Origin of the sequence: Psychrobacter sp. P11G3, assembly GCF_001435845.1 — a bacterium.
Classification (GTDB): domain Bacteria; phylum Pseudomonadota; class Gammaproteobacteria; order Pseudomonadales; family Moraxellaceae; genus Psychrobacter.
Genome location: NZ_CM003596.1, coordinates 2230150 through 2345492, shown reverse-complemented (window position 1 = coordinate 2345492; position 115343 = coordinate 2230150). Strand labels below are relative to the sequence as shown.

98 protein-coding genes, 3 tRNA genes, 1 other RNA gene and 1 pseudogene (2 of these 103 only partly in view) are annotated in these 115343 nt (G+C 42.9%); 59 read left to right on the top strand and 44 right to left on the bottom strand.

Annotated elements, in window-relative coordinates; translation table 11 throughout:
• The 4 genes from rpsI to mrdA all read right to left on the bottom strand — a co-directional run.
• On the bottom strand, positions 1–212 hold the 5' portion of the coding sequence (rpsI, locus tag AK824_RS09410; RefSeq protein ID WP_021813618.1) for a 30S ribosomal protein S9. The gene continues 175 nt to the left of window position 1, outside the view; only the first 212 of its 387 coding nucleotides appear in the window; its start codon is at positions 210–212; the stop codon falls past the left edge of the window.
• Positions 213–222: 10 nt separating this feature from the next.
• A complete protein-coding gene (gene rplM / locus AK824_RS09405) occupies positions 223–651 on the bottom strand; it encodes a 50S ribosomal protein L13 (RefSeq protein ID WP_057761004.1) in 429 nt (142 codons plus the stop codon).
• Positions 652–861: 210 nt separating this feature from the next.
• Entirely contained in the window at positions 862–1548 is a 687-nt protein-coding gene (gene rsmD, locus AK824_RS09400; RefSeq protein WP_057761002.1) for a 16S rRNA (guanine(966)-N(2))-methyltransferase RsmD, read from the bottom strand.
• Between the two features lie 69 nt (positions 1549–1617).
• Positions 1618–3603 carry a penicillin-binding protein 2 gene (mrdA, locus tag AK824_RS09395; protein WP_057761000.1) on the bottom strand — a complete coding sequence of 662 codons (1986 nt, stop codon included), beginning with the start codon at positions 3601–3603 and terminating at the stop codon, positions 1618–1620.
• A 493-nt stretch (positions 3604–4096) separates the two neighbouring features.
• Between mrdA and AK824_RS09390 the strand changes: the two genes are divergently transcribed.
• The 6 genes from AK824_RS09390 (at position 4097) to adk (ending at position 11240) form a co-directional block, all read left to right on the top strand.
• Entirely contained in the window at positions 4097–5431 is a 1335-nt protein-coding gene (locus AK824_RS09390) for a DUF445 domain-containing protein (RefSeq protein WP_057760998.1), read from the top strand.
• A gap of 280 nt (positions 5432–5711) precedes the next feature.
• Positions 5712–7742 carry a heme lyase CcmF/NrfE family subunit gene (locus tag AK824_RS09385; RefSeq protein ID WP_057760997.1) on the top strand — a complete coding sequence of 677 codons (2031 nt, stop codon included), beginning with the start codon at positions 5712–5714 and terminating at the stop codon, positions 7740–7742.
• A gap of 1 nt (position 7743) precedes the next feature.
• A complete protein-coding gene (locus tag AK824_RS09380; RefSeq protein ID WP_057760995.1) occupies positions 7744–8421 on the top strand; it encodes a DsbE family thiol:disulfide interchange protein in 678 nt (225 codons plus the stop codon).
• Entirely contained in the window at positions 8418–8975 is a 558-nt protein-coding gene (locus AK824_RS09375) for a cytochrome c-type biogenesis protein (RefSeq protein ID WP_082624623.1), read from the top strand. The genes AK824_RS09380 and AK824_RS09375 overlap by 4 nt, the downstream gene beginning before the upstream one ends.
• On the top strand, positions 8972–10252 hold the full coding sequence (ccmI, locus tag AK824_RS09370) for a c-type cytochrome biogenesis protein CcmI (protein WP_057760993.1): 1281 nt from the start codon (positions 8972–8974) through the stop codon (positions 10250–10252). The genes AK824_RS09375 and ccmI overlap by 4 nt, the downstream gene beginning before the upstream one ends.
• Positions 10253–10586: 334 nt before the next feature.
• A complete protein-coding gene (gene adk, locus AK824_RS09365) occupies positions 10587–11240 on the top strand; it encodes an adenylate kinase (protein ID WP_180952604.1) in 654 nt (217 codons plus the stop codon).
• Positions 11241–11432: 192 nt separating this feature from the next.
• Here adk and secB read toward each other — a convergent pair whose 3' ends face one another.
• From secB to rsgA, 4 genes are all read right to left on the bottom strand, one after another.
• Positions 11433–11885 (bottom strand): protein-export chaperone SecB, encoded by a 453-nt coding sequence (secB, locus tag AK824_RS09360; RefSeq protein ID WP_057760989.1) that lies wholly within the window; start codon positions 11883–11885, stop codon positions 11433–11435.
• A gap of 192 nt (positions 11886–12077) precedes the next feature.
• Positions 12078–12341: a glutaredoxin 3 gene (grxC, locus tag AK824_RS09355; protein ID WP_021813631.1), complete on the bottom strand. Its 264-nt coding sequence runs from the start codon at positions 12339–12341 to the stop codon at positions 12078–12080.
• A 359-nt stretch (positions 12342–12700) separates the two neighbouring features.
• Positions 12701–13156, bottom strand: coding sequence for a rhodanese-like domain-containing protein (locus AK824_RS09350; protein ID WP_057760987.1), 456 nt, complete (start codon positions 13154–13156; stop codon positions 12701–12703).
• A 221-nt stretch (positions 13157–13377) separates the two neighbouring features.
• A complete protein-coding gene (gene rsgA / locus AK824_RS09345; RefSeq protein WP_057760985.1) occupies positions 13378–14481 on the bottom strand; it encodes a ribosome small subunit-dependent GTPase A in 1104 nt (367 codons plus the stop codon).
• Between the two features lie 230 nt (positions 14482–14711).
• On the opposite strand from rsgA, the gene orn reads away from it, so the two are divergent.
• A complete protein-coding gene (gene orn, locus AK824_RS09340; RefSeq protein ID WP_057760984.1) occupies positions 14712–15299 on the top strand; it encodes an oligoribonuclease in 588 nt (195 codons plus the stop codon).
• 119 nt (positions 15300–15418) lie between these two features.
• Here the strand turns inward: orn and AK824_RS09335 are convergent, their stop codons facing one another.
• Both AK824_RS09335 and AK824_RS09330 read right to left on the bottom strand, forming a co-directional pair.
• Positions 15419–16288 carry a UDP-2,3-diacylglucosamine diphosphatase gene (locus AK824_RS09335; protein WP_057760981.1) on the bottom strand — a complete coding sequence of 290 codons (870 nt, stop codon included), beginning with the start codon at positions 16286–16288 and terminating at the stop codon, positions 15419–15421.
• A gap of 123 nt (positions 16289–16411) precedes the next feature.
• Complete coding sequence (locus tag AK824_RS09330) at positions 16412–16927, bottom strand: peptidylprolyl isomerase (protein ID WP_057760980.1); 516 nt, start codon at positions 16925–16927, stop codon at positions 16412–16414.
• Between the two features lie 312 nt (positions 16928–17239).
• Between AK824_RS09330 and AK824_RS09325 the strand changes: the two genes are divergently transcribed.
• The 5 genes and pseudogenes from AK824_RS09325 to AK824_RS09305 all read left to right on the top strand — a co-directional run bounded on the left by AK824_RS09325 (position 17240) and on the right by AK824_RS09305 (position 22924).
• On the top strand, positions 17240–18979 hold the full coding sequence (locus tag AK824_RS09325; RefSeq protein ID WP_057760979.1) for a glutamine--tRNA ligase/YqeY domain fusion protein: 1740 nt from the start codon (positions 17240–17242) through the stop codon (positions 18977–18979).
• A 163-nt stretch (positions 18980–19142) separates the two neighbouring features.
• A pseudogene (locus AK824_RS09320) lies at positions 19143–19894 on the top strand (phospholipase D family protein).
• A gap of 244 nt (positions 19895–20138) precedes the next feature.
• Positions 20139–20777 carry a peroxiredoxin gene (locus tag AK824_RS09315; RefSeq protein WP_057760978.1) on the top strand — a complete coding sequence of 213 codons (639 nt, stop codon included), beginning with the start codon at positions 20139–20141 and terminating at the stop codon, positions 20775–20777.
• Between the two features lie 219 nt (positions 20778–20996).
• Entirely contained in the window at positions 20997–21659 is a 663-nt protein-coding gene (locus tag AK824_RS09310; RefSeq protein ID WP_057760976.1) for a glutathione S-transferase family protein, read from the top strand.
• Between the two features lie 314 nt (positions 21660–21973).
• Positions 21974–22924 (top strand): META domain-containing protein, encoded by a 951-nt coding sequence (locus AK824_RS09305; protein ID WP_057760975.1) that lies wholly within the window; start codon positions 21974–21976, stop codon positions 22922–22924.
• A 162-nt stretch (positions 22925–23086) separates the two neighbouring features.
• Here AK824_RS09305 and ruvC read toward each other — a convergent pair whose 3' ends face one another.
• Entirely contained in the window at positions 23087–23671 is a 585-nt protein-coding gene (gene ruvC, locus AK824_RS09300; protein ID WP_057760973.1) for a crossover junction endodeoxyribonuclease RuvC, read from the bottom strand.
• Between the two features lie 259 nt (positions 23672–23930).
• Here ruvC and AK824_RS09295 point away from each other — a divergent pair, with 259 nt between their 5' ends.
• Complete coding sequence (locus AK824_RS09295) at positions 23931–24563, top strand: FxsA family protein (protein WP_057760971.1); 633 nt, start codon at positions 23931–23933, stop codon at positions 24561–24563.
• Between the two features lie 127 nt (positions 24564–24690).
• Here AK824_RS09295 and ssrS read toward each other — a convergent pair.
• Positions 24691–24886: non-coding RNA, 6S RNA (gene ssrS, locus AK824_RS13455), on the bottom strand.
• 247 nt (positions 24887–25133) lie between these two features.
• Between ssrS and gpmI the strand changes: the two genes are divergently transcribed.
• Positions 25134–26792, top strand: a complete 1659-nt coding sequence (gene gpmI, locus AK824_RS09290; protein ID WP_082624622.1) for a 2,3-bisphosphoglycerate-independent phosphoglycerate mutase — start codon at positions 25134–25136, stop codon at positions 26790–26792.
• A gap of 234 nt (positions 26793–27026) precedes the next feature.
• Complete coding sequence (locus tag AK824_RS09285) at positions 27027–28496, top strand: S41 family peptidase (RefSeq protein WP_082624621.1); 1470 nt, start codon at positions 27027–27029, stop codon at positions 28494–28496.
• A 70-nt stretch (positions 28497–28566) separates the two neighbouring features.
• Here the strand turns inward: AK824_RS09285 and AK824_RS09280 are convergent, their stop codons facing one another.
• The 3 genes from AK824_RS09280 to AK824_RS09270 all read right to left on the bottom strand — a co-directional run bounded on the left by AK824_RS09280 (position 28567) and on the right by AK824_RS09270 (position 32788).
• Positions 28567–30282, bottom strand: a complete 1716-nt coding sequence (locus tag AK824_RS09280; protein WP_057760969.1) for a sigma-54-dependent transcriptional regulator — start codon at positions 30280–30282, stop codon at positions 28567–28569.
• 78 nt (positions 30283–30360) lie between these two features.
• On the bottom strand, positions 30361–32118 hold the full coding sequence (locus tag AK824_RS09275; protein WP_057760967.1) for a sensor histidine kinase: 1758 nt from the start codon (positions 32116–32118) through the stop codon (positions 30361–30363).
• 34 nt (positions 32119–32152) lie between these two features.
• Positions 32153–32788, bottom strand: a complete 636-nt coding sequence (locus AK824_RS09270; RefSeq protein ID WP_057760965.1) for a response regulator — start codon at positions 32786–32788, stop codon at positions 32153–32155.
• 393 nt (positions 32789–33181) lie between these two features.
• Between AK824_RS09270 and AK824_RS09265 the strand changes: the two genes are divergently transcribed.
• A complete protein-coding gene (locus tag AK824_RS09265) occupies positions 33182–34264 on the top strand; it encodes a serine hydrolase (RefSeq protein WP_057760963.1) in 1083 nt (360 codons plus the stop codon).
• Between the two features lie 87 nt (positions 34265–34351).
• Positions 34352–35020, top strand: a complete 669-nt coding sequence (locus tag AK824_RS09260) for a thiamine phosphate synthase (protein ID WP_057760961.1) — start codon at positions 34352–34354, stop codon at positions 35018–35020.
• Between the two features lie 65 nt (positions 35021–35085).
• Here the strand turns inward: AK824_RS09260 and AK824_RS09255 are convergent, their stop codons facing one another.
• Positions 35086–35415, bottom strand: a complete 330-nt coding sequence (locus AK824_RS09255; RefSeq protein ID WP_057760959.1) for a TraR/DksA family transcriptional regulator — start codon at positions 35413–35415, stop codon at positions 35086–35088.
• Between the two features lie 499 nt (positions 35416–35914).
• Here AK824_RS09255 and AK824_RS09250 point away from each other — a divergent pair, with 499 nt between their 5' ends.
• The 5 genes from AK824_RS09250 (at position 35915) to ruvB (ending at position 41094) form a co-directional block, all read left to right on the top strand.
• Positions 35915–37129: a phosphoglycerate kinase gene (locus tag AK824_RS09250; RefSeq protein WP_057760957.1), complete on the top strand. Its 1215-nt coding sequence runs from the start codon at positions 35915–35917 to the stop codon at positions 37127–37129.
• A 257-nt stretch (positions 37130–37386) separates the two neighbouring features.
• Positions 37387–37773: a hypothetical protein gene (locus AK824_RS09245; protein WP_057760955.1), complete on the top strand. Its 387-nt coding sequence runs from the start codon at positions 37387–37389 to the stop codon at positions 37771–37773.
• A gap of 425 nt (positions 37774–38198) precedes the next feature.
• Entirely contained in the window at positions 38199–39236 is a 1038-nt protein-coding gene (gene fba / locus AK824_RS09240; protein ID WP_057760953.1) for a class II fructose-bisphosphate aldolase, read from the top strand.
• A gap of 78 nt (positions 39237–39314) precedes the next feature.
• Positions 39315–39935 (top strand): Holliday junction branch migration protein RuvA, encoded by a 621-nt coding sequence (gene ruvA, locus AK824_RS09235; RefSeq protein ID WP_057760951.1) that lies wholly within the window; start codon positions 39315–39317, stop codon positions 39933–39935.
• 175 nt (positions 39936–40110) lie between these two features.
• Positions 40111–41094: a Holliday junction branch migration DNA helicase RuvB gene (gene ruvB / locus AK824_RS09230; RefSeq protein ID WP_057760949.1), complete on the top strand. Its 984-nt coding sequence runs from the start codon at positions 40111–40113 to the stop codon at positions 41092–41094.
• A gap of 104 nt (positions 41095–41198) precedes the next feature.
• Here the strand turns inward: ruvB and AK824_RS09225 are convergent, their stop codons facing one another.
• From AK824_RS09225 to AK824_RS09205, 5 genes are all read right to left on the bottom strand, one after another.
• Positions 41199–42626, bottom strand: coding sequence for an FAD-binding oxidoreductase (locus AK824_RS09225; protein ID WP_057760947.1), 1428 nt, complete (start codon positions 42624–42626; stop codon positions 41199–41201).
• A gap of 96 nt (positions 42627–42722) precedes the next feature.
• On the bottom strand, positions 42723–44384 hold the full coding sequence (locus AK824_RS09220; RefSeq protein ID WP_057760945.1) for an ABC1 kinase family protein: 1662 nt from the start codon (positions 44382–44384) through the stop codon (positions 42723–42725).
• 102 nt (positions 44385–44486) lie between these two features.
• Entirely contained in the window at positions 44487–45191 is a 705-nt protein-coding gene (locus AK824_RS09215; protein WP_057760943.1) for a ubiquinone biosynthesis accessory factor UbiJ, read from the bottom strand.
• A gap of 118 nt (positions 45192–45309) precedes the next feature.
• Positions 45310–46410 (bottom strand): bifunctional demethylmenaquinone methyltransferase/2-methoxy-6-polyprenyl-1,4-benzoquinol methylase UbiE, encoded by a 1101-nt coding sequence (gene ubiE / locus AK824_RS09210; protein ID WP_057760941.1) that lies wholly within the window; start codon positions 46408–46410, stop codon positions 45310–45312.
• A 90-nt stretch (positions 46411–46500) separates the two neighbouring features.
• Positions 46501–47214, bottom strand: a complete 714-nt coding sequence (locus tag AK824_RS09205) for an FFLEELY motif protein (protein WP_057760939.1) — start codon at positions 47212–47214, stop codon at positions 46501–46503.
• A gap of 320 nt (positions 47215–47534) precedes the next feature.
• Here AK824_RS09205 and AK824_RS09200 point away from each other — a divergent pair, with 320 nt between their 5' ends.
• A complete protein-coding gene (locus tag AK824_RS09200; RefSeq protein WP_057760937.1) occupies positions 47535–49238 on the top strand; it encodes an ATPase in 1704 nt (567 codons plus the stop codon).
• A gap of 566 nt (positions 49239–49804) precedes the next feature.
• Positions 49805–51412, top strand: coding sequence for an inorganic phosphate transporter (locus AK824_RS09195; protein ID WP_057760935.1), 1608 nt, complete (start codon positions 49805–49807; stop codon positions 51410–51412).
• A gap of 116 nt (positions 51413–51528) precedes the next feature.
• Here the strand turns inward: AK824_RS09195 and AK824_RS09190 are convergent, their stop codons facing one another.
• Positions 51529–53181, bottom strand: a complete 1653-nt coding sequence (locus AK824_RS09190) for an aminotransferase class I/II-fold pyridoxal phosphate-dependent enzyme (RefSeq protein WP_319823141.1) — start codon at positions 53179–53181, stop codon at positions 51529–51531.
• A 443-nt stretch (positions 53182–53624) separates the two neighbouring features.
• On the opposite strand from AK824_RS09190, the gene msrB reads away from it, so the two are divergent.
• From msrB to AK824_RS09170, 4 genes are all read left to right on the top strand, one after another.
• Positions 53625–54050 carry a peptide-methionine (R)-S-oxide reductase MsrB gene (gene msrB / locus AK824_RS09185; protein WP_057760931.1) on the top strand — a complete coding sequence of 142 codons (426 nt, stop codon included), beginning with the start codon at positions 53625–53627 and terminating at the stop codon, positions 54048–54050.
• Positions 54051–54187: 137 nt separating this feature from the next.
• Positions 54188–54673 (top strand): glutathione peroxidase, encoded by a 486-nt coding sequence (locus tag AK824_RS09180; protein ID WP_057760929.1) that lies wholly within the window; start codon positions 54188–54190, stop codon positions 54671–54673.
• 224 nt (positions 54674–54897) lie between these two features.
• A tRNA-Val gene (locus AK824_RS09175) sits at positions 54898–54973 on the top strand.
• Positions 54974–55010: 37 nt separating this feature from the next.
• Positions 55011–55087, top strand: a tRNA-Asp gene (locus AK824_RS09170).
• 371 nt (positions 55088–55458) lie between these two features.
• Here AK824_RS09170 and AK824_RS09165 read toward each other — a convergent pair.
• Positions 55459–56808: an MBL fold metallo-hydrolase gene (locus AK824_RS09165; RefSeq protein ID WP_057760927.1), complete on the bottom strand. Its 1350-nt coding sequence runs from the start codon at positions 56806–56808 to the stop codon at positions 55459–55461.
• A 1147-nt stretch (positions 56809–57955) separates the two neighbouring features.
• Here AK824_RS09165 and AK824_RS09155 point away from each other — a divergent pair.
• The 5 genes from AK824_RS09155 to AK824_RS09135 all read left to right on the top strand — a co-directional run bounded on the left by AK824_RS09155 (position 57956) and on the right by AK824_RS09135 (position 61223).
• Entirely contained in the window at positions 57956–58219 is a 264-nt protein-coding gene (locus tag AK824_RS09155) for a YrhK family protein (protein WP_057760924.1), read from the top strand.
• A gap of 54 nt (positions 58220–58273) precedes the next feature.
• Positions 58274–58636: an ArsR/SmtB family transcription factor gene (locus AK824_RS09150; protein ID WP_057760921.1), complete on the top strand. Its 363-nt coding sequence runs from the start codon at positions 58274–58276 to the stop codon at positions 58634–58636.
• A gap of 44 nt (positions 58637–58680) precedes the next feature.
• Positions 58681–59088 (top strand): arsenate reductase (glutaredoxin), encoded by a 408-nt coding sequence (gene arsC / locus AK824_RS09145; protein ID WP_057760920.1) that lies wholly within the window; start codon positions 58681–58683, stop codon positions 59086–59088.
• Positions 59075–59848, top strand: a complete 774-nt coding sequence (gene arsH, locus AK824_RS09140) for an arsenical resistance protein ArsH (RefSeq protein WP_082624620.1) — start codon at positions 59075–59077, stop codon at positions 59846–59848. Before arsC ends, arsH begins: the two co-directional genes overlap by 14 nt.
• A gap of 67 nt (positions 59849–59915) precedes the next feature.
• Entirely contained in the window at positions 59916–61223 is a 1308-nt protein-coding gene (locus AK824_RS09135; protein ID WP_057760919.1) for an arsenic transporter, read from the top strand.
• Positions 61224–61786: 563 nt separating this feature from the next.
• Here AK824_RS09135 and AK824_RS09130 read toward each other — a convergent pair.
• Both AK824_RS09130 and AK824_RS09125 read right to left on the bottom strand, forming a co-directional pair.
• Positions 61787–61862 (bottom strand) — tRNA-Asn (locus AK824_RS09130).
• Between the two features lie 256 nt (positions 61863–62118).
• Positions 62119–63321, bottom strand: a complete 1203-nt coding sequence (locus tag AK824_RS09125) for a pyridoxal phosphate-dependent aminotransferase (RefSeq protein ID WP_057760918.1) — start codon at positions 63319–63321, stop codon at positions 62119–62121.
• 542 nt (positions 63322–63863) lie between these two features.
• Between AK824_RS09125 and AK824_RS09120 the strand changes: the two genes are divergently transcribed.
• From AK824_RS09120 to AK824_RS09105, 4 genes are all read left to right on the top strand, one after another.
• On the top strand, positions 63864–64601 hold the full coding sequence (locus AK824_RS09120) for an SDR family NAD(P)-dependent oxidoreductase (protein WP_057760917.1): 738 nt from the start codon (positions 63864–63866) through the stop codon (positions 64599–64601).
• A 62-nt stretch (positions 64602–64663) separates the two neighbouring features.
• The gene (locus tag AK824_RS09115; RefSeq protein ID WP_057760916.1) at positions 64664–66400 is read left to right on the top strand and encodes an NAD(P)/FAD-dependent oxidoreductase; all 1737 of its coding nucleotides are present in this window, start codon (positions 64664–64666) and stop codon (positions 66398–66400) included.
• An 84-nt stretch (positions 66401–66484) separates the two neighbouring features.
• Positions 66485–67540 carry a DUF1365 domain-containing protein gene (locus AK824_RS09110; RefSeq protein ID WP_057760914.1) on the top strand — a complete coding sequence of 352 codons (1056 nt, stop codon included), beginning with the start codon at positions 66485–66487 and terminating at the stop codon, positions 67538–67540.
• Positions 67541–67674: 134 nt separating this feature from the next.
• Positions 67675–69129 (top strand): SAM-dependent methyltransferase, encoded by a 1455-nt coding sequence (locus AK824_RS09105; RefSeq protein WP_082624619.1) that lies wholly within the window; start codon positions 67675–67677, stop codon positions 69127–69129.
• 116 nt (positions 69130–69245) lie between these two features.
• Here the strand turns inward: AK824_RS09105 and AK824_RS09100 are convergent, their stop codons facing one another.
• Positions 69246–70418 carry an MFS transporter gene (locus AK824_RS09100; protein ID WP_057760912.1) on the bottom strand — a complete coding sequence of 391 codons (1173 nt, stop codon included), beginning with the start codon at positions 70416–70418 and terminating at the stop codon, positions 69246–69248.
• Between the two features lie 105 nt (positions 70419–70523).
• On the opposite strand from AK824_RS09100, the gene AK824_RS09095 reads away from it, so the two are divergent.
• From AK824_RS09095 to AK824_RS09080, 4 genes are all read left to right on the top strand, one after another.
• Entirely contained in the window at positions 70524–71429 is a 906-nt protein-coding gene (locus AK824_RS09095; RefSeq protein ID WP_264753480.1) for a LysR family transcriptional regulator, read from the top strand.
• Between the two features lie 39 nt (positions 71430–71468).
• On the top strand, positions 71469–71879 hold the full coding sequence (locus tag AK824_RS09090) for a DUF2177 family protein (RefSeq protein ID WP_057760908.1): 411 nt from the start codon (positions 71469–71471) through the stop codon (positions 71877–71879).
• A 323-nt stretch (positions 71880–72202) separates the two neighbouring features.
• A complete protein-coding gene (locus AK824_RS09085; RefSeq protein WP_057760906.1) occupies positions 72203–72763 on the top strand; it encodes an acyl-CoA thioesterase in 561 nt (186 codons plus the stop codon).
• 208 nt (positions 72764–72971) lie between these two features.
• Positions 72972–74060: a cation diffusion facilitator family transporter gene (locus AK824_RS09080; protein WP_057760904.1), complete on the top strand. Its 1089-nt coding sequence runs from the start codon at positions 72972–72974 to the stop codon at positions 74058–74060.
• Between the two features lie 158 nt (positions 74061–74218).
• Here AK824_RS09080 and dps read toward each other — a convergent pair whose 3' ends face one another.
• Positions 74219–74701, bottom strand: a complete 483-nt coding sequence (gene dps, locus AK824_RS09075) for a DNA starvation/stationary phase protection protein Dps (RefSeq protein WP_057760902.1) — start codon at positions 74699–74701, stop codon at positions 74219–74221.
• 482 nt (positions 74702–75183) lie between these two features.
• On the opposite strand from dps, the gene uvrB reads away from it, so the two are divergent.
• The 3 genes from uvrB (at position 75184) to AK824_RS09060 (ending at position 79323) form a co-directional block, all read left to right on the top strand.
• A complete protein-coding gene (gene uvrB / locus AK824_RS09070; RefSeq protein WP_057760899.1) occupies positions 75184–77295 on the top strand; it encodes an excinuclease ABC subunit UvrB in 2112 nt (703 codons plus the stop codon).
• 311 nt (positions 77296–77606) lie between these two features.
• A complete protein-coding gene (locus AK824_RS09065) occupies positions 77607–78659 on the top strand; it encodes a pyridoxal phosphate-dependent aminotransferase (RefSeq protein ID WP_227511150.1) in 1053 nt (350 codons plus the stop codon).
• A 286-nt stretch (positions 78660–78945) separates the two neighbouring features.
• Positions 78946–79323, top strand: a complete 378-nt coding sequence (locus AK824_RS09060; protein WP_057760896.1) for a hypothetical protein — start codon at positions 78946–78948, stop codon at positions 79321–79323.
• Between the two features lie 98 nt (positions 79324–79421).
• On the opposite strand, the gene AK824_RS09055 is transcribed toward AK824_RS09060, so the two are convergent.
• Together AK824_RS09055 and AK824_RS09050 are read right to left on the bottom strand one after the other, a co-directional pair.
• A complete protein-coding gene (locus tag AK824_RS09055) occupies positions 79422–79811 on the bottom strand; it encodes a hypothetical protein (protein WP_057760894.1) in 390 nt (129 codons plus the stop codon).
• A gap of 184 nt (positions 79812–79995) precedes the next feature.
• Positions 79996–80511, bottom strand: coding sequence for a hypothetical protein (locus AK824_RS09050; protein ID WP_057760892.1), 516 nt, complete (start codon positions 80509–80511; stop codon positions 79996–79998).
• Between the two features lie 317 nt (positions 80512–80828).
• Between AK824_RS09050 and recJ the strand changes: the two genes are divergently transcribed.
• A complete protein-coding gene (gene recJ / locus AK824_RS09045) occupies positions 80829–82667 on the top strand; it encodes a single-stranded-DNA-specific exonuclease RecJ (RefSeq protein WP_057760890.1) in 1839 nt (612 codons plus the stop codon).
• Positions 82668–82748: 81 nt separating this feature from the next.
• Here recJ and AK824_RS09040 read toward each other — a convergent pair whose 3' ends face one another.
• From AK824_RS09040 to AK824_RS09015, 6 genes are all read right to left on the bottom strand, one after another.
• Complete coding sequence (locus AK824_RS09040) at positions 82749–83414, bottom strand: trimeric intracellular cation channel family protein (protein WP_057760888.1); 666 nt, start codon at positions 83412–83414, stop codon at positions 82749–82751.
• Positions 83415–83485: 71 nt separating this feature from the next.
• A complete protein-coding gene (locus tag AK824_RS09035; protein WP_057760886.1) occupies positions 83486–84121 on the bottom strand; it encodes a trimeric intracellular cation channel family protein in 636 nt (211 codons plus the stop codon).
• A 101-nt stretch (positions 84122–84222) separates the two neighbouring features.
• Positions 84223–85380, bottom strand: a complete 1158-nt coding sequence (locus tag AK824_RS09030) for a multidrug resistance efflux transporter family protein (protein ID WP_057760885.1) — start codon at positions 85378–85380, stop codon at positions 84223–84225.
• A gap of 61 nt (positions 85381–85441) precedes the next feature.
• Positions 85442–86173, bottom strand: coding sequence for a 7-carboxy-7-deazaguanine synthase QueE (gene queE, locus AK824_RS09025; RefSeq protein ID WP_057760883.1), 732 nt, complete (start codon positions 86171–86173; stop codon positions 85442–85444).
• A gap of 225 nt (positions 86174–86398) precedes the next feature.
• Positions 86399–87220 carry a 2,3,4,5-tetrahydropyridine-2,6-dicarboxylate N-succinyltransferase gene (gene dapD / locus AK824_RS09020; RefSeq protein ID WP_057760881.1) on the bottom strand — a complete coding sequence of 274 codons (822 nt, stop codon included), beginning with the start codon at positions 87218–87220 and terminating at the stop codon, positions 86399–86401.
• Positions 87221–87444: 224 nt separating this feature from the next.
• On the bottom strand, positions 87445–88401 hold the full coding sequence (locus tag AK824_RS09015; RefSeq protein WP_057760879.1) for an alpha/beta fold hydrolase: 957 nt from the start codon (positions 88399–88401) through the stop codon (positions 87445–87447).
• A 370-nt stretch (positions 88402–88771) separates the two neighbouring features.
• Here AK824_RS09015 and AK824_RS09010 point away from each other — a divergent pair, with 370 nt between their 5' ends.
• The 6 genes from AK824_RS09010 (at position 88772) to AK824_RS08985 (ending at position 94789) form a co-directional block, all read left to right on the top strand.
• Positions 88772–89962, top strand: a complete 1191-nt coding sequence (locus AK824_RS09010; protein WP_082624616.1) for an FAD-dependent oxidoreductase — start codon at positions 88772–88774, stop codon at positions 89960–89962.
• A 231-nt stretch (positions 89963–90193) separates the two neighbouring features.
• The gene (gene arsS / locus AK824_RS09005; RefSeq protein WP_057760874.1) at positions 90194–91186 is read left to right on the top strand and encodes an arsenosugar biosynthesis radical SAM (seleno)protein ArsS; all 993 of its coding nucleotides are present in this window, start codon (positions 90194–90196) and stop codon (positions 91184–91186) included.
• Between the two features lie 126 nt (positions 91187–91312).
• On the top strand, positions 91313–92134 hold the full coding sequence (locus AK824_RS09000) for a DUF547 domain-containing protein (protein WP_057760873.1): 822 nt from the start codon (positions 91313–91315) through the stop codon (positions 92132–92134).
• A 44-nt stretch (positions 92135–92178) separates the two neighbouring features.
• Positions 92179–92883 carry a TIGR04283 family arsenosugar biosynthesis glycosyltransferase gene (locus AK824_RS08995; RefSeq protein WP_227511149.1) on the top strand — a complete coding sequence of 235 codons (705 nt, stop codon included), beginning with the start codon at positions 92179–92181 and terminating at the stop codon, positions 92881–92883.
• Between the two features lie 84 nt (positions 92884–92967).
• The gene (locus AK824_RS08990) at positions 92968–93630 is read left to right on the top strand and encodes a TIGR04282 family arsenosugar biosynthesis glycosyltransferase (protein ID WP_057760869.1); all 663 of its coding nucleotides are present in this window, start codon (positions 92968–92970) and stop codon (positions 93628–93630) included.
• 115 nt (positions 93631–93745) lie between these two features.
• On the top strand, positions 93746–94789 hold the full coding sequence (locus AK824_RS08985) for a methyltransferase domain-containing protein (RefSeq protein WP_057760868.1): 1044 nt from the start codon (positions 93746–93748) through the stop codon (positions 94787–94789).
• A 157-nt stretch (positions 94790–94946) separates the two neighbouring features.
• Here AK824_RS08985 and mtnP read toward each other — a convergent pair whose 3' ends face one another.
• The gene (gene mtnP / locus AK824_RS08980; protein ID WP_057760866.1) at positions 94947–95840 is read right to left on the bottom strand and encodes an S-methyl-5'-thioadenosine phosphorylase; all 894 of its coding nucleotides are present in this window, start codon (positions 95838–95840) and stop codon (positions 94947–94949) included.
• 483 nt (positions 95841–96323) lie between these two features.
• Here mtnP and AK824_RS08975 point away from each other — a divergent pair, with 483 nt between their 5' ends.
• From AK824_RS08975 to AK824_RS08965, 3 genes are read left to right on the top strand one after another with little or no spacing between them, the layout of a single operon-like run.
• A complete protein-coding gene (locus AK824_RS08975; protein ID WP_057760864.1) occupies positions 96324–97343 on the top strand; it encodes a TAXI family TRAP transporter solute-binding subunit in 1020 nt (339 codons plus the stop codon).
• Complete coding sequence (locus tag AK824_RS08970; RefSeq protein WP_057760863.1) at positions 97321–97884, top strand: DUF1850 domain-containing protein; 564 nt, start codon at positions 97321–97323, stop codon at positions 97882–97884. The genes AK824_RS08975 and AK824_RS08970 overlap by 23 nt, the downstream gene beginning before the upstream one ends.
• Before the next feature lie 10 nt (positions 97885–97894).
• Entirely contained in the window at positions 97895–99898 is a 2004-nt protein-coding gene (locus AK824_RS08965; RefSeq protein ID WP_057762540.1) for a TRAP transporter permease, read from the top strand.
• Positions 99899–100042: 144 nt separating this feature from the next.
• On the opposite strand, the gene lipA is transcribed toward AK824_RS08965, so the two are convergent.
• Entirely contained in the window at positions 100043–101086 is a 1044-nt protein-coding gene (lipA, locus tag AK824_RS08960; protein ID WP_057760861.1) for a lipoyl synthase, read from the bottom strand.
• A gap of 148 nt (positions 101087–101234) precedes the next feature.
• Positions 101235–101645: a carboxymuconolactone decarboxylase family protein gene (locus AK824_RS08955; RefSeq protein ID WP_057760859.1), complete on the bottom strand. Its 411-nt coding sequence runs from the start codon at positions 101643–101645 to the stop codon at positions 101235–101237.
• 420 nt (positions 101646–102065) lie between these two features.
• Between AK824_RS08955 and acnB the strand changes: the two genes are divergently transcribed.
• The 3 genes from acnB to AK824_RS08940 all read left to right on the top strand — a co-directional run bounded on the left by acnB (position 102066) and on the right by AK824_RS08940 (position 105964).
• The gene (gene acnB / locus AK824_RS08950) at positions 102066–104669 is read left to right on the top strand and encodes a bifunctional aconitate hydratase 2/2-methylisocitrate dehydratase (RefSeq protein ID WP_057760857.1); all 2604 of its coding nucleotides are present in this window, start codon (positions 102066–102068) and stop codon (positions 104667–104669) included.
• A gap of 202 nt (positions 104670–104871) precedes the next feature.
• Positions 104872–105315, top strand: coding sequence for a DUF805 domain-containing protein (locus AK824_RS08945; RefSeq protein ID WP_082624615.1), 444 nt, complete (start codon positions 104872–104874; stop codon positions 105313–105315).
• Between the two features lie 208 nt (positions 105316–105523).
• Entirely contained in the window at positions 105524–105964 is a 441-nt protein-coding gene (locus tag AK824_RS08940) for a PACE efflux transporter (RefSeq protein ID WP_057760855.1), read from the top strand.
• 70 nt (positions 105965–106034) lie between these two features.
• On the opposite strand, the gene AK824_RS08935 is transcribed toward AK824_RS08940, so the two are convergent.
• Positions 106035–106832, bottom strand: coding sequence for an enoyl-CoA hydratase/isomerase family protein (locus AK824_RS08935; RefSeq protein WP_057760854.1), 798 nt, complete (start codon positions 106830–106832; stop codon positions 106035–106037).
• A gap of 339 nt (positions 106833–107171) precedes the next feature.
• On the opposite strand from AK824_RS08935, the gene AK824_RS08930 reads away from it, so the two are divergent.
• Positions 107172–107984: an alpha/beta fold hydrolase gene (locus AK824_RS08930; RefSeq protein ID WP_057760852.1), complete on the top strand. Its 813-nt coding sequence runs from the start codon at positions 107172–107174 to the stop codon at positions 107982–107984.
• 150 nt (positions 107985–108134) lie between these two features.
• On the opposite strand, the gene AK824_RS08925 is transcribed toward AK824_RS08930, so the two are convergent.
• The 5 genes from AK824_RS08925 to AK824_RS08905 all read right to left on the bottom strand — a co-directional run bounded on the left by AK824_RS08925 (position 108135) and on the right by AK824_RS08905 (position 113957).
• A complete protein-coding gene (locus tag AK824_RS08925) occupies positions 108135–109199 on the bottom strand; it encodes an HpcH/HpaI aldolase/citrate lyase family protein (RefSeq protein ID WP_227511148.1) in 1065 nt (354 codons plus the stop codon).
• Between the two features lie 65 nt (positions 109200–109264).
• A complete protein-coding gene (locus AK824_RS08920) occupies positions 109265–110446 on the bottom strand; it encodes a cysteine protease StiP domain-containing protein (RefSeq protein WP_057762534.1) in 1182 nt (393 codons plus the stop codon).
• Positions 110447–110498: 52 nt separating this feature from the next.
• On the bottom strand, positions 110499–111329 hold the full coding sequence (locus AK824_RS08915) for an HAD hydrolase family protein (RefSeq protein ID WP_057760850.1): 831 nt from the start codon (positions 111327–111329) through the stop codon (positions 110499–110501).
• Positions 111330–111371: 42 nt separating this feature from the next.
• The gene (locus AK824_RS08910; RefSeq protein WP_057760848.1) at positions 111372–112688 is read right to left on the bottom strand and encodes a phosphoribosyltransferase domain-containing protein; all 1317 of its coding nucleotides are present in this window, start codon (positions 112686–112688) and stop codon (positions 111372–111374) included.
• Positions 112689–112730: 42 nt separating this feature from the next.
• A complete protein-coding gene (locus AK824_RS08905; RefSeq protein WP_057760846.1) occupies positions 112731–113957 on the bottom strand; it encodes a S1 family peptidase in 1227 nt (408 codons plus the stop codon).
• Positions 113958–114679: 722 nt separating this feature from the next.
• Here AK824_RS08905 and AK824_RS08900 point away from each other — a divergent pair.
• On the top strand, positions 114680–115343 hold the 5' portion of the coding sequence (locus tag AK824_RS08900) for a hypothetical protein (RefSeq protein ID WP_057760844.1). Its footprint extends 44 nt past the window's final position; the window shows 664 of its 708 coding nt (coding positions 1–664); it begins with the start codon at positions 114680–114682; its stop codon lies off the right edge, out of view.

Genomic DNA, 115343 nt, shown 5'->3' with positions numbered 1-115343 from the left:
CTAATACCACCGCCTGCAACAGTTACATATAGGTCATATGCGTTAGCAGAGTCTAGTAGTTCTAATGGCTGACGTACAACCATGCGTGAAGTTTCACGGCTGAAGTATTCGTCAAGTGGCTTACCGTTAACAACGATACTACCAGTACCTTTTGATAAAAATACACGAGCAGTAGACGTCTTGCGGCGACCAGTTCCGTAATTGCGTTCCATAAGTATATCCTTAGATGTCTAGTTCTTTAGGTTGCTGTGCAGTATGTGGATGATCAGTACCCGCATAAAGTTTCAGCTTCTTGATCATCGCATAGCCAAGAGGGCCCTTTGGAAGCATACCCTTAACTGCTTTGTGTAGAACATCTTCAGGCTTATGTGCAAGCAACTTATTGAAGTTGGTTTCTTTAATACCACCTGGGTAGCCACTGTGACGATAGTACTTTTTGTCTTGTGCTTTTTTACCCGTTACCGTGATTTTGTCAGCATTGATGACAACAATAAAGTCACCAGTATCAACGTGCGGAGTAAAAGAAGGCTTGTGCTTGCCACGTAAGCGAGTTGCGATTTGAGTGGCTAAGCGACCAAGGGTTTTGCCGTCAGCATCTACGACATACCAGTCATGGGTCACTTCAGCTGGTTTTGCACTAAGTGTTTTCATGATAAAACCTTAAAATTAGAATTCGTTGAGAGTTTAGCTGGGAACGGGGCTCTCAAAAAACAGACTGCACATTATAAGCAGTAGCGCCTACGCTTGCAAGCTGCATTGGGGTTTATTTTCGCCTTATATACATTAAACTGCAGCGTCGGCCAGTTTTTAGCGGTTCTAAACATTTGTAAAATACGTTAACGGCTTTCATTAACCCGACAATTATGACGATGATAGACGATAAAGTCCAGCGACAACTTGTCCGACTTTGGTTTGTTTCAGACATTCAAAAGCGATTGATTGCTGAGTAACGCTCGATTGGAGGTCTAGATTCTCATTTAGCGACGCTTCCAATTGCTTAAGCTGTGCTGACAAATCTTTATCAGCTTCTAAATAAATCAGTGTTTCAGTATTTATTAAGGTATTGGTAATAAGCGCAGTCAAAATAGGCTGCCATAAATCCTGAGCATAAGGCGGATCGATAAATACAATGTCAAAGGGGCGCGCAGTCAGATGCTTTTGACGCAATACTTGCTCAGCAGTGCCAGTGATAATTTGATAAGCAGCAGCCTCAATGCGCAATTGCTCAGCACTCTGACGTAGCATGTTGCTTTGTGCTGGATTGATTTCGATAAATGTCGTGCGGGCAGCGCCGCGAGATAGCGCTTCAAATCCTAGTACGCCACTGCCAGCGCAGCTATCGAGTACATGGGCGTCATGAATGTCAGCGAGTAGCCAGTTAAATAAAGTTTCTCGCAGGCGATCTGGGGTCGGACGCAGGCCATCTGCATCGATGAAACTTACAATACGGCGCTTAAACTGTCCACCAATGATGCGCACATCACCCGCTGCCGCACTTTTAGCCTTACGGTTGTTCTTTGGTGCACGTCCATTTGAGGCTTTTTTCATTATTGTGTCTCGCTTACCAATTCTTTGCTAGGTTTTGCTTTTTATACTGTTAACTACTTAAACGTCTAGTTACTCAGATGTCGCTGCTGCCGCTTCGGCTTCCTCGGCTTCTTTCTCTTCCAATGCTTTTGCTTCTTTATCACGAATGGCATCACGCATCGCTTTTTCAAAAGCCTTTTGGCGTTTAATGACTTTTAGCTCATCAGCAGAAGGTGGCAGCACAGGATCTGTCTTGCGCTGTAATACCCAGTAATCAAATAGAGCACGGCCAATAGGCGCTGCAACAGCACTACCACCGCCGCCATTTTCAACCAATACTGCAAGAGCAATCTGCGGGTCTTCTACTGGGGCAAAACCATTAAACCAAGCGTGATCCCAGTGGCGCTTATCAATGGCTGACTTGTCATAGCGTTTGCCTTGAGCGATTGATTTCACCTGTGCAGTACCTGTTTTACCAGCGATACGATAGCGCGGGGTATAGATACCGCGTCCTGTACCATTTTCTACCACGCTTTCCATCGCATCATGCATACGCAACCAGTCAGACGGCTTACCGTTATAGTCGATTTTACCATCTGGCTTAGTGATGATTTTGACGTCCGCGGCACCGTCACTGCTCTTTAATAAATGCGGGGTAATATGCTGACCTTTACTGGCTGTCATGGCTGTAGCGTTGGCAATCTGTAGCGGCGTTGCCAAGAAATACCCTTGTCCAATACTGACCGAGATCGTTTCGCCCGGTAGCCAGTCTTTATCGTAAGTGTCTTTTTTCCATTTTGGCGATGGCATGATGCCTGATTTTTCGTTAGGTAAATCAATACCAGTATCTTCACCAAAACCAAAGCGTACCATCCAATCGTGCAAACGTTGAATGCCCATCTCGTAAGCTAACTTATAATAATAAGTATCGACCGACATCGCGATGGATTTTTTCAGATCTACCGTGCCATGACCGCCACGTTTCCAGTCGCGGAATCGATGCGTGTCTCCAGGTAAGCTAAAATAACCAGGGTCATAGATAGTGCTGTTCCAATCGCGTAGACCATAATGAATACCGCCCAAACCTTCAAATGGCTTGATAGTGGAGCCAGGTGGGTAGGTACCTTGGAGTGCACGGTTATACAGTGGCTGATCCAAATCTTCACGCAGATCGTCGTAGTCTTTGAAAGAAATACCCGATATAAAAGGGTTAGGGTCGTAGCTTGGATTACTAACAAATGCCAAGACGTCACCGTTTTTTGGGTCTATCGCAACGATTGCACCGCGGCGTCCATCAAGTTGCTGCTGGGCGATGGTTTGCAAACCATAATCCAAGCTCAACGTAATATCGTTACCCGCTATCGGCGGCTTGGTATCCAGCTGGCGCAAGATATTGCCATGTGCGTCTGTCTCTACCGATTGATAACCCGGTTGCCCAAGCAAAATATCTTCGTAGTAGTCTTCGATACCAATCTTACCAATCAAGTCAGTACCAGCGTAACGGTCTTTATCAATGCGCTTTGACTCTTTGTCATTGATACGTCCGACATAGCCGATGACATGAGCAAACAGCTCATCATAAGGATAAGAGCGCGTAAGCTTGCTTTGGATAGATACCCCGCGGAAGAATGGCTTACGTTCACTAAACTGAGCCAACTGTGCTTCTGTTAAATCAATCTTAATCGTTACAGGGTCATTTTTATTTTTACTTAGACGCGCCAAGATGTCAGTGATATCTGTATCGGTTAAATCAAAAATCGGCGCAAGCAGATGCAATGTACGCTCAGGGTTTTCGACCTCATCAGGACTGAGCATCGCTGTAAATACAGGCTGATTGTCTGCCAGTATTACCCCGTTACGATCATAGATATACCCACGACTAGGCGGCGCAGATATCAGTTTGATACGGTTGTTATCAGCTTGCGTGGTGTACTGATCATGAGCGTAGACTTGCAAATACCCATAACGTGTTATCAAACCGCCCAAACCAATCAATATTATAATCCCAAAGATGATAATACGATTGGTAAAGGTACTGTTGACCTGTTCGGTATTGGGAGTTATCGGTTTATTCATAGAAGATCAGAGCCCAAACGGTCAGTGAGTCAATAAAAGAAAAATAAGAGGGCAGGTTGGTTAACCAAAGTGCGGTGAGTCTAAAAGATAATGCAAATGGTTTCAATCACATAGAAGGGTATGGGGTGAAATCGTCATGCAGTCATTTATACGCAGGTAGTCTTTGTTATTGCACTACAAATTATAACAGAACAAATGAGCAGGCGCAGTACTCAGTCATATATTTTGTCTTGATTATCTACTGACCAATAACTGGCTTATATTTAGGTTTTTGTTGGGTAGCAGACGATATGAACCATGTCATCTTTAGTCACAAATTGCCGCTGGTCTATATGTGCTAATAAATGGCAAGTATGCTAAAATCAGGCGATTTATTTTATAGTAGTTATTATGGGCGGAGCGTCTTTTGAAACGTTCTCATTTTGCTAAAGTCTCATTATCAGTAGCGACAATATTAGCAACGACAATCAACCTGTCAGGGACTAGATAAGTCATGGACGTAAATTCATTATGGCAGACGATAGCTGAACACCCAGAGTTCTTTGCCATGCTGACCATTCCACCAGTGACGGCATTCGTCACTTGGGTACATGTGTGGATGGCGCTCAAGATGCTGTTCTATCCGGTCAAGTTCTGGGGTATTCGTATTCCAAATTTCCCGTTTTTTGGGTTGCCAGGTATTGGTTGGCAAGGTATCGTTCCGCGCAAAGCGGGCAAGATATCAGGGGTTATCGTTGACCAGACGCTCTCAAAACTCGGGTCGCTTGATGAGTTTTTTAAGGCGATGGAGCCTGAGCAAATGGCGATATTTGTCACTGATACGGTGGACAAAAATCTTGAGCCATTGATTGATGAGATTATGCTGGATCACTCGCCAGCATTGTGGGGCAATTTGCCTTACGCCCTAAAGCGCCGTGTCTATGCGCAAGCCCACAAAGAGCTACCTAGTATTATGCAGTCGCTTGTGACAGATTTGACTTATCATGTCGAAGACTTGGTCGATATGCGCAAAATGATTGTCAACACCATGGAAAACGATCGTCGCTTAATGGTCAATATGTTTCTAAAGGTTGGGCAAAAAGAGATCGATTTTATCTGGCACATCAGTGCTTTGATTGGTCTGGTATTTGGTATTATCCAGATGTTTATATTTTTGGTGGTGCCGCAGCATTGGACCGTACCGTTCTTTGCCGCGATTTGGGGTTTTCTCACCAATTGGATTGCCATTTGGATGGTGTTTAACCCAGTAGAGCCACACTTTATCCCTTATTTGAAGCTGTTTACGGTGCAGAGTCGCTTTCCATTTATCAAACCCGTTATACCGCATATCGCAAAGTATCGCTTACAAGGTGGCTTCATGAAGCGTCAAGAGGAGGTTTCTGAGGTTTTTGCTGAGATTGTGGTAAAGGATTTAGTCACTTTAGAAAACATCATGAATGAGATGATGTATGGTGACCGCGCAGCGCAAACGCGTGATTTGATGAAATCGCATCTATATACGGTACTTGAGTCACCAGTGATTAGCACGACATTACGTGTGGGGTTAGGGCGCCGTGATTATGGACAACTCAAAAATACCATTATCGACAAGTCTATTGTCGCAACGATGGTGCCATTGCGAGATCCTGAGCTAAATGAAAGCCGAGCCAGTAAGATATTTGGTCTGTTTCGCGATAGAATACGTGCGCTAACGCCAAACGAGTTTCAGAACCTATTGCGTCCAGCTTTTCGTGAAGATGAGATGACGTTGATTGTTTTGGGCGGTTTGACTGGTTTTCTAGCAGGTTGGTTGCATTTAGTGTTAGTATTTTTCCCCTCGATGCAGTAATGCATTAATAAGTATTTTTAATTAGTCATGAACGACATTATTGAATAAGCTTTGAATAACTAAAAAATGTAAAATTAATAACAGATAAGCATTTTGTATCAATCATTCATATTGATACGTCACAATGATAGTAGCGGGTTTTATGTGCTTCTACAGCAATTGAAACCTCAGTTTTTAACCGTAAACTATGACCGTATAAAGGACTATTAGCGTTTGCCAGTGGCTAGCAATGCCATCGGTGAACCCTTAATTGTATCCAAGGTAAACAAGGTTAGACCGTATGTTAATCACAGAATTGGGTTATTTTGCCTTGCTGGCCGCTTTTATATTGGCGATTTTGCAGGTGGTACTACCAACCATTGGCGTCATGCGTGACCACGTCGCTTGGCAGCGTTTGGCGCCAAGTCTTGCATGGGCGCAATTTGCGGCAATGATTACCTCATTTGCAGCATTGATGGCAGGTTTTTATTACAACGACTTTAGTCTCGTCTACGTCACTCAGCATTCCAATACATTGCTGCCTTGGTACTACAAGCTGTCGGCGACATGGGGCGGTCATGAAGGTTCACTGCTACTGTGGATGACCATCATGGCCACTTGGTGCGCGCTGGTTTCTTACTTCAGTCGTGGGTTGCCGTTGTCTATGCGTGCGCGAGTACTGGTGATATTGGCAGGCGTGCAGATGATGATGCTAGCGATGCTTATCTTTACTTCATCGCCGTTTGATCGTACATTGCCCAATCTACCTGTCGATGGCGCGGATCTAAACCCTGTATTGCAAGATTTTGGTTTGATTATTCATCCGCCGATGCTTTACATGGGCTATGTGGGCATGGTTGTGCCATTTGCGTTTTGTATGGCAGCACTGTGGGAAGGGCGTTTGGATGCAGTGTGGACACGCTGGTCGCGTCCATGGGCATTGGCTGCCTGGGGTTTCTTAACAGTTGGTATCGCGCTTGGCTCATGGTGGGCTTATTATGAGCTTGGCTGGGGCGGTTGGTGGTTCTGGGATCCAGTAGAAAACGCCTCATTGATGCCATGGTTGGCAGGGACGGCGCTCCTGCATTCACTTGCTGTCACCGAAAAACGCGGTGTATTTAAAGCATGGACGATTATGCTTGCAATCTTTGCTTTTGCGCTCAGTTTGCTTGGTACGTTCTTAGTGCGTTCAGGTGTCATCACCTCAGTGCATTCATTTGCCGCTGATCCAACGCGTGGCCTAGTGATTCTAGTCATCCTCGGTATCATCGTCGGCGGTGGTCTGTTGATGTTTGCTGTACGTGGCTGGCGTTTGACGGTCGAGAGTCAGTATCGACTCATCTCACGTGAATCATTTTTGGTGATTAACAACGTCATTATTCTCATTTCAACCTTAGTGGTACTACTTGGTACGCTATATCCTATTATTGCTGATGCCTTTAATTTAGGTCAGGTATCTGTTGGCCCTCCATATTTCAACGCTCTATTTGTGCCGTTGACGTGGCTGCTACTAGTGGCGATGGGTATGGGCTCTAATATCCGCTGGAAACAAGACAGCCGCCCGTTATTGGGTGCTGGTATGGTCATCGCAGTAAGCAGTTTGGTATTGGCTGCTATTATTACCTATTTCACCAGTCCATCAGCGATGCTAAATATCGGTGTTACGTTGGCTGTGAGCTTTTGGGTGTTGTTATGGATGGTTGTCGATTTCAAAGACAAGACCAAAAATGCACCAAGTCGTCTAAATGGCTTACGTCAGTTACGTCTGAGCTACTGGGGTCAACAAACCGCTCATATTGGTATCATCATTGCGGTTATCGGCATAGCGTTTACTAGTACGTTGAGCATTGAGCGCGATGTGGCATTAGGGCCTAATGACAGTGTCAATGTGCAAGGCTATGACTTTACGGTAAGAGGCTTTAGTGAAGTAAAAGGCAGTAACTTTGACGCTACGCAAGCAGAAGTGACAGTCAGTAAAGACGGCCAAGAAGTGACCACGTTATATCCTGAAAAGCGTAACTATATTATCAGTATGATGCCGATGACGGAGGCTGCGATTGATGCCAATCTGATGCGCGATGTATACGTAGCACTTGGTGAGCCGATTGCGGAAGACAGTAATGAATGGGCTTTCCGTATTTATGTCAAACCGCTTATCCGCTGGATATGGTTGGGTGCGCTTATCATGGCGTTTGGTGCATTGCTCAGTATGCTAGACAATCGTTACCGTATCAAAAAAACCAAAACACCTGCACAAATTGCGGCCAAAAAATCAGGCTTTGCGACGGTTGCGGATTTGGATACGTCAGCTACAAAGACAGGGGAGCGTTGATATGACTACCTCAAACAATGAATCTGATAAAAAAGCTCAGCAAGACGCTGTCAAAGACCCTAAAGTTGCGAGCAGCAATAAAGTAAAAACTAAGAAAAAACTTAAAATTGGGTTTTTGATTCCGCTGGTTATTTTTATCGGCTTGGTCGCTATGCTCTATATGCGTTTGGGCAAACCGACTGATATCGTGACCAATACAGCGCTTGAGCGTCCAGTACCTGCCTTTGAGTTGCCATTACTATCAGATACCAGTCGTATCATGACCAATGACAACCTGCCAGACAAGCCATTCCTCATGAATATCTGGGGCTCTTGGTGTCCAACTTGTATCATTGAGCATCCTTTTTTGATGACGCTAGAAGAGCGCGGTGTTAATTTGGTGGGCGTAAACTACAAAGATGACATTGGTGATGCGTTAGGGTATCTGAATCGCGGTGGCGACCCGTTCTCGATGTCTATTCAAGACTTATCAGGACAGTTCGCTCTAGATTTGGGTTTGACTGGTGCGCCTGAGACTTTCATCGTCGATGGTGACGGTATCATTCGTCAGCATATCATCGGCGAGATCAATGAGAGCAATTGGCAAAGTCGTATTACGCCTTGCCTAATGGTACTTAATGAGGCTAGTAACAATGGAGTCAGTCCAGATCCGAGCCAAGTTGCGGAGGCGTGCAAATGATAGCCTACCAAATAAGAACCGCGACCATAAAGCTCGCAAGTTTGTTTATCGCTTGTCTATTGAGCATGGCAAGCCTTGCTGCCATTGATGTCTACGATTTTGACTCTGTGCAACAAGAAGCCCAGTACCGCGGTCTCATCGAAGAGCTGCGCTGCCCAAAATGTCAAAACCAAAACTTGGCAGGGTCTGATGCGCCAATTGCCCAAGACTTAAAGCAAAAAACCTATGATTTGATAAAAGATGGTCGTAGCGACGGCGAGATTCGAGCCTATATGCAAGAACGCTATGGCGACTTTATCAGTTATAAGCCGCCAGTACGTCCTTCGACATGGATTTTATGGTTTTTCCCACCATTATTATTGATCGTTTTATTGGTCGGTTGGTTTTGGCAAAGTAAACGCCGTCAGCTTGTCGCCAGTGGCGAAAGTGGCGTAGTAGTAGACAACCATGTCAAAGCGTTGTCTGCCGCTGAAAAAGCAGAACTTGATCGCTTATTGTCACGAGCCAATAACGATGACAAAGACGACACTACAAGCCTTGGGGGCAAAAAATGACCATATTTTCTACTGTTGGCTTATTTATTGCGCTAAGTTTACTTGTCGCTTTGTTATTGGGTGTTATCACTATTAAGCCGTGGTTAAAAGCACCGCGTTCGCATAGTAAGCCCGTGGACAATCAACTACTGGATATCAACGTTGCTGTGTTTCGTGAGCGACTAGCAGAGCTGAAAACAGACAAAGACAGTGGTATCATTGATGACCATCACTATCAAAACCAGAAGCTTGAGCTTGAACGTCAGCTTTTGGATGCTCAGCGTGAAGTATCACCAATGGTCACGCCAGGGATCAAAAGCCGATTAATTATTATGGTTTGGGTGCCAGTATTAACTGCTATGGCATATCTGATGGTCGGTGATCGCACACCTGTCTTTGAGCTATGGGCAAGCGAAGACAAAGTCGGTCAAGTAGCGGACGATCTATTAACAGGTAGAATCGATCAGCCACCTGCTTGGGCAATTGAAGATGGCAATCAGCTGATTAGTGCCATGCAGACTAACGTTTATCGTCATGCTAGTGACTACAATCGCTGGATGCGCCTGTCGGAGCTGTTCTTGTCATTAGAGGCGACTGATTCGGCACTAGAAGCGTTGTCGCGCGCCTATCGTCTATCACCTGATAACGAAGAAATTGCGACCACTTATGCGCAGATCAGTTTCTTTGCTAATAAGGGGCAGTTAGATGCCAATAGCCGCCGTGTATTAGAAAATATACTGGCTACAAACCCAGAGCATGAAGGCGCACAAATGCTTATGGCGATGGGTGAGGCTCGTGCTAGTAACTTCGATCAAGCACAAGGCTGGATCAAACGTCTGCGTGACAGTATCGCCGCCAAACCAGGCGATCATACGCAAGCGCTATCAAGTCTAGATGAGCTTAGCGCTAATGTGACTATGCAGCAGCAGCAAGCCTCTGAAGGCGTCGAAGTGACAGTCAGAATTAATGCTAGTCTGTTACCATTGGTAAAAGCTGATGATACGCTGTTTGTAGCGATACGTGATGTGAAAGGTGGTCCACCATTTGCGGCTAAGCGTCTACCAATTAGCAACATTAAACAAGGTGAAGCTGTTATTAGCCTAAGTGATCTTGATGCTATGATGCCAGAGCGCACCCTAGGATCAGCTCGTTCTGACAAAGTACAGCTAGCGGTCATCGCTCGTATCAGTCACAGTGGCAATGCTACCGCAGAGTCAGGCGACCTCTCGGGTAATCCAGTGGTCATCAGCGCGGAGCAAAATCAGGTCAATGTGGAGATTAATCAGCAAGTTCCATAGTCATGGTAGTAATATAAATACCTGATGCTAATGGTATTTATAATATAGACGCTGTTGCTCAGTATAGATGCGAGCAGCAGTGTTATGATTGACTTGATTAAAAGAGATATAAAGGTAACCCAGATATATAAATGGGCGTTTCAAACGCAGTCAATGTTGCTAATTTTTATCCCAAATTATCTATATATGAACAGATAAGTCATGCCAACTTATCACATCAATAATGAAAATACTTGAGCTTTGCAGGGCCACAAGGTAAGGTAGCTTTGCAAACAACTAATCCCAGAGTTTTATTAATCCCAAAATCCTATCTATTAAGGAGAGTCGTGTAATGATGCGTATTATTTTACTAGGACCACCAGGCGCCGGTAAAGGTACCCAAGCCCAGTTTATTTCTAAAGAATATGATATTCCACAGATCTCAACTGGCGACATGCTACGTGCAGCAATTAAAGAAGGTAGCGAGCTTGGCAAAAAAGCCAAAGATATCATGAATGCTGGTGGTTTGGTTTCTGATGACCTCATTATCAACCTAGTGAAAGAGCGTATCGCTAAGCCTGATTGTGTGAATGGTTGTATCCTAGATGGTTTTCCGCGCACTATTCCTCAAGCGCAAGCACTTGCAGACGCTGATGTTGCTATCGATCATGTTATCGAAATCAGTGTACCTGATGACGAAATCGTGAGCCGTTTGTCTGGCCGTCGTCAGCATCCAGGTTCAGGTCGTGTTTATCATGTCGATCACAATCCACCAAAGGTTGAAGGTATCGATGACGTCACTGGTGAAGCGCTTATCCAGCGTGAAGATGACCAAGAAGCGACTATCCGTGACCGTCTATCTACTTATCATGAGCAAACGTCAGCATTGGTTGGTTTTTACCAAGACAAAGCTAAAGAAGGCGATGATGCGCCTAACTATGACAAGTTTGACGGTACGCAAGGTATCGATGACGTTAAGCAGCAAATTTTGTCTGCACTAAAAGGCTAATTATCGATATTAGCTAAGTAATTTAGCCAGTCGATGTAGTCGTTGAAGACCCTGTTTAATAGCAGGGTTTTTTTATGGCTGATGATTTTATACTTTATAAAACACACCCACAAAAAAACCGCTTACTCATTATAAGTAAACGGCCTTTTATCAAATATACGACTGGTAGAGCTCATATATTTTAATTAATGCTTATGCGTTACCTTGAGCATCAACTTGTGCTTGCTGCTGACTCTGTGCATACGCTTGATCAAAGTTCACAGGTGCTAGTAGCAATTGTGGGAAGCTACCGCGCGTCACGATGTCGCTGATGACTTCACGAGCATATGGGAACAACACGTTAGGGCAGTATGCGCCCAAGATTTGACCGATTTGATCTTCTGGAATGTCTTTTAGTAAGAAGATACCTGCTTGATGCACTTCAGCGATAAATGCTGCTTCTTCCGCATTTTTGGCAGTAACGCTCACAGTTAGGATGATTTGATAATGATCGTCATCTAGTTTTTCAGCGTTGCTAGACAAATTGATATCAAGCTCTGGGTTCCACTCTTTAGTGAATACGCTAGCGCCTGGGACTTCAAGTGACATATCTTTTACGTAGATGCGTTCTAGTGCCAATTGTGGTTGTGCTTGTTCTTCAGCCATGGTAAATCCTCTAAAATTAAATCAAATGATTGGGCAAATCGTCATTTTAATAAAAGTTCATTGTAATATAAATCGAGACTATTTTTTGGTATTGTCTCGATATTTTTTATCATTACTTCTTACTGCTCTATTAAAACGTGCCACTGTCTATCTTTACATAAAGAAAGACAGACAGTAAAGAAAGGTAGCAGATTAACCAGCCAATAGCTCGTCAAGTTTGCCTTGTTGGTTCATTTGGTTAAGTTCATCAAAACCACCAACAAAGGTTTCGCCAACGAAGATTTGCGGCACAGTGCGGTAGTTATTGGTTTTTTTCATCAGTGCTTGGCGCTCTTCGCTGCTCATATCGTGCATGCCGATTTCTTCATAATCAACGCCTTTGGTTTTTAGTAGTTGTTTGGCGTTTGAGCAGTATGGGCAGATAGGGGTAGTATAAACTTTCACAGATACAGTCATGGTAAATCCTTATTTATAAATTTATGGGATAACAAACGTATTATAAAGAGCATGATAAATTATCATAGTCTAAGCGTTGGTATAGTCTGTTATCAATGAGTAAAGTAAAAATGCATTCGGTGATGCTCATTACTAAAGTGGGGATGGGCATAACAAATTCAAGCCGTTTTGGCGCAAAACGTATTTTAGTGCTGTAAAACATGATAAATAGGTCATAAAAAATAAACCACAAAAAAAGACACCCAATAAAAAGGTGTCTTCTTCATAGCATTGATAGCGCTGATAGTGTTAATCAGGTCACATAGACATCAGCTAAGCGATTCATACAAACGCTTCATTTAAGCGCCTATACAGGTCTATTATTTGCTTAGACTTGGTTTTGTTTTACCTTTAGCCTTTGCTTTGGCGTCTTTTACACCAACCAACGGCATGCCAGCACCTTGCCAGCCGCCAATACCGCCTTCTAAGCGATAGACACTATCTTTACCAATCATCTGAATCGCAGCGCCTGCTTGGACGCCCATGTCACAGATGATAATCACTGGCTGCTCAATCGCGCGAATCTCTTCTAAGCGGTCTTTGAGGTCAGTGAACGGTATGTTGCGGCTGCCCTGAATATAGCCTGATTCAAACTTCTTCTTAGCGCGAATATCGATAAGTTGCGCGTTTTGAGAATTGACCATCATGCCAAGCGTGTTAGGCGATATTTTTCTACCGCTACGTTTGTTTTCAATCGTAAAAAACAGTATAGCAAGTACGGCTAATATACCAAATAAAAACGGGTGGTTGCCCACAAATTCCAGCGCACGATCCAAACCATACCTCCAAGAAAATAAGTGTTCTATTAAGCTGAGAAGACAGCCCAATGATAGTGAACAAGGCGCTATTATACCGATAAGGCCATCTATAGTAAACGGGCGATGACATAGGCAACAATTGGGCGGTTATTGTACTTATCTATGGATCTTCTCAGCCTAATAAAAATATCTATTTACATGACCGCTTTGAATTAAGACGGACACTAACAAGCCAAATATTAATAAGGCTTAGTATCTGCCTCTTCTCGTAGCGTAACGAGGTTTTCAACGCGGCGCTGCAATACTTCACCATCAGCTACCGCTTGCCATAGTGCGCAGCCTTTGCTGTTGTGAGTATGGCGACAGTCACGGAATTGGCAACCGCCGGCCAATGGCGCTAGCTCAACGAAGCCTGAAATAATATCGTCAGGGGTAAGGTGCCAAATGCCATACTCACGAATCCCTGGTGTATCAACGATACCGCCTTGAGTGAGGTCTTCGGGGTTGAATGGCAGCAGTCGACTGGTCGTCGTGGTATGCTGACCGAGCTTAGAGTTTTGCGAAATGATATTGACGCTCTGTCCAGAGTCAGGCAGAAGGGCGTTGATTAGACTGCTTTTGCCAACGCCAGATTGACCCGCGAAGATCACCAGCTTTTTATCTATATAGCGTTTTAGTTCATCAAGGCCTTCTTGCTCATCACTCTCAGCGATATTTTCAGGGCAGTCCACCGAAGTCAGAACGCTTTCATAACCAAGCGCGGCATATTGTGCCAACAGTTCATTGGTGTCCACGCCATTTTCTTCTGCCAATAAGTCGGCTTTGTTGAGTACCAATAGTGGTTTGACACCTGCATGATGGCATACCACGAGATAGCGATCGATCAACGTTGGCGCAGCGGCAGGCAATGGCGCAAAAACAATCGCCAAAATATCGACATTGGCGGCAACAGGTTTGAGCTTATGATAGCGGTCAGGACGAGAAACCAGCGATGTACGCGGTTTGACCGCTTCGATACGACCAAAGCCAGTATTAGAGTCAGCATTCCAGCGCACTTGGTCGCCAGCAGCTAGCATCGGTAGATTGGTACGCACATGACAGCGCCAGATATCATTCAATTCAAGCGTTTGCCAAAACGGCTCAGGATCATCAGGAGCAATCTCTGGCTGCTCAGGTATGACAGCTGGCAGGCTAGTGACTTGTACTTCTAGTTGCTTACCGTAATGCGCCATGACCACGCCATCCATCAAACTGTCATCAATACTATCTTGATTGGACAGTTGCTGCTTGTCAATGCGACGAATCTGTTGTTTAGTCAGTTTGCGTTGCCGGATTAATGCCATGGGTTTTTGACCTATTATAAAAATATTGCTAAGTGTAGCGTGAAAATTTGCTAACATACAGCCTAAAGCGTCTGCGGCAGACAGTGGTTTTGTAATATTTTGGCTGCTTGCTAGATTTTTTGAATCAATCAGTGCATTACAAAGCTGTTTGAATATGAATATTCAACCGCAATACGTTTTTTAAATTATGTTTAAAACTGTCCCAAAATTTAATGACCATAGGATATTGTATGACTACCGGTGACCATCCCAATAAGATTAAAATCAAAAATCAAGGTAAAAAAGGGCTGGTGTGGATTGATTTAGAAATGACCGGACTTGATACCTTAAACGATGAGATTATCGAGATTGCTACTGTCGTTACTGACGAAGATTTGAATGTGCTTGCTGAAGGGCCTGTATTTGCTATCAAAGTATCAGATCAAGTCTTAAACAAAATGGATGACTGGAATACCAAGCAACACGGTCAGTCAGGATTGGTCGATCGTGTGCGTCGTAGCACGGTGACATTGGCAGAAGCCGAAGCTGAGACTATTAAATTTTTGAATAAGTGGGTCGATAGTGGTAAGTCGCCAATGTGCGGTAATTCTATCTGTCAAGATCGTCGCTTTATGGCGCGTCAAATGCCAGAGCTTGAGCGATTCTTCCATTATCGTAATCTTGACGTGTCATCAATTAAAGAGCTTTGTTTCCGCTGGCGTCCTGATATCTTAAAGAATTTCGAAAAAGGTGGCAGTCATTTAGCCTTAGACGATATTCGTGACTCTATCCGTGAGCTAAAGCATTACCGTCAGCATTTCTTTAAGCTAATACCTTAAATAGCTAGCAAGAGATAAGCTATTTAAAAGTGTAGTAAAAGAATTGTAGTAAAAAATAAAAAGGGTCTGTTGATATTTCAACAGGCCCTTTCGTTTTCTAGATAGGTTTAAGGATCAAGTCAAACAAGCATTGTAAACTCAAACAATTCAAACTTAGCAGCATTACTGCTTAAATCGTTACTACTAAAACGGTCATTTGAATGCTCATCATCTGTCACTGCACCAATCACGGCGCTAACTTTCGGCTGGCGAGTGTCTTTATTTAATAATCGCCAGTCGCCAAGCACGTAGCGCTTTTTATCAGCAGTCGCCTGATGAATGTCTGGACGATGAGTATGTCCGTGTAATAATGCATCGCTAGTAGTGATGGCTTGACGTACGGCTTTATCATTCACATCCATAATATGCGCAGCTTTGTTCGCATTGTTCTGTTGGCTTTTTTTGCGCATATTATCTGCGATGGCTAGGCGTTTTTCTAATGACTTATTAAGCAAATACCACTGAGTTAAACGATTGCGCATAATTTTGCGAAAGAACTGATATTTTTTATCATCAGTACAGAGTGCATCACCGTGTTCTAAGCGGTAATTTTGTGCTCCAACGGCTAAAGTGTATGGCTCATAAATTAGCTCACCACCGAACAGATTACAAAAAGGCTGACCCAATAAAAAATCACGATTACCGTGCATGACCAATATCTCACAGCCATTGATACGTAGCTGCTTTAGTTTTGCAATCAATGGAGTCAGCCAATGTGCTATCTTCTCGTCTTCTGACAACGATAAATACGTATCATCACCTAGCCACACCTCAAACCAATCACCCAATATAAAGAGGTGTTTTAGCGCAGGTAGGGCTAGACAGTCATCTAATAGCGCCAAAAAAGCCTGCACTAAGGCAGGCTCCTGAGGCGATAAATGCAAATCGCTAATCAATACTTGCCGCACTTGATGAGGGCGGGTCGTGATTAAGTGATCAAAACTTTGCATTTATCTTGGTCCTCGTGACTTATCGTATAGCGAGCATGATTTAATAAACTCTATTAAAAAATACTCGCTCATTCATAGCTGTCGCTAAGTAACTATGACTGAATAGCTGCTATTGAATGACTATTACTGAGTAATGATGGTTGCTGAGTTGATAACAACTGGCTCTTTTGGCACATCAGCATGCATGCCGAAACGACCCGTTGGTACGCTGCGCATTTTTTCGATAACGTCCATACCGCTGGTTACTTTACCAAATACGGTGTAACCCCAACCTTGCATGTTTTTGCCAGAGTGGTTTAGGAAGTCGTTGTCTTTTACGTTGATGAAGAACTGGCTAGTTGCTGAATGCGGATCTTGGGTACGCGCCATTGCGATAGTACCTTTGTCATTTTTTAGACCGTTGTCCGCTTCGTTTTCGATAGGAGCATTGGTTGGTTTTTCATTCATCTCAGCGTCCATTCCGCCGCCTTGAATCATGAAACCATCAATGATGCGATGGAAAATTGTACCGTCATACTGACCAGATTTTACGTAGTTTAAAAAGTTTTCTACGGTTTTTGGTGCTTTTTCTTCGTTGAGTTCGATAACGATCGCACCCATATTGGTTTCAAGTTCTACTACTGGTGGCATGTCTACCATGGGATATTCCTTTTTGATTGCAGCGCCTTAAATAGCACTATTGTGAGTGGTGGTTAAAAAGTTACGGGTAGTCTAACGGCTTTTTTATCCCGTGTCATGTATCAGGCTGTTAATGCGTTTGCGAAACCTGATAGAATAACGCAACTTTACCCATTTTTGACAAATTTTGATAATGCGGTCGCACTATCTAAGTTTTAATATTCTCGCTTTATTTTAATATTCTCGTTTTGTTTTAACACTTTAGTTTAAACGTTTCGTGATGCGTGATGGCACGCACCATGAACTGACAATTTGCGTTAGGAGCAATGCCCGATGAGTGATCACTCAAGCAACAATGCACAAAAAGACGAAGCAAAAAACGATTTTATTCGTAATATCATTCGTGACGATGTCAATGCGCAAAAATACCAACAAATTGTAACGCGCTTTCCGCCTGAGCCAAATGGCTACCTGCATTTAGGCCACGTAAAATCTATCTGCTTAAACTTTGGTGTGGCCAAAGAGTTCGGCGGTGTGTGCAACCTGCGTTTTGATGACACTAACCCAACTGCCGAAAAGCAAGATTACATCGACAATATTAAGAACGATGTGCAGTGGTTAGGTTTTGAGTGGGCAGGCGAGGCGCACCATGCCTCAGGTTATTTCGATCAGCTACATGCATGGGCAATCCAGTTGATTGAGCAAGGCGACGCTTATGTTGATTTGCAAACCCCTGAGCAAATCAAGGAAAACCGTGGTTCATTCAATGAAGCGGGAACGCCTTCACCATATCGTGATGCCAGTGTTGAAGAAAATCTAGCGCTGTTCAACGATATGAAAGACGGGAAATACGCTGAAGGAAAGGCTATTTTGCGTGCCAAGATTGATATGGCCAGCCCAAATATGAACCTACGTGATCCTGTCATCTATCGCGTGATGCATCAAGCGCATCATCAGACTGGTGATAAATGGTGCATCTATCCGATGTATGACTTTGCTCATCCACTCTCAGATGCGTTAGAAGGAATTACCCATTCATTATGTACGCTTGAGTTTGAAGATCATCGTCCATTTTATGATTGGGTCATCGAAAAAATCGGCTTTGACGTACCGCCGCATCAGTACGAGTTTAGCCGCTTAAACATTGATCATACATTGACCAGTAAGCGTAAGCTAAAGCAGTTAGTAGATGAAGGTATCGTCAGTGGTTGGAATGATCCTCGTATGCCGACCGTCGCTGGCATGCGTCGCCGTGGTTACACGCCAGAGGGTTTGCGTGATTTTTGTGAGCGTGTGGGCGTGACCAAAGCGGATAGTGTGGTTGATTTCCGTTTACTAGAATTTAGCGTTCGTCAATCGTTAGAGACGACTACTGGTCGCGGTATGGCGGTGCTAAAGCCATTGAAAGTGACGATCACTAACTTTAGCGAAGCGGTCAGCAGCTGGGAGTCGCAAAAAGCCGATAGCGTTAATGCGCGTTTTGACGATGCGACTCAGACGCTTTGGTTGACTCAGCCAAACCATCCTAACGTGGATATGGGCGAGCGTGAGATTCCGTTTACCGAGACGCTATACATCGATCAAGGTGATTATGAGATTGAACCGCCAGCAGGCTATAAGCGTCTTTCTCCAGAAAAGCCAGAGATTCGTCTGCGTAACACCTACGTACTAGCAGTCACTGAGCATATCACTGATGAAGATGGCAATGTCGTTGAGCTAAAAGCGACGATTGACCCTGCTACTTTGGGAAACAACCCTGAAGGGCGCAAGGTCAAAGGCGTGATTCATTGGGTATCAGCCAGTCAAGGTGTGCCAGCGACAGTACGCATGTACGAGCAGCTATTCAGTGCTGAGGACCCAAGTGGCGTCGCTGATGTTCATCAAGCGCTAAACTCGAACTCGCTCACTGAGTTAAATGCAGTAGTTGAGCCATCTTTGGTCAGTGCCGATGCTGGCACGCGCTTCCAGTTTGAGCGTGAAGGTTACTTCATCTCTGACAGCGAAGATCATAGCACGGATAAGCCAGTATTTAACCAAATCGTTAGCTTACGTGATAGCTATAAGCCAGCTTAATTTATATTGGCTTAGTATTTAAAAGTATCCTTATCCAAATAGATATTTTGAAATAATACTGAATAATAGTAGTTTGCAATCCAGCCCATTTCTAGTGCGCTAGGAATGGGCTTTTTTGTGCGCATTTACAAAGTTGAGCATAGTAAGATTTGAGGAAATAAGAATGGCAAAGTTTCTAAACAGCAGTGGTACAACGTATCATTTAGAAGAGTTGATTAAAAACGCTTCTGACAGGTTGATTATTATTAGCCCATATTTGAAGCTTAAGGAACGTATCAAAGAATTACTAGAAGACCGCAACCGCCTCAAGAGCGACATTCGCATTGTTTAATTGTTTATGGCAAGAATGATTTACACCCTGAAGAAATAAACTGGCTAAAAAACCTGACCTTTATTCGTACTAGCTTTTGCAAAAACTTACATGCGAAATGCTACCTGAATGAAAATGAGTGCATTATTACCAGTTTAAATCTTTATGAGTTTAGCCAAGTTAATAATAATGAGATGGGCGTACTGATTTATCGTAATGATGATGCCAAACTTTATGCCGATACCTATGAGGAAGCGCAGCGCATCATTCGTATCAGTGATGAAGTGAGAATGTCTCTTGAAAAAGTGACCGAAATTGAAAGTAAGTCTGAGCCTAGTACCAAAACAACAAACTCTACTACCAACGTAACTGGTAACTCTACGACAGAAATCACACCTAATTACTCTAAACTGACCACCGCCAAGCTTGCTAAAGAGTTGGGCTTTAAAACTCAAGAGTTGAATGAAAAGCTACTTGCAACGGGTTACCTACAATCGCAAGATGGTGAGCTAGTATTGACTGATGCTGGACGCGCAGCAGGTGGTACCAGTAAAAAGGGTAAATTTGGCGAGTTTTGCTTATGGGATGCAGGGATGGTGGTTTAATTATTTAAAACAGCTGTTCGTCCATAAAAATGCATCAAAAGATTTGTCCATCAGCTTAGAGGTAAATGGAATAACTGCATTACAATCCGTCACAAGACATTCATAACCAGTTTGTTAAGATAAAGTCAGTTTTTACGGATGTGCTTTATGTTATATTTGATAGCTGAGCACGTCGATGATAATAATAGAACGCGAGGCCGACGTGTCGATATAAGCGTTCATTCACATAGCTAAGGAATCAAGCATGGCACATTTACGTTTAGGTGATACCGCACCAAATTTTGACGCTACAACCACAGAAGGTGACATCAATTTTCATGAGTGGGCAGGCGATCATTGGGTCGTTTTTTTCTCGCATCCAGCAGATTTCACGCCAGTATGTACCACTGAGCTTGGTCGCGCCGCTGCACTAAATGGCGAGTTCCAAAAGCGCAATGTAAAGCCGATTTGTATTTCTGTTGATAGCCTAGAAGATCACAAAGCGTGGGCGAGCGATATCGGTGAGACTCAAGGCACAGATATGAACTTCCCAATCATCGCTGATCCTAATAAAGAAGTCGCTGAGCTATATGACATGATGCATCCTAATGCCGACAGCACTCATACAGTACGTAGCGTCTTTATCATTGATCCAAGCAAAAAAGTTCGTCTAACGCTGACATATCCTGCCAGCTGTGGCCGTAACTTTGATGAAATTATCCGCGTAATTGACGCACTACAGTTGTCGGATGAGTATAATATTGCAACACCTGTAGACTGGAAAGATGGTGATGATGTGATCATTCCGCCAAGTGTGAAAAACGAAGATATCGCTGCAAAATATCCAAAAGGTCACAAAGAGATTAAGCCGTATCTACGTACCACGCCTGCACCAAACAAATAATTAGACTGATGTATAAATGTGATTAAGTAAAGCCCCATGACTCAAGGTTATGGGGCTTTTATTATTTCTACTTTATGATTAATAAGACTTTGCCATGATGGCCAGATTAGGCTATAACTATGGTATAGCGTATCAATATTTGTGCTTATTAGTACAACAACCATAATAAAGCGTATCAGCGCCAAATCGCTGTCCAACCATTCTTACAAGGAGTTTGCTATGAAAAAACTATATATTACCCGTACAGCGCCCAATCCACGTAAAGCGCTTATCTTATTGGCTTCAAAAGGTATCGATATCGATGATATGGATGATGTCGATGTGATCGATATTGATTTTGCGGCAAATGAGCAAATGTCAGAAGCCTTTACGCAAATGAATCCAATGCAGACCGTACCTGTTTTGACCTTAGATGATGGTACTGTATTGAATGATTCGCAGGCAGTTTGTGAGTATCTAGATCGTGTTTACGGTGAGCGTTCGGTCATGGGTAATGATGTGGTACAGCGTGCGCAAGTTTGCTCTATGCGCCGTGTTGCAGAGTTTGAAGTGATGTATAACTTGATGCTCGCGTTTCAGCACAGCCATCCATCTAAAGCACAACGTGTTGAGCAAGTGCCAGAGTTCGTCGCACCATCAATTGCTCGTGCTGTTAAAGCCATGGCGTACTTTGAGACGATATTAGAAGGTCGCGAATACCTAGTAGGTGAGCAATTAAGTTTTGCGGATATCGTGCTATATCTGAGCTTAGATTTTGGTAAAGTATTGAAGATTAATCCTAATGAGCAAGGCGAAAACCTGGCTCGTTTTTATCAAAAGATGAATGAACGCTTCAGTATTAAAAATATGGCTAAAGCCAAATCTGCAAGTGTGGATGACTAAAAGGTTCTAGAAAAATAGTTTAAATCATAAAGTTTATCTATTAACCTATTTGGTAAATTGATCGCTATAAAGCAAAACAGCTAACCTCAATCGTTAGCTGTTTTTTTATGAAATTTAATAAAAATCAACATTTCGTTACATAGGTTAATAGTGCCAAGGTTATAGTGGTTAATCTAGCTTAGTTATATCAATTACGTTTTTAAATTATTCATTAAACAGGAATGCTTTTAAATTATGACTTCTTTTGAATAGATTTTTTAAAATATAGATGGTACGCGAGATAAGTTGTACAAGCTTACTAAGAGGTATGTAATATGGTAGGTAGCCGAAATAAGCCAACGTTAAAATTACTGCTATTACCCAGTATGATGGCAGTTAGTCTGATGCTAAGTGCGTGTCAAAAAGAAGCGGCGTCTAGCGAAAATGATACATCAGAGGGTGCTGAAGCTGGCGAGATGACAGACTCAGCCGTAAGTGAAGGTCTGGTATCTAGTATGAGCCCTACATCAGACGAATCTGAACCTGTTGAATTAACCGCTCAAGATAAGCTGACGACCACCTTATCTCATCATCGTTGGACGTTAGTAAATGCTGTTGATGCCAATGAAAAACCTATGGCTGAATTTGCGAATATCAACAGTCAGGTAACGCTGGCGTTTAACCAGTATCAAGGGCAAGACACGCTAAGCTATAGCGTAGGCTGTAATACGATTAGTGCTGGCTATCAGTTAAAAGGGCATACCTTAACTACTGAAGAGGGTATGAGTACGAAGATGTCTTGTGGCGAGCTAGATGTGGCTGAAAACACCTTGAATACATTGATGCAGGGCAGTAGTGAGTTCAAAATTGATCAAGGCGATAATCCAGTATTGACCCAGTTTACTGACGATGATGTGACTCTGGTTTGGAATGGTAGGCTTACTGCACAAGCGAAATATAACAGTAAGGGTGAAACGGTATTTTGGGCAGTAAACTCCGAAACTGTACCATGCGAAGCAGGTAACTCTGAGCAGTGTCTACAAGTTAAACCTATCACCTACAATGATCAAGGTATTAAAACTCACGAAGGACAGTGGCGAGTATTCGTTGGTGAGATCGATGGCTATCAGCATGACAGCAAACACGAAGAGGTATTACGCTTGCAACGCTATCCACTAAACATCGATGAATTATCAGAGACTAATGAGCCAATTAAAGATGATACTGCTGATGAAAAGTATGCTTATATACTAGATGCTGTCATTGAAAGTGCAGTTGTAGAGTAGCCTATTGTAGTTTGAGCATTTGAAATGCTCATAGTTATAAAAAACACGCGTCTAATAGCGCGTGTTTTTTTATGGTATATCTACTTTGCTGTTTATCTATTTTGACGCGTTTATGTTTCAACGCCTCGCTATCTTAACGCCTCGCTATTTTAACACTGTTCTTTAACGTAAGTTACCTAAATCTTCTTCAGTCAAACGCCAACGGCCTTTCTTTTTAGAAGCGCCGCGACCACGCATGGCGCTATTCAATATCAGTTTGTTCATTGAATGGCTTGAGTGAGCATGACAGATGGCGCAGGCAAGACCGTCAGCAGCATCTTGTTGTGGTACAACTTCTAACGCTAATATCCGGCATACCATCTCTTGTACTTGCTCTTTGGCCGCCGCTCCATAGCCACAGACGGCTTGTTTAATTTGCCGAGCCGTATATTCTGACACTTCTAAATCTAGTGCAACCATCGCTGCAATCGCTGCACCTCGTGCTTGCCCAAGCTTAAGTGCGGAATCAGGGTTTTCTGCCATAAATACTTGCTCAATCGCTGTATAGATAGGCTCGTCTGCGTATTTTAAATGATGCTGTGTGATACGGGTTAGTCCATTAAAGATACGTTTGAGGCGTTCAGGCATCTCTTTGGTATCTGTACGAATCGTCCCTGCATCGATATAAGTCAGCTTGTCACCTGTCTGCTGTACTATTCCATAACCGGTCATGCGTGACCCTGGATCAATTCCTATAATAATTGCCATAATATTCCGTCTTGCTTACCTGTCATTTTATATTCAATACAATATAAATTGGATACGATGTCAGACTCGCTTAGCCTACTATTCGTAGTACTGTCTTCCGCCTTCCTTGTGTCCAAATTATATTGTACCGACTATATGGCTTAAAAATTAGCCTTAAGTTTGATAGTATAGCAACCAATCCCCATATACATCATATGTTAGCCATTTTAATTTTCATGGCGCTCAATTTATTGGTTTTTATTTTATAGGACGACACTTTATGGGTCAGATAGTTGGTATAGCCATCGTTTGGTTTATTATCGAGATGCTACTGTGGTATTTGCTTGCTCAGTTTATGAGCGGCTGGTGGGTGTTTATGTGGTTTATTATCGCCGCGGTTATCGGTATCTCTTTGATGCGCAAAGGCATGGCTGCTCTTAATCCAATGGCACAGCAAATGAAAGCTGGTGGCATGATGAACCCTGCGATGCGTCCGCCAGAGACCACGATGATTAAGAGTATCGCGATGGCAGCTGCAGGTATTTTATTGCTTATTCCTGGGGTGCTTAGTGATTTGATGGCGCTGTTGGTAGTATTGCCACCTGTGCAAAAAAAGCTAAAAGACTTGGCCAATAATTACGTCATGAATAATCAGCAAAAAATGATGGAAATGATGGCCAAGCAGATGGGCGGTCAAATGGGTGGTGGTCAAAATCCATTTGGCGGTGCTGGTGGCATGGGTGGTCAAAACCCGTTCGGTGGCGCAGGTGGCATGAATGGTCAAAATCCATTTGGTCAACAGCAGCAAAACCCATTTGGTGATGTGTTTAAACAGCATACTACGGTTGATGGTACTGCCAAAAACATCCCTAAAGATGTCAAGAAAATTACCAAGTCTGCTAATGACGAATAACTATTTAGTTAAATCATAAGCATAAAAAAAGCCCCTCTCGTCGATGACGAAAGGGGCTTTTTAGTGGTAGTAAGCATACTATTTATAGGAAATATATTTTTATAAAGAATATACGTACAAACCGAATGAAACAACCGAAGTGCCGCTGTAAGATGGTGACCCATGAACCGTGAAGTTCAGGGCGGATGCGTCATCATCTCTGCAGGTTTCCTGATACACCGCAAGCGGTGCAGGCATACACAATGAGACAATAGGTACCACATCCTGGTAAAGCATTATCGGCTCAGGGAATAAACATCTACTAGCCAACACTTCAGAATAGTTTTATCTTAACCAATGAAAAGAGTGATTGCAAGTCTGAATTACAGATTGATACGTAGCTTGGTTAATTGGCCGCATTTATATTGTCTTGCATAGAAAAATCATCACAAGATAACCCTATAAAATTATTCATAAACTCACGAAAAATGCTCAGTTTTTCAGCTATTTCAAGATGTGTGTTAATATAGAGGGCTTTATATTCCCTTACACAGCATTATAGGCGTTCATTCACTCGAGGAGCGGTAATATATGACCAGTACCCAACAAGCATCAGACTCTATTGATAATAACAAAACACAGCTTAGCAATAACCAAGACGGTGCACAGAATAAAAAAATACCGCATGTCTTGATGATATTGGACGGCTTTGGTCATCGTGAAGAAGATAAAGATAACGCCATCGCTGCCGCTAATATGCCAAATTTAGACAAGATTTATCAGCAATATCCTCATGGGCTGATTTCAGCTTCAGGGGAAGATGTTGGTTTGCCAGATGGTCAGTTTGGTAATTCAGAAGTCGGTCACATGAATTTAGGGGCAGGGCGTGTTCTTTATCAGGACTCAACTCGTATCTCAAGTGAGCTTGCCAATCGTGAATTTTATAAGAACGAAGCATTGGTCAATGCGGTCAAAGCGGCCAATGAACGTGGCGGTAACGTCCATATTATGGGTTTGCTCTCTGATGGCGGCGTCCATTCACATCAAGACCATATCGAAGGTATGTGTCATTCAGCATTGGTCCATGGTGCCAAGAATGTCTTTATTCATTGTTTCTTAGATGGCCGTGATACCCCGCCTAAATCTGCTGATAAGTACATCAATCGTCTGCGCGACTATATTGATAAATTGAATGCTCATTACGAAGGTGGCCGCGTACAGATTGCAAGTATCATCGGTCGCTACTATGCAATGGATCGCGACAATCGTTGGGATAGAGTGCAAAAAGCTTATGAGCTGATTACTGAAGGCAAAGCTGATCGTCTATCGACACGGGCAGATGGCGCTGTTCAAGCTGCTTATAAAGCGCGTGAGACCGATGAGTTTGTCAGTCCAACGACTGTAATTGGACGTGATGAAGTGCCATATACTGTCAATGATAACGACGCACTTATTTTTATGAATTTCCGTGCTGACCGTGCTCGTGAGCTTGCCCAAGCGTTTGTATTGCCAGATCATGAGTTTTCTGGATTTGCACGTCAAAAGCAGCCAAAACTGGCGGCATTTGTGATGCTAACTAAGTATTCAGATGTCCTAGCTGACAATCCAAAAACCAGCATTGCTTACTACCCAACATCTTTGGCCAATACATTGGGAGAGTACTTGCAGGATCAAGGAAAAACTCAACTACGTATCGCTGAAACTGAAAAATATGCGCATGTGACGTTTTTCTTTAGTGGCGGCCGAGAAGAAGAGTATCAGGGTGAGACCCGCATTTTAGTGCCATCTCCAGACGTTGCAACTTATGATTTACAGCCTGAGATGAGCGCGCCTGAAGTCACTGATAAATTAGTAGAAGCGATTGAGTCTGGTAAGTATGATGTATTGGTGGTCAATTATGCCAATGGTGATATGGTTGGGCACACAGGTATCTTTGATGCAGCAGTAAAAGCGGTAGAGGCTTTGGATGTATGCGTTGGCCGTATCGAGTCAGCAGTCCGAGCTGCTGGTGGTGATATGCTTATCACAGCTGACCATGGTAACTGCGAGCAGATGCAAGACTACGAAAGTGGTCAAGTACATACACAGCATACGACAGAGCATGTGCCATTAATTTACGTAGGTGAGCAAAAGCTGCAAGTGCGCCGTGGCGGTAAACTTAGTGATGTGGCACCGACTATTTTATCATTGATGAATGTTGATGCCCCTACCGAAATGACAGGTGAAAGCTTATTGGTTCCAGCAGTCTAGGCCAGTCGAATTAAAACACAGTACTTGAATGACTGTGGTTTATACTGACTTGACAGCTGTACCAGAAGATATCAAAAAGGAAAGGATAACCTATTATCCTTTCCTTTTTTTGTGATACATTTTACTTAGTTTACTTGCAATACTATGCTAGTTCGAAATATGCGTTTGGTGCTATCTTATAAGTTGCTATATAACGATAAATTTGTATTCTCTATTATTTAAATGAGTTCTTTTATGCAGCCTATTTCTTTTGCACGTTCTTTTTTATCCAAAGGGTTAAGTAAATCAGTAGGGAAGGCATCAGTCGCGTCCACGGTTTTGCAGCCTGCAATGTTAATAGGTGTGCTTGGTTGTGCGATTAGCGTAAATGCACAAGCAGCAGTGGGAGCTTCTACAAATAATGATAATCCTACGAATGGTCTACAGCTCATCAGTTTGAATGCAGATGAGATAGCGGATGAAAACGACGCTGATAACTTATCTAACATTGCTGATATGTTAGATGTTGCCGATGAGCCAGATGACTCGATAGATAGTGTGCCAGATGAAAGCGCGCTAACGGATGATGCCGATGATATTGATACGGAGATTCCAGCAGAAGTTGCGCAAGTATCGCTAAATGCTATCTCTCCTGAGACGCTAAAGACATTTGTTGCTGTGGTGGATTTAGTACGTCGTCAATACGTTGATGCGGTCAATGATGAAGAGTTATTTAGCAATGCGATGAGCGGTATGCTGACCAAACTTGACAGCCATGCTGAGTTTTTGGACGCAGAAGCTTATGAGAATCTACGTGCTTTTACTGAAGGTGACGTTGGTGATATTGGTATTAAAGTTACTTACCAGCCAGAGGCAGGTTATTGGGTCGTGACAGAGGTTATCGATGATTCACCTGCAGACAAAAAAGGCATCGCAGTTGGTGATTATTTGCATCAGGTTGATGAGTTTAAGCTAGACGAAGGGCGACAGGTTAATGACGTTGAGCAGCTCTTAACGGGTATTGCCGGTACGCAGGTAGATATTATTACTTCCAAAGCTGGCCGCCGTAAGCACACAACGACGTTGCAGCGTAATAATAGTCATCCGCAGATTATCGAGACCAAACTGGTTGATGGTATTGCCATTGTCAAATTACCGGCGTTTCAAAACAACAGCCGTGAAAAATTATTAGAAGGTTTAATTAACCTAAACGCTCCGATATCAGGAATTTTACTAGATATGCGTGATAATCCAGGTGGCGTACTGACATCAGCAGTGAGTGTTGCCAGTTTATTTATGGATAATACTGATATAGTGCAGGTGCAAGCACGTCAAAATAAATCACGCGTACTATCTACTCAAGGTGATGCGATACTTAAACCTTTGCCATTAGTGGTATTACAAAACCGCTATTCAGCATCAGCGGCAGAGGTGCTTGCCAGTAGTTTACAAGCACAAAAACGCGCTACTATTATCGGTGAAGTTAGCTATGGTAAGGGCTCAGTACAATCGGTCATACCGTTAAACGATGAACAAGCCGTTAAATTGACTGTGGCCAATTATATGACGGCAGCAGGCAAACAAATAGATGAGATCGGTGTAGAACCTGATGTGACCTTATCTGGCAGCGAGAATACGTGGGAGCAGAAAGCTTTAGAATTAGTAAAGGCGCGCGCACTTGATTCTGGCATTCGCTTTGTTAGAAAAAATGCTACGAAAGAATAGATTTTCGTAGCAATTAACAGCACATACCATTCAACGCTTAAAAATATTTGAAGATGTCGCTTAACAGAAGCTAATCAGACGCATCTTCAGAAATTTCGAGCTTTTTCATACGGTAGCGTAAAGAGCGAAAGGTGGTTCCTAATAATTCAGCTGCTTGGGTTTTGTTCCAGCCAGTTTGTTTGAGTGCCGTGATAATCAGCTGCTTTTCTTGTTCCTGCAAATAATGCTCTAATCCTTGAGGCGGTAATTGACCGTCAAACAATTCTTGTAAACGTGATATGTCTTTAGAAGTTTCTTGTTGGGCGGTGGAAGCAAGGAGCGACTCTTTGTCATAAGTATTTGCTACGTTGGTTGACGAACTGTTATTACTAGCTGACGAATGCTGCACCATTGAAGGGTAGTGGTTGGTGTTAGTACGATAGGGATGTAAATTGGTCGCCCTTTGTTCACCCTGCGTCGCTATATTGCTACTAGGTTGAATGACTTGCTCGCCGTTCTTTGTTAATTGGGCTGTAGATTGAACGTCTATTTGACTTTCTACGTCACGAGCAGGTAGCTCAGAGCTATCGATAGCTGAGCTATGATTTTGCTCTTGTGTATTTACAAGCTCAGGTTCAATGTCAGGAAGACCTAAATGACTAACGTCTATATATGAAGTTTCAGCTAACGTAACTGCACGTTCCAATAAGTTGCGTAGTTCACGAACATTACCCGCAAAATCGTGGCGTTGTAAGCGTTCGCAGGCTTCCATCGTCAATGACGGCGGTGACTCTAATTGCCAGTCATCGGCGATCATCGCTAAAAAGTGGTCTGCTAATACAGGAATATCATCACGGCGTGCATTAAGCGTTGGAAGCTTTAGCTCAATGACATTGATGCGATAATATAAGTCTTGTCGAAATGCACCATCTTGTACCAATTGGCTCAGGTCTTTGTGAGTGGCAGACAAAATACGGATGTCTACAGGCACTTCTTTTGTATCACCAATTGCCCTTACTGTTTTTTCTTGAATGGCACGTAACAATTTAACCTGCATGGCTAAAGGTAAATCTGCTACTTCATCTAAAAATAACGTGCCGCCATTGGCTTGCTGGAATAACCCTTGTTTATCAGCGACAGCCCCTGTAAAGCTGCCTTTTTTATGACCAAAAAACTCCGACTCCATTAACTCCGATGGTATCGCACCGCAGTTCACTGGTACAAAGCTGCCATCACGCCGTGGACTTAAATCATGGATCAATCTGGCGACCACTTCTTTACCTGTGCCAGAAGCGCCCGATAAAAATACAGGTGCCTGTGAGCGTGCTAGCTTTAAAATAGTGTTTTTAAGGGGATGCATGACAGCAGAATTACCAATCAATCTACTATCTAGCATTTTTTGTTCAGGAGAGCATTCCGGTGCGGCCTGTACTTCGTTGTCTTGATGAATAACTTTTATGGCATTCTCTACCAGTTGGCGCAAACGTGGTAGTTCTAGCGGTTTATTGACAAAATCGAAGGCACCAAGTTTTAACGCCTCAATAGCTAAATCCATACTGCCATGAGCCGTAATCACCGCTATTGGAATATTAGAGCTATTGCTAATTTCTTTTACCAGCTCAAGTCCCGAGCCATCTGGCAGTTTTAAATCCGTCAGACAGAAATCGTAGTCATTGTCTTGCCAAAATGTTCTTGCTTGCGACAATGTATAAGCCACATCACTTCTGATGCCCATTTTAGTCAGGGTAATTTGCATCAATCGACATAAATCTACTTCATCATCGACGACTAGCGCGGTTGTTGTCATACATCATCTCATCGTATTTTATGGCTATAAAATCAATAGCTGGGTCTAGATAGGTGTAATAGCTTTCCAAAGATAAATTTAGGTAAGATTTTCTTCAATAGTTTGAAATTTATTTTCAGATTTAATAGAAGGCACAATCAATCGAAAGCATGTTTTCTCATGTTCAGGAATGTAGAGTAGACGTGCTTGATTGGCTTCACAAAATGCTTGTGATAAATAGAGCCCCAGTCCTGTACCAGCTTTATCTGTTGTAAAAAACGGATCGAACAAAAGTTCTAAATTTCCAGCATTAATACCATCACCATTATCCAATATATCGATTATAACATCGTTGTCTGCGCAGTAAATGTCGATTTCCACATAAGCGTGGGGATGAGCATAGCTGCTATAACGCAGGCCATTGTTGATTAGGTTGATTAATATCTGCTCTAACTGATGAGTATCAAATGATATGATGGGTTTGGTTTTTATTCGTAGAAAAATGTCGTGTCCTTGAAAGTAATTCTCCAAAAACGATGGCATCCATTCAGCCAATTCGAGCACCTGCTGGGTAGCCGTCTGCTGACGAGACAGCTTTAAAATATCCTCAATGATACGGTTTACACGTTTTGTCTGTGAAAATATCATTTCATAAAGCTCATGGTTTCCAGTCATGGCAGCATTCGATTCACTTGTTAATGCACTGTCATCTTCCATTTGTTCTGCAACATCTTCCATTAATAGCTGGCTGGCTTGTGATATCGCTGCTAATGGGTTTCTGATTTCATGGGCAATACTGGCAGTTAATTGCCCTAAAGAAGCCAGTTTTAGTTGTTGAGCACTGGCTTGCTCACGGCGTAAGTCTTCTAATATGACAAGTTTGCTATCGTCTTTTAGTGGAATAATCTGTACACGTAATTTGCCAAATATTGAGGCATTTGCCACAGCTGGCACGTCGTAGGTAAAAGCGCGTGACTGCCCAGATGCTACCGACAAGCAGGCATTAAACAACTGTGAATGCTGCTTATTGAGTTGCTGCTCAAAATTAGAGAGAAGTGCTTTGTTATGAGTCTCTTTTGTATCGTCAAGGGTATTCTGTGCTGTAGTAGGCGTGATAAGTGATAGACTCAGCAACTGATGTGCGGCAAGGTTTGCTAAGACAATATGTTGCTTATCGATAACGATAACACCATTCACCATCTGCGTGATAACCTCTTGATTAATCACGTTTAGTCGCTCGACTTCCCTAGCATGGTTTGCTGCGACCTTTTCAAGCTGTACCAATCGCTGAGAGATAGACCAACTCAAACCGCCCACTGCTAAAAAACTCGCTGACATCAGCAGCGCATCACCTAGATTGGCTAGACTCATGCTATTAGCAATAGCGTAGAAAAATTGCTGATAAATAACCAGAATGATGGCAAGTAAAGTAATAACCAGTGCTTGTGAACCATGTAGTAGCATAAAGCTAGCTGCGACGACCACCATGTATAGCATGGTTAACTGCAAATCAGGGTTACCTGTTGTGTAGAGCAGTAGACTTAATATAATAACGTCTAAGGCCAGTCCGAATGCCAGTTGGCGGCGCATATGTTTTCTAACGACATAAAATAATCCAAGCAGTATCAAGCTCAACAGTACATAGAAGCTCAGAATAGTTTGTTGTAAAAAACTTGGTAAAGAAGTGCCATCACCAGTACGAGCAGAGATATATAGCATGAGCATAGAGAACAGGCTAACGACGAAGCGATAGCTGCTATAAATCAGCCCTAACTTACGCAACTGCGGCAGAGGAAGCGTATCGTCATGATGTACATAACGAGTAATGGCAGAGCTAAGATTGGTAGCAGGGTTCATAAACTGGCCGTAATAGAATAAACGCTAAAATGGTTTATGGTTGAATCAGACCATGACGAATGGCCAAGTGAGTTAATTTAACATCACTATCAACCCCAACTTTTTCATAAATACGGTAGCGATACGTATTAATGGTCTTGACGCTAACAAATAATTGATCGGCTATTTGCTGAGGGCTCTGACAATTAACAACCATCATGGCCACTTGTTTTTCTCTGTCACTCAATAAGTCAAAAGGTGAGTTTGCATTATCAGATAACAAAACATCTGCTAACTGTTCAGCCACATCCTGACTGAAGTAACGACCTCCCTGATAAATCTTTTTGACCGCACGTATCATTTCATCAAGTGGCGTGCCTTTGGTAATGTAACCATTAACACCTGCTTTGATCAGCATTGAGGGATAGGGCTGTGCAGACATACTACTGACCGCCAAAATCTTGATACCCATGTCGAGTTGTATCAGACGTTTGGTTGCTTCGAGCCCGCCAATATTCGGCATATTGACGTCTAGCAAAATCACATCAGGATGTAATTGTTTGGCCTGTTTGATAGCCATGTCACCGCTGTCTGCTTCACCTATTACTTCAATATCGGGGCTGTCTGACAACATACGGCTAATACCCATCCGTACCAAATCATGATCATCTACCACTAATACTTTAATCATAACCATACTCTTTATTGATTGTCAGAATGAACGCTCTATTAGGTCCAAATAGTATAAAAAACGAATATATTTCAACCATTATTGTTATCTTCGTATATTCAAAATACCGCTGATTAATATAACAAAATACGAGTAATCATAACATTCGAAGTTAAATTATATTGCTGCAGTGTGATTTGATGTTTCTGTAATATAAATTGGTTGTAGCAAAGTTTGAATGAAGCCAAAAAAAACTACTAAATCAGTTTGATAGATTAAACTTAAATGTAAACCATGATACACTAAAAATACAAAAGCTCTATGTGAGTACTTACAAACACATCTATAAACGCTACGTACGTTTTTGGCGTCAGACAATATGTAACTGGCGTAATAGCGACAGCAGGAGGCATAATGAAGCAACTACCATTAACCAAACAGCAATTGATCGCTGCTATGATTTCATTGAGTTTGGGCAGTGTTGCACAAGCCGCACTTACAATTAATGGTAGCACTGACACTGCCTCTAGTGCACGCCTGAGTTGGGGCGGCGCTGATAGCTTGTCTGAAGCCCGCAACATAATGTACAAGTCTAATGGCTCTGCTATTAAAAAAGTCGATAATGGCTATGGTACTACCAATATTACGAATACTAATAGTTTTGCTAGTAGTAATAACACCAATAGTGCTCGCTATAACACAACCTATCGCGGGGCGTTTGGTAGTAGCGATATGATTCCGATTAGTACCGATTCACGTAGTGTTGCGGTGATCGATGCTGAAACTGGCGAATCTATCTACGAAAAAGATGCTGATATTGCGCGTCCTATGGCTAGTATCACCAAAGTTATGACGGCTATGGTGGTGTTGGATGCTGGCCTTGATATGCGTGAAGAAATCACGCTTGATCCAGAAGATTTCGTTGGTCCCAAGCGTGCAAGCTCACGTTTGAAATCAGGTGATCGTTTGAACCGTGCTGAGATGCTATTGATGGCGTTGATGAAGTCTGAAAATCCAGCAGCGAAGAGCCTAGCGCGTAATTACCCAGGTGGCTATGATGCCTTTATGCGTGCGATGAATCGTAAAGCGCAAGACTTAGGTATGAATACGGCATTTTTTGGCGATCCAACTGGACTTGATAAGCGCAACGTAGCTTCTTCAAAAGATCTGGTTAAGATGGTACGTGCCGCTGGTAACTATGATGTGATTCGTCGTTTCTCTACCACTAAGAGCTATGACTTTTTTGTCTCAAATTACTCAAGTGGTAACCGTACCTATAAAGCCAGTAATACTAGCACGTTGGTCCGTGACGGCAGCTATCCAATCGGTATCTCTAAGACAGGCTTTATCAATGAAGCCGGACGTTGTGTTGTAATGGAAACTCGGGTCAATAACCGTCCTGCGATTATCGTTATCTTAGGGGCAAACAGCTCAGCAACACGTTGGGGCGATGCTAAAAATATCTTAAATAGTTTAGCTACACGCCGTACAGTGTAAGTTTGCTATTCTAAATATATAAAAAAGCTGTTATATCATATAACGGCTTTTTTATTGTGTTGAATTTAAGAATTAAGGATACACGCTATGGGTCATTCACCATTCTCCTCAGTTATGCCTAAGCTATATTTATTGACCAACGACGATGAGTTCGAGCTGTTGTATCAAAAGCTAGAGGCAGCCTTATCGACAGGGTTAATTGCACTATTACAAATTCGTCGTAAGCAAGTTCTTAGTCTGCCTGATGGAGCTTTGCAGCTTTTTGATGAGGCGCAAAAAATCGTCGAGTTAGCTAAAATATACAACGTGCCAGTCGTTATTAATGATGACGTGAAATTAGCTGAAAGGCTTGGCGTCGGAGTGCATCTTGGTCAAACAGACGGCAGTATCGGTGATGCTCTACAGTCTCTATCACCGCATCAAATCATCGGTCGTACCTGCCATGGTGATATAGAGCTGATTAAAGAAGCAAAAAACGACGGCGCAAGTTATGCTGCGATGGGTGCTGTATTTACTTCTACGACTAAGCCAAATGCTAATATCATTTCACGTCAGCAGCTTGTGGAAGGGTGTCAGCAAGGCATACCAATATGTGTGATAGGGGGGTTAACCGCAGAAAATGTCTCAGAGCTAGTAGATTTGCCCATTGCGCTTGTGGCAGTAGTTGGGGATATTATGGACTTGCCAGTAGCAAATATAGCTCAGCGCTGTCACGAATGGCAGCAGGCATTTTCCGAATGGAAAATACCTACTTGAAACATGCTTTTTAGAGAAGTTTTAGAGTAGCAATAGTCTTATAATATAGTATTAATATGACAGTGCTACTCAGCGTGTTCCATACATAAGGTAGCATAGGGCAGCGCTTCTAAGCGTTGCTTTTCGATCTGTTCACCGCAGACTTCACACTCGCCATAAGTACCATTTTCAATCCGACCTAATGCATTTTCTACATAGATTAAGCTTTGACGCGCCTCGCTCATTAAGTTTTTACGCATGTCGTTTTGACGATAGGATATGGCCTGATCTTCCCAATGTTCATTGAGATCATCTTGCGGATTTTGAATGTGATCTTCTATCTTATCAATTCGAGATTCGTACTCATCTTTTAATTTTAATAGGTTTTGTTTCGCAGTGTCTAAGTTGATGTTCATTATTTTCTCCTAATGGATTATTTTTATTGTCAATGTTTCTATCATAAAGAGCTTGACTGCTGAGTACCACCACGAAATGTTACGGTTTATTGACTATGCTTGAAGCTAGCAACTGCAATTGTTGCAATCGAAAAATGGTCTAAGAATTTAGACTAAATATTTTAAACGTGCTGAAATTTGTGTCAGGTTGCTTGTGAGACTGCGCTAGAAAACTGGTAGAATACATCGCCGCTGAATTCTGCTTACTTGATCGACCTATTAGAGTGGTTCGATAAGTGTAAGAGCCAAGCGTTAAAAAATATTAAAAAGTAATAAAGCTGATAGTGACGATATAGCTTGGATATAAAATAGCTTATTTATAAAGCCGGTTAGTAAGAGTGCTACGAAATAGTAGCACTCTTAGCACTGAATCTGACTTATATAGAGCGGACTATAATAGTCATATTAGTAACGACAGTAATCGAAAATTAATAGATATATTGATGCATAGGAGCAGGTAATGAATTTTTTGCGTATGAGTGAGTTGAACTTAACGGATAAAGTGGTGTTGATCCGAGAAGATTTAAATGTGCCTATTAAAGGTGGTAAGGTCACGAGCGATGCGCGCTTGCAAGCCAGTCTGCCTACCATCAAAATGGCGCTCGAAAAAGGCGCTGCGGTAATTGTTTGCTCACATTTAGGCCGCCCAACAGAAGGCAATCCTGAAACTGTATACTCATTGGCACCAGTCGCTGACTATTTGACGGACAAATTAAGCTCGCAATTATCGACACCTGTACGTCTTAATAGTGATTACCTTACCCAAGGTGCCAATGTAAAATCTGGCGAAGTGGTTCTATTAGAAAATGTACGCTTCAACGACGGTGAAAAGAAAAACGATGCCACGCTGGCGAAAAAGTATGCTGATTTGTGCGATGTGTTTGTGATGGACGCTTTTGGTACAGCGCACCGTGCACAGGCATCAACAGAGGGTGTTACACAAGCAATGCGTCAAGCAGACAAAACTGTGTGTGCAGGGCCATTGTTAGCTGCTGAACTTGATGCTTTAAGCCTAGCACTTGAAACACCAGCACAGCCAATGCTTGCTATCGTTGGTGGGTCAAAAGTGTCCACCAAATTAGAAGTGCTACACAGCTTGGCCGAAGTATGCACGCAAATTATTGTTGGTGGCGGTATTGCCAACACTTTCTTGGCAGCACAAGGTCACAGTGTTGGCGCCTCATTGTACGAAGCAGACTTGCTAGATACTGCACGTGACATTATGACCAAGACTGAAATTCTACTGCCTGAATACGTCGTCGTCGCTGATAAAAACGACATCGATTTCGCTGACTTTACTGGCTCATTGCAAAAAGCCACTGCAACGATCAAATCAGTTGATGCGATCGGTGACAATGACATGATATTGGACATCGCACCAGAAAGCGCAAAGCAACTTGCCGATGCCATTATCAATGCAAAAACCATATTGTGGAATGGTCCAGTGGGTGTCTTTGAGGTCGATGCTTTCGGGCAAGGCACACAGATATTGGCCACTGCTGTAAGAGACAGCGATGGTTTCTCTATCGCAGGCGGCGGTGATACGTTAGCGGCTATCGATAAATATCAAGTTGCTGATGGTGTGAGTTATATGTCAACAGGTGGCGGTGCGTTTTTAGAGTTTGTAGAAGGTAAAGTACTTCCAGCAGTCGCTGCGCTGCAAATAGATGCCTAACTAATTAACGATACTCTGTAGCTTAGTAACATTAGACGTACAACTAACTTTAAATAACTAATGTAGTCTGTAAAAATAATATTTTGGCTGTTGATTTGCTTGTTTTTATTGATATAAGTAAGCGCAATAGCCATCGATTATTATTAAGCAGTCATTATTTATTTATATACTGAAAATTATTATTGCATGTCTGATTCGCACTCTATAAAATAGCGCGACCATGTATTTTGACATGCATTATTTACGAGAGGTTTATTATGTTAAAACGTCATTTATTACTTGCTAGCGTACTTGCTGGTACCTTTGCAATCACTGCATGTAGCCAACAAACAGAAGAAAACACTGAAGCTGCTGTTGAATCTGCTGGCGACGATGCTGCTGCAAACGCTGATGCTGCTGCCGCTGAAACAGACGCTGCTGCTGCTGAAGCTGAAGCTGCTGCTCAAGACGCTGGTACTGAAATTGCCGAAGGCGCTGACACTGCTGGTGCAGCTGCGACAGACGCTCTAGAAAATACTGGTGATGCTATTGCTGAGAGCACTAACACAGCGGTTGAAAATACTGCTGAAGCTGTTGCTGATGGCGCTAACGCTGTCGCTGATGGCGCAAATGATGTTGCAGTTGATGCAGAGCAACAGTACTAAGCTACGCGATAACTAAGCACTATTAACTAAGCACTATAATGACTGATTTACTGGGATTATATCGATTGATAGATAATCCTCTGTAAATAATATTTAAAAGGGTCATTGCTTTATAAGCCTCAAAATACTAGAAAAGCCTTGGTGATTGCCAAGGCTTTTTGCGTTGTATGTCATTGTGCAGTTTATAAAGTAACAGTTTATGAAAGTTAAACTGAGATCAAAAGACGGTATAGACTGACAAATAGTCGGTCAACTGCTACGAAGACAGAACAATTTTTGCTATAATCACCGCGTGGTAATCATATCCAGCATCATTCAGACTTTCATTAGCCTATATACGGTCAGTATGGTCGGATATACAGTGAAATGATTGCTATCAAGCTGTTTTTTAAAATACTATTCAAAATCTAATCAGAGAGCGTCTTATGGCCCTAATATCCTTACGTCAACTTCTAGATCATGCCGCTGAACACAGCTATGGTGTTCCTGCCTTTAACGTCAATAACTTAGAGCAAATGCGTGCAATCATGATGGCTGCGGATGCTTGTGATTCACCTGTTATTGTCCAAGCCAGTGCAGGCGCACGTAACTATGCAGGGTCAGCATTTTTGCGTCATTTGATTATCGCTGCGATCGAAGAATGGCCACATATTCCAGTGGTAATGCATCAAGATCACGGTATGTCGCCAGCTATCTGCCAACGCTCAATCCAATTAGGTTTCTCATCAGTGATGATGGACGGCTCACTTGGTGAAGATGGCAAAACGCCAATGGACTACGATTACAACGCTAGCGTCACGCGCGAAGTCGTCAAAATGGCACACGCTTGCGGTGTTTCTGTAGAGGGCGAAATCGGTTGTTTAGGTAGTCTTGAAACTGGTATGGCTGGTGAAGAAGATGGCTCTGGCGCTGAAGGCGTATTAGATCATGAGCAGCTCTTGACCAGTGCTGATGAAGCTGAACAGTTTGTAAAAGATACCAATGTCGATGCGTTAGCAATTGCTATCGGTACTAGTCATGGTGCTTACAAGTTCACACGTCCACCGACAGGCGACATTTTGTCTATTGAGCGCGTAAAAGAGATTCATGCCCGTATTCCTAATACGCACTTGGTCATGCATGGTTCTTCATCAGTGCCACAAGAATGGCTAAAAGTTATTAATGAAAATGGTGGTGATATCGGCGAAACTTATGGTGTGCCAGTTGAGCAAATCGTTGAAGCGATTAAACATGGCGTACGCAAAGTAAACATCGATACGGATTTACGTCTGGCATCAACTGGTGCTATCCGTGAATTCCTTGCAAAAAATCCAAGTGAGTTCGATCCGCGTAAATACTTCAAAGCGTCTATGGTAGCCATGTCAGATATCTGTACCAATCGTTTTGAAGCGTTTGGTTCTGCAGGTCAAGCACACAAAATTCGTCCAACCAGTCTTGAAGGTATGGTGAATTTTTACCAATAAGACTTTGTTGTAGAACGTAGTTGTTAATCATAAAATAGCAGCTGATTTTATAATATCCTACATAAGAGGTCGTAAATAATGATTGGATTGATTACCGGACAGGTGCAGTACTTGATGGCACCGATGGCTTGTATCATGACAACCTCTGGTGTGGGTTATGATATCGAACTGCCATTGCCTTCGTTTTGCCAGTTACAGCTTAATGAACAAGCCAGCATTTGGACACATTTCCATGTTCGCGAAGATGCACAGTTGCTCTATGGCTTTATTGATCGAAAAGAACGTGATGTCTTTCGCCAGTTAATTAAAATTAACGGTGTTGGGGCAAAAATGGCCTTGGCCATGTTGTCTGCAATGTCAGCAGCTGAGCTAAAGATGCACGTCGAGCAAGAGTCGGAAACGGCATTGACTCGCATCCCAGGCATCGGTAAAAAGACGGCGCAACGCTTATTGATTGAGCTAAAAGATAAGCTAAAAAATATCGACGCTGATAATGGTGCGTTTGAGTTGACGCCTCAGGAAACTACGATTTCTCACGAAGGCAGTATCATCGCTGAAGTGGAAGGCGCGTTGATTAGCTTGGGTTACAAAGAAAAAGAAGCTCAGCTAGCGATCAAAGCTGCTAAGAGTAAAGGAGATACTTTTGCTGATACTCAAGGCTTATTAAAAGCTACTTTGCAGCAGCTATCTGGCTTTTAATTCATATTAACTAGCCATCTATCGATGATAACCACATAATTTATTAAATTAATAAGCGACATTAAATGTCGCTTATTTTCGTTTTAGTGCTCGCTTAATGAGGTTTTGCATGACTTATGCGCAGCGTTTGGTTATGCTATTTGTTAACTAATTTTTTAATATAATGATAAATTCTATGACGCAAGATCGTTTAATTAATCCGCTAGAAGGTGCAAGTGATGCTCCTGATGCCAATATCCGACCAGCATTATTGGCTGAGTATATTGGTCAGCCGGTGGTACGTGAGCAGATGGAAGTGTTCATCGGTGCTGCTCGTGGCCGTGACGAAGCGCTAGATCACACACTTATATTTGGACCACCGGGTCTAGGCAAGACGACCCTCGCCAACATTATCGCTCGTGAAATGGGTGGTAATCTGCGCTCTACTTCAGGGCCTGTGCTTGAGCGCCCAGGAGATTTGGCGGCCATGTTGACCAACCTAGAAGCGGGTGATGTGTTGTTTATTGATGAAATTCACCGTCTAAGCTCGGTTATTGAAGAGATACTTTATCCAGCGATGGAAGATTTCCAATTAGATATTATGATTGGTGAAGGGCCTGCTGCGCGTTCTATCAAGCTTGATTTGCCACCGTTTACCTTGGTAGCAGCAACGACTAGAGCAGGGTTACTGACGTCACCACTACGTGACCGTTTTGGGATTGTACAGCGCCTTGAGTTTTACAATATCGCTGATCTAACGACGATTGTCAGTCGCGCAGCACGTCTAATGCGTGTACCAATGAGTGAAGATGGCGCTGTAGAGATTGCCCGCCGTGCACGTGGTACACCAAGGATTGCTAACCGCCTATTACGCCGCGTGCGTGACTATGCCGAGGTGAGAGGCGATGGTAGTATTAATGGCGCGATTGCAGGTAGCGCGCTAGATATGTTGGCAGTGGATAGACGTGGTCTTGATCATCTAGACAGACGCTATATCGAAATATTGCACGAGCGTTTTGACGGTGGTCCTGCTGGTGTTGAAGCAGTGGCAGCAGCGATGGCTGAAGACCGTGGTACGCTCGAAGATGTGATTGAGCCGTATCTGATTCAACAAGGTTATGTGCTGCGTACGGCTCGTGGCCGCGTACTGACACAGATGGCAATCGACCAGATGTTATAATAATCAGTATTCAATAAAAAAATGCGTCTACTTTTGATGAGAAGTAGGCGCATTTTTTTGGCTATTGCTTTGATTTTAGTATGGTCTTAGTCTTTATAATAGTATTAGGAAATAGATAAGGCCTCAGGCCATATTTTCCCTGGATTAAGGATGTTTTTAGGATCGAGGGCTGCCTTGATAGCTTCCATAAGTATCAACGCATTACCATGTTCTTGCTGCATATATTTTTGTTTGCCTTGTCCGATCCCGTGCTCACCCGTACAAGTACCATCCATCTCGATAGCCCGTGTAGCGAGGCGACCGATAATACCCTCAGCGGTAGCTACCTCTTCAGGATTATTGGTATCGACCAATAATAAAACATGAAAGTTACCGTCGCCTACATGACCTACGATTGGCCCAATCATCCCTGATGCTTCAATATCTTTTGCAGTGGCGCTGACACATTCTGCCAAGCGCGAAATAGGTACGCAAGCGTCAGTCGATAGAGCGCTTGTCTCAGGACGTAACGCACAGCTAGCATGATAAGCATTGTGTCTTGCCTGCCAGAGACGTTTACGCTCAGCTTCATTGGTATCCCAAGCAAAGTCACGACCATCGAACTCTTCGATGATATCAGCAAACATTTGCGCTTGTTCAGCAACGCTTGCTTCTGTACCGTGAAATTCGACGAATAGCGTAGGCATTTCGGTTAAATCGAGATTGGCATATTGATTACATGCTTTGATTTGCATTGCATCAAGCAGCTCGATACGAGCAATAGGTAAGCACATCTGAATGGTTAGCATTACTGCCTGGCAAGCATCTTCAATGGTTGAAAAATGACAAATGCCGCTGCCTATACACTCGCTAATACCAAATAGTTTCAGCGTGACTTCAGTGACAATACCAAGGGTGCCTTCTGAGCCTATCATCAAGCGTGTCAAATCATAACCGGCCGCAGACTTCTTGGCACGTGTGCCTGTTCGTACGATATCGCCACTTGCGGTCACTACTTCTAGTGCGAGTACCACATCTTTCATAGTGCCATAACGTACCGCATTAGTACCTGAGGCACGAGTGGCGACCATGCCACCAATACTGGCATTGGCACCGGGATCTATCGGAAAAAACAGCCCTGTATCGCGCAGATAATGGTTTAGCTGCTCACGCGTCACGCCAGGCTGGACGGTAACGGTCAAATCTTCATTATTAACCTGTAAAATAGCATCCATCGCATGCATATCGATGCACAGTCCACCATAGGGAGCATTTAATTGTCCTTCCAAAGAAGAGCCGATACCAAAAGCAATCACTGGCATTTGATGCTGATGGCAAATTTTAACGGCCGCAGCTACTTCCTGTTTGTCCTGTACTGTTAATACTGCATCTGGAGGCTGATTGGCTAACCACGTCATGGTATGGCCATGCTGCTCACGCACTGTAGCGTTCAAACTCAGTTGTTTACCAAAACGTTCCTGCAAAGCTGTGATAGCCTCACTATAGTCTGGTTTACTAGTGTTATGGGTCTGTGACAGTGGTAGCGCTGACATGAGGGTTCCTATAGATAACGAGAATATTTAGCATTAACTTAGCATATTCAATATCCATTTGATATGCTTTGTTGACAGACATTTGTTCTATCATAACTAAGTTAGGATGCGCCAAACAACTACCAAGATAGCCAGTATATAAAATATAGGTGATAGCCAGCCGATAACTTGCGTAGCGATAGCAATAAAAATAGCAAACCCTGCAAGTGCCAACCAATCACGACGACGGTCGTTTAGAATGTCAGCGCGAATCTGCTGTATCTCGCGTAGTTGACTGTCCTGACGAGAGCCCTGTGAGGCAAGGCTTTGTAGTCCTTGATCTAATAGTTTAGGAATATCAGTGGTAGACAGGAGCATTTCAGGCAGTTGCTGGCGCAGTTGCTGTAGATTACGCATAGGATCTAACTGCTCTTTAATCCAACTGCTTAGAATTGGCTTGGCAAGTGACCAAATATCAAGGTCAGGATATAAATCACGACCAAGTCCTTCCACATGGACCAAAGTTTTTAGCAGAAGCATCAACTGCGGCGGAATACTCATATGATGTCTACGCGCAATGTCTAGAATCTGCATCAGTACGCCCGCAAAGTCGATATCATCGATTGACTTCTGTAGCATAGGGCCGACGGTACGTTTCATATCACGCATCAGGGCATGCTTATCAGCATTTGGTGGTATCCAACCTGCACGGCTAACAATATCAACCACAGCGGTAAAGTTATTGTTCATCACGGCAAGTAACATCCGCGCCACGATGAGCTGATCGTCTTTTGATAAAGTGCCCATGATGGCGCAATCAAGCCCGATATAACGTGGTTCATGACCTAAATCAACTGCTTCCATACCTGCATGTAAGGTTTGCACGGGTGGTGTTTCTACGAACACATTGCCTGGATGCATATCAGCATGAAAGAAATTATCACGGAAGACCTGGGTAAAAAATATCGTTAGGCCTTTTTCTGCAAGCGCTGCACGGTCATAGCCCAACTGATCGAACATCTCAACTTGTGAGATAGGAACGCCTTGGATGCGCTCCATGACCATCACGTTTTTGGCAGCATCATAGACTTCAGGGACATACATCAGTGCTGAACCTAAGAAGTTATTACGCATCTGAGTAGTATTATCAGCCTCAAGCGTCAAATCAAGCTCATTGAGCATGACTTGCCGATAGTCTTCGACAATATCAATGATATGGATGGCACGTGCCGCCTCAATACGCGCAGATGCCCAACTTGCCAATTCCCGCAACAGTTCAAAATCAGAAACAATCACAGTGCGAATATCGGGGCGAACCACTTTTACCACGACTTCACGCCCATCATGTAGGGCAGCCGTGTGTACTTGGGCAATAGAAGCGGCCGCTAGCGGTTTTATATCGAACCGGGCAAACAGCGTTTCAATCGACTGACCAAGACCATGTTTAGGATGTTGAATTTGAGCGACAGCAATATCAGCGTCAAAAGGCTTAACTTTGTCCTGCAACTGAATCAACTGAGCGATAATCTCAGGCGGTACCAAGTCGCGACGTGTTGAGAGTAACTGGCCTAATTTTAGAAACAGCGTACCCATATCCTCAAGCGCATACTTAATCGCATTTGGTTGGTGCTTCTTGCCCCATGCTGCTGGATGCATGCGAATTAATCGCGCCAAAGGTTGTAGCTGTGGTGCTTCTTCGATAGAAAAATGGGTATCAAGGCGATACATTGCGGCGATACGCCAAAGCTCAAGTAGACGAGCGCGGTGCGATAATAGCATGGGATTAAGTACTCTAAACAAAGATAAAAATAGGGTAGGCGCTGCGCTTAATCATAAATAGTGCCATCGGTAATAGCGTTCATTTATGATTGATGCAATTGGCTATTGATGAAACGAGTTATTCAGAAACTGCGCCTGCTCTTCTTTGATAGCAGCAAGTTTGGCTTCTTCTCGTTCGACGTCAGCACGTAATTTTAACAATTGCTGCTTAAGATCATTTACTTCAGCCACCTCGATAGGGTCAGGTGTGCTATTGCCAGCCACTTCATTGGCCCAATCACTAACGTCATCAAAAGCACGTTTTGCACTATGACGCCAGCTACCTTTGAGCTGAGAGATAAGGAGATGTAACTGGCTAGCCATTGGCTTACCAATAAACGGCTCAAGCTGTCCAGCCACGTCAGGATCAAATCCTGCAACCAGTTGTTTGAGCTGCATCAGCACCTTGTAATCACCAGCGATTGGCAGGTTACCTTCTGCGCCACGCATTAGATTGAGCAGTTGAGCGGCATTGTCTACAGTGATGGTACAATCTGGACGACTATGACCAAAACGTGCGCGCTCCATGCTGGCTTTTTGGCGCTCATTCATTTGGCCACTTGGCTCAAATACGCTCTCCGTCGTGACCGGCTCAAAGCGCAAACGCTCATGAGTGAACAAGATGTCTAAATGAATCTCAGGCAATCCCATATTAAGACGTAACACTTTACCTGCAAGCGGTGCTAAACCTGCTTTGGTAATCTCATCACTAGCAATGGCAATATTAATTAGCTTTTCGGCACCAGCTAATAGAAGGACAGTCAGCATAAGGCTCTCGCATCGGTAAGTGAGCGCCTTTGCATCAGCTGCATCAGCGCATCGTGTGTTCGTGTTAGGTTCAATATGGCCTATCAAACGTAATAGTCTTGCCAATCGTGCTCGATCGTTACGCTTTAAAGCCGCGATGGACAGCCACGATACCAGCAGTCAGGTTATGATAATCACAATTCTCAAAACCAGCTTGTTGCATCATCTGCTTAAGTGTCTGCTGATCAGGATGCATACGAATTGACTCAGCTAAGTACTGATAACTTTCAGCATCATTAGCAATCAGCTTACCCATCACTGGCAATGCAGTAAATGAATACAAATCATAGGCCTTAGAGAGTGGCTCAAATACTGGCTTTGAGAATTCCAGAATCAAGAGACGACCGCCTGGCTTTAGGACGCGATACATAGACTTTAGCGCGGCATCTTTGTCTGTGACGTTACGCAAACCAAAGCTAATAGTGACTAAATCAAAGCTTTCGTCATCAAAAGGGGCCAACGTCTCAGCGTTCGCCAACACAAAATCAACATTATTGCAGCCAGCATTGATTAAGCGCTCGCGGCCCACTTCTAGCATGGCAGCATTGATATCAGATAATACAACATGGCCATTTCTACCGACTTCACGGCTGAATACTTTGGCTAAGTCGCCTGTACCGCCCGCGATATCTAGTACATGCTGACCGGCACGAACACCTGATAGACTGATAGCATAGCGCTTCCACAAACGATGAATACCAAATGACATGAGATCATTCATAATGTCGTATTTTTTGGCGACGGAGGTGAATACATCAGCCACACGTGCTTGTTTTTCGGCTTTGTTGACTGTCTTATAGCCAAAGTGAGTTTGCTCATTGCCATCAGTTTCAGGCGTATGTGGGTTATTGATATCATCACGTTGATTGAAAAGCGCTTGCCTTTCTGTGCGTACTGAAGTATCCGTGCCGGTTGATTTTTCGGTGTTTGGCATAGTCGTTTGTTGGCCTTGTGGCGTTCCAGTTGGTAGGTCTTGGACTTTAGTAAAGTCGCTATTGTCGTCATTAGCAACGCTATTATTCTTGCTCGCCACGACACTGGTAGTTTGGTTACGTAATATCTGCGCGCTAATCTGCTGATTATTAGTAATACTGTCTTTTACCAGTTTGTCTTGCAAATGACCATTGGTCGTTGTGGCTTGATTAGAAGTCGCGCTGCTATCTTTTGAGTTATCAGTCATCATATTGTCCTAGAATTTATTTTTATGATTGTCTTTATCGGAGAAAATTGTCAAATAGTGAGTGTCAATTGGCTATTTAACATATTGAGCTTATGATACACCAAACGCTACTGGCTTACTGCCATTATCCGTATCATGAACCTGATCGATAATGGACAGTTCACGCTCGCAGAACGGCTCAATAAAATCGCTGACGCTACTCAGAGGTTTCATGGCCTTAAAGCCTGTATCAATAAAATCATAAAGCGGCTGGTAACCATGACGATAGGCTGTGCTTTTTGCTAGTGCAAAGGCTTTTTTGAGCATAAACGAATTTAGATGTTTGTCCGTGCGATAACAGACGTCTTTTAAATTGGCAATCTGAACTCGGCGCTCGTTTTCTTCATCGACAGTACGATAGGCGGTTAGCATATTCTCTTCATTTACTGGTAAATCTTGAGCGAGTAACCACTGGGCTAAATGCAGATCTAGCTCAATAGCGAAAATCGCCGCTTGGATACCCATGCTACCAGCCTCTAGAGCTGACTCTTTGGCAAGGCGCTCTAGCTTTTTCGCTTTTGGCAGGATACGTGCTAACTGATCTGCTAACAATTTGAACTCTTCGCCGCCATATAGCTGGGTGAGGAAGTAATCTGCCATTAGTTGGTTTTTAGGTTGTTCAAATAGCTCGCGATGCGTCTGCTGGAGACGTGTTTGTTGCCATGATTGTACTTCTTTGAGCTTAGCATTTAATGCATCATCTTGGTGATGAGGCATCGCCCAAAAACGTGTCAAATGCTGTTGCAAATCAGCTAAAGCGGTCATGGCAGTGAATCCTGTAGAAGTAAATAGGGTGATCAAATTTAAGTATGGTTGTTTTAAGTATCGTGATTCAGGGTTATGAGCTTTTGAACAACTGTTCTATCCTATACTCAAAATTGTGTTCACCTTAAAAGAAAACAATTAAGAATACAAATACCAATCTGTTACACAGTAATATTATTTACCCGATTGGCGCAGTGCTATGATTAAATGAAATAAAAATGAACAATAAGATCGAAATATTAAGAGTTGTCCTATTAATAGCTATCCCATAAGTCATTCAACGGTAAAGCAGCCCAATAAGAATAATAGCGAGTGTAGACATGTCTAAAAAAAATGATACTACTGAACCAAAAGCACCACAAGCGGTAAGTACACAATTTAGTGAGCAAGTTGTGGAGCAGCGTCTAAAGCCCAATCCTTTAAGTCAGTTTTCACTGGATGAGGATTCGCTTAGACTGGCATTGGTAACTGCTCAATACGCTTTAAAAGCCACTCGCCAGCAAACGCCGCAGACCCTCAATAAGCCAACAGGTCTATTGGTGCTAGTTAATGGAATGGAGCAAGCAGGTAAGGGTACAGCCGTTAAGCAGTTACGGCAATGGGTGGATCCAAGGCTGCTTAAAGTTGAGGCCACTATCGGTCATTCGCTATTGAACTATCAACCCATTTGGCAAGCGCATACTAGCGCCATGCCGCGCCATGGTGATGTCATGGTGTATTTCGGCAACTGGTATGCTGATTTATTATACAATGTCATGCGACTAGCGACATCAGATAGTGAGAACCTTGAAGCATTATCAAATGATAAAGGTCAAAAAAGTAAAAATCCGCTTCCTATCGCTCAGTGGCAAGACTATCTACAGCAGCAGTTAGACAGGCTAAAGGCATTTGAAAACGATCTCATTGCCAATCAAACCAAATTACTAAAATGTTGGTTTCATGTTGATATCGAAACGTTGCACAGTCGCTTAAAGGATGATGAAGCAGATCCGCAGTTTTTGTATCAAATTGACTGGAATAATAAGCAAGTCATTGAGAAGTTTAATGAGGTGGCTGCGACCTTGCTGCGTCAACAGGATGATTGGGTCATCATTGATGGTGACGATAAGTTAGAGGCCGCTGATAACTTCTGCCATCTGGTGCTACATTCTATGCAAACCGCGCTGGCAAGTAGTCAGGCAGATAGCAATGATAACGACAACGACAATGACAAGGGAATGTCAGAAAACCGTTCCCAGTCCGAAAAACTGGAACTTAACTCAGATACTAAACAAAAACAGTTTGAGCCTGTATCGATACCTAAGCAGCTGACGTCTATTAAAGATAAGAAAATCAGTAAGTCCGACTATCATGAGGCATTGGCAGAGAAGCAAGCACGGCTTGCTGAGTTGCTACGTGCACGCCAAGGTCGGCATGTGGTGTTTGCCTTTGAAGGAATGGACGCTGCCGGAAAGGGCGGTGCAATCAAAAGGTTGGTTGCACCGTTAGATCCTCGCGAGTATCAAATTTATAATATTGGCGCACCGATGTTGTATGAGACCCAGCACCCTTACTTGTGGCGATTCTGGACGCGATTGCCTGACGAGCAGAAAAATCGTATCAGCCGTATCGCTATTTTCGATCGTACTTGGTATGGGCGCGTGTTGGTTGAGCGCATCGAAGGATTTGCGTCTCCTGATGAATGGCAACGAGCATATGATGAAATTAATCGTTTTGAGGAGGACTTGGCAGCAGCAGGAACGTTGGTTATCAAATATTGGTTAGCGATTGATAAAAAAGAGCAGCTTAAACGGTTTGAAGATCGTCAAGAAACACCGCATAAGCAATTTAAACTGACGGATGATGACTGGCGTAACCGTGATAAATGGTCAGACTATGTGCAGTCTGCAGCAGATATGCTGGCACGCACAGATACAACGACAGCGCCATGGTGTGTTATTGCGACCAATGAAAAACGTCAAGCGCGTTTAGATGTGTTAGATCATGCTATTGAGCAGTTGTCTGCATTTACTGAAAGCAAGTAGTTGTTAAGAATGAATGAGTTTTAAGGGCTCTTATAGGTTTATATAGCTGTATTTTTCAAGTATTTCCTAAGTAGGATAGCTCGAAACATATTCGAGTTATCCTGTCTTTTACAGAGTGTGGTCTTGTCCGTATACACTCACAGTTACAAATCTCGCAATATCATCATGCATTATGTGCTCATATTTAATATAATAGAGCGCAAAACAGCTCCTGCTAAATAATAATTTTAATTTAGCAAACAACGTATTTTGGTTATTTAGTATAGATAACTTAATAATTACGACAAAAATTGTTACAATAGCTGTTAGTAGTACCACAAATATCGCTAAGAAATATATAAGCCGCAAGATGCTGTAATCAGACGATTTGGCAATATGACTTGCGGCTTTGTGACATGTTGAGGGATGTATTTTCCCTTTCGCTCTAGTCGGTCAAAACCTTCTAACCGCATGTTGTATATTTTCTATTGCTAATTCATTAGGTGCTGCAATAAGCACTGTGAGTAGCAGCGTAATATTATCAACCTCATATAATTTTCATCAGCTTACGCAGGACGTACTAACGTATGGGTATTAGCAGCAGTTCTACAGAGTCAGTCAAGCCAGTTGGCTCTATGAGAATAAATCTATTTTTTGCCATTTTACTGATTGCGATGACTTCCTACTTTTTGTGGTGGGGTTTAGATTACACCATGCGTCAGCAAACGACGCTATTCATCGTGGCGACCGCTTTTGGTGTCTTTATGGCATTCAATATCGGTGGTAACGATGTCGCCAACTCATTTGGTACTTCGGTGGGTGCAGGGACGTTGACTATCCCGCAAGCATTGGGTATTGCCGCGATATTTGAAGTATCGGGGGCAGTCCTTGCAGGCGGGGAGGTGACTGATACGATTCGAAGCGGCATCGTCGATCTAGATGGTTTATCAGTGACGCCCAATCAGTTCATTTATGTCATGCTCTCCGCATTGGTTGCAGCAGCATTTTGGCTGTTATTTGCGACCAAAAAAGGTCTGCCCGTTTCGACCACTCACTCCATTATTGGCGGTGTGATTGGTAGCTCCATTGTTTTAGGTATCACGTTAGGTGGTACGGACATGGCGCTATCAACGGTAGACTGGGGAACGGTTGGAACTATCGCTATTTCTTGGGTGTTGTCGCCGCTACTAGGTGGCGTGTTGTCTTATCTTTTATATGGACAAATCAAGAAAAACATCATCGAATATAATGATAAAACCGAAGCTCATATTGCGACGCTAAAAGGCAATAAAAAAGTCTTAAAGCAAAACCACAAAGAGTTTTTGGATGGTTTGACAGAGTCTGAGCAATTGGCCTATACGTCAGCGATGCTACGTGATCAGGAAATCTATAAAGATGATGATTGTAACGTTGAAGACCTAGAAACTGATTACTACAAAAAGCTTTATGATATTGAGAATGAGCGTAGTAGCCTTGATACTCTAAAAGCACTTAAGCAGTGGGTACCTATCATTGCTGCCGCAGGTGGTGCGGTGATGACTTCTCTAGTCGTCTTTAAAGGTCTTAAAAATGTTAATAGCGGCCTGACCACACTGCAGGGCTTCTTGATTATGGGTATGATAGCGGCGCTAGTATGGTTAGCGACCTATATCTATACCAAGAGTATCCGCGGTAAGCATAAAGAAGATTTGACCAAAGCGACGTTCATTATGTTTAGCTGGATGCAGGTCTTTACCGCGTCAGCTTTTGCCTTCAGTCATGGTTCAAACGATATCGCCAACGCGGTTGGTCCTTTTGCCGCTATTATGGATGTGATTCGTACTAATAGTATCGCTACTGAAGCTGCGGTGCCACCTGCTGTCATGCTGACCTTTGGTGTGGCGCTAATCGTTGGTCTTTGGTTCATTGGTAAAGAAGTGATTCAAACCGTTGGTACCAATCTAGCGAAAATGCATCCAGCTTCAGGCTTCTCAGCTGAGTTGGCTGCTGCTGCAGTTGTGATGGGCGCATCGACGATGGGTCTGCCTGTATCAAGTACTCACACGCTAGTAGGCGCGGTATTGGGTATCGGTATTGTCAACAGAGATACTAACTGGAAGCTTATGAAACCGATTGGATTGGCTTGGATTGTAACGCTGCCTGCAGCGGCTACTATGTCTGCCATCAGTTATCTCGTATTGAGCAATATTTTTTAATGCGCTGTCTTTATCAATGAATCGTCGTAATTGAGTTTGAATAACTAGGTTCAACGCAATAAAAAACGCTTATCAGCATCATGCCGATAAGCGTTTTTTTAATGATATATAACGATTTACTCGGTACCAAATTGCTTACGTTTTTTGGCAAAAAATCTGTCCAATCTATCCATCGCATTTTCTAGGTCAAGTAAATTAGGTAAGAACACCAGACGGAAATGGTCGGGTCTATCCCAGTTAAACCCAGTACCTTGAACCATCAATACATTTTCTTCAACGAGCAAGTCCATCATAAAATCCATATCATCGGTGATAGGGTAAACCTCTGGATCCATTTTTGGAAAACAGTAAAACGCGCCTTGAGGCATGGTACAAGAAATACCTTTGATAGCATTTAGACGTGAGACTGCCATTTCACGTTGCTTATATAGACGACCCTTTTCAGAGGTTAGGTCTTGCATGCTCTGATGCCCACCCATCGCTGTTTGAATGGCGTACTGTCCTTGCACGTTAGAACAAAGGCGCATAGATGCGAGCATATCTAAGCCTTCAATAAAGTCAGCTGCGTGCTGTTTGCGGCCTGATACCATCATCCAACCTGAGCGAAATCCTGCAATACGATGCGACTTCGACAAGCCATTGTAAGAGAGTACTAGCACGTCGTCAGTTAAGGTGCTCATCGGCGTATGTACATTATCATCATAGAGAATGCGGTCGTAAATCTCATCGGCCATGATGATTAAATCATGCTCTTTAGCGACTTCAATAATTTGCTTTAATAGCTCATCACTATAAAGGGAGCCTGTCGGGTTATTTGGGTTAATAACCACGATACCTTTCGTTTTGCTCGTGATTTTAGACTTAATATCTTCAATATCAGGGTGCCAGTTATCTTCTTCATTGCAGCGATAGTGCACAGCAGTACCGCCAGCGAGATTAGCAGCAGCAGTCCAAAGCGGGTAGTCTGGCATCGGAATCAGGACTTCATCACAATCATTCATCAACGCCTGCATAGTCATGACAATAAGCTCAGAAACCCCATTGCCCAAATACACATCACGTACGTCAACGGCCGATAACAATCCTTTAGACTGGTAATATTGCAAAATGGCTTTACGCGCTGAGAAAATCCCCTGTGAGTCTGAATAGCCAGTCGCCTCAGATAAGTTCATAGCGACATCGCGTAAAATCTCATGCGGGGCTTCTAAACCAAAAGGCGCTGGATTACCCACGTTTAGTTTTAATATGCGTTTGCCTTCTGCTTCCATCTTATTGGCAGTCTGCAATAGAGGACCACGAATGTCATAGCAAACGTTTTGTAATTTATCAGATTTTTTTATGGTGTTCATAGCATGACCGTTTTTCGGATTGATTGTCGAATTGGTTTTTAAGTCTTTACCAGCAGTAGAAGTTATCATGGACTGAGCATCAGTTGTCTTAATACCTGACTGGATGTGTGAACTCGCATCTAGCTTTTGATGTTCACTGCGCTCTATAGATGATGTCGACTCGTCTGCATCAATAGCTTCATTGTGGAGGTCGCCGCGCAACAGATATCCCTCACTACAGCCCAAAATATGTGCGAGCGTAGGCAGCTTGGATGAGACAATACCGTTGGTACCGCGCTCCCAGTTTGAGATAGCACCACGGCTCACTTTGGCACCAGCGGCTGTCATGGCTTGTGCTAGCTGCTCAGCTGTGAATCCTTTGTCACGGCGCAACTGTACCAGTCGTTCCGCTTGCGTACTTTTGCTATTGTCGTCAGACATTATTGTTTGAGCCTTTGTTAATCAGTAAATATTCAGAGTAGAGATATATTAAACATTTTAATTAAACACTAATGCAAGATATTATTGCATTGATAGTTAATTTGCAAATGATTTTACAATCAGTTCTATCAGTGTTTGCAAGTATATCTTGCAATTAACACTTGGCTTATATTTGTATGGCTCTAAATCTCTTATATAGACTATAAAAGGTATAGGTATCAAATTACATCTTTACCCATCATTATCTAAAATTAATTTGGTATATTTAACTCAGTCGATCTCTTCAATCATGCTGTCTATCTCCCAATATAAAGAGTGCTTTTCTTATATATGCCTTGAATAGTGCGTCGATAACCAACAGATAGAGCACATCGTTTTCATAATCATATGGCGATAAAATAGTTACCGAGATTAGATAATAAATACTCGAATAAGGATAAATTATGCAAGACAACCAACTAAGCAAAGAAGAGATCAGCCAGTTGACTGAAGCTGACTGGAAAGAGCGTTTAACCGCTGATGAGTATCATATTATGCGTGAGAAGGGCACTGAACGCCCATTTACAGGTGTATATAATGATGCGACCGATGATGGCGTTTACCGTTGTAAAGGCTGCGGTGCAAGCTTGTTTGACTCAAGTAATAAATTTGATGCGAGCTGTGGTTGGCCAAGTTTTGATCAAGGTATCGATAACAGCGCGATTGAAGAGCACGTCGATAACTCGCTAGGCATGACTCGTACCGAAGTCACTTGCAGCAACTGCGGCGCACATTTAGGTCATGTATTCCCTGATGGTCCTACTGAGACAACAGGCATGCGTTATTGCATCAACTCAGTATCTATCGATTTAGATAAGTCTGAGAAGTAAGTAGTCTAAGTAGTATTAGAAACGTGAAAGGGAAGTACAAGGTGCTTCCTTTTCAATAGTTTTATTATGTGTATGATAGAAAAAGAAGTAGTGCATAGACACTCAAAACAATAAAAACCTCAATTTAAGGATAAATGATGAGTACAATTTATGATTTTACGGCTGAGCGCATGGATGGTAGCTCGCAAGCGTTTTCAGATTACCAAGATAAAGTATTATTAATCGTCAATACCGCAAGCAAATGTGGATTTACGCCGCAGTTCGAAGGTTTAGAGTCGCTATATCAACAGTATAAAGATCAAGGGCTGGTGGTTATCGGTTTTCCTTGTAATCAATTTGGTAGCCAAGACCCAGGTAGCAACGATGAGATTGGTGCGTTTTGCCAAAAGAACTATGGTGTCAGCTTTCCGATGATGGCGAAGACTGATGTTAATGGCGCAGATGCTCATCCTATCTATCAATGGCTCAAAGAACAAAAAGGTGGCGTGCTGACTGATGGTATTAAGTGGAATTTCACCAAGTTCCTAGTCGATAGTAAAGGTCAGGTTATTGACCGTTATGCACCAACGACTAAGCCAGAAGCTATCAAAAATGACATCGAGCAAGCACTGGCCAATAAGTAAGCATTAAATTTAAAAAATATTGATTTTGTATAAAAATATAAAATCAATAAAAACAAATGCTTGCTAGATATTCTAATAAAAATCGAAAAAATATCTAAAAAAGTCGTAAATACTGTTTGACACCCAACTGTAAATCTATATAATACACACCCACAGCAGCAGAGCTTAGTGACAAACTTAAGAGCTCAGTTGATGTTGAATAAATTGCCTAGCAATTGTTCGAAGGGTGATTAGCTCAGTTGGTAGAGCGTCTGCCTTACACGCAGAATGTCGGCGGTTCGAATCCGTCATCACCCACCACTTCTTAGCAAGTGGGTAAACAAGCTAAGAGACCTAAGCAGCGGTAGTTCAGTTGGTTAGAATACCGGCCTGTCACGCCGGGGGTCGCGGGTTCGAGTCCCGTCCGCTGCGCCATATTTAAAACGAATTTAAACCTTTGGGTTTAAGCAAGTTTCGCCTCAAGCATTAGATTGTTTGAGGTTTTTTTGTGTCTGTTTTTTATGTATCTATGTTTTATGAGTGATAAGTCAGATAAGGAAATAAAGTAAGAGTTAGAGTCTAGTACTGTGACTGATATTTACTTAAGTCATGTCACTTAAAAGTCAGCTAAAACGACGACCCTTCTTTTATATCAGTCTTATATTGAATAAAAGAAGGGTCGTTGTACTTATTTTAGGTATAGCATATCTTAGTTACAGTACATTAAAATGCCTTTGCTTAAAACTCATTGTTCAAAACTTGAGACGCGTTTTAGATAGTTGTAGATTTTAGCTACGGGTAAAGACTTACTTATGCGTTGCTTGCCATGCGCCCATAGACCCTAGATAAATATCAATGTGCTTAAAACCTCGACTAGCGAGCCACCCTGCTGCTATTGTTGCTCGAGCACCACTGGCACACATTAATGTATAGTGGCGACTTTGGTCAAGCTCATGCCAACGCTCGTTCAGGTGACCAACATATATATGCTGTGAGCCTTCGATCGCATTGGCATTCCTCTCATCGATATCGCGTACATCGAGCAATGTCCAGTTCTGAGAATTATTAAGGCGACTCTCTACCTCGGTTGTATCGATCATAGGGGTTTGCTGCATCTGTTCCCCTTTGGCAGCAGCAGGGACGACACCCACATAGCCACCGACAATATTATCAAAAGCAATACGTACCAGATGCTCCATTGCAGTCGCCAGTTGATCTTCATCAGAGGCAATCAGTGCCAAGCTTTGTCCTTCCTCGATAAACCATCCAGCAAACGCAGGTAGCATGTTGACAGGTAAGCTCATAGAACCGGGCAGGTGTCCTGACGCATATGCCATGGGTTCACGAATATCGATGAGATGATCAGCATCGCAGTCATGCAGCTGCTTAAGTGAAAGGTTACGCGGACGCATAACCACTGGAGGCGCTTCACCACCTTCCATATTAAGGCGCTCCATCAATCTGAAGTAGGGCGGCTGATAATGGTTTTCGCTAGTCTTGAAGTCAATAAATGCCTCACGATCGTTAATCTGTAAGCGTGGATTGTTCATCTTTTCATGACCAACGGTAGAAAACTCACGCTCCGCCATACCTGAACCACAGACTGACCCTGCACCATGAGCTGGATAAATAAGCGCCTGATCACCGAGCGCTAGAATGTCTTGTAACGAATCATAAAGTAAACCTGCAACTTCTCTGCGACGCTCAGGATAGAAGTCAGTACGACCGACATCACCTACAAAGAGCGCATCGCCAGTAAAAACGCCAACCGCCTTATCTGGATACGCCGTGTCAAACAGCGCATAAGCCAGGTGATCATCGGTATGACCAGGCGTTTCTAAGACACGGATTTCTAATTGGCCAATTGAAAAGCAATCACCATTACGTACTGTCTCAGCGTAGACAACAGGTTGTTCTAGATTGGGTCTATGCAAAACTGTTGCTCCTGTCATTGCAGCCAAGATAGGTGCGCCAGAAACCAAATCTTCATTACGATGTGTCTCAAAAATATGAGTAATTTCAAGCCCTGCTGCGCGCGCCTTTTCTACATATATCACGCAGTCACGACGTGGGTCAATTACCGCTGCTTGACCACCAGAGCCTACCAAGTAAGATAAGTGCGAAAGTCCGAGTGTTTTGATTTTTTCTAATAGCATGTCTTGTCCTTATTATAGTTATGTCAAATGAGCTTTTTGCCAGTAGCATATTACTAGCCACGTTGATTTGTCTGATCGAATTATTGTTCGGGGAAATTCTTTAATAGCTATCAATATACAATAACATATATTGACTTTATATTTATATAGGTATTCGTCCAATAAACAGTGCTCTTTTGGATAGATGGATGAAATAAAAGAATATAAATATAATGATCTTTTGGAATTACGATCGTGAGTTTGAGTAAGTGCAATAGGTAAAGAAGGAGTTTATGTGGAAATACGAGACTTGTGAAAAGTAACCATTATCATATGATGTCATTTATATTGAAGCCATAAGGTATATATTAATCCAACGTGACAACTATAAGTAAGTCACTATTCATTTAAGTTCACTATTCTAGTATTCTGAAGGCTATAACTGCTCTAATACGGTTCTTTGTATTTGGCATTGTAGGTTCTGCTTTGTTGTTTACAAAAATAGTTCTAAATTACTTATATTCTTATAATATTTCCTTTTCTTGTAAGAATGATTATAAAAAATTATAGCGATTCAGCTTATGTACGAAATATTTCTTCTATATACCATGTTCTTATTTTCTTCGCTTATCACTATTATTATAGTGGGTACTTTTTTAGTAGATGCATTTGTCTATTTATTTGGAGAGAAAATCAACTTCAAGACCGTTTCATATAACATATCTCCTGTTGGTAGAGAGTTTTGCTTAGGACATTGGCACTCTATAAATATAGTCTACGAATATGAGGTATCAGAAAAGAACTATAGTAGTAATTTACTTAATTCTACGAATTCTGTGATGAAGCTTAGCTATGAAAGTGCTAATGCGAGACTGTCAAAGTGTCTGAATGAAAGTAAAGTTTACGTTGTTAAATCACTTCCTAAAATATCGATGATAATGCCTTTTAGCCAAGATCTTAGATACTATTTAGGATTGATCTTTAGCGTCTCATGTATGATATTTTCAGGTCTCAAAATTCTATAAGTGTAATAAAGTTATTGAACTGTCGTTAGTGAGGTTAAAAACAGATGTCTTATTTGATAAGCTATTCTACAATAGCTCATTGACAGCCGTGCTAGCCAATTGATATATCTATTGTTCAAATACATGCAAGCAAAGGATAAATTTTGAGCGACTGCAAAGCGTTAGATGTTGATATTGGGCAAGAGCATATTGCCATACAGCGACGATATGATGCTTTGGGCGCAGTAAATGATTTACTTATCGCTGTTTGGTTTTTGATTGGTAGCTTTTTCTTTTTGAAAGAATCGTTAACGACGGACGGCACATGGCTATTTATCCTTGGCAGCGCCCAACTACTTATCAAACCGCTAATTAAGCTAATCAGCTTGATTCATGTTGGTAGGGTATTTAAACGCACAAAAAAATAACAACCTCGTTCAAAACACATTGAATTATTTTAATATGTCTGTATTATTGGACATATGGAAATAACTAATGCTATCGCAAGCTTTGCTGCGCTCTCTCAAGATACTCGTTTAAAGGCTTTTAAGCTGCTAGTCAGCCATGAGCCTGAAGGCCTACCTGCGGGCGAAATAGCCCGTCAGCTCGCTGTTCCTCATAACACAATGTCAGCCCACCTATCGGTGCTGGCACGGGCAGGGTGGGTGGTCTCACAGCGTCATAGCCGGCAGATTATCTATCGTGCTTCGTTATTACATATGGATAACGTCATTCAGTTCCTGTTGCAAGATTGCTGTGCGGGACATCCAAAACTGTGTGCGTCACTCATGGATAGCCTGAGCGACTGCAGAGTAAATGAGTCTGCTGAGCAAAGTAATGATTAAACCAATTATCAATTCAATAAATACATAAAATAGGTGTAAACACTATGAAGCCATTAATCTTTCATAATCCTAAATGCGGTACATCTCGTAACACACTTGCCATTATTAAAGCGTCGGGTGAAGAGCCAGAAGTGGTGGAATATCTGAAAAATACGCCAACGCGCGACCGTTTAGTGGAGCTGTTGGCACAAATGCAGATTTCGCCTAGAGAGCTATTAAGAAGCAAAGAAGCTATTAATGATGAGCTTGGTCTGGATAATCCTGAGTTGTCTGACGACCAAATTATCGATGCCATGATTGCGCATCCTATTTTAATCAACCGTCCTATCGTAGTGACGGATAAAGGCGCTGCTCTATGCCGTCCGTCAGAGCGTGTGTTTGAATTGCTAGCAAATCCAGTAAGTAGCTTCACCAAAGAAGACGGCGAGGTTGTTACTCATGACAAACACTGAGGTTGACCAAACATTAGCAGTTGATCCTACTGTTTCGCCAGAATTTAGCTTAGACGATTTGCCCAATATTGATATAGATAATCTTCAGCCTATCGACATTGATTCTTTGGTTGCGCCAAATGATTCACGTCATCCGCCGAAAATATTAGTGCTATACGGTTCTGTCCGTGCACGCTCGTTTTCTAGATTGGCCGCTGAAGAGTCTAGCCGATTGCTACGTTGGTATGGTTGTGAAGTAAAAATGTTTGATCCGTCCGGCTTGCCGTTGCCTGACGATGTAGACTCAGACCATCCTAAAGTGCAAGAATTGCGGGAGCTGGCGCAGTGGTCAGAAGGCATGCTGTGGGTGAGTCCAGAGCGTCACGGCAGTATCACTAGTATTATGAAAGCGCAAATCGACTGGATACCGCTGTCACTAGGTGGCGTGCGTCCAACTCAAGGTAAAACACTAGCACTGATGCAAGTCAGCGGCGGCAGTCAGAGCTTCAATACAGTTAATCAAATGCGTATTCTTGGGCGCTGGATGCGGATGATTACTATCCCCAATCAATCTTCGATACCCAAAGCATTTTTGGAGTTCAACGACGACAATCGCATGGATATGTCTCCGTTATATCTGCGTCTTGTCGATGTCTGTGAGGAGCTAGTGAAGTTTACTTGGCTCACACGCGGGCGTTCAGATTATCTCACTGATCGCTATTCAGAACGCGTCGAGAGTGCTGAAGAAGTATCGAGCCGCGTCAATCAAAAATCGATCTAACCTCCTAATCGATCTAATTCCCTATATTAAATCGGCTGAATAAAGTCAGCTTAAGTAAGGTTGTACAATGCTTGCATTTGCTATTTTTGTGGTCACTTTAGTCTTAGTTATCTGGCAACCTAAAGGACTGGGTATCGGCTGGATCGCCATGGGTGGTGCCTTAGTCGCGTTAGTGCTTGGCGTCGTGCAACTATCAGATGTGGGTATTGTCTGGGATATTGTCTGGGATGCGACCTTTACTTTTGTAGCGCTGATTATCATCTCGCTTATCTTAGATCGGGCAGGGTTTTTCGGCTGGGCAGCATTGCATGTGGCACGCCTTGGCAATGGGCAAGGGCGCTTATTGTTTCCGATGATTGTCGTACTCGGCGCCTTTATTTCTGCCTTTTTTGCCAATGATGGGGCTGCGCTATTACTAACCCCGATTGTCATTGCTATCTTGCTGCGTCTGAAATTTTCGCCACCATCAGCTCTGGCATTTATCATAGCGACTGGTTTTATCGCTGATACGGCAAGCTTGCCATTGGTCACCTCAAATTTAGTCAATATTGTCAGTGCCAATTATTTCGATATTGGCTTTGGTCGTTATGCGGCGGTGATGGTACCAGTCAATATAGTGTCTGTATTAGCGACGCTACTGGTATTGTGGGTTGTCTACGCACGTCATATTCCAAAAACCTACTCGACTAGCGAACTCAGCGCTCCAGAGTCTGCTATTACCGATCCATTGGTATTCCGAGCTGCATTTCCTCTATTAGGCTTGCTATTGGTCGCCTACTTTGCGACTGAGCCGTTGGGACTGCCTATTTCACTGGTCACAGGTATCGCTGCTGTTACACTAATGGCAATCGCTGGCCGCTTATGGCAAGGCGGGCATGGTGCGGTGGTTTCAGTGAGCGACGTAGTACGTAAGGCGCCTTGGCAAATCGTACTATTCTCAATCGGTATGTATCTGGTGGTATATGGTTTAGGTAATGCGGGGCTTACAGCCTATGGTGCGCAAGCACTCAACTGGTTGGGACAACAAGGCGCAGTCATTGCTACCGTTGGAACTGGGTTTTTATCAGCGATAGTCGCTTCTGTTATGAATAATATGCCAGCAACCCTAGTTGGCGCGCTTGCGATCGATCAAGCACAAGTACCTGCAGCGACACGAGAGCTAATGATTTATGCTAATGTCATCGGTAATGATTTGGGACCTAAATTTACGCCGATTGGTAGTCTTGCTACTTTACTATGGTTACATGTATTGGCAGAGAAGGACTACAAAATCAGCTGGGGGCAGTACATAAAGATTGGTCTACTGATCACGCCGCCTGTGTTGTTAGTGACACTGTTAGCATTGGTATTCTGGTTACCAATATTGCCAAGCTAAGTTAGCCAATAGAGAACTTGCTACAGTAATGTTTTATCGTGACTATGATATTTACTTTTAAATATCATGGTCATAATCAAGTATGAGATAAAGTAGTTATTAGCGCTTATCAAAATGGTAAAATAGATAATCAATATTAGGGTCTGTTGAACATCCAAATATTAGGACTGCTGATCGCGAAAATCGCATCAAACTAGGCGTAAACCGACGATAATGTCGAGACCTTAACTAGGCTTGCAACAACGTTTGAGGTGATTTTAGCATCAGCCTTGAGAACGGATCGAGTAAAGCACTGCTTTGCCCGTTTGCAAGACGAGAGCTGTGCTCGAGTGGAGGGCAGGGCTATTTTTTGCCAATACATGGCGAAATTGTCTAACCTAGAACGACTAGGCGTCAAAAATTTCACTGCGTATTGTCTAAAAAATAGTCACTGCCAGTACCACATTTGAATGTTCAACAGAACCTAAATGATACGCATAAAAAAACCCTCATCAAATTGATGAGGGTTTTGGCAAATGCCATAATTGAATCAAAGTTGACTCAAGAAAATTACTACTAAAATGTGGCTCTCCAACCTGGGCTCGAACCAGGGACACACGGATTAACAGTCCGTTGCTCTACCAACTGAGCTATTGGAGAATAGGCTGTAAGTGTTTAATCGCTTACAACGAGCCTTAGAAGTCTCTAACGAGTTCTTGCTAAGTGGGGCGTATTCTAGCAAAGTTAAAAAATACGTCAAGCCTTTTTTTGCATAATTAGTAAAAATTGTCATTTTAATGATGAGATAGCGTGTTTTTCCTAATTATGTCTAAGACTCTCGCAAAAAAAGACGCCCTATAGAGTGTATAGGGCGTTTTTTTAATGAACAGCGGTAAGACTCGTTGCTATTTACGATTTATTCAGCAACGTCTAAATCAGCCACTGCTTTTTCGATACGTGATAGTGCATCTTTCAATGTTGCCTCATCAGTAGCGTACGAGATACGCATATAGCCGCCAAGACCGAATGCATCGCCAGGTACGACTGCCACGCCTACTTTGTCCAATAACCATGCTGAGAATTCAGTACATGATGACAGGCCAGCCGCTTTGATAAGCGGTACGATATTTGGATACACATAAAATGCGCCATCAGGACGCAAGCAAGTAATGCCTTTAATAGCATTTAGACCATCTACGACTAGGTCACAGCGCTTTTCAAAAGCGGCTACCATCGGCTCTAGTACGCTCTGATCACCACTGATAGCGACTTCCGCTGCCACTTGGCTGATTGATGTTGGGCATGAAGTAGACTGTGACTGTACCTTTTTCATCGCGCCGATTAGCTTAGCAGGGCCACCCGCATAACCGATACGCCAGCCTGTCATCGCATACGCTTTAGACACACCGTTCAAGATGATGGCACGATCTTTTAGCTCAGGTGCCGCGTTTAAGATATTGTAGAACTTATCGCCTGTCCAGCGAATGTGCTCGTACATATCGTCTGAAGCTACATAAACTTGTGGATGCTTTTTCAATACTTCAGCGATGGCCTTTAGCTCATCTAATGTATAGATCATACCAGTCGGGTTAGATGGGCTGTTCAATACCAACAATTTAGTCTTGTCAGTAATCGCTTCTTCTAGCTGCTCAGGGGTGATTTTGAAGTCTTGCTCAGCTGGGCATTTGACGATGACTGGCACGCCTTCTGCGATGATAACCATGTCAGGATAGCTGACCCAATATGGTGCTGGGATGATGACTTCGTCGCCAGGATTGATAAACGCTTGGGCAAGGTTAAAGAACGACTGCTTACCACCGACCGATACTAGGATTTCGTTTGGCTCATAGCTGATGTCGTTGTCGCGCTTAAACTTCTCGATGATGGCTGTTTTTAGCTCTGGCGTACCATCAACAGCCGTATATTTAGTAAAGCCATCATTGATTGCATCGATTGCTGCTTTTTTGATATGTTCAGGGGTATCAAAATCAGGTTCACCAGCGCCCAAACCGATAATATCTTTACCAGCTGCTTTTAGCTCTTTGGCTTTATTGGTAATCGCTAGCGTAGGTGATGGTTGGATGTTGTTGACGCGGTCAGACAGTTGCAACTCGCTCATGAGAGATCCTTTTTTATATGAGAGTGGGGTTGGTGAAAATCTGATATTAATTATATAACGTTTTCATTGCTATCAGGACAAGATGTCAGATAGTTTAAGAAAAGATAGCGTCATCTTACCGTGATACGGCGCTCATTCGATTATAGATGATGCTTCGGCAAACGACGCGATTGCTAATTTTTGCATTGTAGCATGCTGATATTGAGCTGTCTTATGACCCTAGTAACAGAATATTGTGTTATCGCTTGTAATAGCAGTATCCTTGTGAAGGTAGTAAACAACACGCTGAGATTAAGCTTGAGCCCAGACGATTGCGAAGACACAACAATAAACCTGTAGCCGACCACTATAATTATTTAGATTTGTTAAATAAAATGGCTTATAGCTTAATTAAATGCGACCAATGATAGCTGCGAAGAATAACAATAATAGCTAGCTGTTATCAAAAATCTAAATTTTCATTAAGCAATCAGTTTAAGAGCATTAATTCCATATTATGAAAATACTTAAAAAGATAAGAATACTCAAAAAGGATATTTACGATGACAGATTCTACTGAAAAATTACATATTCTCATTACTGGGGCGACGTCAGGCATTGGTAAGCAGTTGGCAAAAGACTATCTGCTAGCAGATCATCATGTATATGCAGTTGGCCGTGACGACGAAGCGTTGGCTGAACTTCAGGCGTTAGGCGCAGAAACGATTGATTTAGACCTCATGGATCGAGAAAAGGTCATCGAAGCTTTTGAAAAAATCGACAATGTCGATCTAGCTATTTGCGGCGCTGGCATGTGCGAGTACTTAGATATGCCGAACTTTGATAGTAGTGTGTTTATGAAAGTCATGTCGGTCAATATGGGCACGTTGTCTCATGCGATCGAAGGAGTGCTGCCAAAGCTAATTGCCTCAAAAGGTCGCTTGGTCGGTATCGGTTCAGCGTCTGCTTATGTGCCTTTTGCGCGCGCTGAGGCCTATGGTAGCTCAAAAGCTGCTATCCATTATCTGATGAAGACCCTACAGATTAGCCTTGCTCCGTATGATGTGTCAGTCAGCTTAGTCGTACCTGGTTTTGTTGAAACGCCGATGACCAAACAGAATGACTTTCCGATGCCGTTTATCCAAACGCCAGCGCAGGCCAGTCAAGCCATACGAGACGGTATCGAAAGCGGGCATGATGTGATTGAATTTCCGAAAAAACTAACCATGCCTTTAAAAGCATTGGGTACGCTGCCTGATTTGGTCTGGCAGCAAGTTAGTGAAAAACTTAATAAAAAATAATCTACTATCAGTAGAACTCTCAGCCATCATATCGACAGAAAAATACAGAAGGGAATGCTTTTATGCCGTTTACTCGTTTCAAGCGTGCCAGTAACCAAAAAAATGCTACCAAGGCTGCAGCAGATTCTGACCATCAGACTACCCAAAAACGTATTGCTATCATCGGCTCAGGTGTGTCAGGACTGACATGTGCCCATTATCTAGGTACGCAACATGATGTGACGGTATTTGAAGCCAATGATTATATCGGCGGGCATGTAAATACGATTGACGTGGCACTCCAAAACGGTAAAAAAGTAAAGAGTAGCAATGTAGAGAGTAGTGCGATAGATACAGGATTTATTGTTTTTAATGAGCGCACATACCCGAACTTCTTTCGTTTGCTTCATGAGTTGCAGGTGCCGTTTCAGGCAACGGATATGAGTTTTTCTGTCAAAAATACTGCACGTCATTTTGAATACAATGGTCATACGCTCAACACTTTATTATCACAACGTAAAAATGTACTCAATCCAAAATTCTGGCAGTTTATCAAAGATATTTTGCAGTTTAATAAGCATATCAAACAGCTACGTCAGGATTATGATAGTGCGCGCTCTCAAGGACAAGATGTCAGTAGCTTTGCAGAGCAAACGCTCGGTGGTTATTTGGCACAAAAAAAATACGGTCAGCTATTTACTGATAACTATCTATTGCCAATGGTATCGGCCATTTGGTCAACCAGCCTAGATGAAGTGCAAGAATTTCCTTTGGTGTTTTTTGCACAATTCTTTGACAACCACGGGTTGCTGGATGTGGTCAATCGTCCGCAGTGGTTTACGATAAAAGGCGGCTCAAAGCAGTACGTCAATAAACTGATTCCACGCTTTATTAAAGCGGGTGGCAAGATACTAGTCAATAGCCCAGTACAGTCTGTGGTTCGTGATGGCGATCAAGTGACTTTGACAGTACAGAATGCTTTGACAGTGCAGGATAAAGGTAATGCTAACAATCGTAGCGAAAATCTTGTATTCGATGAAGTTATATTTGCTTGTCATGCAGATACCGCACTAAAGATTCTAAAGGATGCGAGCACCGATGAATCTGAAGTATTAGGTCATTTCCGCTTTACTAAAAACACGGCTGTATTGCACACTGATACCAGTGTTTTACCTAAGAAACCACTGGCATGGGCAAGCTGGAATTACTTAATAGATGAAACAGTTTCAGGTAATACTAAGGATGAGCAAGCGGCTGGAAACGCACAGATACCTGCAAAGCCAGTGCTGACTTATCACATGAATATCCTGCAACGCTTGACCAAAAAACACAATTATTTGGTCACCCTAAATCCAGCTGTAGACAACAAAAGCGTCGATGATAAGCAGATAATTAAGAGCATTGATTACAGTCATCCAGTATTCGATCTTGCGATGATTGATGCACAGACTAAATGGTCGAGTATCTCTGGTAACGGTTCGCACACGCATTTCTGCGGAGCCTATTGGTTTAATGGCTTTCATGAAGATGGCGTACGCAGTGGATTACGCGTCTGTCAGGCGCTTGGGCTTGATATTGATATAAAAGACGAGGTTGATCCAGCTCATTTACCTGACGCTGATAGCGCGCATACGCCGTTTCGTTATAAAGACTTGCCTATAAAAGCGGATACCAAATTACGTAGACTGAACAAGCGTGAAGTAACCACAGCGACAACCAATCAGGAGCTGGTTGAGTATGCTGATCGTCTGCAGAATTCAGCTGCTGATACGAGCCAATATAAGAAGCGTGGCTTATTCGGTCGCCGTAAAACCAAATAATATGACGATTAATGCCGTTATGTATTCTAAGTGTTTTGAAAGATTCGCTATATAAAAAGTACGCCGTTACCCAAGAGACTATTTATGACCACGTCCGCTCAAGATACCAATGCTATGCCAAGTCATGAGTATTCTTATGATACCACTGCATTGCCGCATCAGCTGTTTGAGGGTACGACATGGCACAGTCGGCTGCTACCTAGTGTGAATAAATTCGTCTACCCTTATCGCTATTGGGGCGTCAATATTAGCGCACTAGCGGCAGGACAGGAACTTCCTGAAATTAGTACAGCAGCATTTGATGAGAGTACAGTTTTAGGAAAGTTACCATTACGTAAAGTATTACCGAAAAAGCTACTAGCAAAAGGTCTGCCTCTATTTTCAGCAAAGAAAAAAGCGCTACAACAATTCTGTGCTGATGACTATCTACAGCATATTGAGCTACAGCATACTGACCTACAGAGTGCTAATAGCCTAAGTAATGATAAAAAACGTGGCAGTAATGTACAGTCTGTTCAAGCACTAGAAAAACGTCTAAGCCGAGCATTTGAGAGATATGCGGGAAGCGCACCTGAAGGCGATATGTTGGGATTGCTTGTCTGCCGTAATGCGGGCATGTATTTTAGCCCAGTTAATTTTTACTTAGGGTTTGATGCGCAGCAAACGCCAACTCATCTGATGGCTGAAGTGTCTAATACGCCATGGGACAAGCGCCATTACTACGGATTTCTTTTAGAAGGAGAGGATACTGATTTTTGTCATGACAAGGATTTTCACGTATCACCTTTTAACCCTATCGATCAGCTGTACCGCTGGCAGGTCACGGTAAAAGGTACAAAAATGGATGAGCATCCTAATATTGGCTTACAAGTGCGTATCGCTATCAATATCAGCGATGAGCGCGGTGAAGTTTTAAAAACTGGCATAAAGATATCAGGCGTACCGATGACAGAAGAGGCTGTTCGTCATAGCTTGCGAAAGAACCCTTTGATGAATATGACGTCATTAACCCGTATTTATTGGCATGCGTTTAAGCTCTATGTGATAAAAAAAGTGCCGTATATCAACTACGATGAAAAATTGGCCGACAGTCAACAGAAAAGCGGCCATCAGAAAAGTAGACAGAAGGAAAGCAGCTAGCAGAAAAATACTAGTCAAAAAGACGTTTTGTAGTTACAGCAATTTTCAAATACCAACAATCCAAAAATTTTGTCAATGTAATACTAAAAATGAATCACTAAAAAACAAAGCATTTAAACAAGGATAAATATACGATGCCAGCACGACCGACCGATCGAGCACCTGTCACAAAACTAGAAAAATTAACTGCTCGTGTGAGCAAAGTAGTTAATGAAAGTGCTGTACTACAGCCAGTCAGCAATAGTGTGAATCACTTAGCGAGAAAACTTATCTTTCGTGCGTTACAGCACGTTCAGTTTGGTAGCCTCACGCTGATTGAAACATTTGACGAGCAGGAACCTAAGGCAAGTAGTTTTGGTAAAGTAGCTACTAATGACGCTAGTAGCTCGGCAGTTGGTCGCCATTCGCTACATGTGACATTACAAATTCATGATCCTGCTGTCTATCGTCAGCTATTACTTGGTGGCTCTATCGCGCTAGCAGACAGTTATATCGATAGTGAGTGGGGTACGGATGATCTGACAGGTTTGATTCGTTTGGCCGCTCGTAACTTAGCAGTGCTCAATAAACTAGAGAATCGTTTTGCTGGTATTAGTAAAGCATTTGAAAAAGCGAAGCATCAGCTGCGTAGCAATGACAAATCTGGCTCCAAATCCAATATCCTAGCGCATTATGATTTGGGCAACGATATGTATGAGCGGTTTTTGGACGATACGATGATGTACTCATCAGCAGTTTATCCTACGCCTGACGTGACGCTCAGTGATGCTCAGCAGCACAAATTATCGCTCATATGCCAACGTTTACAGCTTAGCGCTGATGATAATGTGATCGAAATTGGTACAGGGTGGGGCGGTTTTGCTATTTTTGCGGCCAAGCATTACGGCTGCCATGTGACTACCACGACTATCTCTGATGCCCAGTATGATGAAGCACAGCGACGAGTCGAGGCGGCAGGACTGTCTGACAAAATCACACTGCTCAAGCAAGATTACCGCGAGTTGACAGGTCAATATGACAAGCTAGTCAGTATCGAGATGATTGAAGCGGTGGGGCATGAGTATCTACCGACTTTCTTTGCTAAGTGTAATAGCTTACTCAAGCCAACAGGTCTTATGGTATTACAGGCTATCACCTTTAACGATCAGAATTATCAAGACTATATCGATTCAGTCGATTTTATCCAAACGCATATTTTCCCAGGTGGTTGTCTGCTCTCAAACCAAGAGCTGACGACACAATTTACTGAGCAGACCGATATGGTCGTCAAACAATTACATGATTATGGCTTTGATTATGCGTACACGCTGCGTGACTGGCGTGCTGCGTTTATGGCACAGCGTGCAGAGATTCAAGCGCTTGGCTATGACGATGCCTTTATCCGCCTATGGGAGTTTTACTTTTGCTATTGCGAGGGTGGGTTTTTGGAGCGCACGATCGGTGTGGTACAAGTTACTGCGGTGAAGCCTAACAACATTGATACGCTACATTTTTCTGATCTGCCATCTGCCGTCTTAAATCATAAAACAGTTTTGAACGATGAGACTGTCTTTAACGATGCAGATACGTTAGACAAAGTATCGGTATAAGTTAGGTGATATAGATATGGTTTGTTCATAACATTCATAGGGTCTCATACTGTATAGACAGTTTGAGACCCATCTGTTGAGAGGTTATACATTGAAAGGTTGTATATTAAAAAGTTCTATGATGCTTGCAGAGCACGCTTATCACGCAGACCTGAATAGCGTGTGACCGCTAATGCCATTAAAGAGATAACAGCGCCGATCCAAGCTGTGTCTTGCAATGACATATTTTCAACCACGCTACCACCGATGATTGAGCCTAGTGCAATACCGATATTGAAGGCAGCAATGTTTAAGCCAGAAGCGACATCGACAGCGTTCGGCGTATATTTTTCAGCTTGCTTGACTACGTAGATCTGTAGACCCGGTACATTACCAAAGGCGAAAGCACCCCATACCAAAATAGTCAGCACAGCAGCAATTTTGGATTGCATAGTAAAGGTGAACAATAAAAGAATGACACTTAAGGCGCTAAATATAATGCTAAGCGCACTAATAGGGCCGCGTTTATCTGCAAGTTTTCCGCCCCAGATATTACCGATAGCAACGGACACGCCATATACGAGCATGATGAGCCCAATGGCTGATGGTGCAAATTTGGTTTGCTGCTCTAAGATAGGTGCTAGGTAGGTAAATGCCGTAAACGTACCGCCATAACCAAGGATAGTCATTAGATAAACCAGTAGTAGCTGTGGTTTTACAATGACTTGTAATTGCTCTTTGAACGTTGCAGGGATAGATTTTTTTAGGTTTTTTGGTACTAATATGGCGCTACCAATTAAAGCGATTAAACCCAGTACTGAGACGACCAAAAACGTAGCGCGCCAGCCAAAATGCTGTCCAATCCATGTACCAAGAGGTACGCCAGTGACGAGCGCCACGGTAAGCCCAGTAAACATAATGGCAATCGCGCTGGCTTCTTTTTCTTTACTGACAAGACTGGTAGCAATCATGGAACCAATAGAGAAAAACACACCATGCGCTAGACCAGTCAAGATACGGGCAAGTATTAGGGTTTCATAACTGGGTGCTTGCCAAGCCAGCAAGTTGCCGATGACAAACAGACCCATTAGGCTCATCAGTACGATTTTGCGATTCCAGCGGCCAGTGAGTGCGGTAAGTATAGGGGCACCGATGGCAACACCGACAGCATATAGGCTAACGAGCAACCCTGCTGAAGGTAAGCTCACGCCCAGATCGGTGGCAATAGTTGGTACCAATCCAACGATGACAAATTCGGTTGTCCCAATTGCAAATGCGCTTAGAGTAAGCGCCCATAAAGCGAGTGGCATAACGACATCCTAATAATTAAATGATGCGCGTAGTTTGACCGATTTATAATTTGCAAAAAACAGCACAAATGACAAAATACCTTTGTCAATTTTGTAAAGGTAATCATGATGATGGGACATGCTAAAACAGAAGACATAGAGATATTTTTGACGGTAGTAGACACGGGCAGCTTTACTGGCGCTGCCAACTTATTGAATCAGCAAGTAGCTAAAGTATCTCGTGCAGTGTCCAGACTCGAAGATACACTGCAATGCACGCTGCTAAATAGAACGACACGGCGTTTGGAGCTGACGGAGGAAGGGCATGTCTTTATAAGATATGCGCGTGAGAGTTTAAATACGTTATATACCGGTGAAGAAGCGATTAAGCTGTTAAAACAAGCGCCGAGTGGGCATTTACGGATTGACGCCGCGAGCCCGTTTGTCTTTCATCAACTGACGCCTTTGGTTGGTGATTTTGTAGCGCAGTATCCACATATCACTCTCGACCTTACCTCGCATGACAATATTATCGATTTGCTCGAACATAAGACAGATCTGGCTATCAGAATTGGCGACTTAAAAGACTCAAATCTGCATGCGCGTCTATTGGGTAAGAGTAAGCTGCGGCTAGTAGCCAGTCCTGAATACTTACACCAGCATAATGAAGTGACTCATATTGATAATTTGAATGTTGACGATTTAAGCACTCATAAATTAATTGGCTTTAACGATGCGTCAAAACTAAATAGTTGGCCACTAAAAACTCCAGTTAAACTGAATTTTCATATGACTGGCAGTAGTGGCGAGACCTTACGTCAGCTATGTTTAAATCATCAGGGTATCGCTTTACTGTCACATTTTATGATTGGTGAAGATTTGAAATCTGGACGATTGGTTGAAGTATTGCCCGAGGCGATAGTCAGACCAAACAACCGTGAAGCCATACAGGCGGTCTATTACAAAAACAGTGCCGTATCTTCGCGTATTTTGGCATTTTTAGACTTTATTCAACCAAGACTAACACTATAAATTTTATCCGTTTTTATTCATTTTATAAGAGGTAATATCATGGGTTACGTTTTTATTTATCTCGCTGCTGTGGTTATCTTTTTGGGTGTCGATGCTGTCTGGCTTACGACCATGAAAGGCGCCTTTTATGAGTCGCGTATCGGGCATCTATTGGCCGATGAACCAAACATGATGGCGGCTGGCGTGTTCTATATGTTCTATATATTGGCACTTTGCATCTTGGTTCTATATCCGCAGATCAAAGCTGGCGCATCCGTTGGTCATATCTTCTTACTTGGCGGGCTGATTGGTTTGATGGCTTATGGCACATACGACTTTACCAATCTGGCGCTGTATAAGGGCTTTACGCTAGATACGGCGTTGGTTGACTTTGTATGGGGTGGTATTTTGACCGGTTCAGTGAGTGCGATAGTGGCATGGCTTGCGTATCGCTTTCATTGGTTAAGCTAGCGCCTATATCTTGGCTTATCTAGGGCGTGTCCTCAATTCAATCGATAGTCATCTAAATGGGTTAAAAATAGCTAAATCTTGCCAAACAGCGTCAAATAGCTGACTAATATCTCGATATTATCTGCGCTATTTTCCTTGTTTGACTGCAATTTATCTCATTTTTATCACCATTTTTAAAATGAGGACACGCCCTAACGCTGTTTAAATAGTACCAATTTACACAATTTAGACTGTCTAATGACAGAGGGTCGTTTGTGCTATACGGCGCCCTGCTGTATAAATGGTAGACATAATAAATAAGTGTCAAACCATTAAGGAATATTATGCCGCAATACAATACCAGCTCCACTGCTAAAAAAGCACCATTAAACCATGAGCTATACATGTCAGTACTTATGACGCCTGATATGGCGAATTTCATTGGCAATGTGCATGGTGGGGATTTGCTCAAGATGCTTGATCAGGTCGCTTATGCTTGTGCCAGTCGCTATAGTGGTAATTATGTGGTGACACTGTCTGTCGATCAGGTGATGTTCCGTGAGCCGATATATGTGGGCGAGCTTGTTACTTTTGCAGCCAGTGTCAATTATGTTGGTAATACCTCAATGGAAGTAGGTATCCGCGTCGAAGCAGAAGATGTGCGTGGTCGTACTGTTCGTCATACCAACAGCTGTTACTTTACGATGGTGGCTATCGATGACAACGGTAAACCGACATCCGCACCGCCACTCGATATCAAAAACAAGATGCAACAGTGTCGAGCTGATGCGGCTAAAGAACGAAAGAAGCTGCGTATGGAAAGTTCACATCGTCCAAGTTGTGATTTCGAAGAGATTAATAAGCAGTTTGGCGAGAACGAAGAAAATGCTGAGGTAGAAAAATAGCCCAAGTTATTCAAAGCTATCTAAAGTTATTCAAAGCTATCTAAAATTGTATAAAATTATCTAGTTTTATTGAATTAATAATTCATACAACGACTCACTAAAAAGACACTGATATTGTAGAGCGCTTATTTTAAGCTGATGTATGTTTTAAGCCATTTATCTACGGCGAAAAATTCTACTATCAATACGTTATTTTAGTGAGTCTAGCATGAGTCTAAAGCCATCTATTGCTAATCCCCAGCGCCATTTACTAGCCTCTCCTAAGGCGCAAACACCTCGCGCACGTGGGGCAGGTAATCCTAAAATTCCAAATGACCCTGAATTAAAACATACCCTTAATCAAAGCCCTGAAACCAATGATGAGCATTCAGGCTCACTGATCACTGTGTTAATTGCAGTCGGGGCCAATCTAGTTATTGCAATCGCAAAAACAGTTGCCGCCTTTATGACAGGCTCAGCCTCCATGATTGCAGAAGCAGCTCACTCATGGGCAGATGCTGGCAATGGTACTTTGCTGATCGTCGCAGAAAAAAAGTCCATCAAACCTGCTGATAAGAGCCATCCATTAGGCTACGGCAAAGAGTCTTATGTTTGGTCGATGATTGCTGCCTTTGGTGTGTTTACGGCAGGTTCGATTGTCTCTATTTATACGGGTATCAAAGAATGGAATGCTGCTGAATCTGAGACCAATTACACGATTGGATTTATCGTCTTGGCAGTGGCGTTTGTGCTCGAAGGGATTTCATTGGTTCAGGCTTACAGACAAAGTAAAAAACATGGTGAAGCGCTCGATATCAGTGCACTTGGCTATGTCGTAGATACATCTAACCCAACGTTACGCGGTGTATTCTTTGAAGATTTAGCAGCGGTTATCGGCTTGGTGATTGCCGCTGCTGCTATGGGTATGCACGCTTATACGGGCGAACCATATTGGGATGCGTTAGGGTCTATCATTGTTGGTCTATTATTGGGCGTCGTCGCCATATTTTTGATCAGTCGTAACCGAGATTTCTTGGTCGGACATAGAGTCACTGACCGTATGCACGAATATGTTTTAAGCGAGCTGCTAAATCATCCAGATATCGATAGCGTGTCCTATCTGCACCTAGAGTGGGTTGGCCCAAAAAAGATATTTATGGTGGCGGCAGTAGATATCGCCGGCAATCAAAAAGAAGAGCATATCGCTCAGAAGTTTGAAGAGATTGAAAATTTATTCAGAGGTAACCCAGTCTTTCAAGAGGCTATCTTGACGCTGTCAGAACCTAACGCTGAGCTACTAAGTTTAGAGAATATTTAATCTGGGGTTTGATGAATTGAACATGTAATATGTATGTTTTATCGAATGCTTCTAAGTATTCTTTTTAAATTAACAAAACGCCAAACACAAAAAAGCCGTCAACTATGACGGCTCTTTTTATAACTCTAGTGCTTAGTGACTAGTCAAATTGAATGCTATTATTTCTTCGGTGCGTTTGCGCCGATGAACCATGCATCTTTATCAACGATACGGCTAGCTTCTGTAAACAAGTCAGCGGTGTCTTCATCACCTGCATCGCCAGCAGTAGCAATCGCTTCACGTAATGTCTCTGCAACTTTCTTATAACGGCTAGTTAGCTCGCGAACATGCTGGTCTACTTCAGTGATGTCAGTTGGGTAGTCATCTAGAATAGACTCTTTGACTACGCGACTTGCCAAACCGTTTGGTTGACCGCCTAGGATTACAATACGCTCTGCGATAGTATCGGATACTTCAAGGATGCGATCTGATGTTTCATCTAATAACTGATGCACACCGATGAAGCCGGTGCCTTGTAGATTCCAATGGCACTGTTTGCCATCTAAGGTCAAATCAATAACGTTTGCTAGGTTAGCGTTTAGCAAATCAATCATTTTTTTCGCAGTTTCGTCTGAAATACCACTTGCGTAACGTTCTCTCATATTTTACTCCGTCATTTATTTAAAATTATTATATTGAATGAAAGTTCAATGTATTTTTATTGGTTTTCTATTCGATGACAATCAAGTTAAAACTAATGATAAAAATTGCTGTAAAGCTATCCATTCATTAGTACTGAGCACTAATACTTGAAAGTCATCAACTTGTTAATTCAAGAACGATAATAGCAGCTTAACTCAGTGTTGGTACCCTTGAGTGTTAGGCTTTGTTAGGTGGTCGTGTAACGAGTTTGTTAACCGTGAAAAGCTTTGTAAATTTATCGAATACTGTGTGCGTTTTTTATAACGATGTAAGTTTTATCCGCTACTATTAAGCCTTAACTTTTAATAAATAGTACATTCATATACTAATGCTTTGAGCAGCGAGAGAGCGTTTCTACTATAGGATAAGACTCCTTATTCTCCTTTAAAAACCGCTGCTCAGACCCCATATTGTTATAAACCTTAAGAAGAAGAAAGCCATTATGCGAATGCCTGAACCGCGCTCATCGCGTCAGTTAAATCAATTGGCCACTCAGCTCCAAGGCGAAGCTGAAATTAGTGGTGTTAATGCGTCAGGGACGCAAATATCAAGTCGTGCCTTTGAGATGGTTACTGACTTTGAGCCAGCAGGCGACCAGCCGCAAGCCATCAAAAAGCTAGTTAACGGCATCAATTCGGACATGGACGAGCAGTTGCTATTGGGTGTGACTGGTTCTGGTAAGACCTATACCATGGCAAAGGTCATCGCTGAAACTCAGCGCCCAACCATTATTATGGCACATAATAAAACGCTAGCGGCTCAGCTATATGGTGAGTTTAAATCGTTTTTTCCTAATAATGCGGTTGAATATTTTGTCAGCTATTATGATTACTATCAGCCAGAAGCATATGTCGCTGCGAGTGATACCTTTATCGAAAAAGACAGCGCTATCAATGATCATATTGATCAGATGCGTCTGTCCGCCACGCGTGCCTTGTTAGAGCGCCGCGATGCGATTATTGTCGCTTCGGTATCCTGTATCTATGGTTTGGGTGATCCAGAAAGCTATCTAAAAATGCTATTGCATGTCGTCGTAGGCGATAACATCGACCGTACAGCGACTATCAAGCGTTTGGTTGAGATGCAGTACACGCGTAATGAGCTAGATTTTGGCCGTGGTACGTATCGCTTGCGTGGAGAGCTGTTAGATATCTATCCTGCTGAGTCTGAGCAGCTAGCCGTACGTGTGCATTTATTCGATAACGAAGTCGAGAAGATTACGTGGTTTGATCCCTTAACGGGTAAGACGGTACGCAGCGTGCCACGTATTACTATTTATCCAAAGTCGCACTATGTGACGCCGCGTAATAAGTTAGAAGCTGCCAGCCATACTATTCGTGCTGAGTTAGAGCCGCGTTTAGAGTACTTCCGTGACAACAACAAACTGATCGAAGCACAGCGTCTCAAAGAGCGTACTCAATATGATTTGGAGATGATTCAGCAGCTTGGTTACTGTAACGGTATCGAAAACTACTCACAGCATCTCTCTGGTCGTCCATCAGGGGAAGCTCCGCCGACGTTGTTTGATTATATTCCAGAAGATGCCTTACTATTCCTTGATGAATCCCATGTGACGGTTTCGCAGATTGGTGCGATGTATAAAGGCGATAGATCGCGTAAAGAAAACTTGGTCAATTATGGCTTCAGATTGCCCAGTGCGATGAATAACCGCCCAATGAAGTTTGAAGAATGGGAGCGTATCAAGCCCAAAACCATTTATGTTAGTGCTACGCCAGCGCTATATGAACTTGAGCATAGCGAGCAAGTCGTAGAGCAAGTCGTCCGTCCGACGGGTCTGATTGACCCTGAGATTGAGATACGTCCTGTCTTGACGCAAGTCGATGATGTGCTATCAGAGATTACCAAACGCCGCGAAAAGGACGAGCGTGTGTTGATTACCACATTGACTAAGCGTATGTCGGAAGATTTGACCAGTTACCTTAAAGAGTACGATGTGAAGGTCGCTTATCTACATTCGGACATCGATACTGTTGAGCGTATGCAGATTATCCATGAGCTCCGTACTGGCGTGCATGATGTGCTGGTCGGTATCAACTTATTACGCGAAGGCTTGGATATGCCTGAGGTGTCACTGGTAGCGATATTTGATGCTGATAAAGAAGGCTTCTTGCGTTCAGAGCGTTCGCTGATTCAGACCATTGGTCGTGCAGCGCGTCACTTAAACGGTAAAGCCATTCTCTATGCCGATAGTATTACGCCAAGTATGCAAAAGGCAATAGACGAGACGGATCGTCGCCGTGATAAGCAGATTGCCTTTAACCTTGAGCATAACATTACGCCAAAAGGTGCTCGTCGTAGTATCACGGACAAGATTGATACTGGTGAAAGCTTGGATGCCAATGACAATCAAGCTATCCCAGTTAAGAGTAACTTGCCAGATGTGGATATCAATATCTTGCGTAGTCCTGATTTGCTTGCTAAAGAAATCAAACGATTAGAGAAGCAAATGCAGCAAATGTCGCGTGATTTGAAGTTTGAAGAAGCAGCAAAAACGCGTGACAAAGTACTAGAGTTAAAAGCACATTTAATCTGATAGATTGGGTTAAATATTAAGGCTAAAAAGAGGCTAAACAATAGCGAAGGTGAGGTGCTTTTTGAGTACCTCACTTTTTTATGGTTTATTCAATATCGGAATGTGCAGAATACTTGTAATACAACGCATTGCCACTTACCATATCCGCATAAATCTCACCATCCATAGAATATTTCAAAAATTTAAGTCGCAAGCTAACAAGCCGAGCACGTGTAATGCTTTATTTGGGCTAGGCCTACTGTTTTTATAGCTCACATTATCAACATAGACTGAATTTTTGGAATGGACATAATCTAGGCGTATTATTCACTGTGCTTACCAACAACTTAATAGAATTAAACTCTAACGAAAATTCACTCGGCATGTCAGATGCTGCCAAAAAAGCCGTTATCGACTCTTTAGACATCGGTTTTCGTTATCCTGATGACCAACGTGCAGCTCTGATTACCAAAGTCGCTGAGATAAACGGTGTGACAGAGAGTCAAATCTCACTGGGCAGTGGCTCTAGTGAAAATATTCGTACTGTCGTCCAAATGCTACAAAATCAAGCATTAGTAGCAGGTAAAAAATTCCAAGTTATCGTGCCGCATCCAACCTTTGCCTATGCTGAATTATATGCAACATCCATCGATGTACCTGTGATAAAAGTACCGCTGATGACTGGAAATTACGCCTTTGACTTGCAAAGCATGCAAAAAGTGGCTGATGATTTTAATGGTATTAGCTTGTTTTATCTGTGCAATCCAAACAACCCAACGTCGACTATTACTGACACAGTAAAGCTCAAAGAATGGGTAGGGCATGTACCAAGTAACCATTACTTTTTATTAGATGAAGCTTATTCAGAGTATGTGACTGATCCAAGTTTTGAGAGTGGTGTTGCATGGATACGAGAGAAGTACTCAGAAAATATCGTTGTGGTGCGTACCTTTTCAAAGCTATGTGCACTCGCTGGCATGCGTGTCGGCTATGCAGTGGCTAGCCCGCAAATGATAGCCAAACTAGAGGCTTTTATCTCGATTGATAATACCAATTTGTCAGGTGCTGTAGCTGCATTAGCGACTCTTGATGATGAAGATTTTTTGGCATTGAGCTTACGTACGGCCAATCAATCGCGTCAGCTGGTTGAGCAAGCATTAGATGAGCTTGGTTTGCGCTATTTGCCATCACAAGCCAGTTTTATATTCCATGAAATAAAAGGCGATGTGCAAACCTATATCGATAGAATGCGCGAACATGGTATTGCGGTCGGACGTGAGTTTGCACCTATCACTGGATTTAATCGATTAACACTTGGCAGACCTGATGAAATGGCAGTATTTGTAGAAGTACTCAAATCATTTCGTGAAAAAGGTTGGGTTTAACTAAGTCAATGCAGTTCGATAATAAAAAAGGGAAGTTGCTTATTGGTAGCTTCCTTTTTTGTTGTGTTTATTTCGGTTGTTGGAACTGTATTGAAGCCAGAATTAAATGTGCATTTTTACCAACATCAAACGCAGTTTTACATATCGCACCTTAAATAATCTAACGCTATCTTATAGGATAACTGAGTAAAGCATGACCCGTTAATCACACAGATGAATACTGGGTAACAGTCACAGTGCTCGGCATGCTCACATATCTTATAATTATAAAGTTAGGGATGTACTTATGTTCGATATCAAATCATTTTTTAAACGAGAAGTAGAAAAAAAGCTTATCAATGTAGATGACTATATTTTTATGCCAGAACGCGTAGAGATGGAAATTGAAGGTGGACTATTAAATTGTGTGTTGAATAGTGATGGTCGCGTAGATATTTTTTATAGTAAAGACGGTGTCACTGAGGTGGGTTCAGCCTCGCGCAAACACCCATTTACAGCATTTGAAAAAGAGCTATATCATGGTATTTACGATGACGTGATTAATGATTTAATTAAGGAAGTGGATAAAATTATTGATAGCACCTCGAAGTATTTCCGTCGTAGCCAATCGTTGCCTTTTACGGCTTCTATAACGTCTCAACCATCTGACACAAATAAATTTTAGGCTAATTAAATGAACTAATCTATTAGCAATAAAAAGGGTGCGTTATGTATAACGCACCCTTTTTATTATTTCTTATTCTAATGAATAATTTGATTGTTCTATTGAACAAAGCTTGTATAGCAGCTCTGTAGAGATTTGGCGACGACTTGTGCGACTAACTGAGTACGGTACTGAGAGTCAATCGCGGCATTGCCCAACTCAACAATGGTTACTTGCTGCGGTGCTTGCTCACTGACACAGCCACAAACATTGGTTTTAACAGATTCTTGCTGTGCTTCTGTCATGGCAACGCTTGCAACACGCCACGCGTTTTGTTTTTCAATTTGGCTACGACACTGGTTATCGATCGCAGCTCTAAAAACATTCATGCCGATCTCATTTGCGGTACCGATTGCTGTACCTGTACTGTTGTTTGTAGCACCTGTTGTGGTACATCCCGCCAAGGCAAAAGTCGCTAGCATCATCGTTGAAGCCAAGATTTTTTTCATAAGTTAGTCCTTTAAGGTGTCTGTCATAAATAAAGCTGTATATTATCAGTAAAACCTAGCAATGACATCATTGACCACAGGCGCATGTTATTTTAGAACTCTATGACCTAGATATATAAACCACAAAAAAGCCAGCTAAGTGAACACTTAACTGGCTTGATATAGACTAAGCTATTCGGCTTATTTATACGTTTTTGCCGTGTTCTTTTTGCTGAATATCTTTTGCCAATTTATAGCATTCATTGATATGGTCATTGGCAATTTTCTTAAAAATCGTATAGCCCATCGTTGCAGCAACCAGTTGACCGCCAAGTGGGATAAACTTGGTCACTTGTTTGGCAGCGATACGACCACCGAAACCTTGGATAGTTTTTTTGACGATACCACGTGTTGCCATGAGTCCAGCGAAATCTACGGTACGGTCTTTTACTGCGCTCCAATGCACTTCGCGAGATTCCAAGTTAATGGCTGATTGACGGTCTTCAATGAGACCAAAACGCTCACTAATCTCTGGAATCAATTGCGTCAACATGCCCGCATCAACTGCCACATCAAAAAATGGTACTGGCACAACCGCTACACCAGCAGAAACTCTAGCGCGTCTTTTTACCATTCCCTGACATTCTTTTTTAACTTTATCAAGGTCTAGGTTAGGGTCGATAGTATTTGGAAGTTTTTCAGCAAGTGGCGTGGTTTTCATAAAGTGTCCTTATAAATAATTAAAATATAAATGATAAAAAGTTCAACAAATAACAAATCTTTCAGTTGATTACTATTTTATGGATTTATGCGTGGCTTACAATCATTGCTTTGTAGCAAAATGAATGAAATTACTCACACTGTGCACCTTTTTTGTAAGTGATTAAACGAAGGCGATTTGTATAAGCTATAAAAATGGCAGTATCAATTATCACTAATGTATGGACATTATTCATCAGGTTGCACAATGCCTAATGATATACAGAGGTAGTATAAATTGTCATTGTGAGCCTCTACTAAAGCCAGTAGAATACCCTCATGCTAAATTTAACCCCCCGTTATACCAGCACTCGCATCGACGAGTTGCCCGCCGCGCTGCAACCATTTGCCGCTCAATCATTCACGCTTGCCCGTCTGTATGCAGGTCGAGGTATCACTGCGCCTGATGAGCTGGAGACTAGCCTATCAGGTCTATTGCCTGCTGAGGCCCTGCACGGTGTCACAGAAGCCGTGCGCTTATTGGACTTGGCCATTGATGAGCGTCAGCGTATATTGATCGTTGGTGACTTTGACTGTGATGGTGCCACCAGTACAGCCTTAATGATGCGCGCGCTCACAAAGATGGGTGCGGTCGTTGATTTCCTAGTACCAGATCGTTTTAAGTACGGTTATGGTCTGACGCCAGAGATTGTCGAGTTAGGTATTGAGACTTTTCAGCCAGATATGATAGTGACGGTTGATAATGGCATCTCAAGTCATGAAGGGGTGGCACGCGCCCAAGCTGATGGTATCACGGTGATTATCACCGACCATCATCTCACCACCAAAGAGACGCCACCTGCGGAAGCGGTAGTCAATCCCAATCAGCTAGGTTGTGACTTTGCTAGTAAAGCACTGGTCGGAGTTGGAGTCGCGTTTTATGTGCTCGGACGCTTAGCAAAGCTACGCCGCGAAGCTGGCAAGTCTACGGTACAGGTTAGCCAATATTTGGATTTGGTCGCACTTGGGACGATTGCAGACGTTGGGGTACTGGATAAAAACAACCGTATCTTGGTACATCATGGGCTATCGGCAATTCGTCAAGGCCGCTGCTGTATGGGAATATTGGCATTGCTTGAGCAAGCGGGCCGTGATCCCAAGCAGCTTCATGCACAGGATTTTGGTTTTGTATTAGGCCCACGTATCAATGCTGCTGGGCGTATGGATAATATGCGCATCGGTATCGAGTGCTTATTGACTGAGGACTGGAGTACCGCACAACGCTTGGCACAAGAGCTTGAGCAGCTGAACCGTACGCGTCGTCATGTAGAGGGCGAGATGCGTGCACAAGCTGATAGTATCGTACAAGCATTGGCTAATAAAGATGATAGCGACGAGAGTGTGAGTGGTGATAGCGACAACAATGCGAGTAACGATGACACAATTACTCAAGCTATCTCTACTGCTAAGGCTAGCAATGCAGGCGCGCGTAGTATTATTCTGTACCAAGATGACTGGCATCAAGGAGTCATTGGCATTGTCGCTGGTCGCCTAAAAGAAAGCCATTATTTACCCAGTATCGTTTTTGCACCAGCAGACACTGAACAAACGGATGAAGATAGCGCCATTAAAGGCTCTGCACGTTCTATCGCTGGTGTACATATTCGTGATGCGATTGAACAAGTTGCTGAGCGTTATCCAGACTTAATCAGTCACTTCGGTGGGCATGCGATGGCGGCAGGTTTAACCCTCAAGCGCCGCAACTTTGAGGCCTTTGTCACCGCTTTTAATGAAGTGATGGCTCAGATAGATGATGAGGTATTTGCAGAGCAAAAATTCACCGATGGACCTTTGCAAGCGGGTGATTTTAGCTTATGGTTTGCCGAGCATTTAGCCGATGCCAGTATCTGGGGTCATGGATTTGCACCGCCAATATTTGATGGTGTGTTTGAGGTATTGAGCTTTAAGATTTTAAAAGACAAACATCTTAAGTTATCGCTGCGCTATCCTGATGTTCAATATCCGATAGAGGCAATTTGCTTCAACTTCGATAATGAAGCGTGGGATTACCGTGCTAAGCAAGTCCATTTATTATTTCAGCTAGACATCAACGAATGGAACGGCAAGCAAAGCTTACAGCTAATGGTCAAGGATTTGGCTGTGGTAGAGCACGGCTAAAGTAGCAATGTTAAATCGATAATACCAACGCGCTCAAATATGGACGCGTTCGTATTTTTGAAATGAAGACACGCCCTAGTATCAGTATTTCCACTCTAGTGTGGGGAACTGCCAATCGTAACGAATAGCCAGCATACGCAAAGTAAAAATCGTACTCATCGTAGAGATGTCAGCTACCCAATCTGTCACGCCTAAATTCTTTAGAGCAAAGTACAGAACCCCACCTGTCAATGCTGCGGTAATATAAATCTCTTGCTGCAGTACCAATGGAATCTCATTACAAATCATATCGCGAATGATGCCACCAACCACGATGGTAATCACACCTAACAATAGTGCTACAGGTACATTGGCACCCATACTATCAGCGACTTTGATACCGATCAGCGTAAATGCTGACAAGCCAATGGTGTCGGATAGTTTGAGAAACTTATCCACTCGTCTTGAATTTGGATGAAAAAATATCTGCATCGCTAGCGATGAAATCGTAATGAGGGTCAGATAGCTCATATCTACCATCCAAAATAACGGATGGCGATCGAGAATGACATCACGTACCGTGCCGCCGCCGATAGCAGTGACAATAGACACAAGTAGACAGCCGAAGACGTCGAAGTTTTTGTGCTTGGCAAGTATCGTCCCTGAGACGCTACAGGCGATGATGCCAATCATATCAAAGAAATATATTAAAGAGCGCGGGTCAAAAGTAGTGATCAGTACGGTAGGGTCCAATACGATAGCCAACATGGGCAATTCTCACTATTTTCAATTATTGTCAGTCAAACAAAGGCTATCTACGCAGAGTCTTGCTCAATTAATCAGTTTACGAGTCGAATAGAAGGTAGATGCCAGTCGAATCTGAGCGCGAGCATACGAACTGCAAAGATAACAAACAGCATAATAAATTCGTTGAGACTGGCGCCCACTCCGAAATACTGTAAGCATAAATAGGTCACAGACCCTGCGATACTGGCAGTAATATAAATCTCACGCTGTAGCACTAGCGGAATCTCATTACAGATGATATCACGTAGCAAACCACCGATAATGGCAGTCCAGACACCCATCATAATAGCAATAAGGGGAGACATGTCTAGGGTTAAGGCCACCTTAAAGCCAATGACACTGAAGGCAGCTAGCCCAATGGCATCAAAGAGTTTCAATGCATTATCAATCTTATGATAAAGGTGAAAGAATATTTGTAAGATAAGGGAGGTCACCGTGATAACGATCACGTAATTAAGATCAGTCATCCAAAATAGAGGATGACGGTCGAGAGCCATATCACGCAATGTTCCACCGCCGATGGCATTGACCATCGCTACCAGAATACAACCAGCGATATCGAAGCCTTTATGCTGCGCAAGCAAAGTCCCTGCAATCGCGCAGGCAACAATGCCAACCATGTCCAATAAATATAATAGAATATCAGGAAAAATCAAAGCATTACCCATGGTTATAGTGCCAAATCGAGATCATCAAAGTGATAGGTGTTTTTTAGGGGGCTATTCAATGCATAAATTTGACGAAAATGGGTGTAGTGTTATTGTGCCATTTAACCATCTTTTGCAAAGAATATCAGACCTATAATAATTAGCCCTATACCGACCAGTCCCATTGCCGAAGGTATGGCATTATCTAACAATAATATACCCCCAATCAAAGCAAAGATAACCTCACTGGCTTGGGTTGAGTCAACGCCTGCAACTTCGCTTGAAGTAACAGCTTGCTCGCGCGCATACAAAAATATAGTGGTCGCTGCCACGCCTGCCAATAGAGCAACGAGCAACGTATTGATTATTTGTGAGGGGTAGGGCTGGTCAGGGCGCACTATAATGCCCAAAAACAGCCAAAATGGCAAACACCCGAGAGTCATTAGCCAAACTTTGTTAAAAGCATTTTGCAGTAGCGTGGTTTCGATAGAAGGAATACGAGCAATTAGATTTTGTAGGGATGAGGTTGCCGCAGTGTTGTCACTTTGAAGTACGCTATCGAGGTCGGTAACATCATATGTCGTAGTTGGTAAATCATAAGCTTCAGATATGAGCGGTTTACTCTGCTCATTAATATCAATACCAACACTGATGCTAGCTCGTTGAGCGTTCAACTCTGCTGCCTTCTGTAATATAGTATTGCGCTCGCGGGCATTATGAGAAGCCTGCCAAACCAGCTGGTTGCCAATTGGGTAGCTAAAAGCTGCGATAAGAGCGGGTAGTGCACCGTAGAGCAGCATGTCAGACATGGGGACGGTGTCGGTTATAGCAGCAGCATGCAGACCTTCACTGATATTGACGAGCGCCACACCGATAAAGACAATGACAGCATATACGATGAATTTTTTATCAAAACGTTGACCAAATGCCAATAGTACAAGCAAACTGGCGACGACGGTAAACATAAAGGTGGCCGCTACCACCCATCCCGCAACATGATCTGCGGCATAGCAAATACCGGTATAAAAAAGTCCAAACCCAATACTGCCAGTAATACACCAAAAACCCCAATGCTGAAGAAAAATTTTCATTAATGCTTTAACACGACCAAAGCCATGTTGTATCGCAATAATGGCAGTAATAATCAATAGCATAAAGACATAGCGTAGACTCGCTGACCAGAACCAATGTCCGCCTGCGCTACTCATAAGCTCATTTAAGATAAATGTCGAGCTAAAAAACGCACCTGCTAACAAGCCCAATAAAATGAGTTTGATCATACCGCTACCTTATCCATGGCATTCAACGTGTTCACACTTTTTGTTTGTTACTTGCTGATAGTTACTTGCCTTTGGCATCTGCCCAAATGATCTTATGCAATTGCAGCTGAAAGCGAACTGGTAAGGCATCAGCCAACATCCATTCTGCTAGCTCGCGCGCCAATACAGGTACTTCAGGGCTGAGCTGTTCATCGACATCGTCTGCGACATTAAACATTGGAGAGAACCACACAGTACCGACCAGTTCATTTAGCTTATACTCGGTCAATTTAGCTTTTGCCCAATCGTAATCTGTACGATTCATAATGACAAACTTGATTTGGTCATGCTGAGTGAGATAGTCGAGGTTTGACCATAGATTTTTATCGACTTCGCCTGAGCTTGGCGTTTTGAGATCCATTACCTTACTGACTGCTGCTGGCACGTTTTCTACCGTGAGCGCGCCTGCGGTTTCAAGGGATATCTCATACCCATCGCTCAGCAAACGTTTCATCAATTCAATGGCATTTGGCTGTGCTAACGGCTCACCGCCAGTCAGACAGATGCGCTTGCACGGATAACCCTTGATGGTTTCTATGATGGTTTCTAATGATTGACGTTCGCCGCCAGTAAAAGCATATTCGGTATCACAATAGACGCAGCGCAGCGGACAGCCCGTTAGACGCACAAATATCGTCGGCAAGCCTGAAGTGATTGCCTCACCTTGTAAAGAATAAAAAATCTCAGTCAGACGTAACCCTGCTTCAGGGTCAGTGACAGGGATAGCAGCGGTGCGTAATGATGATTCACTCATAATATTTCAAATACAGTTAAAGGTCGACAAGGCGATGAAGCGCTTATCAATCGTAATAAAAAGGCAGGGGATGGTACGAATGATTTTGTGATTGTATAAAGCCAAACTAAAAGAGGATTATAACGTAACGCGTTATATTAAGCTGCAAAAAAGATGCTAGAGTCATCCTCCAGCATCTTCATATAAAACAATATTATTCAATAAACAACGGTACTTGCCAAATATTTAGGCTAGGCGTAATAGCTCGTTTACTGATGTTTTTGCACGAGTTTGCGCGTCAACTTTCTTCACGATGATAGCAGCGTACAAGCTGTGCGTGCCATCTTCTGACGGTAAGCTACCTGGTACGACAACAGAACCTGCTGGTACACGGCCACGATGAATCTCACCAGTTTCGCGATCATAGATGCGCGTCGATTGACCGATATAGACACCCATAGAGATGACAGCGCCTTCTTCAACGATAACGCCTTCAACGATTTCAGAGCGTGCACCGATGAAGCAGTTGTCTTCAATGATAGTAGGGTTGGCTTGCAATGGCTCTAATACGCCGCCGATGCCAACGCCGCCTGACAGATGCACGTTTTTACCGATTTGAGCACATGAACCAACAGTCGCCCATGTATCAACCATCGCGCCTTGATCGACATATGCGCCGATGTTGACATATGACGGCATCAATACTGCGCCTGCTGCGATGAATGAACCTCTACGCGCGACAGCTGGCGGTACAACGCGTACGCCTGCTTCTTTAAACTGTGCTTCGGTCCAGTTAGCAAATTTAGTTGGTACTTTGTCATAGAACTGTACGTGTTCGCCAGCAGCTTGGACGTAGTTGTCGTTTAGACGGAAAGACAATAATACGGCTTTTTTGGCCCACTGATTGACAACCCATTCGCCATCTTTCTTTTCTGCTACGCGCAGGCTACCGTTATCTAGTTGCTCAAGTACTTGATTGATAGCATCACGCACGTCTTGTGGCATATTGGCTGGGCTGTATTCGTTGCGATTTTCAAATGCTTGTTCGATGGTTTGTTGTAATGACATAAAGGTTCCTAAAATGAATGAAAGGGAGGGTGATCTCAATGTTATGGTTAAAGACTTATATGACCCAGCCTAAAGAAAATTCAAGGTATGGCTTGGTCCAAAAACTTGCTTGCCGTATTGTCGCTAATTTGACCGCTTTTAGCAAACACGTTGAGGGTCTTATTGTGACAATATTGAATGAGTTGTTTTCAGGTATCCTCTCAAAACAACTCATTTATCATGATTTAATCGTCTGTCGTGTTGGTCTCTATCCACTCTAAAATATCTTGATAAACGGTCTGTTTATCCTTTTCATGTAGCACTTCATGGCGCATATTAGGATACAGCTGAATATCGACATGACTGAAATGACGCTTGTCCAAACGCGTGACAACCCTACGTATACCGCGACCCATTTCGCCAATCGGATCATCTTCACCGCTGATAAATAGCATTGGGAAGTTTTTGGCAATAGTAGTAGCCCAATTTTTATTCAGCCCAGTATCCATAAGCGTAAACAATGTCATAAAGCCATTATTGGTAAAGTCAAAACCAGTCTTAGGATCGGCTTCATAGGCTTCAATGTTTGCAGTATTTTCACTGAGCCACGCAAACTGTGAGGACGAATTGCGATCAGGTAGTTGGCTGTTAAGGACTTTGTTCATCACCTTGGCAAAAACTGTATTCGGTTGTCTTGGGGCGACTCTGGCGAGTAGCTTGTTAATAGGTAATAACACCTTAGCTAGTGGGTTGGCGTCTGCGGAACCCATTAGAATGGCGCCTGTGAAATTATGCGCATGATGTTTAAGTACATTGCGCACGATAAATGAGCCCATCGAGTGACCCATCACAAAATGCGGGACGTCTGGATGACGGTCTTTTAGGCTATCGGCCATCACAATCACGTCTTTTAGTAACGACTGTACCGGATGCTCTTCACCAAAAAACCCAAGATCGGCCTCAGTCTTGATAGTCTGTCCATGACCCAAATGGTCATAAGTCGCCACAGCGATACCATTATCTGCCAAAAACTGTGCAAAATCGCTATAGCGCCCGCTGTGCTCTGCCATGCCATGCACAATCAGTAAAGTCGCGCTAATCTCGACGTCTTTGCTACTTGGCTCAAAAAAGTCATGATGCAAGTAGTGAATATTGTCAGAAGACAAAATGTGATCGTTACTGGTATCGATATTGGTACTCATGTAATGTTCCTTGATTACTTATAATTTTCATTAACGGTTTTGACGATGTTTCTCAAATAATGGGTCAAGCAGCGCAATTTATCATGCGGCTCTTATAATGTCCTATTGTACTGGGCGATGATAAATAATTTCACCTTATTTTATGATTTTAATTCAGTTATACAAAATCTCATTCTACTAATAACGGTTGACGCAGTGACTATCGCTGAGTCTATATAAGCCACATACAAGCCATTTACGCTCTTACTGTTTGCCCGCAACAGACTGGTCTTATTTATATGATACTTTTAAATGAGTTTTTAAAGTCATTTATATCAATCAACATTCGATCAAACACTAACAGCAACCAACCGCCTTGATAAAATCATCTATGACGAAATTTTCATCGAAAAAGACATTACTATTGGCAGGCGCAGGTCATGCTCACATTGGCATGTTACGCCGACTTAGCGCAGCGCGTTTAAAAGATGCCGATACTATAGATGCGGACATTCACTTAATTAGTGAGCAACCGCAAACGATATATTCTGGCATGTTACCGGGTTGGATGGCAGGGCATTATCAGTTGCATGATATCAGTATTGATATCAAATCGCTTTGTGTGCGAGCAGGTGTGCGCTTTATTCAGCAATCGCTTGTACAAGTAAACGCAGCGTCAAATAAGGTGGTTACGACTGGCGATGAACAAACGGATTTTGACTACGATGTCTTGTCTCTAAATACGGGCGCAGATACAGACATGCGTTGGCTACCTGACCACAATAGCTACAACGAGTACAGAAGCGATAATGACGATAACAATACTGGCGCTGCTAATACTAACGTGATTGCCATACGACCGTTGTCAACATTTATCACGCAATGGCAGCGGATTCTAAAAGCCGCTCAGCAGTCTGAAAAGTATCAATTGGCTATTATTGGGGCAGGCGCTGCGGCAATAGAGTTGGTGATGGCAGCCCAAGTCACGCTACGGAACATCAATCGTAATCATCAGGTGACATTAGTATGCGGTGAGAATCTATTGTCAGGGTTTAACTCAAACTTTCGACAGCGGGTTATTAAGCAATTACATCGTCATGACATTACGATAGTTCGAGAACGAGCGACCGATTATCATGATGGCAAATTATCAACTACGCATAAATCATTGCTCATAAATGCTGTCATCGCTGCGACTGGCGTCATAGGCTCGGCATGGACGGCTTCTACGGATTTGGAAATCGAAGGTGATGGGTTTGTCGCGGTAAACGATAAGCAACAGAGCGTCTCTCATCCTAATGTGTTTGCGGTTGGTGATGTGGCGACACGAGTCGATAAATACGTGGCGCACTCGGGGGTTCACTCAGTGCATGGCGGTGCTGTCGAAGCCGATAATTTATTGGCTTATCTAAAAGAGAGCATAATGAAGAGTTATCAGCCAAAATCGCGTACGTTATATCTACTGTCTTGCGGTAATAAATACGCCATTGGTAGTTGGGGTAATGTAAATCTACAAGGTCGATGGGTATGGCATCTCAAGAAATATATCGATAAGCGTTTCATTGAAGCCGATAAGAACTAACGAAGGTTAATGCTCATTTGGAATAAACCATAAAATCCATGTGATTAGTTGTCAATGCTTATTGATAATCAGGTATGATTGATTAGATAAACCGTAAAATGAGCAAGTGGGTTTTACGTTGTAAATCTTAAAAATAAACAGTAAAAGCAATGCGCTAACTTTGTTTTCTAATCTTTAATGTCACGTTGCTATCCTTTTTTAGTTGTACTGCTAACAGGATTTTAGACCACCATGAAATCAACTATCGAGCTACTTGAGCATACTGATTTTCCAGCGATAAAACGACGCCAATTGACGATATTACAAGTCAATATGGGCTACTTATGCAATATGTCCTGTGTGCACTGTCATGTGGCTGCAAGCCCTTATCGTACCGAGATGATGTCACGTGAGTTGGTCGAGCTGATACCGAAGGTATTACAAGCACAAAACATCGATACGCTTGATTTGACCGGCGGTGCGCCTGAAATGCATGAGGATTTTAAGTATTTGGTCAAGGCCGCTCGGGCATTAGGTGTCAAAGTAATAGACCGCTGTAATCTGACCATTCTGATGGAAGAGGGCTATGAGGATATGGCGCAGTTTTTGGCAGATAACCAAGTGGAAGTGGTGGCATCTTTGCCTTGTTATTCCCTAGAAAATGTAGACAAGCAGCGCGGCAAAGGTGCGTTTGATGACAGCATATTGGGATTACAGAAGCTCAATCAGCTGGGGTATGGCAAGCTTGATTCAAATTTAACATTAAACTTGGTTTACAACCCACAAGGTGCGACGCTGCCACCCAATCAACAGCAGCTTGAAGCCGATTACAAGCGTGAGCTAAAAGCGCACTTTGACATCGAGTTTAATCATCTATTTGCCCTAACAAATATGCCAATTCAGCGGTTTGGTGCGGTGCTATTGGCAAAAAAACAGTTCCACCCGTATATGGATTTGCTCAAAGCCAATTATATGGCTGCTAATCTGGCCGAGGTCATGTGCCGTTCGACCATTAGTGTCAATTGGTTAGGTGAGCTGTTTGATTGTGATTTCAATCAGCAGTTAGAGATACCTGTACCAAACAAGTCACGACAACGCCTAAGTGATTTGTTAACGCAAAACCCGTCTGGTGATGACATTGCCATTGCCGACCACTGCTATGGCTGTACAGCAGGACAGGGCAGTAGTTGTGGCGGCGCGTTAGAAGAAGAGCCAGTAGAGCCAGCGTTAGCAGACACGCCTTAGCCGCTCTAATGTAAGTGCTTTTAATATAAGCACCTATGTTTTAAGCCTAAACACTTTAAACATAGGTGCTTTTAGCATACATAAAAATTTAGATAAAAAACAATCAGTGTAAACGGAGTAAGCCTTATGTCGGTATTTAATTTTTCAGCGAAAACGTTGTTCGCCCAACCAGTGATTGCCACGACTATTTTATTAGCAAGCGTGGCTGCTCATGCTGACTTCAACCATCAGAGCTGGGATAGCTTACTAAGTAAGCATGTAACTATGACCAACGGTGGCAAAGCTTCAGTGGTCAATTATGCTGGCATGAAAGCAGATCAAAGTAAGCTGACAAGCTATCTGGAAGCGACAAGCAAGGTATCTCAATCAGAGTTCAATCGTTGGAGTAAAAATGAGCAGTTGGCATTTTTAATCAACGTTTATAACGCTGGTACGGTTGATTTGGTATTGACGAAATATCCAAACGTCAAATCTATCAAAGATATCGGCGGACTGTTTGGGTCACCATGGAAGCAAGAGTTCGTTTCGGTACTCGGTAAGACGCGCTCACTTGATGATATCGAGCACAATCTCATTCGTGGCTCTAAACGCTACAACGATCCGCGCATTCACTTTGCGGTCAATTGTGCCAGTATCGGTTGCCCTGCATTACAAGATGATGCCTTTACCGGCAAGCGTTTAGACAGTCAGTTAGAGCAGGCGACGTCTAAGTTTTTAGCAGACAGTAGCCGCAACAGTCTTAAAGGCGATACGCTTAAAGTATCACCAATTTTTAAATGGTATAAAGAGGATTTTGCAACCAACTGGCGTGGCACCAAAGATTTAGCAGGGTTTTTGGGTCGTTACAGCTCGTCACTAGGATTGAGTAAAGCTCAGACAGCAGATCTCAAACAAGGCAAGATAAAAGTAAGCTATACCGATTACAACTGGAATTTGAATAAAAAATAAGCCAGTTTTTAATCTTACTCGCTGATAACGTGACGGTATATCCATTGAACCTATCAATTATTGTTCCATTATTAAATGAAGCGGACAACTTGCCTGAGCTTATGGCTCATATTGTCCGTCTCGATCCGGCACCGCAGCAAGTAATATTGGTCGATGGTGGTTCAGTAGATGGCTCGGTTGCTATCGCCAACAGTGTGCTCAAAAGTATAGAGACTGCTCAATTAATCACTGATTGGCATATTATCGAATCTACGGTAGGGCGCGCACAGCAAATGAATGCGGGCGCTATGTTAGCAACAGGTGATGTGTTGCTATTTTTACACGCTGATACCGAGCTGCCAGCTGATGCGATAGATAACGTTCAGCAGGCAATAGCTCAGTACGATTGGGGACGTTTTGATGTTCATTTAGATAGTCATGAGCCATTGTTAAACATTGTCGGATTAATGATAAATAAGCGTTCACGTCTATTAAGTATAGCCACTGGTGATCAAGCAATTTTTATTAAAAAGTCCGTGTTCGAGCAGATTGGTGGCTATCCTGATCAGCCATTGATGGAAGATATCGAGCTCTGTAAACGGCTAAAGAAACTTGCTCGACCAGCTTGTCTAAAAAGCAAAGTCATAACATCTGCGCGGCGTTGGCAGCAGCATGGTACATGGCGGACGATTTTCTTGATGTGGCATTTACGCTTTGATTATTGGCGCGGCGTATCGCCTAACGTTTTAAAGCAACGCTACCATAAGTAGTGAGATTGTTTGATTTATAAATATGATAGACAAAATAAGAAAGAGTTCGTCCTCGTGCATTTGACTAATTGAGAGACCGTTATAGTGACAGCTGATTCATCTGCAAAACAGCAAGATACCTGCATCATTCTTTTTGCAAAGTATCCAGCGCCTAATAAGGCAAAGACTCGTTTGCAGCCAGCGCTAGGGGTAGATGGTGCTGCACGTATGGCAAGGCGACTATTACTGCATAGTATTGAGCAGGCCGTTGATACAGGCTTTTCCGTTGAGCTATGTGTGAGTCCAGCACCAACAGATCCATGCTGGCAGGCGCTTGATTTACCTAGCTCACTGCGTTGCTCTATGCAGACCGATGGTGATTTGGGTTTGCGTATGTCGATAGCCAGTCAGCGCGTATTTCAACATTTTGACAAGGTTGTGTTAATTGGTACGGACTGTCCTAGTCTTACGACAGCACGTATTCAGACAGCGATACAGCAGCTAAATCAACACGATGCGGTCATGATTCCAGCGACTGATGGTGGGTATGTACTGTTAGGGTTTAAGCGAGTTGATGAAAGCCTGTTTTCGGACATTGTTTGGAGTACACCTAGTGTTGCTGCTGTCACCAAGCAGCGTATAGCCACATTAGGTTGGACACTTGCACTATTCGACCCTTTACCTGATATTGATGAGCCTAAAGATCTAGTACATTTGCCGTCAGGCTGGCTAGATTCTCAACTCAATACCAAAGTCGATAACGACTGATAGCTGATAACGGATAATTGACAAATAGATTAATAAACTCACTAACGTAGTTGTATATTCTAAAATGGTTTACTAAGATTTTTAACTGGATGGCACATTCAATAAGGATATTGTTATGCATGACGTCGTGCAAAATTACTATGGTAAAGAGTTACAGAGTACCGATGATTTAAAGACTTCGGCTTGTTGTGATATTAGCAATATGCCTGAGTGGCTCAAGCCATTACTCGCAAACATTCACGATGAAGTATTGAATCGCTATTATGGCTGTGGTCTGGTATGTCCAGCACTGCTCGAAGGCTGCCGAATTTTAGATTTGGGCAGTGGCTCAGGCCGAGATGTCTATGCACTAGCACAATTAGTTGGCGAGAGTGGCCACGTAGTCGGTGTTGATATGACCGATGAGCAGCTAGCCGTTGCCAAACAGCACCAAGCTTATCATGTCGAGAATTTTGGCTATGACAATGTGACGTTTTTACATGGCTATATCGAGAAACTAGATGAACTAGACCTTGAAGCTAATAGCTTCGATATTATTGTCTCAAACTGCGTTATCAATTTATCACCAGATAAAGCTTCGGTCATGGCCAGTGTGCAGCGTTTGCTGAAACCTGGTGGGGAGTTTTATTTTTCTGACGTCTATGCCGATCGCCGTATCCCGCAACACTTAATTGATGACCCAGTCTTATATGGTGAATGTTTGAGCGGTGCATTGTATTGGAAGGATTTTAACCGTTTGTCACGAGATGCAGGATTCTTAGACGTACGTTTGGTTGAAGATCGCCCACTTGAGATTACAGATCCTACATTGGCAGCCAAAATTGGTGATATTCAGTTTTTCTCTGCAACTTACCGCTTATTTAAAATCGACTCGCTTGAGGATGCTTGCGAAGATCATGGACAAGCGGTGATATATAAAGGAACTATCGAGCAGTCCCCGCATCGGTTTGATTTAGATAAACATCATGCTATCGAAGCTGGTCGGGTATTCCCAGTATGTGGCAATACGTTTCGCATGCTGCAAGAGTCGCGCTTTGCGCCGCATTTTGAGTTTATCGGTGATGACAGTCGTCACTACGGTATTTTTGCGGGCTGCGGTGAGCTAATGCCGTTTAATCAACCTATGATGTTAGCATCTGGTGCAGGTGGTTGTTGCTAATGCTAAAGTGATGTATTTAGTATAAATTTAAATATACATGCTAAATTATAAAAAAGGCCATTAATTTAGATAATGGCCTTTTTTGACTTGATTGAAGTCAGATTAAGACTAAACCGATTGAAAGTATTTAGTTAAAAATGGAAAAGACGCATTACAATCACGTTAGTAAGGCGGCCAGTCTGATCTTGGTATGTTCGTCCATCGCATCTATAGGTGTGACTAATGCTTGTGCAAGGGCATTGTGAGCGATTGACTCAGGTAGTTCGGCAGCAATCAAAGCAACAGCTTCCCGTATCACTTTTTGAGCATTATCCGCATTTTTTAATAGGTTCTTTATAGCATAGTCGGCACTCACGGCTTCTTCCGTCGGATGCCAACAGTCGAAGTCTGTCACCAGAGCTAACGTGGCATAAGCAATACTGGCTTCACGTGCCAATTTGGCTTCTGGCATATTGGTCATGCCAATGATGTCTGCCTGCATCTGACGATACCATTCTGACTCTGCTCGAGTTGAGAATTGAGGCCCTTCGATACAGACATAAGTTGCTTTAGAATGACTGGTACCTTCTGCAATATCTGCTTGGTCATAAGCGCGCGTCAAGATGTTTGCTAGGGCAGTGCATAGTGGTTCAGCCATCGACACATGAGCGACGGCACCCTCACCAAAAAAGGTACTCACTCTCTGCTTGGTCATATCGATCATTTGATCAGGCACGACCATATCTAGTGGCTTAAGCGATTCTCGTAGAGAGCCAACTGCTGATACGGAGACGATATAGCGTACCCCAAGCGTTTTTAGCGCATAGATATTGGCTCGATAAGGCACTTCAGACGGGGTCAGTCTGTGGCCCTGACCATGCCGTGTTAGAAATGCGACTGTCACTCCCTCAAGCTCACCTAAGACAATATCATCAGATGGACTGCCATAAGGCGTCTGTATTGTCACACTGCGTTTGTTGGTCAGTGATGACATTTGGTAGAGACCGCTGCCACCGATGATAGCAATATCAGCAGATAACGTTGCCAGTACTTCCGTGTGAGGTATTGTCATAAGGACTATCCGAATGGGTTAATAAAAGAGAGACACAGACTAGTGCCATGTAATATCCTGAACCAAAAAATAGCTCAGATAAAATATAGCAGAACTTTTGTCCTTATAGTTATAAATAGAGATAGTTATAAATCGAGAGTCCTTATTAATTTGCTATATCTAAAAATTCCTAAGAAATAATGCGATATGACGATATTTTCCAGATATCGATAAAGGTTTACAATAGCGACAATTTTTGTTTTAATATTTATTAAATGGAACTTTGTTTCGCATAGCAAAACATACGTATATGTTAGCTTAATTAATGAATGCCCTATATTTTCTCTGATAGCTTTAAATATAAGGTATTGAAAGAAAAAGAGAAAGTAAGCTAAGGTTTATTTATTGACAGAATTACTATATTATTACTCGTCTGTAACGTATTTATGTATAAATACGGATATTGTTAAACGTACAAAATCGACCACTTCAAGGATGAATTCAATGCTTAATTCTTTAAAATCCCCATTACTTTTGTCAGCTATGTTGAGTGCTGCGCTAGGTCTAACCGCATGCTCATCTCCAAGCTCAGAGGGCAGTGATACTGCATCTGCAGATAGCGCGGCAACAGATACTGCAGCAGATAAGCTTGATACTAAGTTTTTGACCATCGCTACTGGCGGTGCGTCTGGCCCTTACAACATCATTGGTACTTCATTGTCTGAAGTCTATGTCAAAACCTTTGGCGTAAACTCAAAAACTCAAACCACTGGCGCATCAGTCGAAAACGTCAATCTATTGACCCAAGGCAAGGTCGACATGGTCTTGGCACTAAGTGACGTGGTGACGGATGCTGTCGAAGGTAAAAACAACTTTGAGCAGCCAATCACTAACATTCAGCAGATTGCTGTTTTGTACCCTAATGTGGTGCAAATCGTGACCTCGAAAAAATCTGGTATCAAAAACATTGAAGATTTACGAGGCAAGCGTATTGCGGTAGGCGATCAAGGTTCTGGTACAGAAGTGAATGCTCGTACTTTACTTGAAGGGTTTGGTATCACATATGATGATGTCACCGTTGATTATCTAGGCTTTGCTGAAGCTGCTGATGGTATGAAAGCAGGTAAGATCGAAGCGGCATTCTTTAGTAGTGGCCTACCAAACTCATCGTTGATGGAGTTAGAGCAAGGTTTAGATTTACAGATTGTCACTATCAACCAAGACAAGCTAAAAGAAATCATCGCGACCAAGCCTTACTTCAAAACCTTTGAGATTCCTGCTGGCACTTATGGCAACGAAACAGCCGTACCAACTGCCGCAATCATGAATGCATTATTGGTTAGCTCTGACCTATCTGAAGCGGATGGTTATAAACTAACCAAAGCATTGTTTGATAATCTAGATGGTCTAAAAACAGCTCACCAAGCGGCCAATGATATCAGTTTAGAAACCGCTCGTGATGGCATGGTAGCCCCAATCCATCCTGGAGCTAAAAAGTACTATGACGAACAAGCAGCTAAGTAATTCATTATGGTTATCAACTGGCGCGGCATTTATTGCAGCGCTGGTTTTTTTTACGCTATGGTTAGGCTTTACGCTTCAGTCTGTCGTTGAAGTGCGAGTCGCAGGCGTAGACGGTGCTGATGATAAGGTTTGTTACTTCACTGAGCCTGACTTTCAGCTACGTTGGATACATTCTGTAGAAAAACAGTGGTGGGAAGAGCAGTATCAACGCATAGACGGCAGCAGTACAGAAGGTGCGGAGCTGTTATTGACCACGACCTATTTTGAAGCGTTCGGTGCGGGGACACCCTCCACCGAAATGCTCGCTCCTATACAAAAGCCTGGCTATCTGGGTTATCAAATCAACGAAAAACTGCCTCGCCTGAATTGGGTCGTATCTAGACTGACCAAAGGTGAAATGGATTATGGTGGTCATCTTTTCTTGATTCACCAGTGGGTGCCAGACTATTCTGAAGTGGTGATCATGCCTAAGACGTATGATTTAATTGATAGATTTAAAAAGGACTTTTGTCATGAACTCCCAAGTGACGGATCAAGGTAGTGTGACTACCATGCCAGATGCTCAAGTTGATAACGATGCTGAGGCGGATGCGGTCAACCGAGCAGTATTGGAAAAATATGACCGAGAGTCAATCACGCGTCATATCACTCAAGGACCAGTAAAATATTTTATCGCTGGCATTTGTATACTATATTCACTGTTTCATTTATATATCACTTTTAATCCAATGCCAGCATTGTTACAGCGCTCTGTGCATGTAGGTGTTGGTTTTGCATTGATATTCCTAATTTTTCCAGCCAGCAAAAAAAGCAGTCGCAAACGAGTGGCATGGTATGACTGGATTTGGTTTGCCCTGTCTCTATCCGGTATGGGCTATCTCATTTATGAGTATCAAGACATCGTCACCTCGCGTGGCGGTATGGCCAATCAGGTCGATGTGATATTTTCTTTGATTACGGTAGTCTGCGTGTTAGAAGGCAGTCGCCGCATCACTGGTTGGATTTTGCCAATCTTGGCCGGCATATTTTTGGCCTATCCATTTGTCAGTCATTTAGATTTTATGCCCGATAGGCTGCTGACTCGCCCTTATGATATGGGTGATATCTTTGGTCAATTATTCTTAAAAACGGAAGGTCTATACTCTGTTGCGATTGGGGCATCGGTCACCTTTATCTTCTTATTCATTCTGTTCGGTGCGTTTTTAGCACGTTCAGGAATGGGGCAGTTATTTAATGATTTGGCATTGGCCATCGCAGGTCACAAAAAGGGCGGCCCTGCAAAAGTAGCGGTCATCTCTAGTGGCTTTATGGGCAGTATTAATGGCTCTGCGTTATCAAATGTGGTTAGTACGGGTGCCTTTACCATTCCGTTGATGAAAAAGGTCGGCTATCACAAAGATTTCGCAGGTGCAGTTGAGGCCAGTGCTTCGGTTGGTGGACAGATCTTGCCTCCGATTATGGGTGCTAGTGCCTTTATTATGGCTGAAACAACAGGCTTGCCGTATAGTACGATTGCCTTAGCAGCATTATTGCCAGCGATATTGTACTATTTAGGGGTCATTGCGCAGGTGCATTTCCGTGCTGGACGTCGCGATCTAAAAGGTATCGCCAAAGAAAATTTACCAGCGGTAAAAGAAGTATTAAAAGCCCGCGGTCATATGCTATTGCCGATTGTCTTCTTGATTTTCTTATTAATCAGAAACGTACCTGTGGGATATGCAGCAGCTTATACCATTGGCTTTACCGTTGTGATCAGTATGCTACGTGCCGAAACGCGCATGAGTTTTTCTGATATTTTAGGTGCATTAGAAGATGGTGCGCGCCAGTCGCTAGCGGTTATGGCTGCTTGTGCGGTCGTTGGTATTATCATTGGGGTGGTGAGTCTGACCAGTTTTGGTACGGTGATGACGTCATCTATCGTCACGTTAGGTGCAGGATCATTATTCTTTACGCTTATCTTAACGATGTTGGCATCAATGGTTTTGGGCATGGGATTACCCTCTATTCCTGCCTATATCATTACGGCGACGATGGCTGCGCCAGCATTGGCCGGTTTTGATATTCCAATCTTGTCAGCGCACATGTTTGTTTTTTATTTTGGTATCTTTGCCAATATTACACCGCCTGTGTGTCTTGCAGCCTTTGCGGGTGCAGGTATATCCGGTGGTGATCCGATGAAGACAGGGTTCTTGTCCCTCAAACTTGCCCTCGCGGGATTCATCGTGCCGTTCATGTTTATCTATAATCCAACGATGTTGATGATAGATCCAACCGGTTTGGCAGTTACAGCAAAAGATTTCCCACTGCCACCTATTGTAGATATTATTACCGTAGTAGTGACTTCAGTAACTGGTGTCATTGCGCTGAGCTCGGCACTTGAAGGGTACTTCAGAGGCGGTATGAATACGGTGACTCGTGTCATCTTAGCTATTGGTGCTTTACTATTGATTTATCCTGAGATTACGACTGGTATCGCAGGTGGTGTGATCGTCCTTGGTATTGCTGCATTCAATATAAAAACAGCTGGAAAGCCGACGCCAACTTTAACCGTGTAAAGCGTTAGGTTTAATCCTTCGTAAGTCTAACAAAGCTCAAAAAAAGGGTGAATAACAAATTTGTTATTCACCCTTTTTAATATTCTTAAGAAATGTTTTAGCGACTGCTGTTCACAATTATTTTCGCATCACTTTATTACTAAATTAGCAGCCAAGTTTGCCTTCAGCTTCTAATGCTTTTTTGCTACGGATAGGTGCTGGGCAATCTTCGCCATAGTATTGACGATCTGCAAAGTAGCTTGAGCGTACCATTGGACCTGCCCAAATGCTAAAGAAGCCAATCTTTTTACCGTAGTCCATATAGCGTTGGAACTCGTCTGGATGGACATAACGATCGACAGGCGCATGGTTTTTACTAGGCTGTAGATACTGACCGATAGTGATCATATCTACATCATGAGCCTTTAGATCATCGAGTAGCGCATAGATCTCTTCTTCTGTCTCGCCAAGACCAACCATAAAGCCGCACTTGGTGGCGATATCAGGACGACGCTCTTTATAAATCTTAAGCAAATCTAGCGAATGCTGATAGTCAGAACCTGGACGGAAGGCTTTGTATAGACGTGGCACGGTTTCGATGTTGTGGTTAAACACATCTGGTGCAGTCTCTGTCAATAAATCCAATGCAATATCCATACGACCACGGAAATCTGGTACTAGGATTTCAATCAAGCAGTTTGGGCTAAGTGCTCTTGATTCGTTTAGCACTTCCACAAAGTGTCCCGCACCGCCGTCTTTTAGATCGTCACGATCGACAGAGGTAATTACGGCATATTTAAGCTGTAGACCTTGAATTGTCTCAGCGGTATGACGCGGCTCATCCTTGTCTAGCTCATTAGGGCGACCATGGCCTACATCACAGAACGGGCAGCGACGCGTACAGATATCACCCATAATCATAAAGGTGGCTGTACCATCAGCGAAGCACTGTGGCAGGTTAGGGCAGGCCGCTTCTTCACAAACGGTATAAAGCTTTTGCTCACGCAAGGTTGCTTTGATACGAGCGACTTCAGCAGGCGAGGACATTTTTACCCGAATCCAATCAGGCTTTTTCTTTGCCTCGACAGTCGGGATCACCTTAATTGGGATACGGGCAACTTTGTCATAGCCACGCAGCTTTTCGCCTTGGATGGCTTTTTTTGGTTTGGCCTTAGCAGCAGGTACATGTGTTTGTACGGCAGTTGTCATAATGGAGTTATCTCTTAACCCTTTATATTATAAGGGTTTATGGAATTATCAGAATGTTTTATGAGTGGAGATATTATAGCAGAAATTTGGACGTCAATTTTTAAACAATATTGTTAAGATTACTATGATTGCTCGGACGACCATAGTTTTAAATATCTATATCGATTTCCAACTCATTCAGTATATCTATGGCAGCGCGAAACGCTTCTTGAGTAGCAGGTGCACCGCAGTACGGCAAGCTGTGCATGAGCACTTCTCTAATCTCGGCGACACTGGCCCCGTTGTTAATGGCACCGCGTATATGACCTTTCAACTCATTTGGGCTTTTTTGAGCAATTAAAAAGGCAATAGTGATTAATGAGCGATACTTGCGTGGTAATACTGAGTCATCTTGCCAAGTGCTGCCCCAAGCGTGTTCAATAATCCAGTCTTGCAGCGGTTGGGTAAATCCTGTGGCCGCATCAAGCGAGCGTTTGACATGCTGCTCACCCATGACCTCAGTGCGTACCTTGAGACCATTGTCATAGTTAGGATTGTTGTCCGTATTGCTATCAGTCATATCGTCGTCCTTAATGTTTACACCAAAATGTTTTTACCAAATCGACTGTTAATACATCGACTATTAATAAATCTAAGTTGCTACATTTTTTTAAGCGAAATTTTATCGAAGTTGTTTCTTACAAAATCGTATATCAGTCATATGGTGTCTGCTCAGTCATAAAGCAAGCGCTTATTGATAAGCGTAATCAGGCAAATGCCAGTTATAATGAGCGCTACAATCATATTATTGATGGCACTATTTTTATAATAAATGTTCAATATGGCCTTACTATGCGCCTTTTCAGAGCTGAGCCATTAACATTTAAAGCGTTTTAAGCTATGATTGCACGGATAATTATTTCATATAGTATATAGACGCAGGCAGTCATACTGACTACCAACGTAATGTGCTACACCCCAACTGACGAGGACGACTATTGTGTTAGAAGCTTATCGTAAACATGTCGAAGAACGTGCTGAGCTAGGAACTGTACCCCTACCACTAAATGAAAAACAAGTAGTAGAGTTGGTTGAATTATTAAAGAACCCGCCTGCAGGCGAAGATGCGTTCTTGATGAACCTATTAGAAAACCGTATCCCTGCTGGTGTTGACCAAGCAGCATACGTTAAAGCGGCATTTTTAGCTGCTATCTTAAAGGGTGAAACATCATCACCACTTATCAGCAAACAAAAAGCCGTTGAAATTCTAGGCACTATGCAAGGTGGCTACAACGTTCAGCCACTAGTTGCTGCACTAGATGATAGCGAAGTTGCACAAGACGCTGCTGAAGCACTAAAGAAAACTTTGCTAGTATTTGACGCGTTCAATGACGTGACTGAAAAAGCAGAAGCTGGCAACACTATTGCTAAAGAAGTGATTCAGTCTTGGGCTGACGCAGAATGGTTCTTGAACCGTGCTGAAGTACCAAAGAAAACCACTTACACGACGTTTAAAGTAACTGGCGAGACCAACACGGATGACTTATCACCTGCGCAAGACGCATGGAGCCGTCCTGATATCCCATTGCATTCACTAGCCATGCACAAAAACTCTCGCGACGGCATCAATGCTGACGAAGAGGGCGTTGTTGGCCCAATGAAGCAAATCGAAGCACTGAAAGAAAAAGGCCATCCGCTAGCCTATGTTGGTGACGTTGTTGGTACTGGTTCTAGCCGTAAGTCTGCAACCAACTCAGTATTGTGGTTGATGGGTGAAGATATCCCTAACGTGCCAAACAAACGTGGCGGCGGTTTAGTACTTGGTAACAATATCGCTCCTATCTTCTTCAACACGATGGAAGATTCTGGCGCATTGCCAATCGAAAAAGTTGCAGTCGATAACCTAAACATGGGTGATGTATTTGACATCTATCCGTACGAAGGCAAAATCACTAAGCATGACTCTGATGAAGTACTATCAACGTTCTCACTAAACTCACCAACATTGCTTGATGAAGTTCGTGCTGGCGGCCGTATTCCATTAATCGTTGGTCGTGGTTTGACTAACCGTGCTCGTGAATATATGGGTCTTGGTCATTCAGACATCTTTGCTAAGCCAGAAGAGCCAGCTGATACTGGTAAAGGCTTTACGCTTGCCCAGAAAATGGTTGGTAAAGCGTGTGGCCTGACAGGCGTACGTCCAGGTATGTACTGTGAGCCTAAGATGACGACTGTCGGCTCTCAGGATACGACTGGTCCGATGACGCGTGATGAGCTAAAAGACTTAGCATGTTTGGGCTTCCAAGCAGACCTAGTGATGCAGTCATTCTGTCATACTGCCGCTTATCCAAAGCCAGTTGACGTTGAGACTCAGCACACACTACCTGACTTTATCATGAACCGTGGCGGCGTAAGCTTACGTCCAGGTGATGGTATCATTCACTCATGGTTGAACCGTATGCTACTTCCAGATACCGTTGGTACTGGTGGTGACTCGCATACTCGTTTCCCAATGGGTATCTCGTTCCCAGCGGGTTCTGGCCTAGTTGCTTTCGCAGCTGCAACTGGTGTGATGCCACTTGATATGCCTGAATCTGTTCGTGTTCGTTTTGTTGGTGAGCGTCAAGCTGGTATCACCCTACGTGACCTAGTACATGCTATCCCTTATCAAGCGATCAAAGAAGGTTACTTGACGGTTGATAAGAAAGGTAAAATCAACGAGTTCAACGGCCGTATTCTTGAAATCGAAGGCCTAGAAGATTTGACCGCTGAGCAAGCGTTTGAATTGTCTGATGCCTCAGCTGAGCGTAGTGCTGCTGGTTGTACCATCACTTTGTCTGAAGCATCAGTGACTGAGTACCTAAACTCAAACATCACGCTGCTTAAGTGGATGATCTCAGAAGGCTATGGCGATGCACGTACCATCAGCCGCCGTGTCGAGCAAATGCAAGAGTGGTTGGCTAACCCAAGCCTCATGCGTGCTGACGACGATGCTGAATACGCTATCGACATCACTATCGATATGAGCGAAATCAAAGAGCCTATCCTTTGCTGCCCGAACGATCCAGATGATGCAAAAACGCTAGCAGACGTGGCTGGTGATACCATTGATGAAGTATTCATTGGCTCATGTATGACCAACATCGGTCACTTCCGTGCCGCTGGTAAATTGCTACAAGACGTACCAGCAGGTAGCCTGAAGACTCGTCTATGGATTGCACCACCTACTAAGATGGATGCACGCCAGTTGATGGAAGAAGGTTACTACAACATCTATGCACAAGCCGGTGCTCGTACTGAAATGCCAGGTTGTTCACTATGTATGGGTAACCAAGCACGTATCGCACCGAAATCTACTGCGGTATCGACTTCAACTCGTAACTTCCCGAACCGTCTAGGTCAAGGCGCTAACGTATACCTAGCTTCTGCAGAGCTTGCAGCAGTCGCAGCGGTACTTGGTAAATTGCCGACTAACGATGAGTATCAGCAGTATGCTGGCATGCTAAACAGCATGGGTGATGAAGTCTATCAATACATGAACTTCGACCGTATGGAAGACTATACTGAAGAAGCAGACAAGATTAATGTCGCCCAGTTAACCTAATTTTGGTTGCAGCTTAAGCAAAACGTTTTTAAGTTTTAATAATAGAATAACCCCGTATCGTCATGATGCGGGGTTTTTTATTGATGACTCTAAGCAAACTAGTATTCATTTACAAACTTTTATTGAGTATCTATAATCAAAACCAATGGTTGATAACTTTCACTGACGATTTCTACTTTTTACGACTGAGATAAAAAGCCCTATGGAAAATAATATTAAGTGTGATAAAGCGACTCCGCCGCCACTGCCCAGATCTACGATGGCTAACAATCATAGCGCTGAAGTAAATTACGGCATCATTGACTGGTTTAAAAAGGGCATGAGAAATTACACGAATTTTTCTGGCCGTGCGCGCCGTAAAGAGTATTGGTATTTTTTTCTAGTGCAAATGGGGGTGATGATCGTTGCAATGCTGCTAGACGCATTAATATTCAGCTCAGAGACAGGTTTATTTTACATAGTAGCGGCACTTGGTTTATTTCTGCCTGGTCTTGCCGTGACTATCCGCCGCTTACATGATACTAGCCGCTCAGGATGGTGGTTTTTGATAGGGATAGTGCCACTGATAGGCTCTATTATATTGCTAGTATTTCTAGCGAGTGATACCAAGCCCGAAACCAATAAATGGGGTCTACCGGCAAAATAGTCCGGCTAAAACAGACGATAACCGTCAATAAAACGGCTTACGCCTGTTTACAAATGTCCTCACTGATTTTTGAGTTTTGTTTCTGTATAATATAAGTGCAGGCGGAAACCGTGGCTCTGTACTTCCTTTATCTTTTCTATCTCGGGACGGACCGATACTTTGATACGCACCTTGCTGTTTAAATACAGGTGCTTTGGAGTCTTGGTTGATGACCTTATCACCGCTTAAACGTCGCTTAATTTATGTGACCGCTTTCGAAATTATCGCGATTATCTTATCTACCCTTATATTGATGAAACTCAGTCACAGTGACGCATCAGAATCCTTACCAATCGCCATAATGATGTCGGTAGCAGCCGTTGTTTGGAACTTTATATATAATACCGCTTTTGAAGCGTGGGAACGCCGCAGACGTATTGTACGTCGCACGTTATGGATACGCAGTGTTCATGCTTTTGGTTTTGAGGGTGGGCTGGTGTTGATCTGCTTGCCACTTTATATGATTTGGTACGATGTTGGTCTAGTAAAAGCCTTTATGATGGAAGTGGCGCTACTGCTATTTTTCTTAGTTTATACGTTTACGTTTACTCTGATTTTTGACAAGATATTTACTTTACCTCATCATTCTAAACCCGCGTCCGCTTCTTAATTAAAGATATTGACAAAAAAAGGGCTACCATATTGGCAGCCCTTTTTTGATAGTATCATTGTTTATCTTGTTATTTACCTTGATATACAGGCTTACGCTTTGCGATAAAGGCGCTAACCCCTTCGATAAAGTCATCGGTTTTTGCCATTACGGTCTGCTGTTCTACTTCCGTATCTAACGCCGCGCTCAAACCAGCGAAGGCGTGTACATTGAAGCTCTCTTTCATAGCGGCCAATGCTTTGCCTGGTAGTTGGCTCAATCGTAGCGCCAATGCTTGGACGGTGGCTTCTAGCTCGTCAATACTCACCACGTTGTTCACTAGATTTAAGCGCGCCATGTCTTCTGCTTTCAGTTTATCACCCAGCATTACAAGCTCAGTGGCTTTTGCTGCACCTACCAATTGGTTTAATAAGTAAATACCACCTGCATCTGGAACTAGGCCAATATTAACAAATGCTTGTACAAACTTTGCATTGTCTGCGGCAATGCGGAAGTCACAAGTAAGCGCCAAGTTCATGCCAGCACCAGCTACGGCGCCTTCTAATTTGGCAATAATCGGCTTATGAATATGACGTAACTTTAAGCTGACTTCGCCTGCGCCTTCTACCATGCCTCTTAATTTGTTTGAAACAATATCCTTGTCTAATCCTTCAGACAACATCTCTTTAATATCGCCGCCGCTGGAGAAATTACCACCAGCCCCTTGTAAAATAATCACCCGTACTTGATCATCTGCGGCCGCTTTATCTAGCGCTATCAAGACTTGGTTTTTTAAGGGTGTGCCAAAGGCATTTAAGCTTTTTGGATCGTTAAAGGTAATAGTAGCAATGTGCCCTTCAACTTGATAATCGACGAGAGACTGTGACATTTGAGATTTCCTTATTTTAAATGACTGTTTTAATATTCTATATCAATGACAATACTTTGAGATAAAGGTAAAAATGGTTCAATACTGATTACTATAGCAGCTTGCTATGATTATAAAAGCGTGTTTTGTGGGCGCTTAAGACACATCTATATACTGGTAAACTTCACTATTTTATCGTAAAAGCTGATGCTAGCTAATGGGACAAAACGACTGGTTCGTAAAAAGGCTATGACCTAAGGGGCTAATGGATTATGCTAATATGCCAGGTTGAGCGTAAAAGAGTCGTAAAAGACACAAGGGTACGCTCGAACTTTTCATTGATCAAACAAGGATGTGGTTATGCCAACTATCACTGTAAATAACGCTGATATTTATTACGAAGACAGCGCACCGAACGACACACAAAAGCCCGTTATCGTATTTGCTCACGGTCTACTGTGGAGCTCACAGATGTATGATAAGCAAGTGGAGCATTTTCAAACAGACTATCGTTGTATTGCTTTTGATTTTCGCGGGCAAGGTCAGTCGCAAGTTACCAAATCTGGCTATGATATGGAGACGCTGACTGAAGATACGCTTGGCTTACTTGCAGCGCTTGGTATTGATAAATGTCACTTTGTTGGGCTATCTATGGGCGGGTTCGTGGCTCAACGTATCGCGCTCAAACGCCCTGAGTTGCTGTTGTCATTAACGCTGTTAGAAACCTCTGCTGACCCTGAAGATCCAAAAAATATACCTCAGTATCGCAAGCTGGTTAAAGCGATTCGCTGGTTAGGTATGAAGCGTGTGAGTAATAAGGTGATGCCAATTATGTTTGGCAGTACGTTTTTGGCAGACAAACTGCGCAAATCTGACCGTAAGCAGTGGCTAACGATGTTACAAAGCAATCGTAAGGGCGGTGTGGTCAAAGCAACAATGGGCGTGATTGAGCGTACAGGTACTTATGAGCAGTTGGGTGAGATTACAACGCCGACACTGATTGTGGTAGGTGATGAAGATGCCGCCACGCCTTATGCTAAGTCTGAACGCATGCATTTTGCTATCGCTGGGTCCAAGCTTGCTATTATCAAAGGTGCGGGTCATACATCGACAGTAGAAGAGCCTGATCAAGTGAACCAAGTACTTCGTCAGTTTTTGGAAAGTTGTGCTTAGTGTAGATACTGTTCGAGAGCTTTAAAGCCTTATATCTATAGAAAAACCTAAGCAAATCTCTATATAAAAAAGCCGCTACCTGTATTTGATAGCGGCTTTTTAAATGGTGTAAGTTGTTAAATGGCAGACAGCCATTATCGGCGATAACAGTTACATTCGTGAGCTGTATTGGCTATGTCCGTCATCAATGGTTCCAAAGGCTTCTGCACGATTGACAATCTCAGTCGCCCAAGCACGGTGTGTCGCAGGCTCTAGCATCGTATTATTGTACTTAAATACCGCTTTGGCCTCAGAGTGAAGGATCGCTTGCGCTTCATCCAATGTACTCAGTGGTACACAGTAAGCTTGCTGTACTAGGGCGATTTGGCTTGGATGAATGACAGTTTTGCCCACCATCCCTAAGCTGACATCTCGGTTCAGCTCTTGCATAAACAGTGTTGGCTGATCCAAGTACTCAAATACTGGCGCGGTAAGATAAAAACCATGCGGCACAAAACAGCCTAGCATTTGATAAGCCAACGTACCGATAGGCGAGTCGTAGACAATACTGTTTTTTGGGCGACGTAAGCGCAATGCTGCGAATAAGTCATTACCACCAATACGTAATGCAAAAACTGGCTGACTAAACGCTTCTTTAAAAGCGATGGCAAGCTCCTGATTGTGATGCGGATTGAATAGCGCTGCGGTTTCGAGCGTCGGCATAAGTAGTTGATCTACTTTTAGGTTCTGACAAGCCATGCGCCAATTAGATAGGCTATACATATCAACTTTTGGCATGACGAAACCATCGATAAGATCGATATGGGTATAGTCAGCCAATTGCTGTAGCATCATCGGGCTACGTGGACGTATAAAGACCAGTGGACGCGTCGGATGCTGAGCGTGAATCTTTGCCGATTTAGATGGCGCATTAATGCTATTCACATGCTCAGCCCAAGTATCCAGCAGGGTGCGCAAACGCTCAAGCGCCAACTCTACATCCTGCTGACTGACCGCATCCTCTAGACAGATAATAATACTATTGATCGTCGGTAATTTATCCCGCTTGATAACTTGCCAAATATCTTGGCGAGTCGCAGGCATGTATAAGCTAGCACCGAGCTGATATGGATGGTGCGTGTGCGGTTTGACCATCGCATGACGCTCAGTGATCAGATGCGCATAAGATTGGGTATCATTGTAAAGGTCTGACTCGGTTTTTAGCATATCTGACATAATTGGCATCATAAGTAGAGAGTATAAGAGAACGAAAATGAAAGTATTTAATACCGTTAAATGTATTAAGTGTCTTGAGAGCGCTGCTTGATAAGCGTGATGGCTTGATAAGGCAGTATTTTATCACCTAATACACTGATAGTGATGTTTCGTTGCGCACATAAATGGCGTAGCAGTATGGTATCAGGGTGCTCAGCAGTGGCGAGCAATATGCGCTCGGGATCACGGCGTAATATGGCACGTGTTGCCTCGGCAATAGTCGGTTTAATACGGTTACGATTGACAATCTTATAGTCTGCGGCCAACGTCTCTATCAACGCCGCAGTCTGGTAGCGTGGCTGCTGGTAAGTCGGTAAACGCGTTGAAGTAGTAGCCAATGCTCGTCTCACGGCATCGATACGCTCAATAAATGCCAAGCTGTGATCTACCTCAATTAAATCATCATAAAAAACACTGCGATGCAGGCCTGATGACGGTTCTGTATATAAGCTACGTGAAATAAGCCCTGATACGGTGCTGTTTAACAAACCCGATGGGATTAACCAGTCTTCTTCACTTGCCGCCAGCCAAGCAACGCCAGCAGGATCGGCAAGAGTCAGTAGCGGAATGACGTCAGTGCCTTGATGGAAAATGTTGGCAAAATTAACATGTGTAGAATCACTAAACGTCTCTAAACTACGAGCCAACTCTTGATAAATAGCGCCTTTACCTGTCCAGCCATCGACGAATACAATCGGACTGTTTGGATAAGCCTCCAGTAGCATTTGCAGGGCCACTGGATCAAGACCACGATCGCGAATGATACTGATGCCATAATGTACACTTGGCAGGTGATAGCTACTGTCTGTATCCGACAGCGCACGTTGCAATAACACCCCAATCGGCAGACCAGCTCTTACCAAACTGACCAAAACCAGTGGATGCTCATCATTCACATTCTGCTGAAAAACATGATGTAGCGTATAAGACAAATGATCGATATCGGTCGCGGTCCTTGTTGAGCCTTGCTCTAATGCCTGTATGTATAGCTGCTCATGCATTGCAGTAGGCGCTTGCTCTAAGGTCAACATGTCAGAGTAATGGCGTTGGCCGCTTTGGATAAGCGCTTCTTTTTGACTAACGGGCACATCGGCAACTGCATCTTTATCTACCATATCGAGTAGGACAGTCACATCGCTTGCAAGATAGCTGCCTGAGCCATAGTTTTGCAGAGCAGATCTTTTTATCTGTATATTAGGTAAAGTCATAGTATGAATAATAGCACTCTTGATGATAACAGTGGGTTTGCGTGGCTGCAGTTTAGCCTGACGATTTAGACGGGTATTGCTCATGCAGTTGACCGTGGTTGGGCATACCGTACCAGTCCAATAACTGTAAGAAAGGCAGGTCAGCTAAGCTATCACCAAAGCCAAAACTGGGACGCTGATGGTCTAAATGATGCTCTAATAAAAACTGTACCGCATGACGCTTATGAACCGCATGGGGCAATATCGCTAGGTTATTGGCATTCACATGCACATAGAAATCTTGTTTAAAATCACGTATCAAAGTGGGCAGTTTCTCAGCTAAATCTACGAGCGCTTGATGATCCTTCTGCGCATGTTTGATAGCCAGATAAATGGTTAGATTTTCATCAACAGAACTATTGTTAAAGCTATCGATATGCGGTGTAAATACTAAATGACTTTGCTCGCTTTGACTATGATTGGCAAACAATTGACTTAACTGATTAAGCTTATCTTGCAATGGCGCGAGTTTACTATACATATGCTGCTGCCAACTGCTCAGCAGCGCTCCGTCAGACGTTAAAACAATCGCCCCATGGGTCAATACTTGCCAACTATCAAATGGCAGTTTAACGCGTTTTATTTCACTACGATCCCGCGCCGTCACTACAATTAATTCAGTACTAACAAGTAGCCAATTAAAAAAGGTTGCTTGGCGCTGACTCATAAAGCTCAAAGGCTCGTCTTGTTTATTGACTGTCGCACAAACTAGAGATTCAGGTTCAGTGGTGGGTAAATCCCATGCGTCAATTTTACGCTGGGTTTGGAATAGCGTATCGTCCAAATCCATCAAGGCATAAGGCTTAATAATGTCTGGGTTGGCTTTAAAAAATGAGGTAGTCATGGCGTCGTCCGTAAATAATAGGTTTGAAAGTTAGAGAGCAGTTTAGTGACTAGGGCTCACCACCAGCACGTTATCCAAACCTCGCCACATAGCATCCACACTTTCAGCTGATGTTTCTATACACAACACTATCAAATCCCAATCACTAGGCTCAACGTTATAAGCAAAATTGGTCATACCAAGGCCATAATTGTCGCTAAAGCTCAGCATCGTGGTAATCGCTCCACCAAGCGCAATTGGTGAGCGGGTTAATGCACTAAAATTAACCATGGACGCTGTATATTCGCTCAGTTTTTTAGACTCTATTTCAAGCCATTCAGCCAATAGAAATGGCAACCAAACAAACTCATTGCTACCTAAGACTAAGATTCTTTTTGGTAGCTGAGTAACATCAAAGTTTTCTTGATCATTGAAACGGGTAAATGCAGTCTGAAAACTTGAAAGATAGTTAGCAAAACCCTCTGTACTGTCTAGCGTTGGAAAACGTCCCCAGTTCCCCGTATCACCGAGCGCCTGACTACCAGCGGCAGTAGTATCAACCGATGGCATCGTAATAGGTTCAGGATTAAGTGCATCTGTCCATTGCCATGCACCAGACAGTAAATGATGGCGATGAAACTCAATACCAGCGAGACGATCGGCCATACGTGCAGGCTTAGCATCTGACTGTGGATTAGGTGTTTCTTGATCTAATGACCAGTCGACCAGTGTTGTTAGATGCACTTGCTCTAACTGACTCAGTCCTGCTTCACGTAAGGCAGTGACGACATTCACGCAGGTATTGCCCGTTGAGGCTTCATCATCGACCATAATCAGTGTTTTACTGGCCAGTAGCTGCGCCTGAGTAACGCTATCTTTGCTCTGATAAATCAAATGCTGGCTGGCATGACTGTGGTCTTCACAAAATGTCGTCAGCAAGGAGTTGGTACCATTCGGATCACTACTTTCATCGTGCTGTGCATGACGCGTAGAGTTTAATAGCAGAGCTTGAGGATAGCGCGTTTGCAATGCTTGATGGACGCCAGCAGATAGACCAACAGCGGTCTCTGCCATACCAATGACTAGTACTGGCTCGGCCAAGTCACTAGGCACTAAATCAGCCAAATCAGTGAATGCGTTTCGCATAGTGCTTGGCGCAACGGGAATATGACGACCTAGCACTTTTGAGACAAACAGAAACGCACGCTTTGGATTAATACGCTGTGCAAACCCAAGCAAATCCTCTAACTGATAATGGACGTGTTGTTCTACGCCATTTTTATTAGTGGCTGATTTATTGGTGGCTGAGTTGGTTTGATAAGTCAGATCTAGCGTACCACGGGGTAGGGTGATGGACGTACTGTGTTGCTCATTTAACATTCATATTCCTTGGCGCTTTTATTTGTATGTCGTCGTAGATTTTTAACCCTGACAGCTAACCAGCCATAAGGCACTGCGACTTTGCTTGCTTAGCTGAGGTGTTGTAAGAGGCGTAGCACTGGTCAAATCAGTCGTGTGCTCCAAACTGATGCCAGCGCTCGCCAGTAGGGCAGATAATAACTGAAATTTCACCGCATAGTTCATATTTTGTGCGTGTTCATGAACCAGACTAGACGTGACCATACCGACCACCTCTCCAGTCGGCAATAATAAAGGACTACCACTAGAACCGGGCTGAATGGGTGCGGTGAATTGCACGTGACGGATATCGTTGTTTAAGCCTGTCAATCCTGAGATACAGCCTTGGGTGACTTGCAGTTGGCTACTCAGTCCTGACAACGGAAACCCCAGTGTGGTAATGGTCTCACCCAATATATCAACACATTGCTGCGCCAATGGGAGGTAGCTAGGCAAAGGATCGCTAACTCTAATAATAGCTGAATCGCTTCCGATATCGCTGAGCACGACTTGTGCCTCGCGATCAGGCTGACCTTGCTGACGTACGCCAACCATCGCTGCTGACTCAATCACATGATAGCAGGTCAGCAGATGATAGGGATCAATAGCAAACGCTGTTCCTGTCCAAGTTTCGCCTGCTTGTACATGACGGGGAGGGCGAGCTTCATTGTTTGGTTGAGTACGCTGCTGCTGTTGAGCTTCTTGAATAAGCGTATGTGTGCTAGGTGGACGAACATCCAAACTAACCTGTACATGATGCTCAAGGCTCGCTAAGTCATGCGTTGATGCCTCACCAAGCGCCCGACATTTGAACTGTTCATTACGCTGATATATTTCTAATATAATCGCTACTTTGACATGCCGCTCGTTTGTTGTGAAGTTATAGTGAATATCCCCATTGTTGAGCGTGAGACTTACGTCGTTTAACTCTACCGCTGGCAAGTTTAGGCTTGGCTCATGATAAACATAAGCAATCAGTTGTAAGAAACTAACGCCAAGTGTATCAAATAGCTGGGGTAAATCTAACTGCCATGCGCTTGGATTATCCTTGCTATCGAGCTGAGCCCAGTCTTTAGTTTCATGTAAATAAGCAAGACTACAAACGGCTTTACGATTGGCATCTAATGGCAACCACAATAGCCCAAGCTGTTGTCCAAATACTAATGGTTTGGTAGTAGTAAATGCGATCAAACATTTTGGATTTTCGATAACTGTATTGGCTCCTAGCACTAATTCGACTTGCTTCGACATCACATTTCCTTAGTTTATTTGCGCGATTATAATTATTTTTATTGTTTAATGTTTTTATTCTTGAGACTAAAGTTTGACCACATAAAGGGTTTTGTTTTTATTTTGAACCTATCATTCTACAAAGAGAACACGTTAATAGGTGTTTTAATAAACAGTTAAGATTAATTGCATAATAGATATATCAAGATATATAGGTTTTAATAGTTTCGGAATCCCTTTTAATAATTAATTACTTTTAGAAAATAATGATGGATTTTTATAGTGTAGCCATTTGTCGGTTAATGTAGCCACTTATCGGACAAAGCCACATAGTGTATTGCTACAAAATAAGATTCCGGTGATAATACAATCAAAATCTATTGCTATTTAGTAACTATACTGTGACCAAGTGTTATCTGTAAATTTTAAGAATAGTATTTAGTCTAAACATATTAATTCTAGTCTTATTTTCAAGCTTATTGCTATTTCTCGATTAGTAAATCTCTAGTAGTTATATCACTTATATGCTTAATAACTATAAAAACCGAAGTTTCATCTACTGAAGATATTTCATTTCTTATAATATAAAAGATATATAAAAACTGTCACATGGTTGATGTCTGCATATCTTTTATATTGTGAGAAAGCCAGTTGGTCGGACCTTTGAAACGTTATTCACATTAGTTTATCTAGATAGCTTGTTATAAGAAAGCGTAGCAGTATTTTAAGAAAAGGAGTGCTCTGTGAAATTCTCTTGTGCATTAGAAACGTCTTCTGAACGTATTCGTCTGGTTAATGTTATTTCGCCGCTTATCAAAGCAGGCTATCAGCTGGTCTCCCAAAGACAAGAGGCTTCAGAGAATGGTGGTAATATCATTCATGTAATCGCAAGAAGCCTAGGCTCTAAAACGCAAGCAGATCTAATCGATGATTTATCTTCAATTGAGGGTTGTACGCTTTTTAATCTAGAAATAGATGAAGAGGGCGGCTCGTCAGCTGCCCCTGCAAAAAAGACATTGGATGAGAAAAGCGTCTTATCAGCCATTGGTGCTTATTACCCTAAAATAGCAGATATTGTCAGTCAGTATGAAGATAGTTTACCTATTGAGCGACGTGTGACGGCACTGCAAGAGTTGGGTCGTAAGGTTGGTGGCGGAATTTACCAACGTGATTATTCACTTGGCAGTCCACTGAAGATGCCTACTACGATCACTCGTGAGCTTGTGCCAGCACTAAAAGGTCTGTCTAAAGTTAAAGCAAAGAATAATATAATTTATTTAATCAAATGTCCGTTCTGTAAGTCGTCAGATCATACTCACTCAGGATGCCATTTTATTGTAGGTTATATAGAAGGCTTTTTGGCAAGCAACCCTGCTATAGATGTGGTTCAAGTTGAAGAGACTAACT

Coding starts and splice junctions, on each gene's coding strand:
- AK824_RS09310 (WP_057760976.1), top strand. CDS start 20,997: ATGAAAAAACTATATATTACCCGTACAGCGCCCAATCCACGTAAAGCG.
- AK824_RS09205 (WP_057760939.1), bottom strand. CDS start 47,214: ATGACCGCTTTAGCTGATTTGCAACAGCATTTGACACGTTTTTGGGCG.
- secB (WP_057760989.1), bottom strand. CDS start 11,885: ATGGCTGAAGAACAAGCACAACCACAATTGGCACTAGAACGCATCTAC.
- AK824_RS09100 (WP_057760912.1), bottom strand. CDS start 70,418: ATGCCACTCGCTTTATGGGCGCTTACTCTAAGCGCATTTGCAATTGGG.
- AK824_RS08985 (WP_057760868.1), top strand. CDS start 93,746: ATGCATGACGTCGTGCAAAATTACTATGGTAAAGAGTTACAGAGTACC.
- AK824_RS09390 (WP_057760998.1), top strand. CDS start 4,097: ATGGACGTAAATTCATTATGGCAGACGATAGCTGAACACCCAGAGTTC.
- AK824_RS09055 (WP_057760894.1), bottom strand. CDS start 79,811: ATGAAAAAAATCTTGGCTTCAACGATGATGCTAGCGACTTTTGCCTTG.
- AK824_RS09245 (WP_057760955.1), top strand. CDS start 37,387: ATGTTAAAACGTCATTTATTACTTGCTAGCGTACTTGCTGGTACCTTT.
- ruvB (WP_057760949.1), top strand. CDS start 40,111: ATGACGCAAGATCGTTTAATTAATCCGCTAGAAGGTGCAAGTGATGCT.
- AK824_RS08920 (WP_057762534.1), bottom strand. CDS start 110,446: ATGACTTTACCTAATATACAGATAAAAAGATCTGCTCTGCAAAACTAT.
- AK824_RS09095 (WP_264753480.1), top strand. CDS start 70,524: ATGATGATGGGACATGCTAAAACAGAAGACATAGAGATATTTTTGACG.
- AK824_RS09220 (WP_057760945.1), bottom strand. CDS start 44,384: ATGCTATTATCGCACCGCGCTCGTCTACTTGAGCTTTGGCGTATCGCC.
- uvrB (WP_057760899.1), top strand. CDS start 75,184: ATGCGAATGCCTGAACCGCGCTCATCGCGTCAGTTAAATCAATTGGCC.
- ccmI (WP_057760993.1), top strand. CDS start 8,972: ATGACCATATTTTCTACTGTTGGCTTATTTATTGCGCTAAGTTTACTT.
- AK824_RS09030 (WP_057760885.1), bottom strand. CDS start 85,380: ATGATCAAACTCATTTTATTGGGCTTGTTAGCAGGTGCGTTTTTTAGC.
- AK824_RS09000 (WP_057760873.1), top strand. CDS start 91,313: ATGTCGGTATTTAATTTTTCAGCGAAAACGTTGTTCGCCCAACCAGTG.
- dapD (WP_057760881.1), bottom strand. CDS start 87,220: ATGTCATTACAACAAACCATCGAACAAGCATTTGAAAATCGCAACGAA.
- mrdA (WP_057761000.1), bottom strand. CDS start 3,603: ATGAATAAACCGATAACTCCCAATACCGAACAGGTCAACAGTACCTTT.
- AK824_RS08975 (WP_057760864.1), top strand. CDS start 96,324: ATGCTTAATTCTTTAAAATCCCCATTACTTTTGTCAGCTATGTTGAGT.
- gpmI (WP_082624622.1), top strand. CDS start 25,134: ATGACCAGTACCCAACAAGCATCAGACTCTATTGATAATAACAAAACA.
- AK824_RS09195 (WP_057760935.1), top strand. CDS start 49,805: ATGGGTATTAGCAGCAGTTCTACAGAGTCAGTCAAGCCAGTTGGCTCT.
- AK824_RS09190 (WP_319823141.1), bottom strand. CDS start 53,181: ATGTCTGACGACAATAGCAAAAGTACGCAAGCGGAACGACTGGTACAG.
- AK824_RS08930 (WP_057760852.1), top strand. CDS start 107,172: ATGCCAACTATCACTGTAAATAACGCTGATATTTATTACGAAGACAGC.
- AK824_RS09165 (WP_057760927.1), bottom strand. CDS start 56,808: ATGCTATTAGAAAAAATCAAAACACTCGGACTTTCGCACTTATCTTAC.
- AK824_RS08965 (WP_057762540.1), top strand. CDS start 97,895: ATGCCAGATGCTCAAGTTGATAACGATGCTGAGGCGGATGCGGTCAAC.
- AK824_RS09225 (WP_057760947.1), bottom strand. CDS start 42,626: ATGTCAGCGCTACCACTGTCACAGACCCATAACACTAGTAAACCAGAC.
- AK824_RS09085 (WP_057760906.1), top strand. CDS start 72,203: ATGCCGCAATACAATACCAGCTCCACTGCTAAAAAAGCACCATTAAAC.
- ruvC (WP_057760973.1), bottom strand. CDS start 23,671: ATGGCAATTATTATAGGAATTGATCCAGGGTCACGCATGACCGGTTAT.
- AK824_RS09270 (WP_057760965.1), bottom strand. CDS start 32,788: ATGATTAAAGTATTAGTGGTAGATGATCATGATTTGGTACGGATGGGT.
- rsmD (WP_057761002.1), bottom strand. CDS start 1,548: ATGAAAAAAGCCTCAAATGGACGTGCACCAAAGAACAACCGTAAGGCT.
- AK824_RS09335 (WP_057760981.1), bottom strand. CDS start 16,288: ATGCAAAGTTTTGATCACTTAATCACGACCCGCCCTCATCAAGTGCGG.
- AK824_RS09260 (WP_057760961.1), top strand. CDS start 34,352: ATGGGTCATTCACCATTCTCCTCAGTTATGCCTAAGCTATATTTATTG.
- AK824_RS08905 (WP_057760846.1), bottom strand. CDS start 113,957: ATGTCGAAGCAAGTCGAATTAGTGCTAGGAGCCAATACAGTTATCGAA.
- AK824_RS09265 (WP_057760963.1), top strand. CDS start 33,182: ATGAAGCAACTACCATTAACCAAACAGCAATTGATCGCTGCTATGATT.
- AK824_RS09385 (WP_057760997.1), top strand. CDS start 5,712: ATGTTAATCACAGAATTGGGTTATTTTGCCTTGCTGGCCGCTTTTATA.
- orn (WP_057760984.1), top strand. CDS start 14,712: ATGACTACCGGTGACCATCCCAATAAGATTAAAATCAAAAATCAAGGT.
- AK824_RS09050 (WP_057760892.1), bottom strand. CDS start 80,511: ATGAAAACCACGCCACTTGCTGAAAAACTTCCAAATACTATCGACCCT.
- AK824_RS08955 (WP_057760859.1), bottom strand. CDS start 101,645: ATGACTGATAGCAATACGGACAACAATCCTAACTATGACAATGGTCTC.
- AK824_RS09105 (WP_082624619.1), top strand. CDS start 67,675: ATGCCAGCACGACCGACCGATCGAGCACCTGTCACAAAACTAGAAAAA.
- AK824_RS09035 (WP_057760886.1), bottom strand. CDS start 84,121: ATGGGTAATGCTTTGATTTTTCCTGATATTCTATTATATTTATTGGAC.
- rplM (WP_057761004.1), bottom strand. CDS start 651: ATGAAAACACTTAGTGCAAAACCAGCTGAAGTGACCCATGACTGGTAT.
- AK824_RS09215 (WP_057760943.1), bottom strand. CDS start 45,191: ATGCTGACTGTCCTTCTATTAGCTGGTGCCGAAAAGCTAATTAATATT.
- AK824_RS09375 (WP_082624623.1), top strand. CDS start 8,418: ATGATAGCCTACCAAATAAGAACCGCGACCATAAAGCTCGCAAGTTTG.
- grxC (WP_021813631.1), bottom strand. CDS start 12,341: ATGACTGTATCTGTGAAAGTTTATACTACCCCTATCTGCCCATACTGC.
- AK824_RS09015 (WP_057760879.1), bottom strand. CDS start 88,401: ATGAGTACCAATATCGATACCAGTAACGATCACATTTTGTCTTCTGAC.
- AK824_RS09150 (WP_057760921.1), top strand. CDS start 58,274: ATGGAAATAACTAATGCTATCGCAAGCTTTGCTGCGCTCTCTCAAGAT.
- AK824_RS08915 (WP_057760850.1), bottom strand. CDS start 111,329: ATGACTACCTCATTTTTTAAAGCCAACCCAGACATTATTAAGCCTTAT.
- fba (WP_057760953.1), top strand. CDS start 38,199: ATGGCCCTAATATCCTTACGTCAACTTCTAGATCATGCCGCTGAACAC.
- arsH (WP_082624620.1), top strand. CDS start 59,075: ATGACAAACACTGAGGTTGACCAAACATTAGCAGTTGATCCTACTGTT.
- AK824_RS09380 (WP_057760995.1), top strand. CDS start 7,744: ATGACTACCTCAAACAATGAATCTGATAAAAAAGCTCAGCAAGACGCT.
- AK824_RS09280 (WP_057760969.1), bottom strand. CDS start 30,282: ATGACAACAACCGCGCTAGTCGTCGATGATGAAGTAGATTTATGTCGA.
- AK824_RS09330 (WP_057760980.1), bottom strand. CDS start 16,927: ATGGTAGACATGCCACCAGTAGTAGAACTTGAAACCAATATGGGTGCG.
- AK824_RS08925 (WP_227511148.1), bottom strand. CDS start 109,199: ATGTCAGATATGCTAAAAACCGAGTCAGACCTTTACAATGATACCCAA.
- AK824_RS09125 (WP_057760918.1), bottom strand. CDS start 63,321: ATGAGCGAGTTGCAACTGTCTGACCGCGTCAACAACATCCAACCATCA.
- AK824_RS08910 (WP_057760848.1), bottom strand. CDS start 112,688: ATGTTAAATGAGCAACACAGTACGTCCATCACCCTACCCCGTGGTACG.
- AK824_RS09010 (WP_082624616.1), top strand. CDS start 88,772: ATGACGAAATTTTCATCGAAAAAGACATTACTATTGGCAGGCGCAGGT.
- AK824_RS09090 (WP_057760908.1), top strand. CDS start 71,469: ATGGGTTACGTTTTTATTTATCTCGCTGCTGTGGTTATCTTTTTGGGT.
- AK824_RS09080 (WP_057760904.1), top strand. CDS start 72,972: ATGAGTCTAAAGCCATCTATTGCTAATCCCCAGCGCCATTTACTAGCC.
- AK824_RS09060 (WP_057760896.1), top strand. CDS start 78,946: ATGTTCGATATCAAATCATTTTTTAAACGAGAAGTAGAAAAAAAGCTT.
- mtnP (WP_057760866.1), bottom strand. CDS start 95,840: ATGACAATACCTCACACGGAAGTACTGGCAACGTTATCTGCTGATATT.
- AK824_RS09135 (WP_057760919.1), top strand. CDS start 59,916: ATGCTTGCATTTGCTATTTTTGTGGTCACTTTAGTCTTAGTTATCTGG.
- AK824_RS09315 (WP_057760978.1), top strand. CDS start 20,139: ATGGCACATTTACGTTTAGGTGATACCGCACCAAATTTTGACGCTACA.
- AK824_RS09285 (WP_082624621.1), top strand. CDS start 27,027: ATGCAGCCTATTTCTTTTGCACGTTCTTTTTTATCCAAAGGGTTAAGT.
- dps (WP_057760902.1), bottom strand. CDS start 74,701: ATGAGAGAACGTTACGCAAGTGGTATTTCAGACGAAACTGCGAAAAAA.
- AK824_RS09040 (WP_057760888.1), bottom strand. CDS start 83,414: ATGTTGGCTATCGTATTGGACCCTACCGTACTGATCACTACTTTTGAC.
- AK824_RS09115 (WP_057760916.1), top strand. CDS start 64,664: ATGCCGTTTACTCGTTTCAAGCGTGCCAGTAACCAAAAAAATGCTACC.
- AK824_RS09325 (WP_057760979.1), top strand. CDS start 17,240: ATGAGTGATCACTCAAGCAACAATGCACAAAAAGACGAAGCAAAAAAC.
- AK824_RS09275 (WP_057760967.1), bottom strand. CDS start 32,118: ATGAACCCTGCTACCAATCTTAGCTCTGCCATTACTCGTTATGTACAT.
- AK824_RS09120 (WP_057760917.1), top strand. CDS start 63,864: ATGACAGATTCTACTGAAAAATTACATATTCTCATTACTGGGGCGACG.
- arsC (WP_057760920.1), top strand. CDS start 58,681: ATGAAGCCATTAATCTTTCATAATCCTAAATGCGGTACATCTCGTAAC.
- arsS (WP_057760874.1), top strand. CDS start 90,194: ATGAAATCAACTATCGAGCTACTTGAGCATACTGATTTTCCAGCGATA.
- AK824_RS09200 (WP_057760937.1), top strand. CDS start 47,535: ATGTCTAAAAAAAATGATACTACTGAACCAAAAGCACCACAAGCGGTA.
- rsgA (WP_057760985.1), bottom strand. CDS start 14,481: ATGGCATTAATCCGGCAACGCAAACTGACTAAACAACAGATTCGTCGC.
- AK824_RS09110 (WP_057760914.1), top strand. CDS start 66,485: ATGACCACGTCCGCTCAAGATACCAATGCTATGCCAAGTCATGAGTAT.
- AK824_RS08970 (WP_057760863.1), top strand. CDS start 97,321: ATGACGAACAAGCAGCTAAGTAATTCATTATGGTTATCAACTGGCGCG.
- AK824_RS08945 (WP_082624615.1), top strand. CDS start 104,872: ATGGAAAATAATATTAAGTGTGATAAAGCGACTCCGCCGCCACTGCCC.
- queE (WP_057760883.1), bottom strand. CDS start 86,173: ATGAGTGAATCATCATTACGCACCGCTGCTATCCCTGTCACTGACCCT.
- recJ (WP_057760890.1), top strand. CDS start 80,829: ATGCTAAATTTAACCCCCCGTTATACCAGCACTCGCATCGACGAGTTG.
- AK824_RS08935 (WP_057760854.1), bottom strand. CDS start 106,832: ATGTCACAGTCTCTCGTCGATTATCAAGTTGAAGGGCACATTGCTACT.
- AK824_RS08940 (WP_057760855.1), top strand. CDS start 105,524: ATGACCTTATCACCGCTTAAACGTCGCTTAATTTATGTGACCGCTTTC.
- msrB (WP_057760931.1), top strand. CDS start 53,625: ATGCAAGACAACCAACTAAGCAAAGAAGAGATCAGCCAGTTGACTGAA.
- lipA (WP_057760861.1), bottom strand. CDS start 101,086: ATGACAACTGCCGTACAAACACATGTACCTGCTGCTAAGGCCAAACCA.
- AK824_RS09305 (WP_057760975.1), top strand. CDS start 21,974: ATGGTAGGTAGCCGAAATAAGCCAACGTTAAAATTACTGCTATTACCC.
- AK824_RS09180 (WP_057760929.1), top strand. CDS start 54,188: ATGAGTACAATTTATGATTTTACGGCTGAGCGCATGGATGGTAGCTCG.
- adk (WP_180952604.1), top strand. CDS start 10,587: ATGCGTATTATTTTACTAGGACCACCAGGCGCCGGTAAAGGTACCCAA.
- ubiE (WP_057760941.1), bottom strand. CDS start 46,410: ATGACTGATAACTCAAAAGATAGCAGCGCGACTTCTAATCAAGCCACA.
- ruvA (WP_057760951.1), top strand. CDS start 39,315: ATGATTGGATTGATTACCGGACAGGTGCAGTACTTGATGGCACCGATG.
- AK824_RS09255 (WP_057760959.1), bottom strand. CDS start 35,415: ATGAACATCAACTTAGACACTGCGAAACAAAACCTATTAAAATTAAAA.
- AK824_RS09250 (WP_057760957.1), top strand. CDS start 35,915: ATGAATTTTTTGCGTATGAGTGAGTTGAACTTAACGGATAAAGTGGTG.
- AK824_RS09295 (WP_057760971.1), top strand. CDS start 23,931: ATGGGTCAGATAGTTGGTATAGCCATCGTTTGGTTTATTATCGAGATG.